Below are 115343 nucleotides of genomic sequence, written 5' to 3'. Positions count from 1 at the left end.
ACGACGCCAGACGTGAGTAAACTCCGCGGAGGCTTCATAACGCTGCGTATGATCGAGAAATACGCCGTCTCCGGCCAGTTCCTGCGGATCGCTGCCGGTTACCAGGTTAAACAGCGCACGTCCATTTGATAGCCTGTCCAGCGTCGCCGCCTGGCGTGCAGCAACGGTCGGCGACGTGACGCTGGGACGCAGGGCGACAAGAAACTTCAACCGCTGCGTTACCGGGATCAGTGAGGCGGCGACCAGCCACGCATCTTCACAGGAGCGTCCGGTCGGGATCAGCACCCCGCTGAACCCTAAACGATCCGCCGCCTGAGCGACTTGTTGTAAATAAGCATGATCTACCGGGCGCGAGCCGTGGTCCGTCCCTAAGTAGTGACCATCGCCGTGGGTGGGTAAAAACCAGAACAGATTTAAGCTCATGATTTGGCTCCTTGTTTGGCCGGTTGCCAGATACGGGTGCGAATATCGACTTTTTTCGGTAGCAACCGGTTCTCATAAAAGAGATCGGCCGTTTGCTGTTGCAGTGCGGCGGTGGTGTCATCGACCGGTGAGATTTTGGTCGGTGGACGGTGATCGAAATAGCTGGCAATCACCGGCTGGGGCAGCCCCAGCGTTTTGGCAAACAGTGCGATGCTTTCGTCACGCTGGCTAATGGTTAACGCATCGGCTTCGCTAAAGGTGTTCAGAACTCCCTGAATAAATGCACCGTTTTTTTCCGCATAGGGACGCGAAGCTAAATAGAAGGAGCCAGTCTGTTTCAGCGTGGTGCCGTCTTTCAGTACCCGCACGCCACCCTGCAGCAGCGCCGCCGAGTAGTAAGGATCCCAGATGGCCCATGCATCAACGTTACCTTGCTGGAACGCGGCGCGCGCATCCGCAGGTGTCAGAAACACTGGCTGAATATCGCTGAATTTCAGCCCGGCCTGTTGCAGTGCGCGCAGCAGTAAATTGTGTGAACTGGAACCTTTCTGGAAAGCGACTTTATGCCCTTTCAAATCGGCAACCGTTTTAATTGGACTGTTTTGTGCAACAAGGATCACTTCTGCTTTCGGCTTTGGTGGCTCAACGCCGACATACAGAAGATCCGCCCCCGCGGCTTGCGCAAAAATTGGCGGAATGTCGCCCGTGCTGCCGAGATCGATACTGCCAATATTCAGTGCTTCCAGCATTTGCGGGCCTGCCGGGAATTCCGTCCAGGTGATTTTGGTGTTCGGGTAGCGTTTTTCCAGCAGTTCATGGCTTTTTGCCAGCACCATGCTGACGCTGCCTTTCTGGTAACCAATACGCAAACTTTCCGGTGCCGGTTCGGCGGCCTGCGTCCAGGCGGAAAGCGTCAGTAAACCGCTTAACGCCAGCCATTGCGCGCGATTTTTAAACAGGTTAAACATGCGCGACTCCTTGCGGCAGGTGGAAATCCGGCGCCTGGATATCCCGGCGGTGCAGCGCTTGCCAGAAAGTTTCCAGCGCCTTATCCAGTCGGGTTTGCAGATTGGGTGTCAGGCTGGGCTTATGCTGGTAATCCAGCACCTGGCTATCATCGGCGAAGACGCCATGCAGGATCTCTTGCGCTTTCAGTGCGCTGAGCACCGGGTTCAGGGCGTAATCCACCGCCAGCATATGCGCCACGGTGCCGCCAGTGGCCAGCGGTAACACCACTTTGCCTTCCAGCGCCCGCTCGGGCAGCAGATCGAGCAGCGTTTTCAGGGCGCCGGAGTAAGCCGCTTTATAAATAGGTGTCGCGACGATTAACCCGTCGGCCTCGCTGAGTTGCCCAATAAATGTTTGCAACGCGGGGCTATCAAAGCGGGCATAGAGGAGATCCTCCGGCGCGAAATTTTGCAAATGCCAGTGACACACTTCGATATCCTGCGCATTCAGGCGCTCGCGGGCATACTCCAGCAACGCGCTGGAGCGGGAGGGAAAGCGCGGGCTTCCGGCCAGGGTGACAACTCTCATAATCGCTCCTTATAACCAATTGTTTGCTTTTAGATAACATTCATAACAATTAAGGGCAGTGTGGCAGAGTCGATTTATTCCACTAAATGATTTATTCGATGAAAATATGCTGAAATTTGCATAAAGGAGAGAGGTAAGAGAAAACGATTGCGTCGATTCGCCTTTTTTTGCCGCAGGTCAATTCCCTTTCGTCGGGTAATCACTGATAATACGCCCCCGGTTTGCAACCGGGAATCCAGGAGAGTTCATGTACTACCCCTTCGTTCGTAAAGCCCTTTTCCAGCTCGATCCAGAGCGCGCTCATGAATTAACGTTCCAGCAATTACGCCGTATTACCGGCACACCTTTCGAAGCCCTTGTACGTCAGCGTGTACCGGAGAAGCCGGTCAAATGCATGGGTCTGACCTTTAAGAACCCGTTGGGGTTAGCGGCCGGGCTGGATAAAAATGGTGAGTGCATTGATGCGCTGGGCGCGATGGGGTTTGGCGCCATCGAAATCGGTACCGTGACGCCACGCCCGCAGCCGGGTAATGACAAGCCGAGGATCTTCCGTCTGGTGGACGCCGAAGGGCTGATCAACCGTATGGGCTTTAATAATCTTGGCGTGGATAACCTGGTTGAGAACGTAAAGAAATCACACTTCGACGGTGTGTTGGGCATTAATATTGGTAAGAATAAAGACACGCCAGTCGAGCAGGGTAAAGATGACTATCTGATTTGTATGGAAAAAATCTATGCCTACGCCGGTTATATCGCCATTAATATTTCTTCGCCAAATACGCCCGGTTTGCGCACGCTACAATATGGCGAAGCGCTGGACGATCTGCTTACCGCAATTAAGAATAAGCAAAACGATCTGCAAAATGTGCATCATAAATATGTTCCGGTAGCCGTAAAGATCGCACCAGATCTTTCTGAAGAAGAATTGATCCAAGTGGCCGATAGTTTAGTTCGCCACAATATTGATGGTGTTATTGCCACTAATACTACGCTTGAAAGATCGCTGGTACAGGGAATGAAACATTGTGACGAAACGGGTGGGTTAAGTGGTCGTCCGTTGCAATTAAAAAGCACGGAAATTATTCGGCGGTTGTCGCAAGAATTAAACGGACGCTTGCCGATTATTGGCGTAGGTGGCATCGACTCGGTGATAGCGGCTCGCGAGAAAATCGCCGCCGGTGCGTCACTGGTGCAAATTTATTCGGGCTTTATTTTTAAAGGTCCACCGCTGATTAAAGAAATCGTTACCCATATCTAATCTTTTATCCCTTCCTGCACAACCAGGGCTTTATTTCCCGTCCTGGTTGTTTTATATTCCACCACTGTTGCTAATTTAAACATTTTAGTCTTTTATTATTTAGGTAATAAACGAGGCGGCAAACAGGATGAAAAAGCGACAGGATGTTTAGGGGAAGGGGAGAGGAAAATGCGAATTAAACCTGACGATAATTGGCGCTGGTATTTTGATGATGAGCATGATCGCATGATGCTCGATTTAGCCAATGGCATGTTATTTCGCTCTCGTTTTGCCCGTAAGATGCTGACGCCAGACGCTTTCTCACCGTCTGGTTTTTGCGTTGATGATGCTGCGCTCTATTTCTCCTTTGATGAAAAATGCCGCGATTTGCCGTTATCCCATGAGCAACGCGCTGAACTGGTGCTTAACGCGCTGGTAGCGATTCGCTTCCTCAAGCCGCAAATGCCGAAAAGCTGGCACTTCATGACGCATGATTCCCTGTGGACGCCTGTTACGGGCGAAGGCGCTTGCGTCTGGCTGAGCGATACGCAGGAGTGTGTGAATCTGCTGGTGGTTGAACCGGGTGACAATGCTGCGCTGTGTCTGCTGGCGCAACCCGGCGTGGTAATTGCCGGGCGCACTATGCAACTGGGCGACGCGATTAAAATTATGAACGATCGCCTCAAACCACAGTTACATACCAACGCAATTCAGTTCGAACAGGCGGTTTAAGCCTCCAGTCGCAGCGATGTTTTCGGCACACAGCTACAGCAGAGAATTGAACCATCCGGCGCAACCGCTGATTTCTTCAGCGCACTGACTTCACCTTCCACTACGCGGATCCGGCAGCAACCGCAAATCCCGGCGCGGCACGAGTAGGGCACGCGAATCCCCTGATGTTCAAGCTGTTCAAGCAACACTTGTTGGTTATTGCCGCGAAATGTTTGACCTTGCCAGTTGATTTCTACCGTGCCTGCGGGTTGTGCATCCTGTTCAACAGCCTCTTCGGCTTCGCCTGCGCTGTATATTTTCGCGGGCGCCGTTGCCAGCACGGCTACTTCATCGCCAACGCGGATCACACCGCTATTACGGGCAATCAGGTTTTGGCCGAAATCGACGGTACCGTTGTCCTGCGCGGTGCGAAAACGCTGTAAGGTCGCGAGAGGCTCACCGGAGGGGTGTTTTTGCCCGCGCTCCGGGCTGACGGTGGTGAACACACACCGGCTGCACGGTTTCACGACATCGAAAACCACCTCGCCAATACGCACCACTTTCCAGCTGTCCTCTTCCCACGGCTGCGCGCCCGTCACTACCAGGTTGGGGCGAAACTGCTCCATTTTCACGCTGGCCGGGCAACGGTTTTGTACATCACGCAGCGAGGCTTCGTTAGCCAGCAGATAGGGAAAACCATCGGCGAAAGATAACGGTACGTCGTCGTGGTGTTTAACGCGGCGGGTTAATTCAGGTCCAACCCAGCGCAACTGCACCTCGCGCGAAAAAAAGCCGCTCAGCCAGCGATTAATCTCGTCGGGCGCGATTAGGGCAGTAAAGTGGTTTCCCCATACTTCCGTGGGCGCGGCGTCGGGCGCAAAATCGGCAAAGCGAATCACCGCGCTGCTGCCATCCGGTGCGGTCAGGTGCAAACCATCGGTTAACGGTGAGGGCGTAAAGCGCACCATCTGCGGATACTGTCGTGCGGTAATAAAAGTGCCATCGGGTTGCGTGACCATAAAAACACGGTCAAAAGCGAGGCCGCTGATATCGGCAAGTGCATGCGTCAGGCCAATACCACGCATGGATTTTACCGGATGAATAAAAAGACGTGAAAGCGTTGGCACGTCTTCCCCCTGTCTGATGAAAATTAGCCCTCAACTTTATGACATGAACGCCAGATTAGCTATAATGCGCAACAATTTTCGTTGAGTGTAAGTGACATTATGATTTCTCTGTTTGCCAGTACGGCCCGCGGGCTGGAAGAGCTGTTAAAAACTGAACTGGAAAAACTCGGTGCCGTTGAGTGCCGGGTTGTTCAGGGTGGTGTCCATTTTGAAGGGGACACGCGGCTCCTGTACCAGAGCCTGATGTGGAGTCGTCTGGCTTCGCGCATTATGCTGCCGCTCGGGGAGTGCAAGGTTTACAGCGATCTTGATCTCTACCTCGGCGTGCAGGCGATCAACTGGACAGAGATGTTTAATCCGGGCGCAACCTTCGCCGTCCATTTTAGCGGCCTGAATGATGAAATTCGTAACAGCCAGTACGGCGCGCTGAAAGTCAAAGATGCGATCGTCGACAGCTTTACCCGCAAAAACCTGCCGCGTCCGAATGTGGAACGTGAGATGCCGGATCTGCGTATTAACGTCTGGCTGAACCAGGATACGGCAAATATCTCCCTTGATCTGAGCGGTGAAGGTTTGCACCTGCGCGGCTACCGCGATCGCACCGGGATGGCGCCGATCAAAGAAAACCTGGCCGCCGCGATCGTGATGCGTTCTGGCTGGCAGCCAGGCACGCCGCTGCTCGATCCAATGTGCGGCTCCGGGACGCTGCTGATTGAAGCTGCGATGGCGGCGACCGATCGCGCGCCGGGTCTGCACCGCGGCCACTGGGGTTTTGGTGGCTGGGCACAGCACGATGAAGCGCTGTGGCAAGAGGTGAAAGCCGAGGCGCAAACGCGCGCGCGCGCGGGGCTGGCGAATTACGCCTCCCATTTTTATGGGTCAGACAGCGACGCGCGCGTTATCGATATCGCCCGTAAAAACGCCCGACGCGCCGGGATTGGCGAGCTGGTGACTTTTGAGGTCAAAGATGTTGCCGAGCTGAGCAACCCGCTGCCAAAAGGCCCGTACGGTACGGTGATCAGTAACCCGCCGTATGGTGAGCGTCTGGAGAGTGAACCGGCGCTGATCGCGCTGCACAGCCTGTTGGGCCGTCTGCTGAAAGCACAATTTGGCGGCTGGAATCTGTCACTGTTTAGCGCCTCGGTTGATCTGCTGAACTGCCTGCAACTGCGCGCTGAGCGCCAGTTCAAAGCGAAAAACGGCCCGCTGGATTGCGTGCAGAAAAATTACCATCTGGCGGAAAATACCGGCGAAGCGAAAGCGCCGGCAATGGCGGAAGATTACGCGAATCGCCTGCGCAAGAACGTTAAAAAGCTGGAAAAATGGGCGCGTCAGGAAGGTATCGAATGTTATCGCCTGTACGATGCCGATCTGCCGGATTACAACGTCGCGGTCGATCGCTATGCCGATTGGGTGGTGGTGCAGGAGTATGCCGCACCGAAAACGATTGATGCGCAAAAAGCGCGTCAGCGTCTGTTTGATATCATTGCGGCCACCATTCATGTGTTGGGGATTGCGCCAAACAAGCTGGTGTTGAAAACCCGTGAACGGCAGAAGGGCAACAATCAGTATCAGAAAATGAATGAAAAGGGTGATTTCATGGAAGTGAGCGAATATAACGCTCGCCTGTGGGTCAACCTGACCGATTATCTTGATACCGGTTTGTTCCTCGATCACCGTATCGCGCGCCGTATGCTCGGCCAAATGAGTAAAGGCAAAGATTTCCTCAATCTTTTCTCTTATACCGGCAGCGCCAGTGTGCATGCGGGGCTGGGCGGCGCGCGTTCGACGACAACGGTGGATATGTCACGTACCTATCTGGAGTGGGCCGAGCGCAACCTGCGTCTTAATGGCCTGAGCGGTCGTGCGCATCGCCTGATCCAGGCCGACTGCCTTGCGTGGCTGCGCGATACTGATGAGCAGTTCGACCTGATCTTTATCGATCCGCCGACCTTCTCCAACTCCAAACGTATGGAAGAGTCTTTTGATGTACAGCGCGACCATATGGCGCTGATGCAGGATCTCAAACGCCTGTTGCGTAAGGGCGGCACGATCATGTTTTCCAATAACAAACGCGGTTTCCGTATGGATCTCGACGGGCTGGCGAAACTGGGTCTTAAAGCACAAGAAATCACCCAAAAAACGCAGTCGCAGGATTTTGCCCGCAACCGTCAGATCCACAACTGCTGGCTGATTACCGCAGCCTGAAAGGATAAATAAATGTCATTGATCAGTATGCATGGCGCGTGGCTGTCATTCAGCGATGCGCCGCTTCTCGATAATGCTGAGCTGCATATCGAAGAAAACGAACGCGTGTGCCTTGTTGGGCGTAACGGCGCGGGGAAATCAACGCTGATGAAGATCCTCAACCGGGAAGTTAACCTGGATGATGGTCGCATTGTGTATGAGCAAGATTTGGTGGTGGCACGCCTGCAACAGGATCCGCCGCGTAATGTTACCGGCAGCGTCTACGATTTTGTCGCTGAAGGGATTGAAGAGCAGGCCGAGTATCTCAAGCGCTACCATGAGGTTTCCCACCTGGTGATGAGCGATCCGAGCGATAAAAACCTCGCCGAGTTAGCGCGTGTGCAGGAGATGCTGGATCACCACGGTTTGTGGCAACTGGAAAACCGTATCAATGAAGTGCTGGCGCAGCTTGGGCTGACGGCGGATATGTCGCTCTCCGCCCTTTCCGGCGGCTGGTTGCGTAAGGCAGCGCTGGGGCGCGCGCTGGTGAGCGGTCCGCGTGTGCTGCTGCTCGACGAACCAACCAACCACCTGGACATTGAAACTATCGACTGGCTGGAAGGGTTCCTGAAATCTTTCGGCGGCACCATCATCTTTATCTCTCATGATCGTTCGTTTATTCGCAATATGGCGACACGTATCGTCGACCTCGATCGCGGCAAGCTGGTTTCCTATCCGGGCAATTACGATCAGTATCTGCTGGAGAAAGAAGAAGCCCTGCGCGTGGAAGAGCTGCAAAATGCGGAATTTGATCGCAAGCTGGCGCAGGAAGAGGTGTGGATCCGCCAGGGCATCAAGGCGCGTCGTACTCGTAACGAAGGCCGCGTCCGCGCGTTAAAAGCCATGCGCCGCGAGCGCAGTGAACGCCGTGAAGTGATGGGCAGCGCGAAGATGCAGGTGGAAGAAGCCTCCCGCTCCGGCAAGATTGTTTTCGAGATGGAAGACGTCAATTACGGCATCGATGGCAAAGTGCTGGTGCGCGATTTCTCCACGCAGGTGCAGCGCGGCGACAAAATCGCGCTGATCGGCCCGAACGGCTGCGGTAAGACTACGCTGCTCAAATTGATGCTGGATCAACTCAAAGCCGATAGCGGGCGTGTCCATGTCGGTACCAAACTGGAAGTGGCCTATTTCGATCAGCACCGCGCCGAACTGGATCCGGATAAAACGGTGATGGACAACCTTGCTGAAGGTAAGCAAGAAGTGCTGGTGAACGGCAAGCCGCGCCACATTCTGGGCTACTTGCAGGACTTTCTGTTCCATCCGAAACGGGCGATGACGCCGGTACGTGCGCTCTCTGGCGGGGAACGTAACCGACTGTTGCTGGCGCGTCTGTTCCTGAAACCCAGCAACCTGTTAATTCTCGATGAACCAACCAACGATCTGGATGTTGAAACGCTGGAACTGCTGGAAGAGCTTATCGATGCCTATCAGGGTACGGTTCTGCTGGTGAGCCACGATCGTCAGTTCGTTGATAATACCGTGACCGAATGCTGGATCTTCGAAGGCGACGGCCAGATTGGTCAGTATGTTGGTGGCTATCACGATGCCCGTGGTCAGCAGGCGGCGTCGCAGATGCAAAAACAGGACGCCGCGAAAAAAAGTATGGAAGCGCCGGTAGCCAAAGCAGAAACTGTCAAACGCAACAGTAACAAACTAAGCTATAACCTGCAGCGTGAACTGGAACAATTACCGCAAAAGCTGGAACAACTGGAAGCACAACTTGGGGATTTGCAAGCGCAGGTCGCCGATGCAAGTTTCTTTAGCCAGCCGCACGACCATACGCAGAAAGTCTTAGCCGATATGGCTTCGGCGGAGCAAGCGCTTGAGGAAGCGTTTGAACGCTGGGAGTATCTGGAGGCTCTGAAAAACGGCGCATAAAGGGAGCCTGTATGTGTGAACACCACCACACCACTCGCCACATTCTCTGTTCGCAATGTGACATGCTGGTGGCGTTACCGCCGCTGCAACATGGACAAAAAGCGGCGTGCCCGCGTTGTGGGACAACGCTTGCGACCGAGTGGGACGCGCCGCGGCAGCGTCCCACTGCTTATGCTATCGTCGCGCTGTTTATGCTATTGCTCTCCAACCTTTTTCCCTTCGTAAACATGAAAGTAGCAGGCGTTGCCAGTGAGGTGACGCTGCTGGAAATTCCTGGCGTGATGTTCTCGGAAGATTACGCCAGCCTCGGCACTTTCTTTCTGTTGTTCGTGCAGTTTGTGCCGGCGTTTTGCCTGGTGACGATCCTGCTGTTGGTTAACCGCGTGCGGATGGATTTTCGCCTGAAAATTGGCCTTGCCCGCGTGTTATTCCAGCTTAAAAGTTGGGGAATGGCGGAAATTTTCCTCGCCGGGGTGTTGGTCAGTTTCGTCAAACTGATGGCTTATGGTGATATTGGCATCGGCAGCAGTTTCATTCCCTGGTGCCTGTTCTGTCTGTTGCAACTGCGGGCGTTTCAGTGCGTAGACCGCCACTGGCTGTGGGACGACATTGCGCCAGCGCCAGCTGTTGCGCAGCCGCTGCATGTCGGTGTACCTGGTATCCGCCAGGGGCTGCGATCCTGCCCATGTTGCACGGCGATAGTGGCGATTGACGAGCCGGTTTGCCCACGTTGCCATACTCATGGCCATGCGCGTCGGCGCAACAGTATTCAGTGGACGCTGGCGCTGCTGATGACCGCCATCATGCTCTATTTACCCGCCAATATTTTGCCCATCATGGTGACCGACCTGTTGGGCGACCGCATGCCGTCGACCATTCTGGCCGGGGTGATTTTGCTGTGGAGCGAGGGTTCGTATCCGGTTGCGTTAGTGATTTTTATCGCCAGCATTATGGTGCCGACGCTGAAAATGATTGGCATCGCCTGGCTGTGTATTGATGCGAAAGGGCACGGAAAGCGCGATTGCGAACGCATGCATTTTATTTATGAAATAGTGGAATTCGTTGGGCGCTGGTCAATGATCGACGTGTTTGTTATTGCCGTACTGTCTGCGCTGGTGCGGATGGGGGGGCTGATGAATATTTATCCTGCGATGGGTGCGCTGATGTTTGCGCTGGTCGTTATTATCACGATGTTTGCGGCAATGACTTTCGACCCGCGTCTGAGCTGGGATCGCGAGCCACAAACGCACCATGAGGAGTCGTTAAAGCATGGAGAATAAGAGTGGGGAAGCCAGGGTGCAAAAGGTGAGAAACTGGTCACCGGTGTGGATTTTCCCGATTGTGACGGCACTGATTGGGGCCTGGATCCTTTTCTATCATTACAGCCATCAAGGCCCGGAAGTCACCCTGATCACCAATAACGCCGAAGGAATTGTCGGCGGTAAAACGACGATCAAAAGCCGCAGCGTGGACGTTGGCGTAGTGGAGAGTACGACGCTGACCGATGATCTTACCCATGTTGAAATCAAAGCGCGGCTCAATTCCGGCATGGAAAAGCTCCTGCATAATGATTCGGTATTCTGGGTGGTGAAACCGCAGGTGGGTCGCGAAGGTATCAGCGGGCTTGGTACGCTGCTTTCTGGTGCCTATATCGAACTTCAGCCCGGTGTAAAAGGCAATGCACCGGAGCGCTACAACTTGCTCGATTCGCCGCCGCTGGCACCGCCGGATGCGAAAGGTATCCGGGTGATCCTTGACAGTAATAAAGCGGGGCAATTAACGGCAGGCGATCCGGTGTTGTTCCGTGGCTATCGCGTGGGTTCAGTGGAAACCAGCACCTTTGATACGCAAAAACGGACCATGAGCTATCAGCTCTTTATTAATGCGCCGAACGATCGGCTGGTGACCAGCAATGTGCGTTTCTGGAAAGACAGCGGGATTGCCGTCGATCTCACCTCCGCCGGGATGCGCGTCGAGATGGGGTCGCTGACGACGCTGTTCGGTGGCGGTGTCAGCTTTGATGTGCCGGAAGGCCTGGATTTGGGGCAGCCGGTGGCGGAAAACAGCGCTTTTAAGTTGTATGACGATCAGCGCAGCATTCAGGATTCGCTATACACCGAACATGTTGATTATCTGATGTTCTTTAAAGATTCGATCCGTGGCTTGCAACCCGGCGCGCCGGTTGAGTTCCGCGGCATCCGCCTTGGTACGGTGAGCAAGGTGCCGTTCTTTACGGAAGGTATGCGCCAGGCGCTGAATGATGATTATCGTATTCCGGTTCTGATCCGTATTGAGCCGGAACGTCTGGCGAACCAACTGGGTGAAGATCCGGATATGAGCGCACATCTGAATGAGCTACTGAAGCGCGGTCTGCGAGGCTCGTTGAAGACCGGTAATATTGTTACCGGCGCGCTGTATGTTGATCTCGATTTTTACAATAATGCCCCGGCGATCAATGGCATGCACGAGTTCGCTGGCTATCCCATCATCCCGACCGTGAGTGGTGGACTGGCGCAGATCCAGCAACGGCTAATGGATACGCTGGATAAAATCAACAACTTACCGTTGAATCCGATGATCCAGCAGGCGACGAGCACGTTATCTGAAAGCCAGCAAACGCTCAAACGTCTGCAAACGACGCTGGATAACCTCAACAAATTGACCGCCAGCCAGTCGATGCAGCAACTGCCTGCAGATATGCAGAGCACACTACGCGAGCTTAACCGCAGTATGCAGGGCTTCCAGCCGGGTTCCGCCGCTTACAATAAAATGGTGGCGGATATGCAGCGCCTCGATCAGGTATTGCGTGAACTGCAACCGGTGCTGAAAACGCTCAACGATAAGAGCAACGCGCTGGTATTTGAAGCGAAAGGGAAACCCGATCCGCAGCCGAAGAGGGCAAAAGAATGAAAAAGAGCGTATTAGCGATACTGGCGCTGTTGCTGACAGCCTGCAGTAGCGGCGGTGATAACAAAAGCTACTATCAGCTGCCTTCGCCGTCGCAAGTAAAGGCGCAGGCGATGGCCGGGCAAAACCAGGGGAATCGTCAGTTATGGGTAGAGCAGGTTTCGGTACCTGATTTTCTCGCGGGGAATGGCGTGGTGTACCAGACCAGCGATGTGCAATACGTCATTGCTACGAACAATTTGTGGGCCAGCCCGCTTGATCAGCAACTGCGTAACACGCTGGTATCCAATCTGAGCAATCAACTGCCTGGCTGGGTGGTCGCATCGCAGCCGTTAGGCAGTGAGCAAGATACGCTAAACGTAACAGTGACCGGTTTTCATGGTCGCTATGATGGGCGAGTGATTGTAAGCGGCGAATGGTTACTTAAACACCAGGGACAACTGATTAAGCGCCCCTTCCATATTGAGCTGAAACAGCAGCAGGATGGCTATGATGAAATGGTGAAAATGCTGGCTCAGGGCTGGCAGCAAGAGGCTGTCAGTATTGCGAATGCGCTAAATCGTCTGCCATAAGTAAATCTAAAGTCTGTAAAAACCGCCATAGATAAAATCTATGGCGGTTTTTTTATGTTTCAGTACAAACCATTAGTTGTGCTGGCTCACATTTTTTGTACAAATGAACTTTTGTGTAGCTCACATTTATGACACTGGCGTGAATTTTGCGCATTGACGACGAAGTCTATTCAAGGTATTTGTGACCTGTGGTTGCGCATTAAGTGACCACTGTTTTCTTTTCCACCAGATCAAATAATGAGGGAAACGAGGCATGAAGAGACAAAAACGCGATCGCCTGGAACGGGCACATCAACGTGGTTATCAGGCTGGTATTACCGGGCGTCCGAAGGAAATGTGTCCCTACCAAACCCTGAATCAAAGGTCCGAGTGGCTGGGAGGCTGGCGGGAGGCCATGGAGGACAGGGCAGTCATTGCCTGATTCTGTCTCTTTAAAAAAGAAACCTCCGCATTGCGGAGGTTTCGCCTTTACCGGGGTAGGTAACCCGGTATCAGAAATTAGACGTATCCTGGAACAGACCTACTTTCAGATCCGCGGCGGTATAGATAACGCGGCCATCAACCAGCACTTCGCCATCTGCCAGACCCATGATCAAACGACGGTTTACAACGCGTTTAAAGTGAATACGGTAAGTCACGGTTTTCGCCGTTGGCAGCACCTGGCCGGTGAATTTCACTTCGCCTACGCCCAGCGCGCGGCCTTTGCCTTCGCCGCCGAGCCAGCCCAGGTAGAAACCAACCAGTTGCCACATTGCATCGAGGCCGAGGCAGCCAGGCATCACCGGATCACCAATGAAATGGCAGCCAAAGAACCACAGATCCGGGTTGATATCCAGCTCAGCTTCAACATAGCCTTTATCGAAGTTACCGCCGGTTTCAGTCATTTTGACCACACGGTCCATCATCAGCATGTTCGGTGCCGGCAATTGCGGGCCTTTTGCGCCAAACAATTCGCCACGACCAGAGGCAAGAAGATCTTCTTTTGTATAGGATTCGCGTTTATCTACCATGTTCTCAGTAAGCCTTATTTGTAGTTTCGGACGCAGGATAGCTAACACGTGTACGCTGAACAAGTCCGATCAGTTTCGGATAAACCAGTTCAACCAGCGAAGCGGCCACGGGAAGCGGTGGCGCGCATCCTGTTGTGTCGCCTGCGCGATACGTTCCTGGATGAGTTGCTTAAGGTTGTTTTGCCCTTCGGCATCCCACGGCAAACCCGTTAATAAGGGTAGCGCATCCATCATGTCATCTACTGCCCAGATGAAAAATTGCTGCGCCTGGATAGCATCCAGAAGTTCCTGCTGCAGGCAGAGATGGCGTACATTTGCCGAGGGAATAATCACCCCTTGCTTGCCAGTGAGCTGGCGCTGCTGACAAATAGTGAAGAAGCCTTCGATTTTTTCATTCAGCCCGCCGACCGGCTGGGAGCGACCAAATTGATCCACCGAGCCTGTGATCGCAATGCTCTGATTAAGCGGAACTTCAGATAGCGCGCTGATTAATGCGCACAGTTCAGCCATTGATGCGCTGTCACCGTCGACTTCGCTGTATGATTGTTCAAAAGTCAGTGAGGCGGAAAAGGGGATCTGTTGTTCCAGTTCCAGTTCCGCCATCAGGAACGCTTGCATGATCATCATGCCTTTGGCGTGGATATTACCGCCCAGCTCAGCTTTGCGTTCAATATCGTTAAACTCGCCATCGCCAACATGCACCACACAACTGATTCGCGAGGGTTCACCAAAGGCACGTGGATGTCCCGGAAACTCGATAACGGACAGTGCATTGATCTGACCTATGCGTTCTCCTTCGGTTTCGATCAGGATTTGCTCAAGCAGGATCTCATCCTGCATGCGCTCCGCCAGGAAGCCTTCACGCCACTCTCGCTGCGCAAGCATTGTCTGGAACTCTTCCCCACTAAAGGTTTCATCAGTGGACATCGCTGCCACTTCTCGCAGTTGCCGAGACAACCACATTGGGCAAAGAGGTAACGTTTCCTGATCGCCGGTGTAGCGGACGGCTTCGCGAATGAGTGTTGTCCATGCATCAGCCGCAGGGGCGGGCAAGTGCGCATCGCGAGCGGTTTGCTCGACCCATTGACGCCATATGGACATGGTTTCGGCATCAGCAATTTGCAGCGTTTCTTCGTATTCGCTGTAAATGGCCTGCGATGCGAGTTCCGGCTCCATTTCCTGGAAATCCGCGAGTGATTCACGTTCACCTACGAGGATGACTTTCAGATCCATTGGCATGGACGGCACAGTGACCGGCAGAGGGCGCGACTCATCAAAGGAAACCCAGTCAAAACGGCGCTGCGTTACCATCGTTTTCAGGCGCATCCATAGCAGTGGCTGTGCAAGCAGCGTACGTAAGGAAATAACCAGCACCCCACCGTTTGCCTGGTGGACGAGGCCGGGTTGCAACGTGATCTCCTGATTAAACTGGCGAAGGCAGCCGAAAAGTTGTTCTGCTTCTACCCAATCGGCGATCGCGGTGGGTTTGTTGCCGATAAAATTTGCCTGTGCATCAGCCGAAGGTTCAAAGCGAATTGCCGAACCATTGACATGATATTGGCCGCCAGAAAATGGGCGGGCTTCAGGGATGAGCATTTCGGTGGCGCTGGCGATAAGCGCAAGATATTCGGCTTCTTCTGGCGCTTTAGCCAGCAAAAAGCGTGACGTCGCCTGCGGATAGAGCAATTGCTCCAGCGCGTACTGTAATCGGGGTTGCGTATCGGCCAGGGAGAAGCCCGTTTCGCGGGCTAATTCGGACGATTCAAACACTTCCTGATAGCTGCTGGTATCAGGAACCAGGTCGTTCCATTCGAGTTTTGTAATGGTCAAAGTCGTTTTTTTAGTCTGATGTCAAAGGCGCGATTATACCGTAAACGCTCCAACAGCACACATTCATTACAAGCTTTCGCGACGCGAACACTATTGGCTTAAACGAGGCCGTGATTTCTTTTCAGCAGAGTTGGAAAAAACTGATATTCTGAACTGAGTTACACGGTCACGTTGAGAGCGCAATGAAATATCAACAACTTGAAAATCTCGAAAGCGGCTGGAAATGGAAGTATCTGGTAAAAAAGCATCGTGAAGGGGAATTAATCACGCGCTACATAGAAGCCAGTGCCGCTAAAGAGGCGGTCGATTTATTGTTGACACTCGAAAATGAACCCGTACAGGTCAACGACTGGATTGTGCAGCATATCAATCCGTCATTGATTAACCGGATGAAGCAAACTATTCGCGCCCGCCGCAAGCGGCATTTTAATGCCGAACATCAGCATACGCGTAAAAAATCGATCGACCTGGAATTTGTAGTCTGGCAGCGTCTGGCTGGGTTAGCGCAGCGCAGGGGGAAAACGCTTTCTGAAACGATTGTGCAGTTGATCGAAGATGCCGAGCACAAGGAAAAGTATGCATCACAGATGTCTACGCTGAAACATGACCTGCAGGCATTACTTGGGAAAGAATAGGTGCGAATTATTCCTGCCTGTTATTTCAGGCAATAAAAAACCCCGCTAATGAGCGGGGTTTTTTTAGACGGGAACTTAAGCCTGCGGCTGAGTTACAACGTCTTTGCTACCTTTAACTTCGATCTCTACGCGACGATCCGGTGCCAGGCAGTCGATCAGCGCTGCACGCGGTTTCACGTTGTCACAGGTGCTGCCGGTAACCGGGTTGGATTTACCCATGCCACGTGCGGAGATTTTGTTAGCCGGGATACCTTTAGAAACCAGGTAATCAACTACGGACTGTGCACGTTTCTCAGACAGGCTCTGGTTGTAAGCGTCAGAACCGATACGGTCAGTGAAGCCCAGAACCACTACGGAACCGTCTTTTGGATCCAGATTGCTCAGCTGACCATACAGCTGATCCAGCGCCTGCTGACCTTCCGGTTTCAGCGTCGCTTTGTTGAAGTTGAACAGAACGTCAGACTTCAGAGTGAAGTGTTTGGTCTGCACTTCCGGAGCCGGAGCCGGAGCCGGAGCAGCTACTACCGGAGCAGCGTCTTCCTGCTGGCCGAAGCGGTAGGAAACACCTACGCTCAGCATACCGTTGTCCGGACGAGCACCAACGGTGTTTGCATCACCGATGTTGTTAACCCACTGGTATTCCAGGCGGGTAGCGATGTCACGAGTAACTGCCCACTCAACACCACCAGCGAAGACCGGGGAAACACCGGTATCGTGATCTTTGAAGCCCTGGTTGTTCTGAGCGTCTGCACGCCAAACCATACCACCCAGACGAGTGTACAGGTCCAGATCGTCAGTTACCGGGTAACCCAGTTTAGCAGTCAGTTGAACGCCCTGAGCTTTGAACGCGCCGTTAACGGTGTCGCCTTTGTACGGCATACGACCCAGCCAGTCATAGCCCAGTTCGAAACCTACGTACGGGTTAACCTGGTAGCCACCGAACGCACCAGCACCCAGTTGGCTTTCGTGGGTCGGGCCATCGTTCTGCCATACCGCACCTTTGTCATGATACTGGGACCAACCCAGTTTACCACCTGTATACCAGGTGTTATCTTTCGGAGCGGCCTGCGCTACGGTAGCGAAACCAGCCAGTGCCACTGCAATCGCGATAGCTGTCTTTTTCATTTTTGCGCCTCGTTATCATCCAAAAATCGCCATGGGAATCTCTTTAGAGAAGCCACGGTTAAATCCTTCACCGGGGGCATTGCTCACTGACAACTCTGCAGACATCTTTACCGATATCTTTGGCTTATGCCGAGCACCCCTGGCGATGTAAAGTCTACAACGTAGTTGGAAACTTACAAGTGTGAACTCCGTCAGGCATATGAAAAAAAAGGCTTTGTATACACAATATTTAACACTTCTGATGAATCTTTCACCACGGCTATTTCCGTACAAAGCGCGCGAGACAGGCTTTCGCGCTGTATTTGGACGATAAATTTGAAGCGCTGCTCTCAGGCAAAAAACATCCTAGGAAAACTCCTAAATTTACTCAATGATACAAATTTGAGTGAATTTTTATCCCGGAAAGCTGTCTCGCAGCCAGAGGATCGTGGCGTACAGGTCGCATAACGAAGCCTATCGCATTGCCTTCTTCTGCCGCCATAGCTAATTGGCGATGTTCCTCTGCAGTCAGCTCTTCAGAATGCCAGCCAATAACGACGCTATAGTTACCTGTGCGCAATGCACGAATCATTGAGTCCAGTGTTACGCTTGGAGAAAGCTGGTTCACCTGCATCACCTTGGTGAGGGGTAACCCAGCGGATTGCACCCACTCACGGCTGAGTTTTTGTTGAGGTGTCAACCACAGCTGCCAACGGGATTGTTGCCCGAGTTGCTGCAGTAAAGGCAGTAAAAGAAGCTGCGTCATCCAGGGCTGGTCCTCACGATAGACCATTTCGCTAATCAGCCCGGTAGTGATGCTGGAAGGCTCAACGTGATTCAATTTGTTGAGTGTTGAAGCGAGTGTTGTCGAACGATTCGCATAGCCTGAAGTGTACATAATCAATCCAGCCCTGTGGGTTACTGTATGTTTATACAGTAACCGTTGCATGCTCAGAGATCAACCTCATTTTCGGAAACTATCTCGCATTTTTGTTTTGTCCCTGCCGCGTAATGAAAAATTTGCTTGCCGTCTTGCTCACAGTTGCCTATGTTCCTGCGTAGTGGTTTCAGTAATTTAAATCTGGCTTTTACTATGTGATTTATAAGGCAAAAATCATGGAAGACCTATCGTATCAACGGATATATCAGTCACGCGAATACCTCATGCCTCTCGGCACAATTTGTCACCGCGCTCATTTTGGTGGTTACAGCTTGTCAGTGGATAAAACTGTTTTCGCGATGGTTGCAGAGGGAGAACTCTACCTTCGCGCTTGCGACGAGAGTGCGCAATATACGGTTACGCAAGATGCCCCTTTACTGGTATTCAACAAACGTGGGCGTCAGGTTTCGTTAAATTACTACTTCGTTAGCGAGAGTGTGTGGCGCGATCGTTCGTTACTTCTGCAACTTTCGGCTCTGTCACTTGATGCTGCGCGGCGTGATAAAGATCGGCGCAGTGCCAGAAAACGATTACGCGATCTGCCTAACCTTACTTTTCAACTTGAAGCTCAACTTCATGAAGCGGGCGTATTGGATGCGCATACACTGCGAATGCTCGGGGCAAAAGTTTGTTGGCTTAGATTGAGAAAATCAAACAAGCATCTGAGCGCGAAAGTGCTTCTTGCACTCGAGGGCGCAATTGTTGGGCTTCACGAAGCGGCGTTACCGGCGCCGCGACGCCGGGAACTGATGGAGTGGTTTAACGGCGTAATCAAGAAAGGAGCGAGTCCTTACTGAGTAATTTGGCTTTTCAGACGGCACACTTCAGGCAATAAAGCGATCAGCAGGCCAATCTGTTGCAGTACCAGTGGCTCTTTGCTATCCGGGCGCGGCTCCAGGTGTTTAATGCGTTGGGATAGATCGGCAAGGGTATCCTGAACACGTTTTTGGTCTGCTGGTAGGTGATGTAGAGCATCGTCAACATAGCAGACTGCATCATCAAGTAAACGTAGGATATCCGGCTGGGTGAGCTGCTCACGATGTGCGCCAAGCGCGGAAATATAACTGGTAAAGGTATGATTTAAACATAACAAACGGAACGCGGCATCGCGAAGTTCAGGTGAGGTTCCGGGTTCGGAAGACATATTTGAAACGACCGATGCCAGTTCCGCGTCACGGTTATAAGCGTTACGTCTGGCGATGCGGTAAGCAAGCCGGTTATCGCGTCCCTGATGGTACTGTTCAAGAATGGCATCAAGGTAGCGGCAGTTAGCATCAAAGGCTTGTTCAGTAACGCGGGGCAGGTGTCGAAAACGCCAGTCCGGCCAGATAAAACTCACTGCCGCCCAGGCGATAGCACAACCTATAAGCGTATCAATAATACGGGGAAGCGCGACTTCAAATCCTTCGCCCAATAAGTTAAAGCACAGTAACACCAGTAAGGTGATGAACATCGTGGCATGCGCGTATTGCACTGTTCGAAATGCGAAAAACAGTACGCCGGTGATGACGATGAGTATCAGTTGCCCTTCGTGTGAGGGAACGAAGTAAAGTACCGGCAATCCGATCGCAACGCCAATCAGCGTTCCGATTACGCGTAGCGTCAGCCTGTGGCGAGTGGCGTTATAGTTCGGCTGGCAGACAAAGAGACTGGTCAGTAAGATCCAATAACCATGCTGTAGCCCCGTTATTTGGATAAACGCATAACCGATACATAACACCACCGACATGCGTACTGCGTGGCGAAAAAGTGCGGATTCTGGCGTCAAATTATTACGTAACCGCTGCCGCATGTCATTGAAACCACTCAGACTATCATCCGAAAGCTGATTTTCAGTGTCATTTGACAATGAAGGCTGTGGTTGACCAGATTCAATAGTTGCTAACTGAGCGTCAATAGCCCTCAGGTTATCGAGCAGAAAACCAAGTGCTTTCATATGCTCCTGAGGCGTGATGCCATTAGCGCGAAGACGATCAAGCGCCGCATCAAGGTGGATAAATGCCCGTTCGAAGCGAGAATCGTGTTGATACGGAGTGCGAAGCAAAATGGCGCGTGATAGCTGAGCGCACGCATGTGACTGCATGGAAAGTAAGCGCTGAAAGCGGAACATCACGTCGCTATAACGAAAGTGTTCGCGCAGTGTTTGATATTGGATATGTGAAGAACTGGCTCGTTCGTGAATATCTTGCGCCGCAAAATAGTAATGTAATGTTTGACGTGTGCCACGTTGCCCACGATCTCCGCGCAAACGCGTGAGCAACGTGGCTTTGGTTTGATTGAGCGTGTTCACTAACTGGCCATTCGCCAGTGCTAAATCATAGAGCGGCGCCTGGCTATCATCTTCAATATCCGGGTCAAAAAGACGTGATTTTAGTTCAAGGTAATGTGCCAGTTGTTCATAGCAACGCGCCAGGTTGTCTTGTAGGGCGCGAATGGGGAAAACCAGATGTCCAACCAGCGTCAGCAAGTTAAACCAGATTGCACCTGCCAACAGCAGCAGTGGTTGCTGATACCATTGTTCGAAAAGGGAAATTCCCAGCATGGTATAGACCGCAATAAGCAGCGCACCAAAAGCAATGGTGGCGTAACGTTGTCCGAGTCCGCCAAGCAGGATGAAACCAATGGTGGATGTCACAAGACCAAGCGCAAACAACCATGGCCACGGGAAGAGTAACTCCACAGATGCAGACGCAATAAAAAAGCACACCAGCGTAATTATCAGGTTTTTCAGCCGTCCCGTCAGGCGGTCATCCAGATCGGCAAGTGCGGCGGCAACGACGCCAAGCGTTAGCGGGATGGTCAGTTTCACCTCGCCGAGTAGCCAGGGCAGTAAAGCAGTCCCGCAAAGCGCAATAAAAATTCTGACGTTATAGAGCCAGGCACTGTTCCATGTATAACGGCGAAGCAGAGGACTTAACATAATGACAAGCGATCCGATTATTGAAAACGACGGTGCGCATTGGCTTCGCGGGCAGCGCGAGCGGTTTCTACAGATACCACACGACGGCCAACTGGCCACAGTGCAATCGCAGCGATTTTAAAGTTCGCGACGCCAACGGGAATGCCGATGATGGTAAGGCACTGAGCGATACCGGCAGTAATATGCATAATGCATAGCCACCAGCCAAACAGAATAAGCCAGATAATATTCAATAATGTTCCACCTGCATTTAACAGGCTGTTTTTGCTCTGCGGTTCGAGTTCATCAATGTGAATGGCTTCATTTCCCCAGGGGATAAATGAGAGCTTTGTGATTTCCCAGCAAGAGCGCGTCAACGGCAGAGTGATAATGAGCAGGGCGCTGATTATTGTTGCGAGTAGCCATCCGAGTGTTGTGGCGAAACCACCAAGCACAAAATTTAGAATATTCAAAACGGTACGCATAAAACCTCAGTACAAACCGGTCGGTAGAGAATGCCGGTAATTGTAACGATTATTTGGGCTGGAGCGCCAATTCTCTGGCAGGTAAACTGGCAATTATTGTCACAAGTTGAGAACGATAAGTCATGGAACTGAAAGCGACCTCACTGGGAAAACGTCTGGCGCAACACCCGTATGATCGCGCAGTCATTCTGAATGCCGGCATTAAAGTGGCAGGTGACAGACACGAATACCTTATCCCTTTCAATCAGTTGTTAGCGATTGAATGCAAGCGAGGGCTGGTGTGGGGAGAGATGGAATTTCAGCTTGCCGGCAACAAAGTAGTTCGTCTTCACGGAACGGAATGGAACGAAACACAGCGTTTTTACCATCTTTTAAATGAGCGCTGGAACCGGTGGAGCGCGGAAATGAGCGAGGTTGCTGCCGGGGTTTTATCGGAGCAACTGGAGCTGATTTCCGGGCGTATTGAGCCAACGAAATGGCTTACCCGTAAGCAGCTTCAGGGGTTACAGCAGCAATTGCAGCAGGCGTTTGCCGCGTTGCCGATTCCGACAAGCCGATTAGCGGAGTTTGATAATTGCCGTGAGCTTTGGCGTCAGTGCCAGTCGTGGCTGACGGACGTTGAGAAGCGCCGGACACAGCACAATCAAACTTATACTGAAACGATGGTTACTCAGTACGCCGCTTTTTTTGAGCACGTTGAAACATCTCCTTTAAACCCGGCGCAGGCGCGGGCCGTGGTCAACGGTGAGCACTCTTTACTTGTGCTTGCTGGCGCGGGGAGTGGAAAAACGTCGGTGCTGGTGGCCCGAGCAGGCTGGTTGCTGGCTCGTGGCGAAGCCTCGGCGGATCAAATCTTGCTGCTTGCGTTTGGTCGCAAAGCCGCTCAGGAGATGGATGAGCGTATCCAGCAAAGGCTACATACCGAGGAGATTACCGCGCGCACTTTTCATGCGCTGGCGTTGTATATCATCTCCCAGGGAAGCAAAAAAGTGCCCGCTTTAAGCGAGCTGGAAAATGACACATCGGCTCGGCTGTCCTTGCTAACGGATACCTGGTGCCAGCAGTGCAGTGAAAAGAAAGCACAGGCGAAAGGGTGGCGTCAGTGGCTGGAAGAAGAGATGGAATGGGACGTCCCTGAAGGCAATTTTTGGGAAGATGCAAAATTGCAGCGCCGCATCGCTCCGCGTCTCGATCGTTGGATCGGACTGATGCGTATGCATGGCGGTGCACAGGCGGAGATGATCGCCGGCGCACCAGATGAAGTTCGTGACCTGTTCAGTAAACGCATTAAATTGATGGCGCCGATTTTAAAAGCGTGGAAAGCAGAGCTAAAGTCTGAAAACGCCGTCGATTTTTCCGGGCTGATTCATCAGGCAATTAATGTGCTTGAAAAAGGGCGTTTTGTTAGCCCATGGAAGCATATTCTGGTCGATGAATTTCAGGATATTTCACCGCAGCGCGCGGCTTTGCTGGCTGCGTTGCGTAAGCAAAACTCACAAACGACGCTATTTGCTGTTGGTGATGATTGGCAGGCAATCTACCGTTTCAGCGGCGCGCAACTTTCTTTAACCACCGCTTTCCATGACTATTTTGGTGAAGGCGATCTCTGCGCATTGGATACGACTTATCGTTTCAATTCACGCATTGGTGAAGTGGCGAATCGTTTTATCCAGCAGAACCCATGGCAGCTTGCAAAACCATTGAATAGCTTGAAAACTGGGGATAAAAACGCAGTGACGCTGATGGCGCAGGATCAGCTGGATGCGCTATTAGATAAACTCAGCGGATATGCAACGCTGGAAGACAGGATCCTGGTACTGGCTCGTTATCACCACGGAAAACCGTCGGTTCTGGATAAAGCAGCCACCCGCTGGCCGAAACTTCAGCTCGATTTTACGACTATCCACGCCAGTAAAGGGCAACAAGCGGACTATGTGATTGTGGTGGGGCTGAAAGAAGGCGCGGATGGTTTTCCTGCTCCGGCGCGGGAATCCATTATGGAGCAAGCCTTGCTGCCACAGGCGGAAGAGTTCCCTGATGCGGAAGAGCGGCGATTGTTGTACGTCGCGTTGACGCGCGCACGCCATCGTGTCTGGCTATTGTTTGATAAAGATGAACCGTCACGCTTTGTCGACACGTTAAAATCGCTGGATGTGCCAGTCGCGCGAAAACCGTGAAACGAAGGCGGCCGCTGCGGCCGCCAGGACTTATTTCAGACGCTCAGCGAGGTAACGTTGGTAGTCCGGAATGAGGATGTCGACGCTGTTATTGAACTGCGGCGATTCGATAATAAAATCAGCGGTAGATAAATTGGTCGCAACCGGAATATTCCACACCGTTGCAAGACGTAAGAGGGCTTTTACGTCAGGATCGTGCGGGACAGCATTAAGCGGGTCCCAGAAGAAAATCAGTACGTCGATTTTGCCTTCTGAAATCAACGCGCCGACTTGCTGGTCGCCGCCCATCGGGCCACTCAGCATGGCGTTGACTTCAAGGCCGGTTGCTCGCTGAATCAAATTCCCGGTTGTACCAGTCGCATATAACTCATGTTTGGCCAGTACAGGCTGGTGGCGTTCTACCCATTTCATTAATGATTGCTTGCAGTGATCGTGTGCGACCAGTGCAATATGTTTGCGCACGGGTAAGGTGCGAGTGGTTGATTCCATAATCCGCTTCCGTCAGTGGTTTTCGCTACAGATTACTGGAAGCGTCTGATGCTGCAAGAGAAGTGAATAAAAAAATCCGAAAATGGTCGGGTGGGTCTGTTTGATTTACACTTTGGTGACATCGCCGGGAGGAAAACATGAAAGAAACCGATATTGCCGATATTTTACAGTCGACCCAAACTATTGCGCTGGTTGGTGCGAGTGATAAACCCGATCGACCAAGTTATCGCGTGATGAAGTATTTGTTGGACCAGGGCTATCATGTGATTCCCGTCTCGCCGAAAGTAGCAGGGACTACCCTTCTTGGGCAGCAGGGCTATGCAACACTTGCTGATGTGCCAGAAAAAATCGACATGGTGGATGTTTTTCGTAATTCGGAAGCGGCGTGGGGGGTTGCACAGGAGGCGATTGCCATCGGAGCGAAAACGCTTTGGATGCAATTAGGGGTGATTAATGAACAAGCGGCCGTGCTGGCGCGTGAGGCGGGGTTAAATGTAGTGATGGATCGCTGCCCGGCGATTGAGATCCCGCGGCTCGGTCTGGCGAAATAAAAAATACCCCGCATCTGGCGGGGTATTTTTAGTTGCGCAGGCGCGGAGCCTGGAGCTGTCGGCGAATGGTGCGCGCCAGTTCATCCATGGATGGCTGCTCCGGATGTTCATCCGTAATTTCGCTTGTCAGCTGTGCTTCTGCCAGGTATGTGTGCACTGGTTGGCCATCATCATCTTCCATTACGACATGATACCAGGGCAGAGCGCGGAGTTCGTCGTTCACCGCCAGCTCATCTGCTGACGGCTCGTCCAGTGAATACTCAGGATCGATATCGACCACTACGCCAAGATACCCCAGCAGTGAGTGGCGAACTTGCTGACCGATACCGAATTTGCTGGCAATCATTGTCACCTCCCGGGAACCTTACATACCCGCAGATATGCGGGCGCAGTTCCAAATTTCAAGTTACATGACGCGGCAGGCAAACCCTTTCAGATACAGCCCTTCCGGGTAGGTAGCGATCACAGGATGATCGGCGGCCTGACGGAACTGTTCTATAAATTGTACATCACGACCAGCATCTATTGCGGCGTCAGCAATAATTTTCTGAAATAAATCTGTGGTCATCAAACCGGAACAGGAGAAAGTGAGCAGTACACCGCCGGGATTCAGGAGCTGGATCGCCAGCATGTTTATGTCTTTATAACCGCGACAGGCGCCCATCAACTGGCTTTTGTTTTCCACGAACTTTGGCGGGTCCATCACGATGACATCGAAAGTTTCGCCCTGATCGCGATATTTGCGCAGCAGTTTGAATACATCGTCGCGAACAAATTCTGCTTTGCTTAAATCCAGCTCGTTCAGCGTAATGTTCTGTTTCGCGACATCCAGCGCTTCCTGAGAGGTATCTACACTGACGACCTGGCGGCATCCGCCCATCAGCGCGGAAACGGCAAAGCCGCCGGTATAGGAGAAGCAGTTTAATACGCGCTTGTCTGCCACGTAGCGACGTGTTGCCAGCCGGCTGTCGCGCTGATCGAGGTAGTAACCGGTTTTATGCCCGCCCTGAATATCAACAAACAGCTTCATGCCGTGCTCTTTAATCGGCAACAACGCGGGCGGCAGTTCGCCCACCACCAGTCCTTGCGCGAGTTCCAGCCCCTCTTTTTTACGGACGGCAACATCGCTGCGATCGTAAATCGCGCATTGTGGATAGAGAGACTGGAGCGCCGAGATAATGGCTGGACGCTGATATTCCGCACCTGCGCTAAGAAGTTGGAGAACAAGAAAATTACCGAAACGATCGATGGTTACGCCGGGTAAGCCGTCTGATTCGCCAGCAATCAGGCGATAGCTGTCGAGACCATCGCGTTGCGCCAGCCAATCTCGCCACTGCTGTGCTTGTTGTAGGCGGCGGGTGAAAAACGCGATATCAATGCTTTCATTTTTATCGAAAGTCCAGACGCGAGCACGAATCTGCGATGCAGGAGATAATGCTCCACGCGCCAGCCACTTACCCTGATGATCGACAATATCAACCGTTTCACCGAGGCTGGCTTTGCCTTCCATTCGCGCGACAGCGCCGGAGAAAATCCAGGGATGACGGCGCAGCAATGATTTCTCGCGCCCTTTGGCTAACACTAAACGTACACTCATATTCGGCTATTCTATAAACTGAAGAAAATGGGCGCTATTGTCACGGGTTCACCGGGCAAATGCAACGAGCCTGAATAGAAAGGGGAGGGAAAGATGGCACATGTCTGCACAATCGCCTGGGTACACGGAATGGTGCAGGGCGTCGGGTTTCGTTATAGCACGCAGCACGAAGCCCAGAAGCTCGGTGTGACGGGGTATGCACGTAATCTTGATGATGGCAGCGTCGAAGTGGTTGCCTGCGGCGACGAGCACGCAGTGAATCAGCTGATTGCGTGGCTGAAAGCAGGGGGACCGCGTAGCGCCCGGGTTGACAGAGTTCTTGCCGAACCGCATCAGCCCGGCAGGGAATGGACAAACTTCGGCATTCGCTATTAGATGCACTTCACCGGTTTTGGCAAACCAGCGATCTTTGTCGCCTGTTTAGCTGGCCCTTTGGGAAACAGACGGTACAAATAGCGGCTATTGCCTTTCTCTTCGCCAAATTTATTCGCCATCGCTTTTACCAGCATGCGAATAGCGGGAGAGGTATTGAATTCCAGGTAAAATTCACGCACAAAGCGCACCACTTCCCAGTGCTCAGGAGAGAGCGTTATGTTCTCTTTCTCAGCGATGATAGACGCTAAGGTTTTGCTCCACAGCGTAGTGTCTTTTAGATAGCCTTCGCTATCGGTTTCGATTTCTTTACCTTCAAAGATCAACATAATTTTTAGCAGCGTTAGTCAACAACGGCGGGAGTGTAGCAAAAAACAAAGCCCCGCATAAGCGGGGCTAATGAGGAATCAGGCTTGTTTAATCGCGGTTAGCGAAACCCAGAATACTCAACAGGCTGACAAAGATGTTGTACAGCGACACATACAGACTGACTGTGGCGCGGATGTAGTTGGTTTCACCACCGTGGATGATATTGCTGGTTTCATACAGGATAGCGCCACTTGAAATCAGGATAAATACGGCGCTGATAGCCAGATGCAACGCTGGCAGCTGCAAGAAAATATTCGCGACCATCCCGATCACCACCACCACCACGCCCGCCATCAGCATGCCGCCGAGGAAAGACATATCCTTGCGTGTCGTTAACACATAGGCGGAACAGCAGAAAAAGACCAATGCGGTGCCGCCGAGAGCCAGGCCAATCAGATCTCCCATCCCTGCTGAGAGATAAGCATTAAGCATTGGCCCCAGGATATAACCGAGGAAACCAGTGAACGCGAACGCAGCCAGGATACCGGTTGGTTTGTTCGCCAGCTTATAGGTCAGGAACATTAAACCGTACATCCCCACCAGCGTCAGGATCAGACCCGGAGAAGGCAACATTAATACGGTACTGGCGGTCGCCGTAATTGCGGAAAACGCCAGCGTTAAGCTTAAAAGGAAATAGGTGTTACGCAAGACTTTGTGCGTACTTAGCAGGGAAGTCCGGTCACGCGATGAAGTAATAATACGATCCATGAGTCACTCTCTTATGACAGATGTAATTGATTGCAGAGTCTAAAAAAGTCTCGCTTGCTGACAAAGTTGTTTTACCCATCTTTACTCATAATGCCGCGGTGCTGACACAGTGTTTCGTGCGCAGAAATGCGCGCTACTCAGCATAAAGGGATAAATGTGAGACAGATCCATATTGGTGTCTTATATGTCACTGAAATCTATTGCTATATAACTACTAGGGCGCTAAGAGTGTAATCGCGTCGTGACAATGTACATTACTAAGGCGAAAGGACATGAAACCACAAACACGTAACCACATTGCACTTTCATTATTGACTATCGGCATTCTGAGCGCATGTTCTGGCGCGTTTGCAGCGACGGTACCCGCAGGAACAACGCTTGCTGAAAAACAGGAGTTGGTGCGTAACAATGGCAGCGAGCCTGCATCGCTGGATCCACATAAAGTGGAAAGTGACGTCGAGTTCAACATTATTAGCGATATTTTCGACGGGTTGGTCGCTGTTAAGGCAGATGGAACCATTGAACCCCGGCTGGCGGAAAAATGGGAAAACAAAGATAACACGGTCTGGATTTTCCACTTACGGCCGGGGATCACATGGTCGGATGGTACGGCGATCACGGCAAAAGATGTGGTCTGGAGCTGGCAACGTTTAGTCGATCCGAAAACGGCATCCCCCTATGCCAGCTATCCTGGAAATATGCATATCGTTAATGCTGCTGATATCGCTCAAGGTAAAAAAACACCTGATACGCTTGGGGTGAAGGCGTTAGATGATTCAACACTGGAAGTCACGTTGACACAACCCACGGCATCCTTTCTGCCGATGCTGGCGCACCCATCTTTGGTTCCGGTAGACAGCGTGTTGATCAATCGATTTGGTGATAAATGGACAAAGCCGGAACATATAGTAACGAGCGGTGCCTATAAGATTACCGATTGGGTCGTTAATGAACGCATTGTCGCCCAGCGCAATACTCGTTACTGGGATAATAAAGCGACAGTGATTAATAAAGTCACTTATCTTCCTATCAATGCCGAAACGGCGGACATTAACCGTTATAAAGCTGACGAGATTGATATCACATACACCATTCCTGTGAACCAGTTTGCGCAGTTAAAGAAAACGTTAGGCGATCAGGTGCATGTCGCTCCGCAACTGGCGACTTATTATTACGAATTTAATACCACTAAGCCGCCATTTAACGATCCTCGAGTACGTCGCGCACTCAATATGGCTCTGGATAAAGATGTCATCGCGGATAAGGTAATGGCACAGGGGCAGCGTCCTGCATGGGTAGTTAGCCAGCCGGAAATTGGTGGTGTGAAAATAGCTTCACCAGATTACGCGTCATGGCCGAGGGAAAAACGACTCGCTGAAGCGAAAAAACTTCTCAATGAAGCTGGTTTCAATGATGAGCACCCATTGAGCTTCAGCCTTCTGTATAACACGATGGAAACACATCAGCGGATCGCGATTGCTGCCAGTTCAATGTGGCAGAAAAATCTTGGTGTTAATGCAAAGCTACAAAATCAGGAGTGGAAAACCATGCTTGATACCATGCATACGGGTAATTTCGATGTGGTACGGTATGCATGGATTGCAGACTATGCTGATGCCGCCACTTTCCTCAATAATTTCCGTACCGGCGACAGTGAAAACACGAGTAAATATAGCAATCCGGCGTATGACGAAGCACTGAAGAGTGCAGCGAAAGCGAAGGATATTGCCGAACGCGGTAAATATTACCAGCAAGCAGAAGACATACTTGGCGAGGACGTTCCCGCTATCCCGGTTTACCACTATGTTCGTACACATCTGGTGAAGCCTTGGGTTGGCGGGTTTGCGCCCGATAGCCTGGGTGTATACCTGACAAAAGATTTATACATTAAGCAACACTGATCTGAGATGCGCTGAATAAACGATCATTGTGCTGGTATTTCAATCTAACAGCGCGGTTTTGATGGTTTTTCAGGCAAACAAACATTCCCGGGCTTTACATGAGACTCGAGGATGTTTATAGTGCGCCTCACACCGGAAGTGTGGCCGAGCGGTTGAAGGCACCGGTCTTGAAAACCGGCGACCCGAAAGGGTTCCAGAGTTCGAATCTCTGCGCTTCCGCCAAATATAAAGCCCCAGCTTACTTCGTAAGCTGGGGCTTTTTTATTTCGAGAAAATCAACGTTGGTTGCATTCAGCTCTTACTCTAAGTTCGTGGATAGAGTAATACGTGAATTCCATTGACGCTCAATCAGTTCTGCCGTTTTTGTTCAAAGTAGAAGCAGGGGAGGACTGGTTTGGTCGTCCCCATCATGCAAATTTGATGACACTCACTAACCGCTTCTAACGGCTGCAAAAGAAAAGCGGCCGTTTTCCAATGGTGAAAAGGAATCCTTGCGATCCCTGGGGATGGATTGAATAGGTGATACTTTTATCAGGATAAACGTAAAAACCGGGCAAAACAGTAGCGATGACTTTATCCGGTAAGGTTTCTAAACTATCGATTTTGTTTATCCCGGATGACAGAAAATTGTAGGTACCGTGATTTTCGGTCCAGGTAAAGGATATATCTCTGCGTATGGTTCCTTCTGGGTGAGAGTTTTCAAGGTAACTTCCGCTTACTGAAACGATGCCATTTCTTTTCTCTGTATTGTACATAAAATCGAAAGTAATGTTGGCTTGTGTTTCTTTATGAAAAACGATCATGGAAGCACTGCAACTTTCAGCACTTCTGTTTTTTATAAGCAATGAGTAATAAAAAAATCCCGCTACAATCCCTACACTTATAAAAAACAGGCTTAGAAAGAATATTGCTTTTTTAGTCACCGTTTACTCCCCTGATTAAAAGTGAAATGCACCCTGGTGATGATGTTGTCGAAAATTTATTCTTGCAGACTAAAGCAGCGAGAGATGGCGAGGTAGGTGAAGTTGGGAAATAGACCCAGGGGTAATTTTTACAATTCAAACCAGAGTCTTTAATAAGGGATTTATATTTCATGTAATATTCATTGTTGTCATGGCTATCATCTTTAGTGTAAAAATGGCAACCATCTTCCTTTTCAATGAACGTATAACTTTCAAAAAAAGCAGCATCGTTACTAATGTTCCATGTCAGGTAAACGACGAGCAGGCCTGCAATAAATGAGGCTGAAGCAGCAAAAACTCCATTTGAGGTTGCAAACGACTTCTTTTTCTTAATTGCATGAGTGTCTGTCTCAGCATGAAGATCTTGCTCGTTCAGTACATCATCCTTTGGATAATCAAGCTCTTCAGGGATGTTGTGAGTTGTTTGATAATTGGCAGTAGAAATAGCAAAAGGTGTAGCCGGTTCGTTATCGTTTCGTCTGGAGATTTTTACGCTGTCATCTATCTGAAAACCTTTCCGGGGAATGGTTGCAATAAGTCTTCTGTCTGTTTCACCTACGGCACGCAGCCCACGACGAACAATAGATATATTCTGATAGAGTGTATTCGTTGGAACTAACATTCCTTCTTCTTCCCAAACTTTCTTAAAAAAATCTTGTTGCAGCACAATATCCGGAGATGCTTCAAGCAGTAAGAGAAGGCAACGGCTGGCTGGGGAGGTTAGAGTAACGTTCATTTCGGGATTATTTACCGATGACAGTCTTTTCATTCCCGGTCTGAATTCTATGTTGTCGTTGATAATCCAGTACATATATATTCCAATAGCAGCCAGAGGCTGAGTCCTTTATTAGCGATGTATGTAATAGGTTAAAATGTTATGTTATTAATTTCAGCACAACAATAGATGTATTGCTATGTTTTTTGCAACAATTAATGCCGCCTTCTTGCGAATTTTAGCGTAGGTTGAATAATAATGGGTGCTATTGATGCTTACATTAAAAAATGCTTGATATTTAGATGGATGCATCTTTGGTTGTTGGTTGTTATATATCTTAAATTAACCTTTGTTGATTTAAGGTCCCATTTAAGATATTGGGAGTAATACATTTTTATAGTGAGAATATATATTTATACGATATATGATTGTTTGATGCTAATGGAGTAGCGATTCATAATGTGGTGCTTAAGGCAGACGGGGAAAGCCGCTACGGAAGAGGTTTTTTAGCGTTATATTAGAAACTAAACTGGTTGTCGAAGGCATCAATGATGTTCTTGATGATATTAAGGGTTAATTAATTCAAAACATAATTAATGATTATGCATTATGACAATAATGTCGCCACGTTAAAAACATTTTATTTTTAATGAATGTTTTTTTTTGGTCTTTAAGAATAATTAAGTTGTTTTGGCTGTTGTTATGAAGATAATTATACGTGTTAGCCGTTCTTGTAGTTTTAATTTTCTAGAGGTAATGAAAATCAAATTTTACTTTTTAGCTTTCATTTTGCTGTGTAGTATTCGTGTACATGCTGATACTCAGCTGGAACGACTAGCCAAAGATCAGAAAAAAAATGATAATAACATCGCCCAGGAAAATCAGATTGATAAAAAAGATGTTTTCTCTAAGCTTAAAGACAAAAACATTATCGAATTTGAATTACCCTCTGAAAAAGGATGTTACCCTATATCAGAACTTATCTTAGAAAACGAATTTTTGGATAATAAAACCATTCGAAATATAAAAGATGAGGTCTCGAACAGTTGTCTGGGGACGAAAGGTATTGAGTATATTGCGACCTATTTGCAGGATTATTATATAAAGGCTGGATATGTAACAACACGAGTGGATATCCCTGTACAAAATTTAAAGGCAAAAAAATTACAGCTGAAAATTTTAGCAGGAAGGATCGATAAAGTGATCATTGAAAATGACGATATCAGAAGTTGGATCCTGCCTTTTACATCAGGTGATATTCTTAATCTGCGAGATATTGAGCAAGGGCTGGAAAACTTACAGAAGGTGCCTGGCGTTGATGTAAAGATTAATATCGTGCCTGGAAGTCGCTACGGCCGTAGCGATATTGTTATCAATACTAATCGTAAAAAATTATGGAATATCAGAACGACATACAACGACTGGGGCGACAGAAGCACAGGAAAGATACTTACTGGTATTTCAGGCTATTTGTACAACTCTGCAAAGCTTGGCGATCTTTTCTATTTGGCTGGTACCAGCAGTACAACAGGTCAATATAAAAGCATCAGTGCTTTTTATAGCTTACCAGTAGGTTTTTGGGATTATGAACTTTTCTACAGTAGCAGTATGTCTCGCCAGCGTGTTGGGCTGAGTTATTGGGATTTAGACTATGAAGGAAAAAATCAATACCTTAGTTTGAAAGGAACCCGAACTCTTTTTCGCAACATGGATAAAAAAATAACAGGGAATATAGAATTATTAAGGCGTAAATCTACCTATCAATTAGGTGGCGTAGATTTAGCACTGCAAGAACGAGATATGAGCAATCTGCGCCTTGGACTAACTTTTAAAAAAAATTTCCAGGATGCGACACTAGACTCCTCCATTAGCTGGCAACGTTTTATGACTTGGCTGGGTGGTGAAAAAACACCGGATATGGTGTCAGGGGACGTGAGTACGGAAAGCCAAATTTTTAATCTGACTACAAATTATGTGAAATGGTTCAACGGTGAGTATTTACACTATTATTATGAATTGAATATGGGGGCTCAATTTTCGCCAGCGCCGTTAACATTACAAGATCAATTTACAATAGGTAATCGTTGGAACGTTAGAGGGTTTGAAACCAGCACAGGATTGGATGGCAATAAAGGGTACTATATTCAGAATACATTACATTTCCTTATCGGGAATTACAGTTCTGAGTTATATATAGGCGCGGATTATGGTCAGATTTCTGGTGAAATATACCCACAAAATACTTTTGATGGGAAAAGGATAGTTGGAACAATTCTTGGGATTAAAGGAACAGTTAAATCACTCGGGTATGATATCTCTTTATCAGTTCCCTTAATGTACCCGACTGGTCTCGTTGAAGATCAATTTATATCTAATTTTAATGTAACTTATCAACTGTAATCTTATGATAAATTTAGGGATAAGTATCGGTACTGATATCGTTGAAGTGGAACGGATCACTAACGCGATTAACAATGGCGGCAAGTTTTTTTTACAACGCGTATTTACAAAAAAAGAGATAATGAAAATTAATGCAAATGAACCGGATTTTGAAAGGGCAACCGGATTTTGGGCCGCTAAAGAATCAATTGTTAAAGCGCTTGGTTGTGGGTTTCGGAATGGGGTGTGCTTTAAAGATATTGAGATAAATCATGATGAATTTGGCTGCCCCTCTTTTTTATTTACTGGGAGATTGGGTGAGGTAATAAAGGAAAACGGTGTTATTAATGTGTCACTTAGTATATCGCATTGTCGCACTCATGCCGTAGCAGTATCTCTTGTTAACTCAATTGCGTGTAATGGAAATGTATAAATATAATGATCTAAAAGGCAAAACAGTTTTAATATCAGGAGCCAGTGGCGACATCGGCATTGCCATCTGCGAAAAATTTCTGGAACAAGGGTGTGAAGTTTATGCATTGTATAATACAAATGCGGATCGTTTATACAATTTAAAAGAAACTAACCCCGCAGGGCAAAGATTAAATATATTGCAATGTGATATAGCTGATTCTGAAAGGGTGGCTATATTAATGGAATACTTGAATACTAAAGTCACAAAGATTGATGTATTAGTGAATAACGCAGGTATTGTTAAAGACAGTCTTTTTGCCTCAATGACTTTTGAGGATTTTAGTACTGTTATTGATACAAATATGCTGAGCACTTTCAGATTAACGAAAGAAGCTTTAATGCTGCTGCGATGTTCTGAAACTCCAGCGATTATCAATGTTTCTTCTATAGCAGCAGTAATTCCAAGTATAGGCCAGGTTAATTACAGTGCTTCAAAAGGCGCTTTGCTCGGTTTTACCAGAACATTAGCCGCAGAATTAGCTCCTCGGGGTGTGCGAGTGAATGCCGTTGCTCCTGGAATGATTGAATCGAGGATGGTAAAGAAAGTTTCTCGTACTGTAGTGCGCGAGGTAACGAACTCAATCCCTTTGAAGCGTCTAGGAAAGTGTCAGGAAGTGGCGAATACAATTGTTTTTTTAAGTTCTTCTGCTGCCAGTTATATTGTTGGCCAGACCATCGTGATCGATGGCGGTCTGGTAATGCGGTGATTTATGTCCAGATATTCTATTCCTTCTAAAATTTTTCTTGAGATGGGCGGGTGGCGACAGCCCTTACTAATGGTCGACAGAATAGATGATTATAAATATGGGGAAAATGGGTATGTGCAGATCGTAAAACATATTACATATAACGAACCCTATTTACTTGGCCACTTTCCTGATGACCCTATCATGCCCGGTGTTCTCATTGCAGAGATATTTGGTCAGGCAAGTGAGTATTTTTCATTTATTACTGATGTATGCGATATTTATTTTGAAAAGTTTGGCCTTGAAATGAAAAACTTACGAGATATTTATGCGAAGATCCATCAGCAAGAATTGTTGGATATTATCAGGGCAAGGCGCTCACAAGTGCGCGGCGTATTAGCAGCACAGAATTTAAAGTTTAAAGATATTGCTTATCCAGGCGATACGATTGAGGTTACAAGCAAGTTGGCGTTTTCAGATCCAACTGGGTTTATGCACTATTCCGTGACGGCTAACGTTGGTAAAAAAATGATTAGCCAAGGAACAATAATTAACTACCGTGAAGCGAAATATACCATTAATGGAACATAAGCAATGACAACTATGCATGATAATATCCAGGAGCGTAAAGATGTACTTTTCACAATTAAAACGGAAATCATCCAACGATTGAATATTCAACGAGATGAAACGCAAATTGATGACGATACGCCATTATTTGGTAACGGCTTAAAGTTGGATTCAGTAGACGCGACCGAAATTATTGTTTTGCTTGATAAGGTCTTTGATATACAAGTAAGTGAAGGAGACGATCCTTCTTATATGCGTAGCATTAATAATTTGGCAACATTTGTTATTACAAAAAAACGTGCCTGACTTTTTGAACAATTTACCTGAAGAGGTTTTATGAAGTCTCTTAATGACTTGCATTTGGAAAACAATGCCAGGATGGGCATTTATAATAAGCGCACAGTTCCTGTAGCATATCATGATCTCGCCATTGAATATAAAGCAGTCAGAGAAAATGCACTGCTTGTCGATTATTCTCATATGGCTATCGTTAGCGTAATGGGAGATGATGCATGGGCTTTGGTAAATCATATGGCCTCAGCTGATATCTCAATTATTCGCGATGAGCAAGGTATCTATTCGTTGGTATTAAATGAGGATGGTACCATCCGCGGGGACATATATGTTCTCTGTACCCCGGACGGTTATTACATCCTTTCAGAAAACATCCCGGCACCGGAGTTAATTGAGCGCCTTACATCAATTTTAGAGAGCGATGAAGCACACGATATTGTTGAACGCCCGGAGATTAAGTCTATGGCAGATAGCGGTTGGGGCGCTATTATGCTGGAAGGGCCTTACTCCTGGGAAGTTATGTCAGAAATATATGGCTACGACATTATTGGCTTACCTTACTTTGAGTACATTAATGAGGCCGATGACCTGATTATTTTCCGCTGTGGTAAGCATGGCGAATTTGCGTATATGGCCATTGGCCAGGAGTCTTCCCTGGTAAAATTATGGGAAACCATCCTTTCAATTGGTGAAAAGTACGAATTGAAAACAGGTGGCATCCAATACCAGGATATTGTTCGTCTTGAGAATACCGGCTGGGATGAAAGTCTTTTTTCCGGCTATAGCCAAAACCCGATTGAGTTGCAAATGCAGTGGGCAATTCAATACGATAAAGAAAATTTTATTGGCAAGTCAGTGATTGAGCCACAGTCCCATAATCTGGCTGAGCGTAAACTCATTGGTATGCTCCCGACTGCAGAGTGCAGTGGAATTAATTCTGATGATAAAGTTTTAGTAGAGGGGAAAGAGGTTGGTGTTATTGTAAAATCCGCTTTTTCCCCTGCGTTACAATCTTTTATCGCGCTGGCTTTGATTGACAATGATTATGCTTTAGCGGATCTCCCAGGGTTTGAAATTTTAACGGCAGAAAAACATATTCCAGCGAGAACAAAAAGCGTACCTTTTTTATATAACTTAAGTATGCTCATCAATCCGGCTGAACATAGTTTTATTGATCCGTCAAAGTCAAAGCGAATTGTGTAATTCTAATAATTAAAACGAAAGTAAGGCGACAGGTATAAATATGTCGCTTTACTTTGGCTATTTATTATGAATACAAAGATTTTCTACTCCGGGGGATAACGGTGAAAACGAACAGGAAACGCGTTGTAATTACAGGTATGGGGATTTTGTCATCCCTGGCCGAAACTATTGAAGATTTTAAACAGGCGCTCTTTGATAAAAAAAATGGTGTCGGCAACAGTGAGCGGTTTGCAACGTGGTTTGAAAACGCCCGTGCAGCTGAAGTCCTTCAGGAAATAGATTATTCAGAGCTTCCTGAAAATATTATCCACTCTTTGGATAACGCTGCATTATGGGCATACAAAGTGGGCAAGGATGCGCTGACTCAGGCCGGGCTTATTGGTAATAAAGCCTGCCTTGATGAGACAGGATTAATTGTCGGCGTTTCTTCCGCCGGAACTGAAGCGTTTCTGCCAATTTTTGAGCAGAGAATGGATGATTTCTCGCTCCGCAAGGCTATTTATTCGGGGGGATTTTCTTCCTGCTGCTCAAGTGTTTCGACACTCTTAGGTCTCAAAGGTGGCGGGGAGTTGGTGGCAACGGCCTGTACAGCCAGCCCTAACGCGATCGGTATGGCTTTTGACTATATCCAAAATGGTAAAAGTAAGACCATGCTGGCTGTCGGTACAGAACCTATCTACCTGCCAACGTTTGCTGGGTTTTACGCATTGAACGTGATGCATCCTGACACCTGCACTCCCTTTTCAGGTCAGTCCGGCATGTCTATCGGTGAAGGTGCCGGTGCGATGGTACTGGAGGATTATGAACACGCTATCGCACGCGGAGCCAAAATTTACGGTGAAATTCTCTCTTACGCAACCTCCTGCGATGCCTACCACGAAACGGGGCCGGACCCGCGAGCCAGTGGCGCGGTACAGGTCATGCTTAAAGCCATGGAGAATGCTGGTGTAAAACCGGAACAAATTGATTACGTCAATGCACACGGTACGGGTACAGAAGCGAATGACCGTATTGAAACGCTGGCGATGAAGAAAGTGTTTCCTGATAACGATCATTTGCTTGTCAGTTCAACAAAATCTTATTTCGGCCATAACATTGGCGCTGCAGGCATTGTTGAGCTTATCGCTTGTCTGGTAACGCTGCCTGAAAATAAAGTTTTACCGACTCTCAACTTCTCAATTGCGCGCCCAAATTGCGACCTGGACTATGTCGCTAATGAGTTTCGAGAAAAAGAAATTAATATTTTTATGAAAAATAACTATGCATTTGGTGGAAATAACTGCTGCATGGTGGTGAGTACAAAACCAGGGACAGTGCCGGTCAGTCAATATGACAGTAAGCGTGTGGCTATTACTGGCGTAGGGGCCGTAACGGCGATTGGTCACACGGTTAATGATATTTTGCACAATGTCTGGCAAAAAAATCACGTACCCGTGTTAGGTGGTGTCACGTTTCCTGATGACACCCTGGCAGAAGCGCGGGAATTACTGAGAGTGCTGGTTGCCACAAATCAACTCGAAGAAATTTTTGGCGATGAAGCTGCCATGAGCACCGGAACGTTTCCGGAACAGGAGCCGGATTTTAAAACCTTTCAGATAATGGGGCTGGAGCCGCGTAAACATCTGCGCCGTTTTGATGCACGAAAGGCAACGCGTGGCGGGACGTTTGCGCTTGTTGCGCTGTCTGAATCGTTGAATATGGCGAAACGTAAAATAAAGCGTGATGGCGAAGAGCTCGGCATGATCATGGGGATGTCTCGTGGCCCTCAGGAGACAACCTATAAATATTTGCAGAGTCTGAAACCCGATCCGCGGAAAGTCAGCACCTCAGAGTTTCCTGGCTCGCTAATGAATTCGATCGCCACTTTCTGCGGCATTTCTGAAGGCGTTAAAGGCTATACCACCACACTTGCTACCGGCGAGAATGCGGCGCTCGGCGCATTAACTTACGGCTATGAGATTATCCGGCAAAACCTGCAACCCCATGTGATAGTGGGCGGCGCTGATGAATATTTCCCCTCACTGTCTCTTTATATGGATGCGCTAACACAGAAAATCCATATGACTTCTGATGTCAATGATTATCAAATCTATGGCGAGGAGCCAAAGGGATTCATTCCCGGCGAAGGTGCGTGCATGTTATTACTGGAAGACCCGGATGCGGCAGTTGCGCGTGGTGCCGAGGTGATGGCAGAAATTGCTGGCTACGGTAAATCCAGCAGTAATAGCTACTTTGATGCATCGCTATTGAGTGAAAAATCGTCAGCAATGTCTCTGGCAATTGAGCGCGCACTTGATGATGCCGGTGTCAGTGCAGCAGATATCGATTTGGTTTGCGGCACCAGTAATGGCAGTAAAGAAAATTCGCAAATTGAAATCGACGCTATCTACAGCGTCTTCCAGAAAGAGAATCCACGGGTTCCGGTCGTTAACTATAACGCTTATTTCGGGTTCGTTGCTTCATCTGCCGGGTTGCTCAATCTTTTAGTTGTCATTGATTGTATTAAAAAGCAATCAGTGCCGGCCATTCCTTATACGCAAGCGTTCTACGACTCACGTATAAACTTCGTACGGAGTCCTCAAAATTTAACGCTTAAGCATGTGTTGCTGGTTGGGGCAACCGAAGGTGGAAACTATTATGCATTTGTGATTAAGGAATAGTGCAATGGATAATGCGGCTATCATTGCAGGCTACAGTCTACATTTACCCTTTGCTGAAAATTATAATGAATTAATAAATAATCTTCGTGCTGGTAAGCGTGTTAATGAAACTTATTGGTTTGCTTCTGAAGAAGTAGCGCTGAAATGTGGGTTTAAAGCGAATAAGCGCGTCGCAAAGCTGGAGCAAAGAGATGATAGCCCATTAGCGTTACTATATCGATTAATCGATGATGCACTGGCACGGGCTAATCTTGACAAAAGCGCGCTTACAGGTGAAAGGGTAAGGGTATATTTAACCGGGTTAGGGCCACGTGTTGATGGCATAGACTATAAATCCTTTTATGACCATAATGATGTTGAGGATCTAAAATGTTCACCATCAATAAGTCGTCTTCATGCTAAAAATATGTCGCAGGACGAACTTTCCTATAATATTGCGCATAAATATGGATTAAACTATCTTCCGCCTAATTTACATTGCACAAGTAATTCATCATTAACTGCGGTTCATCTTGGTTGCCAGGCGATTGATAATGACGGGGCAGATCTTGTTTGCGTAATTAATTGTTCAAAAATTAAAACGCAGGATATCTGGTTTCTTGAAAACCAATCAATGCTTGATAGCGAATCAGTACAGCCATTTGGTCAAAACAGCAGATCAGTTTTATTTTCAGAGGGATTCGGCGTCATATTACTCGAGAGCAAAAAACATCGGCAGGCCAGAGGATTAAACGGTGGGGTGCGGCTCAAATCTGCATATGCGCAAATTAGCGCGAGCCGCAGTAATGATTCAGCCTGGTTAAGCTCTAATATTATTAAAGTAATCAGTAAAATATTAGATGAAGCAAATATTGGTCCCGGTGATTTATGCGCAATTATTCCTCATGGCAATGGTTCGTCAAACAGTGATAAGGCAGAAGCCAAAGCAATCGCAATGCTTTCAGAGAAGCAACCTGTTCCTGTTCTCGCTTATAAAGGACAACTGGGTTACACCACAACAGGTTCAGGGATCGTCGATTTGATTATTGGTGAACACTCCCTCCGCCAAGGCGAATTACTTACTCCGGTAAGTAACGATGACATTATTGAAGAGATAGCAAGTCAGCTGTTGACGGACATCGGCGCCATTAAACATGAAAAAAAACATTTGCTGAAGACGGGCCTTGGTGTTGATGGGTCAATTATCGGTGTTGTCATGTCAGATACCCGTGTTTGAGATTAGTAGATATGAAAAATGAGATATATCTGTCGTCATTTTCACTTCTGGAACCAGACGATAAGTTCTATTTTTATGCACCTCACTGGTTAAATGCCTGGGAATCGCACTTGTATAATCAGGCTCTTAAATCTACTTCCGCAAGCGGCTGGGCGTTTAAGCGATTCGGCACTGATAAAGAAACTTATGCGCGGGAAATGATACGTAAACCGCGTTATATGGATTATATAGAATCCATGGAGCAAGCTGCTGATGTTGCATTACAACAGATGACCCCAAGAGATCGTATGTTATTGCTTAAGTCGCGTACTGCTTTTATTTATATTGATGCATGGGGAGAATCCTCTGTTTTTGAAAATATTACCAGCGCGCTGCATACTTCGATTATTGATACGTTGCCTAAAAATATATTAAAGAAATTCTCTATCAAAAACGTAACTTGCAAAGTTCGTGGGGAGAAATTTGCATTAGTACAGGCAATGCAACTGGCACAAGATTATCTACACTGGAAAGTTTTCGATTTTGTCGTGATATGCGGAGCATACAGAGCGATCCCTGTATTGGTTTTTTCGGATGAAGATATCTTTGGTATGAAAGGTGGCGCCAAATCGAAGCAAAAAAATGGCATGCAACTCTCTGTCGAACGGACAGGATGTTTTATTTTTAGTTTGCGCGAAAGTGCACTAAGAGTGAGTTGCGGTAATTATGCTGCTAACAATAATCTTGATGACATTCAACGTGAGATGATGAAGGACCTGTCGGAAGGTGATTTGCTTACCTTTTCGGCCAGGAAAGATAATATCATGCGAGTAACGCAGCAAACTGGCATTGATTTTATCGATCTGAACGATATTTATGGGGCGAGTGGTTGTCTTACACCTGCGCTGAGTTGGGAATATCTACTAAATAACAAGGGTATTTCAAAAAAGATGCGCACAATATTAGCTGATAATTTCGGCGGGTATAGCTATTTTGATACCTGCTTTTCGGCGGAGTTGTGATTGATGAGCAACACAATAAAAGAAGTTCCAGCAATATTTATGCAGGATATTTATAAGCATTTTGGTTCTGGTGAAAATAAGGTTGATGCGCTTAAAAATATTAACCTTGAAATTAATAAAGGTGAGTTTGTGGCGCTGTGTGGGCCTTCCGGTAGTGGGAAAAGCACGTTGCTCAATATCCTTTCTGGCATCGATACGCCATCCGGGGGGACTGTCATGTTTCTTAATCATGTTCTTAATGAAATGCCCGAAAAACAGTTGGCGTATGTACGAAGCAAGTACTTAGGATTTATTTTCCAGTTTTTTAACCTCATTCCGGTACTCAGTGTTTTTGATAACGTTTTTTATCCACTTATTCTGAATGCACATTTCAATAAGAAAGAAGCAAAAGAGCGCGCTTTACATTTCCTGGACAGCGTGGGGCTCGGCCATTTAGTTGATCGAAAACCTGGTCAGTTATCGGGAGGGCAGCAGCAGCGCGTTGCGATCGCCCGCGCGCTTGCGCATGATCCCAAAGTCGTCGTCGCCGATGAACCGACCGGCAATCTGGACTTAACAACAGGGGAAGCCATTTTAGATTTGTTAATGAAAATAAATCAGCAGACCGGCACCACATTTGTTATTTCCACGCATTCAACCCAGCTTAGAGACAGGGCCGGGAGGGTAATTGAAATTAAAGATGGAGTGTTAGTACATGGCTCAGGTGCATAAGTATTATTGGCCACTCTGGGTGGGGTTGGCCTGTACGGTGGTAGCGAATAGTGTTGATGCGATGACTGCTCCGGAGGTCGATAAAGTGATACAGCACGGCCTTCCTGAGCAATCCGATGCGTTAGCGAAAACGACACAGGCGCTTTTTCAGGAGTTTGAAAAAACGAAGAACGTTACATCGCAGATTTTTTATTCCTACGGAATGTTACGCCAGGCGAATCATTTTTCGGCTGTTAATGATTTTATCCATGCTTCGGAATATGCGAAAACGGGCTTTTTTTATCTTGATGAAGCAGTAGATACACATGAAGAAAATCCCCGTATTAGATATCTACGCGCGCGCATCGACGCGTATTTACCTGCTGTCATAGGACGTTGCGTGATAACACTCGATGATACCGAGCAGTTATTAAAAGGAAAAAATGTTTTCGACCAAGATATTGTAAATCATATCGAATATATGCGTTATAGAGCCCTGGTAAGTTGCAATCAGCCTCAGCAGGCTGAATTGCTAATGAAAAAAATAAAGGCGAAAAGTTCTGGGGATGCGAAGTACCTGAATACTAAATTCCACGCTGAACCAGAGTGGGATATGAATGAAGTTACCCAGGTTGTTATTCCATTACTCAAAGGTGAGTAGATCTCCATGCATATGCCTTTAATGAATATAGCTGTTGTTGTGATAATCTGTTTTGTCCTTTATTGTCTGTTTTTTAAATTCAGAGATGCAAAGTTCTCTTTTTTGAATTTGTTCCGGCATAAAAAAAGAACACTTTCAACAATGATTGCCATAATGCTGGGTGGCGTGTCTATTTTTTTATATGGTGGATTTATTGACTATTCTTTTTGGATTTTGAAGGAACAGACGATTCGAACAAATATCGGACACGTACAGATCTATAATCCAAAATATTTTGAGACATCTAATAAAAGCCGCAGCCTGATTGCAGATTATGCAAACCTGAAAAAAGAAATCCTCAGCGATCATGGGTTAACTGATGATATTTCAACTATTTCAGGACAACTGGAGTTTAGCGGCGTTGTATCACAATACGAAAATGAAACCTCCAGTTTTTTTTCAGGGTTTGGTGTGGAACCGTTGCCATCATTAAAGCTCGGTTCATTCGATAAAATTATTTCTGGGAGTGATTTATCGCGAGTGAAAACCAATGAAGTTACCCTCGGGGAAGGACTTGCCGCAACGCTAAATGCGAATTACGGTGACTGGCTTGATATAATGACAGTCAACACCCATGGCGGTCAGGGCGCACTTTCATTGAAATTACGTGGCATCTTTTCCTCAGGAATTAAAGATTATGATGATGTTGCGATGAAAATGCCTTTGGCGACAGCACAAAAATTGATGGGTACAGATGGTGTAAGTAAAGTATTAATCTTGCTTAAAAAAGATAATACAGATCTTTTTATTAAAAATTTGCGGCATTTTATTGATGAACATCATTTGCCATTGATCGTTAAAAGTTGGAAAGATACTTCTATTTTTTATCAGCAAGTGGAGGGATTACTCTCTGGTATTTATTTCTTCATTAAGCTCATCGTGGTCCTTATCGTAATATTTATGATTAGTAATGCGATGACGATGAATATTATAGAGCGTACACGAGAAATCACCACGCTACGGGCTATAGGTTTACAGCCATTTCATGTTTCGCGGTTATTCCTGCTGGAAGGCATATATATTGGGATCCTCGGTGCGATAGGTAGTCTTGCCATCGGCTTTATTCTAGCAGGTATCATTAATCTACATGGTATTGCCATGCCTCCCTCTCCTGGGCAAACGCAAGGTTATACTGCTTTCATTAAAACTAATAACGCCGGGTTGATATGGCTAACGTTTGTATTACCTGTACTAACCTCCTCGTTAGCGTCAATATTACCTGCGTTGCGTGCATCCCGGTTAAATATATCAGATGCATTTAAATTTTCTTAAGGCTGAGTATGATTGGTGCCGCTAGTTTTCGAACCATTATTGTGTCTGTTATTTTTATGATGGCAAATGCCAGTGCGATAGCTGCGGTCGGTGCGCTGGATATTATTCGGCGAGCTGACGAAATTCGCTCACCCAATAAACCTTTTCGATATACCGTTACAGTGCTTGAGTACAAAGATGGTGTAGAAAAAGAAGAAAATAAACAGATCCTTGATATCTCGATGCGATTTATGAAGCCTGAAAAAGGAATGCCGGCTGATGCTCGCTCATTAGCTCGGTTTATTTATCCGCCAAGGGATAAGGGTAATATCATGCTATCTGATTGGTATGATCTTTGGTTTTATACGCCAACCCTTCGACGTCCTATACCTATATCGAGAGAACAAAGATTGGTCGGACAGATTTCAAATGGTGACGTAATCGTGACCAACTTTGAATATTCCTATAGCGCAACGCTGACGGGAGATAGGCCCTGCGGGGAATCGATCTGCTACGAACTCGTCTTACTGCGTAAATCGGATGCAGTGACATACCCAAAAATTATCTATCTGGTTGAAAAAGATAATTATCACCCATATCAGGCATCTTATTATTCGATGGACGATAGACTGCTTAAAACAGTCCAGTACCAAAATTTTCAAATGGTACTGGGGGAAATGCGACCAATGAAAATCATTGTGCGAGATGCAAAGCATAGTAAAGGTTATTCTGTTATGGAGTACAACGATGTCAGGTTCGAGTCTTTACCGGAATCTAACTTTACCCGGGAATATATCCAGCGAGGTGTTAAGTGAGTTGCCGCATAAATCTGGTGACTTTGTCATTAATATTGTTACCTGTTAGTCTCTTTGCAAATTGTCTTTCTGGTTCAGATATACAAAAAAATGCTGATGTCACGCTATCGTTACAAGGCTCTTATACAAAAAAGAAACCATCGATATGGAATATTGAAGGTAAGAACGCCTATGTAAAAGATAATGTTAATAATAGCGCAGGTGTGAAATTCAGCAGTGATTGTTCGCTTATTGAGGAACGGCTTAATTTAGATCTATCACTTTATGGATTAACTTATTATCCATGGCAAGCGCCTGGTAAGTTTGATAAGGATAACCATCGTTCACGAATGCTACTTAATCAGGTTAAACTTACGTTTATAGCCTCTGACAACATTCGTCTGGAAGTCGGTAAGCTCAGAGATAAACCGGGTATTTTCTTTCTTAAATCGCCATCGGCTCTGCTAACTAATTACTATGCGGGATTCAAAAATGACCGCCTTTATACTCCGGCAATGAAATCGGTTTATGCTGAATCATTTTGGGGAGCGAGCCTTATTCATGATACAAGGGATTACGGTCTGGCTTTCACTGTCGCACCTCGATTAGCACGAATAAATAAGCGCTATGAGTCGTCAGGCAATTGGTCTGCTGATCAACGCTCTAATTCCAGTGAACGCTATCTGTTAAGTTATACAGAATATCGTCTTAAAAATCATACGCCGTCAATTAATGTGATGTCAGGAGAATCTCGCTCTGTTGCTTTAGCTGACAGCTTTAATTACACACCACAATGGATTATCAATGCCGAGATTGCCTTGCACTCATCCCAGCAATGGCGGCATTTTTCACAGCAAAGGGCTGCTGCGGTGCAAAATTACGCTTTCCCTTCTTCGCTCTATGCCACCGAAAATAAACAGGGTATTGAGCTGGCGATAGGGGGGCAGTACACAACCGATAACTTTAGTTTGTTTGGCATGGAATACTACTTTCAAAGCGAAGGATATTCTGCACGTGAGTGGTACCAGCAAATGAATTTTGTCGATTACCTCAATACCAAAAATCAGTATGCTGTATTAGATCAGGTGTTTGACGCGTATAAATACCTTATGGGGGCAGAAATTAGTAATGTTGCAAATAAAGGAAACCTACAGGGAAAACACTACATTAATGCGTATGCAAGTTTAGCATTCAAAGGTGGCTCTAGCCTGCAACCTTATATTATTACCAATATGATGGATTACAGTTCGTTAGTAGGTGTGCACTACTCAACACCGCTTAATTATTTTGACGGAAAAGTGGAAGGTTATGCTGGTATGTTTTCAGCATTTGGCTCAAGAGATGCTGAATTCTCCCACTTTGGTAGAACGATTGGTTTGTATCTGGGGTTTGAATATCATTTATAAGGATATTATCTATGGATTTAAATAAGACTTCACAGCCTGTTGTTTTTCTTTTTGCTGGCCAGGGTAATCCTGTTATCGGTATGGGGGCAGATTTATGGAATATAAATCAAACAACATGTGCTATCTGGGATTGCGCCAGTGATATTTCGGGTATGGATATTAGGCGATTATGTCTAAAAGGACCAATGAATCGCTTGATACAGACTACGGTGCAACAAATTGCTGTAACCGCGATGAATATAACGCTCTACACCCTTTGTAAAGACAAACTTGGGGACATGCGCGTTACAGGTTCATGCGGGCATAGTGTCGGAGAATATAGCGCTCTTTATGCTGCCGGAGCAGTAACACTGGAAAATTTGTTCCGCCTGATCCATCTTCGTTCGCAGGTGATGGATGAGGTTAGTAAAAAATACAAAGGCTATATGTTGGCGGTAAAAGGCATAGATAATACCGCTCTCAGTCAAATGATTAATGAATCTGAGCTACCAATCGATATCAGTTGTGATAATAGCCACCGGCAGCAAGTGGTTGGCGGAACGATAGATGCTCTTAATGAGTTCTCACGTCAGCTCCGTGCTGCTGGCCATGAGCCTGTGAAGCTTGGCGTAAGCGGTGCCTGGCACACGCGTTTGATGGCCGAAGGCGTACCCTTAATGCGCAAATATCTGTCTGACGCTGAAATTTGCCCACCCCAGCACGATGTCGTCATGAATGTGACGGGGAGGGCAGAAACTGAACCAGTAAAGATCAAAGAAAACCTCTCCTTGCATTTGACACATACTGTTAAATGGGCGGATTCCATGTCGCTTTTTTTAGGAAATAAAAGACCGACCTTATTTATCGAAATTAGCAATAAAGCTTATCTTGGGAAAGTATTAATGGATTTTGTAAACTTTAAACCTGAGATGACATTGCATTGCAGGGGATTATTTTAAATATAATGGTGCTATTGTGATTCCAGACTATCTCAAATTTATACGCATTCAGGACAAAAAAATACTGCCGTTTCTCTTCGTTGTCGTTTTTATTATGATTGGTTTTTATTGGAAAAATAATGGCTATAAGTTTAATCAGAATGACACTTATTATCTCAGCGGTATTATAGGTATTTTATTCTTTAACTCAATTTATGAACTTAAAGCTTTTTGGGCATACAAATGCGTTACAAAAGCAATTGACTTTTCTTTTTTTTCTGGGAGTAAACTTAGCAAAACAGAAGCATCGTTTTCTCACCCATTTATTGCCAGTATTTTATTTACTGTCGTTTTTTGGTTAATCATATGGAGCAGTTTTTTAGTTCATCCAGCAATGTATGTACTGATTCCTTTGCTGGCAATTTCACCGATTTTTATTTACGGTGTGTTTCGGAACTTAAGGACCAGTTATATTAAGCAGGTAGCAACAGCAGCGGTTAAAAAGGTGAAGTATAGACACCTTTATCGCTATATTTTTGCCTATCTTTTACTTGGTGTCGCTTTAAATTTGCTGACGATTTCGCCTTTGAAACATGAGGCGGATTTTTCGCAGCGGGCAGGCGTTTTCTCTGCCAGGGTAGTGATCGCAATGTTTATTGCGTGTTGTATTGTTTTGACGATGAATCTGCTTTTTACACTGTTGTCGAAACGTTATATCTTTCTCGGTAGGCTGTTTTTAAAAGAAATTGATTTTTACTTTTCAGTTTCATTGCCATGGCCTGCATTCTATGACAAACCTTTTTGGTTGAGAATTCTTCTGTTACTGCTCATAGAGTTTGTATGGATCATTTTCGTTAGTATGCTGCTGGCATGGTCCGGATGGCAAATCTGGTTTGAGATCTATTTTCTGATCTGTTTTTTACCTTGCATTGGCTTTAACTATTTGCACGTTTATGCGCTTTGGCATCGGGATTTTCTGATGGCGTGTGACATGTACTTCCGTTGGGGGACGATCGACAAACAGACTCATCTCTGGTGATAGAAATAAACCGCCTGTAGCATCAATATCACTACAGGCGGTAATAATCTTTTGCTTGCATGTTTTAAAAGCTGTAATCCAGTTCTCTTATACTGGTAGGTGAGGTGAAAAACGTTGATGATTCTTCAAGTAGTTTATCCCTTATCAGAAGTAGGTCACTTATTTTTTTCCCTCCCAATTTTTTGCACGCCTTGTTGCGGTAAGCGTAAACTCTTTTTGGCGGTATATTGAGTGTTTTAGCTATCAGGTGGATGTTTTTGCCTTTTAGTGATTCTTTGAGAATAATATTCTCGATATCACTGAGGTCACTCTCTTTGATCGAAAGTTCTTTTTTCTTCTTTGCCATAGCTCTAATAGCTCGACTTATTTCAAGAAGCGAGTCCCTGGATTTGATGACCAGATCAGCATCATTAATCACAATATCTCTCGCTGCACCTAAAATAACCAGTAATTTACAGACTTTATTAAGCGGTGAGATTGCTTTCGCATAGGTGCTGTTCTTTACATCCAGATGAAGGATTACGACGTCATCAGGTGTTAGTTGGTTAGTAAGAGAGGAATCTAACTCATGTGCAACTATGTCCCATCCCTTCGACTTGGCTAATGAAATAATTCCATTCTGGAAATAAACATCGTCACTGATCGTATAAATCTTCATGTGTTTGCTCGATATCGTATTGAATAATTCGGGAGATAATTCCTGGATTATAGGTAGTCAGGAGAGGAACCTGTAATTAAATAATCTTAAATAAGACCTTGTAATAAGATAAGGTTAGTTACAGGGTGGATTGTAATTGCGTATTTGCAGTCTATACTTCTTGGGTGCATTACTTGATTTTGTTCTTTTAAATGATTGAGATGTTAGTGATGCATTTCAGGTAATGTTTATTTTTTTATCTTGTCGATCGTTTTTTTCTTGACATATTATTTCGTTTTTTAAAAAAGACTGGAGAACATTCAACGTTTGTTGTGAGTTTCCGGCTTGCGATATTCAGCACACTGATGAGGGCAAGCAGAGAGCGCGTTAACTATCGTAAGGGTTTAAGTAATGGAAAATTATCTTAAATTGATTAAAAGCGAGTGGACTCATCTCATTGATAAAACAGATGAACGTATTCGTTTTTTAGTTGCAGAAGTTGGCAAAACGCATGCGCATATTCTGAGCCAGGAATTCTACCGTATCGTTCTGATTGACCCTCATGCGGAGGAGTTCCTTTCCAATGATCAAGTAGAAAGACGCCTTAAAAGTGCGCTGGAGACGTGGATTATCGATGTGTTGACTTGCCAGGTCGATGATATCGATAAGGTTATCGCCGTTCAGCAACACGTTGCTTCCATACATGCGCGCATTGGTATTTCGGTTGAAATCGTCGAAATGGGCTTCCGGGTTCTTAAAAAAATACTCTTTCCGGTGATCAATTCGTCAACTCACAGCCCAGCAGAGAAACTTGAAGTTTACCATTACGCCATTAACAGTATTGATCTTGCCATGGAAGTGATGTCACGAGCTTTTACCTTTACTGAACACAATTCTGCGAAAGAAGATGAGAATTATCGCATATTCACTTTGCTTGAGAACGCAGAAGAAGAGAAGGAACGTCAGACCGCTGCGTTGCTAAGCTGGGAAATTGATCTTATCTACAAAATCATTTTGGATGCTGATTTGGGTAATAGCCTGACTTTCAGTCAGTCAGACTTTGGCCTGTGGTTTAACCATAAAGGCCGCCACTATTTTAGCGGTATTGCCGAAGTGGGACATATCTCACGCCTCATTCAGGACCTGGATGAAGTATTCCGCAATACGCGCAATACACCCAGAGCATTAAGTAACCGAACACTGCGCATAAAATTTTTAATTCAAATAAGAAACACCGTTTCGCAGATTATTACCATGTTACGTGAGTTGTTTGAGGAAGTTTCCCGGCATGAAGTCGGAATGGATGTGCTAACTAAACTTCTTAATCGACGCTTCTTGCCCACGATATTTAAACGCGAAATTGCACATGCCAAGCGCATGAATACACCGTTGTCTGTATTAATTATTGACGTTGATAAGTTTAAACAGATTAACGATACATGGGGGCATCATACTGGCGATGAGATTTTACGCAAAGTCTCCAGCGCTTTCTATGATAATGTGCGCAGCAGTGATTATGTTTTTCGTTACGGTGGTGATGAGTTTGTCATTATTTTAACCGAGGCGACGGAGTTTGATACTTTGCGTATTGCTGAGCGCATCCGTAGCCGTGTTGAAAAGATCACGGTTGTTTCGCCTTCTGGGGATAATATTGCATTGTCTCTCTCTATCGGGGCGGCAATGTATAGTGGTCACCCTGATTACGAACGTTTAATTCAGGTCGCTGATGAGGCGCTCTATATTGCAAAAAATAAGGGTCGCAATCGCGTCGAATTATGGAAAGAGCCTGGTTGAATTGTCCGGATGAATTGGCGGTATATTATTTTACGCGTTTAGCACTTCTTTTCGTTTTTTACGAAAAGGTGACGAGGTGTAATTAATCTGTGCTGCCGTACCTGGAGCAGGAATGTTTTTGACGATCATCAACATGCGCGGACATATTAACCGCTTTTTAGCCACTCTGGCTTTTTTGCCTTCAGGTTTTCCTCTTTCTGGTCTTGCTGAATCATCCGCATTTGTTACTCTTTTCACTTTCATGTCAAAGGATGGCAGAAGTGAAAATTTGCTCTTATTTGTTGGCCCTCTCGCTTGGGTTCACCACCACGGTAGCCTGCGCGCAGCAAACCTATATTCCGGTACTGTTAAATCTGTCGACACTGCTCGATTTCAACCCGATCAAAGGACATGTCAAAACCATCGATTCCACTGGAACCGATGATAAAGGCAACGAAGTTTATACTCTCCATGTGGCGTTATCTGCCGAGGGCTGCGTACAGGCGTTACGTCGCGATGGTAAGTCCGATAACAGCCATATGAATTTGGCCCATGAAGGAAAAGCGTTAAAAGGGACATTTAATGGCAAACCTGTCGCTTTTGGGCTGGATGAAAAATGTAATTTAATGAGTCGTGATGATAGTGAGGGGCATCTTGATTATAAAACCAATGCGCAAGGCCTGCTGGGCGAGACAATGCTGCGGACACTAAAAATTGCCGATCATTTCTACGACACTGATGGCAATATCAAAAAGGTGCAATATTACTCTGGCGATCTCGTCGCCTCCTCAACCAGCATTCACTACCCTGATAGCGTCAATAAACCGCTTGATTATACGATGGTCAATGAATCTGCGCTTGATGCCCGGTTTAATTTCACTGCGATGAGTGAATGCCAGTACGACGAAAGGCTAGTTCCGGTTCTTTGTCACTTCAATGTCACCCCGGCAAACTCCGGGGATGCGGAGACGCATATGACGATCGCCACCCGCGCGAGTTTTTACTGAGTAATCAAGCGGAGCCAGCCAGTGGCTCCACTTTATTTACCAACTACCGGTATATGTTAATCGCGCGCGTAGCGTGAGGCAGGTTTACCATTGCGCGAAGCGCTAAACAGCGCCAGCCGCGCTGCTTCCCAGTTATCCCACAGTTGTAAATCCTCGACTGGCGGAATCGTGACCAGTTCTCCCTGGTCAAGACCTGCCAGTGCCGCATCGACCAAATCTTCGCTGGTCATTACCGAGCCTTCGGGTAGCGCATCAAGTGTAATACCGGAATGCCCCCAAATTTCGGTCGCGGTCGCGGCTGGCAGTACGGCCTGAATGCGAAGATTACTTCCGGCAAACTCCTCCTGCAAACCACGGGTGAAATTAAGTACCCAGGCTTTCGTCGCGCTGTAGACCGCGCTGCCTGCACGAGCATGAAAAGCAACGACTGAAGCAATATTAATAATGGTTCCTTGGTTGTTTTCCACAAAACGCGGCAACGCTGCCAGTGTCAGACGCATTAGCGCCGTGGTATTCAGCGTGTTGATGGCTTCGTGTTGATCGGCACCGCTGCTGAGGATAGGGGCAAGATTGGCTGCACCGGCATTGTTCACCAGCAGACTTATCGTCGTATCGTCACGTAAAACCGTTTCAACCTGCTCGATTCCTTCAGCCTTGCTGAGATCGGCAACCAGTGTGCTGATTTTTACGCCATGGCGATGCTGCAAATCGTCGGCAAGTGCTTGTAAGCGATCGCCGCGACGCGCAACCAGCAGCAAGTCGTAACCACGAGCCGCAAAACGGTCGGCATAAATGGCGCCAATCCCTGAAGAGGCGCCGGTAATCAGGGCAGTTGTCATTTTCTCTTACCTCGTTGTTAAATGGTTTTATCATAAAACTAAATTGAGCTTCCGATATTTGGTTTTATAATGCAACCAAATAAGGCGGCAAAAAGTGCGATTTGATAATTGTTTGAGGTAACAGATTGAATTGTCAGAGTTTGGCAGTTCGCAGCCGCACGTCCTCTGGCTGCAACTCACGGCCATCCTCGGCGCGCAGAGCCAGTTTTTGTAAGGGCCGATGCGTTTGGCTATCGACCAGCACGCTGGCGGGCTCATCCTGCCCGAACAACCACTCCTGTCCCCATTGGGAAAGAGCGACAAGCACCGTTTGCAGGGAACGGCCTTTTTCCGTCAACACATACTCCTGCCAGGCGCTGCCGTCAGAGGCTGGTTGCGTGCGCAAAATCCCTTCATCCACCAGCAATTTAAGACGTGCAGTCAGCATGTTTTTGGCAATACCCAGGTTTTTCTGGAATTCGCCAAACCGCGTCACGCCTGCTAGTGCATCACGCACAATGAGTAACGACCACCAGTCGCCAATAATATTCAGTGAACGAGCAACAGGGCAGAAAGTTTCTTCAAAGCGGGTACGTTTCATCGCGGTTCTCCGGTTAGCGGTTTAATTATAAAACCACATCGCGCGGCTTCACACCGCTTTTTGCGCCAGTGCACACTCCGCAGATCTTATGCGAGTGAGATGTCATGAATGTGTCACAATCTAATTTCGGGTAGAAAAATAAGGAAAGCATAATGAAAACGGTTTTTTGGCTTAGCGCACTTGCCGCCACCATGGCACTCCCCGCCGCGATGGCGCAAACGGCACCACAGGGTTATCAGTTACAACAAGTGTTGATCATGAGTCGTCATAACTTACGTGCACCGCTGGCGAATAATGGCAGCGTGCTGGAACAATCAACACCCAACAAATGGCCCGAGTGGGATGTGCCCGGCGGGGAGCTGACCACCAAAGGCGGCGTGCTGGAAGTGTATATGGGGCACTATATGCGCGAATGGCTCGCGGAGCAGAAGCTCATTGCGGCGGGAGAGTGCCCGTCGTCAGAAAGTGTTTACGCCTGGGCTAACAGTCTGCAACGCACTGTCGCGACGGCGCAGTTCTTTATCAATGGCGCGTTTCCTGGCTGTGATGTCCCGGTACATCACCAGGAAAAAATGGGCACCATGGATCCGACCTTTAATCCGGTGATCACGGACGAGTCTGCCGCGTTTGGCCAGCAGGCGGTAAAAGCGATGGAAACTCAGCGCCAGCACTATGCGCTGGCAGAGAGCTATAAACTGCTGGAAAAAATCACCCGCTATCAGCAGTCACCGGCCTGTAAAGAGAAACAACAATGCTCACTGGCAGATAGCACCGATACCTTCAGCGCGAAATATCAGCAGGAGCCGGGTGTTTCCGGGCCACTGAAAGTGGGGAACTCGCTGGTGGATGCGTTCACCTTGCAGTACTACGAAGGGTTCCCTATGGACCGGGTGGCGTGGGGCGAAATCAAAACCGATCAGCAATGGAATATTTTGTCGAAACTGAAAAATAGCTACCAGGATACCTTGTTCACCTCGCCGGAAGTGGCGCGTAACGTGGCAAAACCGCTGGTGAAATACATCGACAAAACGCTGGTGGAAGAGGCTGGCCGGGCGCCAAAACTGACCCTGCTGGTGGGGCATGACTCCAATATCGCCTCGTTGCTCACGGCGCTCGATTTCAAACCTTATCAACTGCATGACCAGAACGAACGTACGCCGATTGGTGGGAAGATCGTTTTCCAGCGCTGGCATGACACGGCGGGTAATCGCGATCTGATGAAGATTGAATATGTTTATCAGAGCCGCGATCAGCTGCGCAAAGCCGAAGCATTAACCCTGAAATCCCCGGCACAGCGTGTCACGCTGGCCTTAAACGGCTGCCCGGTAGATAAAGATGGGTTCTGTCCGATTGATAAGTTCAACGCGGTAATGCGCGACGCGGCGAAATAAGCGAAACGAAGTGCTCCCCCGCAATAGTGGGGGAGCCGGATGCTACACATTTTGCCGTTCTATGGTTTGCTCGCCCCAGAAAAGAGAATCTTTATCGGTTTTTTCAAAGGCGCGCAGCAACACTTCATCGCTGCCTTCCTCCCAGATTTTCTCTGCCAGCTTTTCGTCATAATCGGCGAGTTCGAAGATCGCCTCGGCAATTTCCGGCGACGTATTACGTAAACTTGCCCATTCACCAACGCGATGGGCTTTTGCTTCTTGAGTTGGCATCTCTCTCCTCCTGTGGAAGGTTAACCGTTGAGTTTTACTGCCAGGCCCGCAACGTATTCGCCCTGATAACGGGCAATTGCCAGCTCTTCATCACTGGGCTGTCGGGAACCGTCGGCACCGGCAATGGTTGTTGCGCCATAAGGTGTGCCTCCGCGAACCTGCGTAATATCGAACAACTCCTGGGCAGCGTAGCCAATCGGCACAATCACCATCCCATGATGTGCAAGGGTAGTCCAGGTTGAGGAGATTGTATGTTCCTGGCCGCCGCCGGTGCCGGTGGAGCTGAAGACGCTCGCCAGCTTGCCGTACAACGCGCCCGAGGCCCACAACCCACCAGTCTGATCAAGGAACGTTCGCATCTGTCCGGACATATTGCCGAAGCGCGTCGGAGTACCAAAAATGATGGCGTCGTAGTCAGCCAACTCTTGCGGCGTGGCGACTGGCGCATTTTGCGTCTTACCGCCTGATTTCAAAAATAATTCTGCCGGCATGGTTTCCGGTACGCGTTTGATGACCACATCCGCGCCATTCACTTTTTGCGCACCTTCGGCAACGGCATGCGCCATCGTTTCAATATGTCCATACATTGAATAATAAAGCACCAATACTTTGGCCATTTGCCTCACTCCTTATTTGATGATTTACGGCAGCAGATCGCTGCGTTCTTTTTAAGCGTATGACGTGATAGCCAGAGTGCAAATGAGAGCGCCATTTCTTTGATAAATAACAATTTAAAAAATAAAACTCTGGCACTTACAATTTGTCACATATAAACGCGACAGATTTTTGGCGAGTTAAGAGGAAGTTATCGGTTTCGCTTAGGGAAGGAGGGCTATTGGCAGCGCAAGCTGTTGCAGAATATTACCATTCACTGGCTGAATGCTTTCCTTCCACTAGGCTTAGTTCCACACGGCGCAGATAAAGGCTCTGCCTTTGCACCGTGCGGTGAAAGAATCCTCTTTTACTGAACGCAGTATGATGTCTGATATTTCACTCATCTGGAGGTAAGCATGGCAAACCATCGTGGTGGATCAGGTAACTTTGCTGAAGACCGTGAAAGAGCATCAGCAGCAGGCCGTAAAGGTGGCCAGCAGAGCGGGGGGAATTTCAAAAACGATCCCCAGCGCGCCTCAGAAGCCGGTAAAAAAGGGGGCAAAAATAGCCATGGTAGCCGCAACAGCAGCTAACAATGGCGGCTGGCAGCTCTGACCGGTTGTCAACCACGCCCGCCGCCGGGGAGACCCGGCGGTTTTTTTATTCTTGCACCGTCTGCGAAGCCAACGCACACTAGCGTTTTTCCCCTGTTGCCGGTTGTGATATGTCTCTCTCCCGTTACGCCTTCTCCGTAAAACCTCAGGAAGCGCTGCTGATCCTTATCACCATGTTCTGGGGTGGTACGTTTCTCGCCGTGCAATACGCCGTAACGATGAGCGGGCCGTTTTTCTTCGTTGGCCTGCGCTTTGCCACTGCCGCGCTGGCGGTGGGTATGCTCTCTGTGAATATTCTGCGTGGTTTAACCTGGCTTGAAGTGAAGGCGGGAGTCGTCATCGGCGTTGCTATCGCGCTGGGTTACAGTCTGCAAACCTGGGGGCTTCAGTCTATTTCCAGCAGCAAATCCGCCTTTATTACCGCCATGTATGTGCCTCTGGTGCCGCTATTACAGTGGCTGTGCCTGGGGCGGTTGCCGGGATTCATGTCCTGTGTTGGCATTGCGCTGGCGTTTACCGGCTTGCTGTTGCTCGCCGGGCCGGAGGGGAACATGCTGGCGCTCGGTGAGGGGGAAATAATTACTCTTGCCAGCGCGCTGGCGATTGCCGCCGAAATTATTCTGATCAGTGCCTGGGCCGGAAAAGTCGATGTTCGCCGGGTGACGGTAGTGCAGTTGCTCACCGCATCGCTGGTGTCTTTTACCGCCATGGTGCCTGCCGGAGAAACCATACCGCCACTGACAACAAGTTTGTTACTGGTCGCGCTGGGATTGGGTATTTTTAGCGCCATTATCCAGGTGGTAATGAACTGGGCGCAGCGCAGCGTGTCACCAACCCGCGCCACGGTTATTTATACTGGCGAGCCAGTGTGGGCCGGAATTTTTGGTCGCATTGCTGGCGAGCGCTTACCGCTGTTAGCACTTTTGGGCGGCGCGTTGATTGTGCTTGGCGTGCTGGTGAGTGAGCTGAAGCTGAAAAAGAAAAAAACATCTACTTCCGCCGCCGCAACTGAGGCAGAGCAGGAGTCGTGATAGTGAAGGAGAAGGAGTGAGTGATGGCACAGGATGCAGCGAGTGGCGCGGGCAAACGCAAGCGCGCGGTGAGTGAAAAGCGGCAGGCGATTTTAACCGCAGCACTGGAGCTCTTTTCCCGGCTTGGTTTTCATGGCGCGCGCCTCGAACAGGTAGCGGAGCTGGCGGGCGTATCGAAGACCAATTTGCTTTATTACTACCCGTCGAAAGAGGCGCTTTATATCGCCGTGTTGCGCCAGATCCTCGATATCTGGTTAGCGCCGCTGAAAGCGTTTCGCGAGGATTTCGCACCGCTGGCGGCCATTCGCGAATACATCCGTTTAAAGATGGAAGTTTCGCGCGACCATCCCCAGGCATCAAAACTGTTTTGCCAGGAGATGCTCCAGGGCGCGCCGCTGCTGAAAGCGGAACTGACCGGCAGTTTGAAAACCTTAATTGACGATAAATCGGCGATTATTGCGGGCTGGGTAGCCAGCGGCAAACTCGCCGCTGTCGACCCGCATCATCTTATCTTTATGATTTGGGCCTCAACGCAGCATTACGCCGATTTCGCAACCCAGGTGGAAGCGGTCACCGGCTCGACCCTGCAGGATGAGGCTTTCTTTCAGCGCGCGGTGGAAAACGTTCAGCACATGATCATCGAAGGCATCCGCGTGCGTTAATGGCCCGGCGGTAATGGGCAGCTCAGATCACCTTCGCCACATTGCAGCAGCGATGCCAGCCAGGCTTCACGTTCGTTGGTTTTATCTGTCAGGCACTGGTTTTGCACCATCGGCTGGGCGCTGCCACCTTCCACGCCAGAACTGACAAACGCGCAGTCGCTGTCGCGCAGGGTTATCCAGCTCTGCTGCGCTTTTTTCAGCATCGCCGCTTGCGGCGGCGTCGCGCGTTTAAGCGCGGCCTGGAAGGTTTGATTAAGTTTCTTATCCGCGGCCTGGTATTGACCAGCGGTACAGCTGTTGAGCTGAGATTGTGTGGAGGCGTTATCGCACTCATCGGCCAGAACCGGGCTGCTGAGTAACAGCGCCGCCAGCGCCAGCATACGCGTTTTCATCACTTCCCCTTATTTCGCAAGGCGTTGAACCAGCGCTTTTATTAACATAGCCCTTCGCGAAAGTCACCCGCACAGCTGGAGTTTTGGATAGCGTGTCAGCCAGCGTTTTTGATCAACACGCTGGTCGAAAAGGTGCCGCTTCTCGTGCTGAAAACGGGGTGTCGGTTGCAGACGCAAGCAGAATAAATCCGCCAGCCCAAAAGGGGCGATAATCGCGAGGCGCTCCTCTTTGTCTAAACGTACCGCGACGGCTGTCGCCGTTTCCGGCCAGTGCCACAGGGCTTCGTCAAGCGAGGCGTACGGCGCATCGCCATTACGCGTGTGCATACGCGCCTGATTTTTGACCGACCAGGCAACATCACCCGAGCGCAGACGCAACTGTGCCTCCAGCCCGGCATCGCGTTCAGCGCGCGTGTTCGCAGGCTCATGCCAGATAACATCCACATCTGCGGTATGCGGTCGCGGCGTAAAACCGTGCAATTGATCCCAAACTGCATCGCGTATAAATCCGGCACCAGTCCAGCACCCTTCGTGCGTTGCCTGCACCATTGCCAGTACCGCCATTCGCTGTGAATCGGTACGAAGCAGTGCTTCCAGTTCAGCCGCATAGCGCATCGTGACACTCCGTTATTCATTAAGCCGCAGGGAATACAAGGTTATCGCCACTGCTGGCAGGTGAGTATCGTTTTACGCTGAAAATGTTGCTATTGGCGTTGTTGCCTTGCTCGTTTCAGTTCTCAATTTTAAAAATTTCTGGCGGCTGAGATGCGGTTTTGCCATGTAAAAACATCGGCCACAAAGCTGGAAATGAAAATGTATTGTTAATGCTATGTTTATTTATAGGTTGAATTTAACACTGTTTGCGCTGTTATTGGAGAATCTTCGTGCGTATTTAACTTAGAATTAACAATAGTGGATCGTAAATTTAACTTATTTGGGCGTATATCACATTTTTAAAATTAGCAGTGTTTTGCCTCTTCCCTTCGTTGCTAACCTCCCTTCCGCGACTTTCCTCTGTCCTCAAGAAAGGTACAACTATGAAATTCAAACTCGCATTACTCAGCGCAGCCCTCATTTCTGCCAGCATGGTTTCCGGCCAGGCGTTTGCGGCACAAAAATATGAGATCGCGGTGGTTGCCAAAGTTACCGGTATTCCATGGTTTAACCGCATGGAAACCGGGGTCAACGAAGCGGCGAAAAAACTGGACGTCAATGCGTACCAGACCGGGCCATCAACGCCGGATCCGGCGCAGCAAGTGAAAGTGATTGAAGATCTGATCGCCAAAAACGTCAACGCCATCATCGTGGTGCCGAACGATGCGAAGGTGCTGGAGCCGGTGCTGAAAAAAGCCCGTGACAAAGGCATTGTGGTACTGACGCATGAATCGCCGGATCAGCAAATTGGTCAGTGGGATATCGAAACCATCGACAGCGAAAAATATGCGCAGGCCAACGTCGATGAACTGGCAAAAGATATGGGCGGTAAAGGCGGTTACGCCATTTATGTCGGCTCGCTGACGGTGCCGCTGCACAATGCCTGGGCTGACTACGCGATCAAATATCAAAAAGAGAAATACCCGGATATGTTCGAAGTGACCTCGCGTTTGCCGGTTGCCGAGAGCATCGACAAATCCTATGCCACCACCCTCGATTTAATGAAAACCTACCCGCAAATGAAAGGGGTGATTGGCTTTGGTTCGCTGGGGCCGATTGGCGCCGGGCAAGCCGTACAGAAGAAACGTGCAAAAGACAAACTGGCAGTAGTGGGCATCGCGATGCCGGGCCAGGCCGCGCCGTATCTGATGCGTGGCGACATCAAAAAAGCGCTGCTGTGGGATCCGCGTGACGCCGGTTTCGCGCTGGTGACCGTCGCCGATCAGTTGCTGCAAGGAAAAGAAGTGACGCCCGATCTGACTATCGATGGGTTGGGCAAAGCCGATGTTGATATGAATAAGAAAGTGATCCGTTTTAATAAGATCCTCGAAGTGACCAAAGATAACGCACAATCACTCGGTTTCTGAGCCTTTCAGGCCACACCAGGGAACCGGAATGCCGGCCGTCAGGCCGGCCTCTTCCGCCGCAGATTTTAACCTCGCGCCCATCCCGGGCGCTGGCAGAGGTATTGTCGATGACCGACACCACCGCATTTATCACTCTTGAGAATATCAGCAAGCGATTCCCGGGCGTGCTGGCGCTGGATAATGTGAATTTAACGCTGGAGAAAGGCGAAGTTCACTGTCTGGCGGGGCAAAACGGCTGCGGAAAGAGCACTATCATCAAAGTTATCTCCGGTGTTTATCACCCGGAAAAGGGCGCTAACATCGCGCTCGACGGCAAGCTTTTTCATCAGCTCACGCCGCAGCTTTCAGCGCACTACGGGATTCAGGTTATCTACCAGGATCTGTCGCTGTTTCCTAATTTTAGCGTGGCGGAAAATATCGCCATTCACCGCTACCTCCCCGGAGGCGATATCTGGGTGCGTCGTCGCGCGATGCGAACCCAGGCGCTGGCGGCGATGGCGCGCATTGGCGTGCGCCTCGATCCGGATAAAAAAGTAGAAAAACTCTCTATTGCTGACCGCCAGTTGGTGGCGATTTGCCGCGCGATTGCCGCCGATGCCCGGCTGGTAATTATGGATGAACCCACCGCGTCGCTTACCCGCCAGGAAGTGAATGGCTTGCTGCGCGTGGTCAATGAACTGAAAGCCGCCGGTATTTGCGTGGTGTTTGTCAGCCACCGTCTGGATGAAGTGATGGAAGTGGCCGATCGTATCAGCGTGATGCGCGACGGCAAATTGATTGGTACCTGGCCGGCAAGCGAACTGGATAGCCACGAGCTGGCGTATCTGATGACCGGCCAGCGTTTTCACTACAGCCCGCTGCCGGAAAAACCACCGGTGGATCAATTGCCAATGCTGGAGCTGCGCCATCTCAGCCGCAAAGGTAAATATCGTGATATCAATCTGGCGCTGCGCAGCGGCGAAATCGTGTCGATTGTTGGCCTTTTAGGCGCAGGGCGTACCGAACTGTGCATGAGTCTGTTTGGTATGACCAAACCGGAAGATGGCGAGATCCGCATCAATGGCACGCCGGTGAAACTGCGTAACAACCATGACGCGATTCGTCACGGCATTGGTTATGTGTCAGAAGACCGGCTGACGCAGGGGCTGATCATGGAACAGTCGATTTATGACAACACCATCGTCACGGTGTTCGACAAGCTGCACACGCGCAGCGGGTTGCTTGATCACGCGAAAGCCGGGCAACTGGTGGCCGATCTGATCCGCGAGCTGAATATCAAAGTCTCCGATGCACAGTTGCCGGTGAAAACGCTCTCCGGCGGCAACGCGCAGCGTATCGCCATCGCTAAATGGGTTGCCACGCAGCCGCGCATTCTGATCCTGGATTCGCCCACGGTTGGCGTAGACATCGCCAACAAAGAGGGCATTTACCAGATTGCCCGTCAGCTGGCGGAGCAGGGGATGGCGGTGCTGATGATTTGTGACGAAATCCCGGAGGCTTACTACAACAGCCATCGCGTGCTGGTGATGCGTCAGGGAGAACTGGTGGCCGAATTTAATCCGCACCATTGCACAGAGCAGGAAATTGCCGGGGTGGTCAATGCGTAACACGTCCTTTTCCCGCCTTGTCGGGCAACATGAATTCTGGCTGGGGCTGTTGGTGATCGCGCTGGCGATATTTCTCAGCGTGCGGACCGATGAGTTTCTCTCCCTCGGCAACCTGACAGATGTCGCCACCAGCTACGCCATCCTCGGGATTCTGGCCTGCGGGCTTTTTGTGGTGCTGATTTCCGGCGGCATCGACATTTCGTTTCCGGCGATGACCGCCATTGCCCAATACGCCATGGCCAGTTGGGTGATTGCCCACGGTGGTAATTTCGCGCTGGCGTTAGGGCTGTCGATGGCGGTCGGGCTGCTGCTGGGCCTGGTCAACGGCTTCCTGGTCTACTGGCTGCGCGTGCCTGCCATCATCATTACCATTGCCACGCTGAATGTTTACTACGGCCTGCTGGTGTATGCCACCAAAGGAACGTGGCTGTACGGTTTCCCGGACTGGTTTATGAACGGCATCAACTGGTTCTCGTTCACCGCCGCCGATGGTTACGACTATGGACTGACGCTGCCGCTGCTGTGTCTGGGCGCGACCATCATCCTGACTGCCGTGTTAATGAACTACACCCGGCTGGGCCGCCAGATTTATGCCATGGGCGGCAACCGTGATGCCGCGTCACGCCTTGGGTTGAATCTGCTGAAGCTGCACTTCTACGTCTACGGTTTTATGGGCATTCTCGCAGGCGTCGCGGCCGTAGTGCAGGCGCAAATTACCCAGTCTGTTGCGCCCAACTCGCTGCTGGGGTTTGAGCTGACGGTACTGGCGGCGGTGGTGCTTGGCGGTACCAGCATGTCCGGTGGGCGCGGTACGCTGACCGGTACGCTACTGGGCGTTGTGCTGCTGGCCTTTCTGCAGAACGGCTTAACGCTGCTGGGCGTCTCCTCTTACTGGCACACGGTGTTTAGCGGCGCGATTATTCTGGTGAGTATTAGCGCCACCGCGTGGAACGAAAAACGCAAACTTGCGAGGGAGTTATAAGATGAAATCCATCGTCCGAATTCTGCCCGGTGATGCCATCATCCGCTTGCAATGCGTGATTATCATCGTCGTGGCGCTGGTTTTCTCTGCGCTGCTCGGCAGCCGTTTTTTCAGCATCGCTAACTTCCAGTCGATTGGCTCGCAGTTGCCGATTCTGGGCATGCTGGCGCTGGGCATGGGCATCACCATGCTGACCGGCGGTATTAATCTGTCGATCATTGCCAGTGCGAACGCCTGTTCGCTGGTGATGGCGGCGGTGATTGTCAGCCACCCGGATAACCCGCTGTTCCTGGCGCTGGCGTTACTCGCCGGTCTGCTGGTGGCAGTGGCGATTGGCGCGCTGAACGGTGCGCTGGTGGCGTGGATTGGCGTTTCGCCAATTCTGGCAACCCTTGGCACCATGACGCTGATTTCCGGGCTGAATATTCTGTTCTCAAATGGCACGGTCATCTCCGGTTTTCCGGCGGCTATCCAGTTCCTTGGCAACGCCACACTGCTTGGCATCCCGGTTGCGTTGTTGCTGTTTATTTTTGTTGCGTTGCTGCTGTGGGTGTTACTCGAACACACGACGCTCGGGCGCAGCCTTTATCTGGTTGGTTCAAACGAGCAGGCCACCCGCTACAGCGGTGTGAATACCGTTCGCGTACAGATTTCGGTCTATATCATCTCCGCGCTGTTGGGCTGGGCGGCCGCCATTTTGATGATGGCGAAGTTCAATTCGGCGAAAGCGGGCTACGGTGAGTCTTATCTTCTGGTGACCATTCTGGCGTCGGTGCTGGGCGGCATTAACCCGGACGGCGGTTTTGGCCGTGTGCTGGGGCTGGTGCTGGCGCTGGTGGTACTGCAGATGCTGGAGAGTGGCTTTAATTTGTTGGGTATCAGCAGTTATCTGACGATGGCGCTCTGGGGCGCGGTGCTGATCCTCTTTATCGCATTACAAAATCGAAAAGCCTGAGAGCGGGAGAAAAAGAATGGCGAGCTACTTTATTGGTGTGGATGTTGGCACCGGCAGCGCACGTGCAGGCGTCTTTGATTTGACCGGCAGAATGGTCAGCCAGGCGAGCAGGGCGATTGAAATTTACCGCCCGCAGGCCGACTTTGTGGAGCAATCTTCCGACAATATCTGGCAGGCGGTGTGCAACGCGGTACGCGATGCGGTGAACCAGGCGGACATTAACCCGATTCAGGTTAAAGGCCTCGGTTTTGACGCGACCTGTTCGCTGGTGGTGCTCGACAAAGAGGGCAACCCGCTGACCATTAGTCCTTCCGGGCGCAGTGAGCAGAACATTATCGTGTGGATGGATCACCGTGCTATCTCACAGGCGAACCGTATCAACGCCACGCACCACCGGGTGCTGGATTACGTGGGCGGGATCATCTCGCCGGAGATGCAAACGCCGAAACTGCTGTGGCTAAAACAGCACATGCCGAACACCTGGGCCAATGCCGGGTATTACTTCGACCTGCCGGATTTTCTCACCTGGCGGGCGACCGGCGATGATACCCGTTCACTTTGCTCCACGGTGTGCAAGTGGACATATATGGGCCATGAGGATAAGTGGGACACCAGTTATTTCCGCCAGATTGGCCTTGAGGATTTGCTGGAGCATGATGCAGAGAAAATTGGCCGCTACGTGAAAACCATGGGTGAGCCGCTGGGGCGCGGACTGACGCAGCGCGCAGCAACCGAAATGGGGTTGATGCCCGGCACGGCGGTCAGCGTGTCGATTATCGATGCCCACGCAGGCACGCTGGGAACGCTCGGCGCCAGTGGGCCTTCGGGGGAAATGGCGGATTTCGATCGGCGTATCGCGCTGATTGGCGGTACCTCTACCGGCCATATGGCGATCTCACCGCAGGCACGCTTTATCGGCGGCGTGTGGGGGCCTTACTTCTCGGCAGTGCTGCCGGGTTACTGGCTGAATGAGGGCGGGCAGTCGGCGACCGGGGCATTAATTGACCATATTATCCAGTCCCATCCGTGCTACGAAACGCTGCTCGCCCAGGCAAAAGCGCAAGGGCAAACCATCTATGAAGTGCTGAATGCGCTGCTGCGCAAGATGGCGGGCGAGCCGGAAAACATCGCGTTTTTAACGCGTGATATTCACATTCTGCCGTACTTCCACGGTAACCGTTCGCCGCGTGCGAACCCGACATTAACCGGGGTGATCAGCGGGTTGAAACTGTCGCGTACACCGGAGGATATGGCGTTGCATTATCTGGCGACCATCCAGGCGATTGCCCTCGGGACGCGGCATATTATTGAAACCATGAATCAGAGCGGCTACAGCATCGACACGGTAATGGCGAGCGGCGGTGGCACCAAAAACCCGATCTTTGTTCAGGAGCATGCAAATGCCACCGGTTGCGCGATGTTGCTGCCGGAAGAGAGCGAAGCGATGCTGCTCGGCGGGGCAATGATGGGCACCGTGGCGGCGGGCGTGTTTGACACTTTCCCGGAAGCGATGTCGGCGATGAGCCGCATTGGCAAGACGGTGACGCCGCAGACTAACCGCATCAAGCAGTATTACGATCGCAAATACACCGTCTTCCATGAGATGTACCAGGATCACATGAAATATCGCCAACTGATGCAGGAGGAGGCATGAGCGATAGCTGGCGTCAGGCCTGCGGCGCCTGGCAAATCTATAGCGAAGAGATGGCGGCGTTAAGTCACCATCTTAACGATGCGCTGTGGGATAGGTTAATGGCAGAGCTGCGTGGCTGTCGTGGCAAAATCGCGGTCACCGGCGTAGGAACATCCGGCATTGCGGCACGCAAGATTGCCCATATGCTGGCGTGCGTCGAACGCCCGGCTATCTATCTGAATGCCACGGATGCCGCGCACGGTGATTTGGGGTTTCTCGATCGCCATGATCTGGTGATTATGCTGTCGCGCGGCGGGAATTCCGACGAATTAACGCGGCTGTTGCCAGGGCTTGCGCAAAAGGGCGTGCCGCTGATTAGCGTGACGGAAAACCCGGATTCCGCTATCGCCCAGGCCGCGCGGCTGGTGATTTCCACCGGCGTGCAGCGCGAAATTGATCCGCTTAATATGCTGGCGACCACTTCCATCGTGCTGACGCTGGCGATTTTCGATGCCGCCTGCGCCTGCCTGATGAGCGAAAGTGGTTATTCAAAAGAGACGTTACTGTCGGTACATCCCGGCGGGGATGTCGGTCTGACGCTCAGAAAAAAAGCGCCGTAAGGCGCTTTTTTTGTTACATGCTCAGTAAAAAAGGTGGATCTTATATTATTTATATTAATTTAGTCACATAAATAAATTATTTGGATGTCAGATTATTCAGTGTGAAATTCTTTAGCCAGATGCGTTTTGAATCCACATTCGCGGCAGAGTATGCCGTTATGATCGTGATGTTATATTCTTTGTCTTGCTCAAAATAGTAATTGACTGGAAGGCATTGGCCGGGGTTAACGATATAGGTCGGATTATCAAAATGATCCGCTTGCCAAATTTCCTGCATTTGCCTGTTAGTATCGCGTGTCGAAAGCGTCAGTCGAAGCAATTTCGCCTGACCCTGCTCAATAGTCGGGTCGCCTTTTACTGAGACACAAATTTTATCATCTTTTTTCGTAACATCAGCAATGCGAAATGGCGTGTTTTCACCCACGCAGCCGGTAAAAAGAGGCGTTAAGATAATCGGTATATACCATTTCATTGCCATAAACTCCTTTTATCCGTAGGCGAAGCCAGAAAATACTGTAGCGTATTTTGGTACTTCGCGAGCAAGTCCGGTCCATGAATCCCTTGAAAATCAGTAACGCCTTTCCAGACATTATAACCCGCGGTAATCAGGGTAAAGTAATCAGCAATAATGTTAGCTTGTTGCTCCATGGGATAGTCAGCCAGTGTTTTTTCTTTAGGCAGGGAATATGTATACCTTACGTACTTACTAATCAGCCCTCTAATTCTGACACCCATTCCCATCTGATGTTGCCAAATGTGGGCAAATTCATGTATGAACCAGTTTTTATCTGACGAGCTTTCCGCTGAAAAATCTTCTTTAAAAATGGGCTCTGGCCAGTACATGTTTCCATTCGGCGTGACCGCAGTATCCTGGTCTTGAAGATTAAAAGGGAAATAGCTGCCCTTATAAATTCTTACTGATCCATAATTGATCGTATCTTTGAAAAGAATACGGGCCATTCTGATTTCGCCAGCGGTGAGTGGCCTGAATGTGTCTTTCCCGGTTGCCACCTTGATCTCCATTTTATCTATAAATTTGGCTTCAGATTTTTCTACTCCCGGTTAAATGAACTGTCAATGAACGCCTTCTGATTGTGCTGACTCATATCAGTAGTTCTATTTCCTCGCTTATAAAAATAAAGCCCCGCAATGCGAGGCTTTGGATTATCCAGTTACTCTGCTTCAGCCAATCGTCATCAGGCTGGCGTTGCCACCGGCAGCGGCAGTGTTGACGCTCAACGAGCGTTCCACCCACAGACGTTCGAGCAGGATGTTGGTTTCACCGCGTGCAAAGCCCTGAACCGACACAATAGCGCCATTTCGTGCGGCGACGTTTTCGCACAGCGCCACCAGTTGGTCGGAGTCACCATGGAAAATCACCGCATCAAACGTCTGCGCCATCAACGCATCGGCTTTGGCAAACTGGATACGCTTGCTGACGCTTTCCGGCAACTGTTTTGCCATATCGCGGTGCAGCGTATCGTCCGGCCACAGCAGTTGACTGCCGCAGGCGATGACCGCCGCCAGTTGCACCAGCGCGTCCTGCTCGTTATCCGCCATGCAGAGCACCCGCTCGCGCGGTACCAGCGTCCAGCTGTTGCGTTCACCCGTCGGGCCTTGCAGCAGGCGTTGTGTTCCGGTTTGCGCCAGCTCGCCATAATGCGCGCAGAGCTGTTGCAGCGCCGGACGATCTTTTGCCCATGCGCGTAATGCTTCCAGCGGCTGCAAGAGTGATGCTTTCAGCTGCGCATCCAGCGGATGCTGCGCGTCGTGACGGGCCAGCGTTTTCTGCACTGCGTTTTCCGGTCGGCTGCCTAACAGGCGGTAAAGATAGAGCGGCCCGCCAGCTTTCGGCCCGGTGCCGGACAACCCTTCACCGCCAAATGGCTGCACACCTACCACAGCGCCCACCATATTGCGGTTCACATACAGGTTACCGACATGGGCATTGCCGGTGACCTGGGCAATGGTTTCATCGATACGGGTATGAACGCCGAGCGTCAGGCCATAGCCGGAGGCGTTAATCTGCGCGATTAACTGATCCAACTGGTTACGGTGATAACGAACAACGTGCAGCACCGGGCCGAAGACCTCTTTTTTCAGCTCGTCAAAGCTCTCCAGTTCAATCAGCGTTGGCGCGACAAAGGTGCCGGTGCGCCATTCACGCGCATCTTCACTGTTTTCACGCACTGCCTGGTACACCTTGCGCCCTTTGGCCTGCATGGCCTGAATATGTTTCTCGATATTCGCTTTCGCGTCGGCATCGATCACCGGGCCGATATCGGTGGTCAGTCGGCCTGGGTTACCCATGCGACACTCCGCCATCGCGCCGCGCAGCATGGTCAGCGTGTGATCGGCAATGTCATCCTGTAAGCAGAGCACGCGCAGGGCTGAACAGCGCTGGCCTGCGCTATCAAACGCGGAGGCCAGCACATCGATAACCACCTGTTCGGTAAGCGCGGAGGAGTCGACAATCATCGCGTTCATCCCGCCGGTTTCAGCGATAAGCGGCGTCGGGCGACCCTGGGCATCAAGACGCGTGGCGATACTGCGTTGCAGCAGCGTCGCCACGTCGGTGGAGCCGGTAAACATCACGCCACGCACGCGCGGATCGGCGGTCAGCTGCGCGCCTACGGTTTCGCCACGCCCTGGCAATAACTGTAAAACCCCCGCCGGAACACCGGCTTCCAGCAGAATAGCCACGCCCTGAGCGGCAATCAGCGGAGTCTGTTCGGCAGGTTTTGCCAGCACGCTGTTGCCCGCCGCTAACGCTGCGGCAATCTGGCCGGTGAAAATCGCCAGCGGGAAGTTCCACGGGCTGATACAGACTACCGGCCCCAGCGGACGGTGCGTTTCATTATCGAAATCCGCACTGACCTGGCCTGCGTAGTAGCGCAGGAAATCGACCGCTTCGCGCACTTCGGCAATGGCGTTGCTGAAGGTTTTACCCGCTTCACGCACCAGAATGCCAATCAGCGACTGCATTTGGTCTTCCATCAGCACCGCGGCGCGCTGAAGAATGGCGGCGCGCTCCTGCGGCGGTGTGGCAAACCAGATTGGCGCGTGATTAACGGCGTTTTCCAGCGCCTGATTAACCTGCGCTTCGCTGGCTTCCACCACATAACCAACGGTGTCTTTCGGTTCAGCAGGGTTAATGACCGCGACGGGTTCGCCGTCCATGACCACCTGTTCCAGCGTCGGGCGGGCGTACCATTTCTGCGCCGCGCTGGCGAGCAGCGAGGAGGAGAGCGAGGCCAGACGGTGTTCGTTCGCCAGATCGAGGCCAGCGGCATTGATTCGTCCTTCGCCATACAGTGCGCGGGGCAGGGCGATTTTCGGGTGCGGTAAACCGACCTGGCCTTCCTGGGCGGCGATCTTTTCCACTTCGCTCACCGGATCGGCAACCAGCGCGTCCAGCGGCAGCGTGTTGTCGGCGATGCGGTTGACGAACGAGGTATTCGCGCCGTTTTCCAGCAGGCGGCGCACCAGATACGCCAGCAGTGTTTCGTGGGTGCCGACCGGCGCATAAATGCGGCACGGGCGGTTCAGTTTGCCATCGGCCACTTTCCCTACGACTTGCTCATACAACGGTTCGCCCATGCCGTGCAGGCACTGGAATTCGTACTGGCCCGGATAGTAGTTTTGCCCGGCAAGCTGGTAAATAGCTGCCAGCGTATGGGCATTGTGAGTAGCGAACTGCGGATAGATCAGGTTCGGCACCGCGAGTAATTTTTTCGCGCAGGCGAGGTATGAAACATCGGTGTATACCTTGCGGGTATAAACCGGGTAGCCTTCCAGCCCTTCCATTTGCGCGCGCTTGATTTCGCTGTCCCAGTAAGCGCCTTTTACCAGGCGGATCATCAGACGGCGACGGCTGCGTGTCGCCAGATCCACAAGATAATCAATCACAAACGGGCAGCGCTTCTGGTAGGCCTGAATAACAAAACCGATGCCGTTCCAGCCTGCCAGTTCCGGCTCGAAACAGAGTTTTTCCAGCAGATCGAGGGAAATTTCCAGACGATCGGCCTCTTCGGCGTCAATATTAATGCCGATGTCATACTGGCGTGCCAGCAAGGTGAGGGATTTCAGGCGCGGATAGAGTTCATCCATCACACGGTCGTATTGCGCACGGCTGTAGCGCGGGTGCAGGGCAGATAACTTGATGGAAATCCCTGGCCCTTCATAAATGCCGCGCCCGTTGGAGGCTTTGCCAATAGCGTGGATCGCCTGCTGGTACGACACCATATACGCTTGCGCATCGGCTGCGGTGAGTGCCGCTTCGCCGAGCATGTCGTAGGAGTAACGGAAACCTTTCTCTTCCAGCTTGCGCGCGTTGGCCAGCGCTTCGGCGATCGTTTCGCCGGTGACGAACTGTTCGCCCATCAGGCGCATCGCCATATCCACGCCTTTGCGGATCAGCGGCTCACCGCTTTTGCCAATAATACGATTCAGCGAATGCGAGAGATTGGCTTCGTTGTGCGTGGAGACCAGACGGCCAGTAAACAGCAGCCCCCAGGTGGCGGCATTGACGAACAGCGACGGGCTGCGCCCAATGTGTGACTGCCAGTTACCGTTGCTGATTTTGTCGCGGATCAGCGCATCGCGGGTGGCTTTGTCGGGAATACGCAGTAACGCTTCGGCCAGACACATGAGCGCCACGCCTTCCTGCGAGGAGAGGGAAAACTCCTGTAACAGGCTTTGCACCATGCCAGCGCGGCCGGAGGCGGTTTTCTGGTTACGCAGTTTTTCCGCTAGCTGATAAGCCAGCTTATGGGCATTTTCCGCCACCGGTTGCGGCAGGCGGGCTTGTTCCAGCAACATCGGTACCGCATCAGTTTCCGCCCAGCGCCATGCGCCGGTGATCGCGGCGCGGGAAACTGACTGCGGCAGGATCTGCTCGGCAAAATCGAGAAACGGCTGGTGGCTGTCATCAACCACAACGGCACTTTCGTCTTCCTGCGCGGTGGCGGATGCGGTCGCCAGTTCCGGCAGGCCTTCGTTGTTTTCCAGTTTTTCCAGAAAATTGAAGATGGCTTGTTTAATCAGCCAGTGCGGTGTGCGGTCGATAGTCGCCGCGGCGGCTTTGATCCTTTCGCGTGTTGCGTCATCAAGCTTGACCCCCATGGTGGTGGTGCCCATGCTTTGCTCCTGTTTTTTACGTTGTTTTGCGGTTCAGGCTGAAATATCCATCATGTTGCAACTTTGTGCAACCTTGTTAAATGTGACCTGGCTGGCAAGGTAGAAAATGAATGAGATGTTAACGGCTGGTTATTGCTAAAGGCGCTGAACAATTCGCTGGCAAAGCAGGTTTTATGCGGCAGATAACACTTTTTAAAGGTGCAACCTTTGAAAGTGTGACAGAGTGCAACCTATAGGAAATTGCTATCAGAGTCGGGATGAATTTGATGTAAATGCTGTGTTAAATCAATTGTGAATAAGTGAGGCATCCGGCAGGATACGGGCGCTTCAAATAATCTAAACGCCCCATCGCCCCGTTCCGGCGCTGGAAAAAAGCGGCAAATAGTCTTTGCCGACGAAGAATCCTGGAGACTTTTTAATGGCAATGAGCACACCAATGCTGGTGACTTTTCTTGTTTATATCTTTGGCATGATACTTATCGGTTTCGTCGCCTGGCGTTCGACGAAAAACTTCGATGACTATATTCTGGGGGGCCGCAGCCTTGGGCCGCTGGTTACTGCGCTCTCGGCGGGAGCATCGGATATGAGTGGCTGGCTGCTGATGGGGCTGCCGGGCGCGATTTTTATTTCGGGGATCTCTGAAAGCTGGATCGCCATTGGCCTGACGCTGGGCGCGTGGATTAACTGGAAACTGGTGGCCGGACGTTTGCGTGTCCACACCGAGGTGAACAATAACGCGCTGACCTTGCCGGACTACTTCACCGGCCGTTTTGAAGATAACAGCCGCCTGCTGCGGATTATCTCGGCGGTGGTGATTCTGGTGTTTTTCACCATCTATTGTGCTTCCGGTATTGTTGCCGGCGCGCGTCTGTTTGAAAGCACCTTCGGTATGAGTTACGAAACCGCCCTGTGGGCTGGTGCCGCTGCGACGATCATTTACACCTTTATTGGCGGCTTCCTGGCGATCAGCTGGACCGATACGGTGCAGGCCAGCCTGATGATTTTCGCGCTGATCCTGACGCCGGTGATTGTCATTATTTCCGTTGGCGGTTTTGGTGATTCGCTGGACGTGATCAAGCAAAAAAGCATTGAAAACGTCGATATGCTGAAAGGCCTGAATTTTGTCGCCATCGTCTCGCTGATGGGCTGGGGACTGGGTTATTTCGGCCAGCCGCATATTCTGGCGCGTTTTATGGCGGCGGATTCCCATCACACCATTGTCCATGCGCGTCGCATCAGTATGACGTGGATGATCCTGTGCCTGGCGGGCGCGGTCGCTGTGGGCTTCTTCGGCATCGCTTATTTTAATGAGCATCCGTCTGTGGCGGGAGCCGTTAACCAGAATGCCGAGCGCGTATTTATCGAACTGGCGCAGGTTCTGTTCAACCCGTGGATTGCCGGGGTGCTGTTGTCGGCGATCCTCGCCGCGGTGATGTCGACGCTGAGCTGCCAGTTGCTGGTGTGCTCGAGCGCGATTACCGAAGATTTCTACAAAGCGTTTTTGCGTAAAGGCGCGAGCCAGCGCGAGCTGGTATGGGTAGGGCGCGCGATGGTGTTGCTGGTGGCGCTGGTGGCGATTGCGCTGGCGGCGAATCCGGAAAACCGCGTGCTCGGCCTGGTGAGCTACGCCTGGGCGGGCTTCGGGGCGGCGTTTGGCCCGGTGGTGCTGTTCTCGGTCATGTGGTCACGCATGACGCGTAACGGTGCGCTGGCCGGGATGATCATCGGTGCGGTGACGGTGATTGTCTGGAAACACTACGCCTGGCTGGATCTGTATGAAATCATTCCGGGCTTCGTTTTCGGCAGTATCGGCATTGTAGTGTTTAGCCTGCTGGGCAAAGCGCCGTCCGCGCAGATGCAGCAGCGCTTTGCCGAGGCAGATGCGCACTACCGCTCTGCGCCGCCATCGCGTTTACAGGCTGAATAAATTATCTCTTATGAAAAACCCGCTGCGGCGGGTTTTTTTATTGATAAATAATTGTAATTACGCTGTTATCTCACAACAAATAACAATGAGGATAGCGATATGAAGTTAACGACAGGGTTCACTGCACTGGTGATGGCAGGTTTACTGGCGGGTTGCGTTTCGCCGGCGGCAAAACAACCGGGGGCGGTAGCACAAACCTGCAAGGCTGAAAACCAGATGCAGCAAACCACGCTCTATTACGGCTTAACCCGCCAGGGCGGCAAAGCGATTACCGCGCAGGAGTGGCAGCAGTATGTGGATAACGATGTCACGCCGCGTTTTCGCGATGGGTTGACCACATTTGATGCGCAGGGACAGTGGCTGGGTAGCAACGGGAAGGTGTCGAAGGAGCCAAGCAAGGCGCTGATGCTGATCCACAGTGTGGACGCGCAAAGTGATGCGAAAATCGATGCGCTGCGTGATATCTACAAATCACGCTTTGCCCAGGAATCGGTGATGCGTGTCGATCAGCCTGTCTGTGTGCAATTCTGATGTTATGGCCCACTTACGCGAAGTGGGCCAGTAAATTACAACACCGCGCCTGCGAAAGCCGCCGAAAGCAAACTCACCAGCGTTGCGCCGTACACTAAGCGCAAACCAAAGCGGGAAACTGCATTCCCCTGTTGCTCGTTTAACCCTTTAATTGCCCCCGCCACAATGCCGATCGAGGCAAAGTTGGCGAACGATACCAGGAACACGGAAAGAATACCCAGCCCGCGCGGCGTCATCTGCGCGGCGATTTTTTGCAGCTCAATCATCGCCACAAATTCGTTCGCCACCAGCTTGGTCGCCATAATGCTACCCGCGTGCAGCGCATCGCTCAGCGGGATGCCAATCAGCCATGCCAGCGGGTAAAACACATAACCGAGGATTTGCTGGAAGCTGATACCGAACAAGGCAGAGAAGAGGGCATTAATGGCGCTAATCAGCGCAATAAAGCCAATCAGCATCGCCAGAATAATCATCGCCACTTTGAAACCCGCGAGGATGTACTCACCGAGCATCTCAAAGAAGCTTTGCGATTCGTGGAGCTTTTCCAGCTTGACCTCGGCTTCCGCTTCCGGGCGCGTCGGGTTAATTACCGACAGCACAATAAAGGTGCTGAACATATTGAGGATCAGCGCGGCAACCACATATTTTGCATCCAGCATGGTCATATACGCGCCGACAATCGACAACGACACCGTCGACATCGCCGTTGCTGCCATGGTGAACATGCGGCGCGAGGAGAGATCGGCGAGGATGCCTTTATAAGCAATAAAGTTTTCCGACTGGCCGAGGATCAGCGAGCTGACGGCGTTAAACGACTCCAGTTTGCCCATGCCGTTCAGTTTTGACAGCAATGTGCCTATCAAACGAATAAAGATGGGCAGAATGCGCCAGTGCTGCAAAATGCCGATCAGCGCGGAAATAAAGACGATAGGGCACAGCACGCCGAGGAAGATAAAGGCCAGCCCTTTCCCGCTCATCCCGCCGAAGACAAAGCTGGTGCCTTCGCCCGCGAATTTCAGCAGCGCTTCAAAGAAGCCGGAAACGTATTTAATCAGCGTTAACCCGCTTTGCGCGTGCAGGAAAAACCACGCCAGCGCCAGTTCAATAACAATTAATTGCAGGATGAAGCGAAAACGAATGTGTCGGCGGTCGAAACTCACCAGCCAGGCCAGCGCGAGGATCACCACCAGCGCCAGCAAAAAATGGAAAAAGTTAGTCATGTCTTTAATTTTGCAGGTAAACGAAACGGGGCGTTTATTTAGCCACAGCGCTGAAGTGGGGTAAATACAAAGTTAAAGATTTGTAAGCTATGTTTTTGCTTTATTTCAACCGCTTCCGCATAACGCAAAAACCGCATGGTTAGCCTGCTACGCGGTTACATCCAGTTATCATTCTCAACATTTTTCGCTTGAGTTTCCTTGCGCCGTAATGATAATCACTATCAATGCAATTTACTTTTCTTTGCAACCGTTGACCGCGCATGACACTAGGGGTTTCCTCCATGTTTGTTCCATTTTTGATTATGTTACGTGAAGGCCTCGAAGCGGCGCTGATCGTCAGCCTGATTGCCAGTTATCTGAAACGTACCCAGCGCGGACGCTGGATAAGCGTGATGTGGATTGGTGTTTTTCTTGCCGCCGCACTCTGCCTTGGGCTGGGTATCGCGATTAATGAAACCACCGGCGAGTTCCCGCAAAAAGAGCAGGAGCTGTTTGAAGGCATTGTCGCGGCGATCGCCGTGGTGATCCTCACCTGGATGGTGTTCTGGATGCGCAAAGTGTCGCGCAACGTCAAAGTGCAACTGGAACAGGCGGTCGACAGCGCGCTGGCGCGCAGTCATAACCACGGCTGGGCGCTGATCCTGATGGTCTTTTTCGCCGTGGCGCGCGAAGGGCTGGAATCGGTGTTCTTTCTGCTGGCGGCGTTCCAGCAGGATGTTGGCGTCTGGCCACCGCTGGGCGCGGTGCTGGGGCTGGCTACGGCGGTGGTGCTCGGTTTCTTGCTTTACTGGGGCGGCGTGCGTCTGAATCTTGGCGCGTTTTTCAAATGGACCAGCCTGTTTATTCTCTTTGTCGCGGCCGGGCTTGCCGCCGGGGCGATCCGCGCTTTTCACGAAGCGGGATTATGGAACCACTTCCAGGATGTGGCCTTCGATTTCAGTAATGTGCTCACCACGCATTCCCTCACCGGCACGCTGCTGGAAGGGATTTTTGGTTACCAGGAAACGCCAAGCGTCAGCGAAGTGGTGGTCTACTTTATCTATCTGATCCCGGCGCTGGTGATGTTTGTTTTACCGCCTCGCGCGGGTACGCAGCCTTCACGGGCGGCACCGTAATCGCTTTATAGTTACAACATACTAATTAAGGGAAAGGGCATGGCAATTCATTTTCGTCGTAGTGCATTACAGGCCGGGATGGCGGCATTCATCTCCAGTGCTTTTGCGGTGCATGCCGCGGATATTCCGCAGGTGAAAGTCACGGTTACGGACAAGCAGTGTGAGCCGATGAACCTGACGGTGAACGCGGGTAAAACGCAGTTTATTATTCTCAACCACAGCCAGAAAGCGCTCGAGTGGGAGATCCTCAAAGGCGTGATGGTGGTTGAAGAGCGTGAAAATATCGCGCCAGGTTTTAGCCAGAAGCTAACCGCCAACCTGCAGCCGGGCGAGTATGAGATGACCTGCGGTTTGTTAACCAACCCGAAAGGTAAGCTGGTGGTGAAAGGCGCGGCAACAGCCGATGCGGCAAAAGGTGACGCGCTGCTGAGCCTGAGCGGAGCCATTACCGCGTATAAAGCGTATGTGGTTGCTGAAACGGCGCAGCTGGTTTCCGGCACCAAAGCGTTCACCGAGGCGGTGAAAGCGGGCGATATTGAAAAAGCGAAAGCGCTGTACGCGCCGACGCGCCAGCACTACGAGCGTATTGAACCGATTGCTGAGCTTTTCTCCGATCTCGATGGCAGCATTGATGCCCGTGAAGATGATTACGAGCATAAAGCCGCCGATCCGAAATTCACCGGTTTCCACCGTCTGGAAAAAGCCCTGTTTGGCGACAACAGCACCAAAGAGATGGACAAATATGCCGATCAGCTCTACTCCGATGTGGTTGATTTGCAAACGCGCATTAATGAGCTGGCATTCCCTCCTTCTAAAGTGGTTGGCGGTGCCGCTGGCCTGATTGAAGAAGTGGCCGCCAGCAAAATCAGCGGTGAAGAAGATCGCTACAGCCACACGGACTTGTGGGACTTCCAGGCTAACGTCGATGGCGCACAGAAAATCGTCGATTTGCTGCGTCCGCAATTGCAGAAAGATAACGCCGAACTGCTGGCGAAAGTCGATGCCAACTTCAACAAAGTGGATACCATCCTTGCGAAATACCGCACTAAAGATGGGTATGAGACTTACGATAAGCTGACCGACGCCGACCGCAATGCGCTGAAAGGGCCGATCACCACACTGGCGGAAGATCTGGCGCAGCTGCGCGGCGTGCTGGGGCTGGACTAATACCATGAAGCAAGAGGATAACAACGACGTCAGCGAACCTTCCCGGCGCCGTTTATTAAAAAGTATGGGCGCGCTGGGCGGCGCGCTTGCGCTGGCTGGCGGATGCCCGGTGGCGCATGCGGTAACACCTAAGAGCGCACCGGGGACGCTTTCGCCGGATGCGCGGATGGAGAAGCAGCCTTTCCTGGGCGTGCATCAGGCCGGTATTTTGACGCCGCAACAGGCGTCAATGATGCTGGTGGCGTTTGATGTGCTGGCTGCTGATAAAGCCGATCTCGAACGGCTGTTCCGCTTATTGACGCAGCGCATCACGTTTCTGACCTCCGGCGGCCCGGCTCCGGAGACAACGAACCCACGCTTACCGCCAATGGACTCCGGTATTCTCGGCGCTTATATCGCGCCGGATAACCTGACGATGACGGTTTCAGTGGGCGAATCGCTGTTCGATAACCGTTTTGGTTTGCGCGAGCAGATGCCGAAAAAGCTGCAAAAGATGACGCGTTTCCCTAACGATTCGCTCGACGCGGCGCTGTGTCACGGCGATTTGCTGATCCAGATTTGCGCCAACACACAGGACACGGTGATTCACGCACTGCGTGACATCATCAAACACACGCCGGATTTACTCAGCGTGCGCTGGAAAAGGGAAGGGTTTATCTCTGACCATGCGGCGCGCAGCAAAGGCAAAGAGACGCCGGTTAACCTGCTGGGCTTTAAAGATGGCACCGCCAATCCGGACAGCCGCGATAATGCGCTGATGAACGAGGTGGTGTGGGTGACGGAAGAGCAGGGCGAACCGGCGTGGGCGGTGGGCGGCAGTTACCAGGCGGTGCGTATTATCCAGTTCCACGTGGAGTTCTGGGATCGCACACCGTTGAAAGAGCAGCAAACCATTTTCGGGCGCGATAAGCATTCCGGTGCGCCGCTGGGCATGAAGAATGAGCATGACGTTCCGGATTATGCCAGCGATCCAGACGGTGATGTCATTGCTCTCGACAGCCATATTCGCCTGGCGAACCCGCGAACGAAAGAGACCCAATCCAGCCTGATGATGCGGCGTGGTTATAGTTACTCGCTCGGCGTGACCAACTCCGGCCAGCTGGATATGGGGCTGTTGTTCGTCTGTTATCAGCACGATCTGGAAAAAGGCTTTCTGACGGTGCAAAAACGTCTGAACGGCGAGGCGCTGGAAGAGTACATTCGTCCGATTGGCGGCGGTTACTTCTTTGTATTGCCCGGCGTACAAGCGGCAAATCGCTATCTGGCGCAATCTCTGCTCGAAGCGTGAAGATCCTATCCTGCCCGCCACCGGGCAGGATAATCTGTCATCTGTTGCATCCTGACATACTTTTTCTGCCATCCAGATATCATTTTTTCGTATGAGAAAGTATCTGTTATCTTTCTGTAATATTTATAACCGAGACTCTGTTCAACGACGCAGAGGTCATGCACGTTATAGTTAGGTAAAAATAATGTTGCAATGATGCTAAGATTTGATGTAATTAGTGAGAGCGTTATCCCCTGCGGTGATGAAGTTTTTCTGGAGATCGCGGATGGTAAAGTCCAGTAGCGGACAGACAAAAAGACCACGCAAAACCCGGCACGGCGGTGCGACCTCCGGCAGCGACTTCTTCACCCCTGAATTTTCCTCCTTCTTTTTCATTCCTGATGTTGACGATGTGACAGGCGATGCTGTTCGTCGCGTTGGCACGTCATTTTCAAAGGCAAGTCATGGCTTACAAGGAAGCCAACCCTCAGACGTTTGTGCGCATAATCGCGTCGATAGCGACGTGTGTGATGTAAACCAACAACTCAAGGTGCTATCCATGGGAAGACAAAAAGCAGTGATCAAAGCTCGTCGTGAAGCGAAACGCGTGCTGAGACGTGATTCACGCAGCCATAAACAACGTGAAGAAGAGTCGGTCACCTCGCTTGTGCAGATGAGTGGCGTAGAAGCAATTGGCATGGCGCGGGACAGCCGTGATACTTCCCCAATTGCAGCGCGCAATGAAGCTCAGGCGCACTACCTGAATGCTATCGAGAGTAAACAACTGATCTTTGCAACCGGTGAAGCCGGCTGCGGGAAAACGTGGATCAGCGCGGCGAAAGCGGCGGAAGCCCTGATCCATAAGGACGTGGACAGGATTATTGTAACCCGACCGGTTCTGCAGGCCGACGAAGATCTCGGCTTCTTACCCGGTGATATTTCGGAGAAGTTCGCTCCCTATTTCCGGCCCGTTTACGACGTGCTGTTGAAACGCCTGGGGGCGTCCTTTATGCAATACTGCCTGCGACCAGAGATCGGTAAGGTGGAAATCGCGCCGTTCGCCTATATGCGCGGACGTACCTTTGAAAATGCGGTGGTCATTCTCGACGAGGCTCAGAATGTCACGGCTGCGCAAATGAAAATGTTTTTAACGCGCCTCGGGGAGAACGTGACCGTTATTGTCAACGGTGATATTACCCAGTGTGACCTGCCATCCGGTGTGAAATCGGGCTTGAGCGACGCGCTGGCACGTTTTGAGGAAGACGAGATGATTGGCGTTGTACGCTTTAATAAAGACGACTGCGTACGCTCCGCGCTCTGCCAGCGCACGCTGAAAGCGTACGACTGACAACGCTGATAATTAGCGATAAAACCCGGGAAACCGGGTTTTATTTTTTGCGGGATGCAAACAGGCCGTTCTCTCCCCCCGTTCCCGGATGTCCATTCCCTGTGCGACATAAAAAAAAGCCCGCTTTTCCAGACAAGCGCTTCGTTGAAGGGCGAGGGCAAGACTATGACTTGTAAATAATTACGTATCAATAACCGTGCCTGCAGATGAGAACTCCGCTGAGTGTGTGAGCCTGCTTCCCTGTAAGGGATTACGCATTTGCCATGGGCAACGTGCAGTTCAAACGAACCTGACTGGTACTTTTCCCCATTATTGCAATCGCAAATCCGTACAAGATTTGCGTTCTGTCGATGAATCCAGATTGATATCAGCGCGTTACATTTTCTTACGCAAAGCCGCTTTGATGAAATAATAACGCAACTGAATTAATGAAAAGTGAACGGTGCCTGTTAGCGCTTTGCCGCGGTGCTGGCTTGCTGTCTATCCCGCAGCCATTTTTTAACTACGGAGAACCATGCAAATGGGTGTTCGAGGAGAAGATTGTATCCGTACGCGCTGGAACGACATGCGCTGCTCGGAAAGTTGACGCTGCTTATAACAAAGTTCTTACATCCAGAAACGAAATAGTAACTAATGGTTATATTTGCACAGGTAAATTAGGGTTGGTACCTTTCTTTGAGGGATGATGATGAAAATTTTCGTATCGACACTCTGTATGTCCGGTAGCTTTTTTGCAGGAGCATCTGCGCCCATTTGTCTCAGTGCCCTTTCATCACTCTTAACCGAACGTATGGCGTTAATGAGAGAAGTTGCAGCCTACAAGGTGAAGTACCATTTGCCGGTGGAGGATGTTGCCCGGGAACAAAAAGTATTATCGCAGGCGCGCAGCACCGCGCGCGAGGCTGGTCTGGAGCCGCAGTCCGTGGAGCCGTTCATCAGTGCGCTGATGAACGCGGGAAAAGCGATACAGTATCGCTATCTGGCAGACTGGTTACCCCGACCAGAATCCTTTGTGACCCTCCTGGATCTTGATGGGATCAGACGGCGTATTAATGAACTGGACAAACTTCTGCTACTGACCATAAGTCAGCGGCTTCGGGCAGGAACGCTCTCTTATACTGACCGGGCTTTACTGGCGGAGAAAACGGTGTCTCCCAATCTTACTGACGCTGAGAAGGATAATTTACTCGACACCATGCGCTTTATTCAGCGTGCTCAGCAGGCGCGCGATAAAGGGATAGTCTGACAGGCAACGTCACAGTCTTTGAAATACGCACCGAACCCGTTGCTCTGTGCCGGTAAAAAGCAATATCAACGATACTCACACTATTAATACGGTTATGCTGCGAGCATTGATTAAATAATGTTATTGTATTCAGGTTTAATTTTATAAAGATAAACTCTGCTAATGAAAATTAGCGCGTCACCGTTTGTGTTCCCGGCTGTGATTTTTAGTTTATGGCAATGCCGTTTACTTTTTCATGCCTCTGGATAACAACATTAATTATATCAAGTGACACTAATGGCATTAATGGCTTTTTACGGAGTGAACATGGCATATGACGGGTGTGATTTTATTAACGCAATCGTTAAAAATTTTAAAGAATCCATTGGGCTGATTAATGTGTTGTTACTGGAACCTGATGAACCCGACGCGTTGCGCTTATTGTACTTAAAACTGGATGGTATCAGAGCCGGTATTGAACAGGATGTCCGTATGTTATCCAAAGCCCGTCTGGACAGCAACGCCACGCTTTGCCTTTACCATGCACACCATGCGCTAAACGCCCTGAATTATTGCATTGAGATTGCGAGAAATACGCCGTTAGGCCAACAGTTTTATTCCGATTTCGAAGCACTGAAGCGTGTGGTGAACATCCTTGAGGCAACATCCGGGCGTGTTTTTACAAAGCTGGATGGTAATGAGTAAGCATAAAGCGATATCTGTTTTCCATGAAATTAAAAGGAAAGCAATATGAAAAGCCAATGCGGTTTGCAAAACCTCTCACGCTTTGAGGGCTATAAATTAATGCAGGCTGGTAATCGCAAAAATAAAAAGGAGAAATATCCTAACACTTTTTGGCTGCCGAACTTAAACGTCACTTCAACTAAAAACGAATTCGCCCTGTGCTTTTATCACAGCACTTCTACAATACTTCAACAATTCTAATGTCGGGATAATTATGTTTTTTCTGCGCCGTAATGTGAAAGGAATAATTGCCAGTCTGATTTTTTTCCCGGTATCCGGCTTCAGCGCGGCGCTATCGGCCCTGGAGAGTGCTGATGTGCCAGAACCTGTGCTGCCCGCGCCTGTCTGTGCAAAGCTGACGTCTTCATCGGCAGACGATACCCGACGACTTCAGTCGGCGATTGATAACTGCCCCCGGGGTGAGGTTTTACAGCTTCTGGCGGGGCGTTTTTCCAGTGGACCGCTGAGCATGAAATCTGGCGTCACACTCTGGATCTCGCAAGGGGCAATGCTGGTAGCAAATAGTGACCCACGTGTATACGACAAAAATGGCCATTGTGGAACTGTCGATCATAAAGGGAATGGCTGCCGGCCCTTTATCCTTTTTAGCCGCACTGACGGTGGAGGCATTGTCGGCGAAGGGATTATTGATGGGCAGGGCGGTAAGCCGATAAAAGGACAGGATGAATCATGGTGGCAACTGGCTCGCCGCGCGCAGACAGAGGGCGGGGCACAGAATGTACCTCGCCTGATTGAAATAGATGATGCTTCCCATATTATTTTTCACGGCATCACACTGCGAAATTCACCAGGATTCCATGTCACCCTGAAAAACGTCCGCAATGCGACGTTCTGGGGCGTGCGTATTGATACCCCGGCGGATGCCCGTAACACCGACGGCATTGATCCCATTTCGTCGCAGAATATCCTCATCGCCCACAGCTTCATCAGAACCGGTGACGATAATGTGGCGATTAAAGCGGGCGCGGGTGGCGCCACGCGGCATGTGATTCTGGTGGATAACCATTTTTACTGGGGACACGGGATGTCGATTGGTAGCGAGACCGTCGGCGGTGTCAGTGACATTCGGGTGCGTGACTTGACACTTGATGGCACAACTTCCGGGCTTCGTATCAAAAGTGATATCAGCCGGGGCGGCATTGTCAGCGATGTGCGCTACGAAAATGTTTGTATGCGCGGGAATCGTCGGCCGCTCGACTTTGATACGCGCTATGATGCGCACGCAAGCGGTAACAACATTCCTGTCTATCGCGATATCTCCCTGAATCATATTTCCGGTGAAAGCGGCCAGTTGATATTACGCGGTTATGACGCCGCTCATCCTCTGCAATTTGCCCTGAACGGCATCTCTTTCAGCAACCCTGCCCGCTGGATAATTGAATCGGCGCAGATCCGCATTGGCCCCGATGGCGTCTCACCGGTGCCGCCGGGAAAAGCATCGTTACCACGATCGGCTGCCTCGACGGATTGCGCAAAAAACTGGATCCCCTTCCCGGTGACGAATGTGCCAGAAGACTAAAAAGGTATGCGATGGAACTCTGCCGGTGCTGATGACGCTGATTGTTTATTACGCAACATCGTTTGACGCAGTCAGCGAAGACGGAAACAGCCCTCCGGCAAAGGAGGGTTGTTTTAAACCGTTTGCTATCGGCCATTTTCGATGAACAGATACGCCGCGTTTAGCGGATCCTGTACGGCCACGACGTTTATCAGTTCAATGTCCGCTGTTGAACTGGGCTCACCGATCAGGTTGATACAGGCAGGCATCCGTTCACCCGGCAGCGCTTAACAGGCAGAAGGGTGGCAGATTAGCGACATCATCCCTGATCAGCTAGTGCGTTTGACCGGGGATAAATATCAACGAAACGAAACTTATGTATCGGTGGGTACGTAAATTATTCGAATAATTACGGCATGTAGTTTGGTCAGGGAGATTACATTCTCAGAAGAAGAGGGCGGAGGTGAGATTTTTACGGAAAAACAAGCATGGCCGCTTTGGTATGTGATCGAAAAAGGATGATGCGGTTTGTAAATAGCTCACGTCACGCTTCTTCATGCCAGACTGATGCCGTGCCGGGTTTTTTCTGGACGGCTATTTTAAGGAAACGTCAAACCACACGCGGCAAAGTGCCCCCACATATCGATGGCCTGCTGTTATCAGGCCGACGATTTCATCCTGAATGCCTTTGCGAAAACCACAACGCGCTATGTGGATTGCTGGCGTGATTGCTGTGCCTGCGGGCAGCCGACACTGCGACGCCATGCGCCGGGGGCCTGCCCATATTGACGCTTGAAGCTGCGGTTAAAGGATTGCTGGGAGTCAAAGCCTAGCGCGATCGCCACGTTCACAATCGGCTCGTCGCTGTGGGTTAAGCGCTCGATCGATTTTTGCAGCTTTTGCGCGCGGATATACTCGGCGAGACGATAACCCGTATGCTCTTTGAAGAGCCGCTGGAGGTGCCATTTCGAATAGCCTGCCCGCCTGGAGACGGTCTCAATGTCCAGACGGCTTTCCAGGTTGTTGTCGATCCAGTCGAGTAAATCGTGAATAAATGCGCCAGTGTTCATCTTGTTGCCCTCACGCCGCTTATTAAAAAGCATCTTTGTCTGTTGCATTTAAAGGTGGCCCGTTTTTAGATTAATTGCAAGTTTTATTGTTGCATTTAAATCCTTGCCGGAAACGCGACTTTTATCCCTGTTTCAAACAGCACATAAAGTGTATCAATTATTCTTGCACTAAATTTAGCGCCTCCCTACAATCCCCGCGATAGTGTATTGGCAACTGTTACAGTTTTGTGGCGATGAACGGCACAAATGGCCTGAAGCCAGCCCGGACAAAGGAAGTGGCGTAGCGTCTCCCGCTGCGTCTTGCCCGGCGGCTACAATTAGCGGAATAAAAATAATGAGCCTGCAGAAACCTTGGGTTAAGTATCATCTGAATGCACTGGGAGCGATGTTTCTCTCCGTACTGCTCGTCGGATGTGATAACGGTGTCGCGCAAAATGCCGTGCCACAAGCTCCCGCCGTCAGCGCCGCTGACGTGGTAGTGAAATCTATTAGCCAGTGGGATAGTTTCAACGGACGGATTGAAGCGGTGGAGAGTGTTCAGCTCCGCCCCCGCGTCTCCGGCTACATTGATAAAGTGAATTACACCGACGGCCAGGAAGTGAAAAAGGGTCAGGTGCTGTTCACCATTGATGACAGAACCTATCGCGCCGCGCTGGAACAGGCGCAGGCGACGCTGGCGAGAGCCAAAACGCAGGCCAGCCTGGCGCAAAGTGAGGCTAACCGTACCGATAAATTAATTAATACCCATCTGGTTTCCCGTGAGGAGTGGGAGCAGCGCCGTTCGGCCGCCATTCAGGCGCAGGCCGACATTCGCGCCGCGCAGGCGGCAGTTGATGCCGCGCAACTGAACCTGGATTTCACCAAAGTGACCGCGCCTATCGATGGTCGCGCCAGCCGGGCGTTGATCACCAGCGGTAATCTGGTCACTGCGGGTGACAGCGCCAGCGTCCTCACCACGCTGGTCTCACAGAAGAGCGTTTACGTCTACTTTGACGTGGATGAGTCGACCTACCTCCACTATCAAAACCTCGCCCGCAGCGGGCAGGGGGCGTCCAGTAATCACCTGGCGCTACCGGTGGAAATTGGCCTTGTCGGGGAGGATGGCTACCCGCATCAGGGCAAAGTGGATTTTCTGGATAATCAGTTAACGCCGAGTACCGGCACGATCCGTATGCGCGCGCTGTTGGATAACGCGCAGCGTCAGTTCACGCCGGGGCTTTTTGCCCGCGTACGTCTGCCGGGCAGCGCTGAATTCAAAGCCACGCTTATCGACGACAAAGCGGTGCTGACCGATCAGGATCGCAAATATGTTTATATCGTTGATAAAGACGGGAAAGCGCAGCGTCGCGATATCACGCCGGGGCGTCTGGCCGCCGGTTTACGCATTGTGCAGAAGGGGCTGAACCCTGGCGATAAAGTCATCGTCGATGGTTTACAAAAAGTGTTTATGCCGGGGATGCCGGTTAACGCGAAAACCGTTGCCATGAACGCCAGCGCCGCCCTCAACTGATCCCTTATCTGAGAATCCGACACATGGACTTTTCCCGCTTTTTTATCGACAGGCCGATTTTCGCCGCGGTGCTGTCGATCCTGATTTTTGTCACAGGATTGATCGCCATTCCGCTGTTGCCGGTTAGCGAATACCCTGACGTTGTTCCGCCAAGCGTGCAGGTGCGCGCGGAGTATCCGGGCGCCAACCCGAAAGTGATTGCCGAGACGGTGGCGACGCCGCTGGAAGAAGCGATCAATGGCGTTGAAAACATGATGTACATGAAATCTGTCGCAGGCTCCGACGGCGTACTGGTGACCACCGTCACTTTCCGTCCGGGTACGGATCCCGATCAGGCGCAGGTTCAGGTGCAAAACCGCGTATCACAGGCGGAGGCGCGTCTGCCGGAAGATGTGCGGCGTTTGGGCATTACCACCCAGAAACAATCACCGACGCTGACACTGGTGGTGCATCTGTTTTCGCCCAACGGTAAATACGATTCACTGTATATGCGTAACTACGCCACGCTAAAAGTGAAAGACGAACTGGCGCGTCTGCCCGGCGTCGGCCAGATTCAGATTTTCGGCTCGGGCGAATACGCGATGCGCATCTGGCTGGATCCCAATAAAGTGGCGGCTCGCGGGTTAACGGCCTCTGATGTGGTGACGGCGATGCAGGAGCAAAACGTACAGGTTTCCGCCGGGCAACTTGGCGCGGAGCCGTTGCCGAAAGAGAGCGATTTCCTGATCTCCATTAACGCCCAGGGGCGTCTGCACACGGAAGACGAGTTTGGCAATATTGTTCTGAAAACGGCGCAAGACGGTTCGGTAGTACGCCTGCGCGACGTGGCGCGTATTGAAATGGGTTCCGGCAGCTATGCGCTGCGTTCTCAGCTTAATAATAAAGACGCGGTCGGGATTGGTATCTTCCAGTCTCCGGGGGCGAACGCTATCGATTTGTCTAACGCGGTACGCGCCAAAATGAACGAACTGGCCACGCGTTTCCCGGAAGATATGAAATGGGCGGCACCTTACGATCCGACGGTGTTTGTTCGCGATTCCATTCGCGCGGTCGTGCAAACGTTGCTGGAAGCGGTGGTGCTGGTTGTGCTGGTGGTGATCCTGTTCCTGCAAACCTGGCGCGCGTCGATTATTCCGCTGATCGCGGTGCCGGTCTCGGTCGTGGGGACATTCAGCATTCTTTACCTGCTCGGCTTTTCGCTTAACACCCTGAGCTTGTTCGGGCTGGTACTGGCTATCGGTATCGTTGTGGATGACGCCATCGTGGTGGTGGAAAACGTCGAGCGAAATATCGAAGAGGGGCTTGCGCCCCTGCAGGCGGCGCATCAGGCGATGCGAGAAGTGTCCGGGCCGATTATCGCGATTGCGCTGGTACTGTGCGCGGTGTTCGTGCCGATGGCGTTTCTCTCCGGCGTAACCGGTCAGTTCTATAAACAGTTTGCGGTGACGATCGCGATTTCGACGGTGATCTCCGCCATCAACTCGCTGACGCTCTCTCCGGCTCTGGCTGCCTTGCTGTTGAAGCCGCATGGCGCACCGAAAGACTTCCCGACGAGGCTCATTGACCGTCTGTTCGGTTGGCTTTTCCGTCCGTTTAACCGCTTTTTCCATCGTAGCTCGAACGGTTATCAGGGGCTGGTTGGTAAAACGCTTGGTCGACGTGGTGCGGTGTTTGTCGTTTATGTGCTGCTGCTCTGTGCCGCTGGCGTCATGTTTAAAGCCGTACCAGGCGGGTTTATTCCGACACAGGATAAGCTCTATTTGATTGGCGGCGTGAAGATGCCGGAAGGCTCTTCGCTGGCCCGAACCGATGCGGTGATCCGCAAAATGAGCGAAATCGGTATGAATACCGAAGGTGTGGATTATGCGGTCGCTTTTCCTGGGCTTAACGCGTTGCAGTTCACCAACACGCCGAATACCGGGACGGTCTTTTTTGGCCTGAAGCCGTTCGACCAGCGTAAACATACCGCGGCGGAAATTAACGCTGAGATCAACGCAAAAATCGCGCAGATCCAGCAGGGCTTTGGTTTCTCCATTTTGCCGCCGCCGATTTTAGGGCTGGGTCAGGGCTCTGGTTATTCGCTCTACATCCAGGATCGCGCCGGTCTTGGCTATGGCGCGCTGCAAAGTGCGGTGAACACCATGTCCGGTGCGATTATGCAGACGCCGGGGATGCATTTCCCCATCTCAACCTACCAGGCTAACGTTCCGCAACTGGATGTGCAGGTTGATCGTGATAAAGCGAAAGCGCAGGGCGTGTCGTTAACCGATCTGTTCGGTACGCTGCAAACCTATCTGGGCTCGTCCTATGTTAACGATTTCAACCAGTTCGGCCGTACCTGGCGCGTGATGGCGCAAGCCGACGGGCCGTTCCGCGATAGCGTGGAAGATATTGCGAATTTGCGCACCCGTAATAATCAGGGCGAAATGGTGCCGATCGGCAGTATGGTGAATATCAGTACCACCTACGGGCCGGATCCGGTGATTCGCTACAATGGTTATCCGGCGGCGGATCTTATTGGTGATGCCGACCCTCGTGTTCTCTCTTCCTCGCAGGCGATGACGCAACTGGACGGGATGTCTAAGCAGATCCTGCCGAACGGGATGAATATTGAATGGACGGATCTGAGCTACCAGCAGGCCACGCAGGGCAATACGGCGCTGATCGTCTTCCCGGTCGCGGTTCTGCTGGCTTTCCTTGTGCTGGCCGCACTGTATGAAAGCTGGACGCTGCCGCTGGCGGTGATCCTTATCGTCCCGATGACCATGCTGTCCGCGCTGTTTGGCGTCTGGCTGACCGGTGGCGATAACAACGTCTTCGTGCAGGTTGGTCTGGTGGTACTGATGGGGCTGGCGTGTAAAAACGCGATTCTTATCGTGGAGTTTGCCCGCGAGCTGGAAATTCAGGGGAAAGGGATCATGGAAGCGGCGCTGGAGGCTTGCCGCCTGCGTTTACGCCCGATTGTTATGACCTCCATCGCCTTTATTGCCGGCACGATCCCGCTGATCCTCGGTCACGGCGCGGGTGCAGAAGTGCGCGGCGTCACCGGGATCACTGTGTTCTCCGGTATGCTGGGCGTGACGCTGTTTGGTCTGTTCTTAACACCGGTGTTTTACGTTACGCTGCGTAAATTTGTGACGCGCGGTAAACCGGTAAATGACGTTTTGCCTGCGTAAATAGTTGCAGATACAAAAAAACCGCCTTCATTGTGAAGGCGGTTTTTTTTCGCAATAAGTAAATAATTATGAGGTTTTTTTATACTGGGCAATAAGTTCCGGCACGGGATCCCATCCGCTGGTATCGGCTTTTTTCACCTCTTCCAGCGCGCTTGCCACGGTGTGGCGCGCTAATACCTGTAATGACGCCTGCTCCGCCTCTTCGGCGATAGACTTGAAGTACCAGCAGGCGTTAGCGCTGACCACGCAACGTGCCGGTACGTCAGGACGCGACGCCCACAATTTTTTATCTTCGATGACGGAAAGGTAGATATCGCGCAGGGTGATCTCTTCCGCCGGGCGACCAAGGTGAATAGACCCGTTGCGGCCAAGCGTTGAGACGATAATGCCGTCACGCGTGAGCGGCACCATTAATTTGCGGATAAAGCTCGGATTCGCTTCCAGGCCGTAGGCCAGAATCGCACTCGTCGAACGTTCACCCACTTGCTCCGCCATCGCTACGCTGAGAACCATCTGCAAAGCTGTCGGGAAGCGGTAATCTAACATTTTATAATCCTGGGTTGCGGTGAATCTTGTTCTTTTTGGCACCGCAGAGGTGAATAAGCAATGAGCAACAATATAACAAATGCGGTAATTTTTTTGAAGCAATCAACGCTTAACGAGCCCTGTAAAAAAGAGTTTCCGGTACGCCGGATGATGGATGCAACGTATGTATCCGCGGATTAGTGAACTCAGATTCATCGTTCAGATCCGTGGCGCACTGGCGGCTATTTAATTATGGCCTGGCTCACCATGGCGCCTCACAACCATACGACGGATCAATGCTGACCCATTATCCAGACACTTCACAGGCGTGACTGTGCTCATCCTCCCGGTAGACGATTATACCTTAATGTTTATAACGTCTTTTCTGCCACAAAGGGGGCCGTTCTGGGGGAAACGATGTTCAGTTATGTGCGGGAAGTGGGCCGTCTGTTCGTCAAAAGAAAGCCATTGCGATACCAGTAGCTTGGCGGGTAGGGGCTGCCAGTACAGGTATGCAGGTCACCTGTAGAGCATATTTTCCAGAAGATGTTGCGGGATGTTCTGCTGACTCCGGGCAATAAACCGGCTTTACTATCAGGGCCAGCAACCCGGCAGGGGAGATAAGTGGTTCTCCTGCCGTCAATGGCTGCAGACCATGGCCCCGACTATGCTCAGGAATGAGAACGGGCATTAACGCCTGTCATCAGTCAGGAATATTAGTTGGCTGATGCGGTCGGTCTGATGGTTATTTCTGTTGTATCCACGCTCTCAGGGGCTTCAATGACCTGCCGCACGGCACGGGCAATATCCGCTGGTTTAAGTGCCACAGAACGGTACACATCCATCGCCGCTCTGGTTTCCGGATGCGTAATGGTTGAGGCAAGTTCACTTTCCACCACGCCGGGATTGACACAGGTCACGCGAATATTTGGGCTTTCCTGGCGTAAACCATCTGAAATCGCGCGTACTGCGAATTTTGAGGCGCAATAGACGGCGGCGGTTGGCACGACAGACAGGGCACCAATAGAGCCAATATTGATTATCTGACCGGAACCCTGCGCTTGCATCACGGGAAGTACAGCGCCAATGCCCCAGAGCACGCCTTTGATATTCACGTCAATAATTCGCTCCCATTCATCCTGTTTGCCGGCGGCAAGCGGAGAGAGCGGCATGACGCCCGCATTGTTGATCAGAACATCGACGCGGCCCCATTGATCCAGCGCCGCCTGCACGAAGCTGGCCATCGACTGGCGGCTGGTGACATCAAGCTCACGCGCTTCGGCGATACCGCCCGCGCTGCATATTTCTGCGGCAATGGCTTCGATACGCTCCAGTCTGCGGGCCCCTAATAACACTTTCGCGCCTGCGTTGCCCAGCTCTCTGGCCATCCCTTCGCCAATCCCGCTGGATGCGCCGGTAATAACTATTACTTTATCCATAGCATGCTCCTTCAGTTGAGTTCGAAGCGATCATAGAACTTAACGATTGGTTCCAGTATCCTGCTGTTACTGGACTCACTGGTTAGCAGCGTTAAACAATGAAAATTGATCTCAACCTTGTACCGGTTTTTATCGCGGTGGCAGAAGAGCGTAATTTCAGCGCGGCGGCTGCTCGCCTGGGCGTTACCCGATCGGCAATCAGTCAGGGAATAAGACGACTTGAAGATGCGTTCGGCACAATGCTGGTAATGCGTACGACGCGCTCAGTAACGCTGACGGAGGCGGGAGAACGGCTGCGTCAGTCCCTGTCATTGCCGTTATCCAGTATTGAAACGGCGTTCGAAGAGGTCGCGTCGGAGAATATGCCGCGCGGATGCCTTCGCATCGCCGTGACCTCGATAGCCGAAGTATTTCTTTCCGGCCCGCTGATTGCCTCGTTTGCGGCGGCCAACCCTGCCGTGACGGTCGATATTGTCGTGACGGATGAGGAGTTTGATATTGTGGCTGCGGGTTATGATGCTGGCGTAAGGCTTGGAGAGGTGATTGAAAAGGATATGATCGCCGTCCCGCTTACCGAAAAACAACGTGAAATGGCGGTTGCCTCGCCCGCGTATCTCGCGACGAACAACGCGCCTGCACATCCGCGTGAATTGATCCATCACCGGTGTATCGGCTGGCGTCCTGCCAAAGATGTCGCCCCTTATCGCTGGGCATTTGAGGAGGCGGGAGAACCTTTCAGCCTGGCGATTGAACCGCAGATCACCACTAATGATCTGCGCCTGATGCTGCGGCTCGCGCTTGCTGGTGGAGGAATTACGTTTGCCACAGAGGATACGTTCAGACCGTTTGTTGAAAGCGGGCAGCTTGTCTCATTGCTGGACGATTATCTTCCTTATTTCCCCGGTTTCTATCTCTACTTTCCGCAACGCCGAAATATGGCACCTAAACTACGCGCCCTGGTAGACCACGTCAGGCAGTGGCGGCAGCAGCATATTTAACGTCAGCGTTGTCACGGCTCGCACGCTGATATTGATCCCTTTTGTCATGGGTTATGTCTGCTTATGACACGCCGAATATGGCCGTGGGGGATTTGCTGCGCTCACTATTACTCGGCCCTTCCCTGGGCCTCACCCCTTTGGGACCAACGCCAGCGTTGTTCAAAAACGCTCCCGGCGTTTTTGTACGGGCAGCCCATTCGCTGCGTTCATGGTCTGTCCAACTGGCGGCGCCAGTTGTCGACCCCCAGTCGGGGCTTCTCATCCCCCCTTGTGGAGTGCGACAGGCGAAAAAAAAGCCCGCATTTGCCTGCGAGCTCTTCTTTGAATGATGGCGGTGAGGGGGGGATTCGAACCCCCGATACGTTGCCGTATACACACTTTCCAGGCGTGCTCCTTCAGCCACTCGGACACCTCACCACATTGTATCGCTGCCAGCCAGTACTGGGGGCAACGGGGCGCTACTATAGGGAGTTGTACTGAAACGGTCAAGCAAGATTTTAAGCTTTCATGACTGTTCGCTTAAGGTGTGAGCAATGCGAAGATTTACCGCAAAATACGCAAGCTTACCGGCCCATAAAGCAAAGCGAGCAGGCACTGATGTCGCCAGTCATTCCTCGTGAGTAAGCCCTGTGGATGCGTACTCAATTCTCACGATCATAAGACGCACTGTTTTTTTGATGAACAGGATCGATTTCATCACGCATCCGGCGAAATAGGGATGTTCGAGGCCGGGGAAGCCGCCTTTATTGCGGCATCCATGCGGGACTGGATGCAGAGTATGACAAGGGCATGATGTCGCGTTTATATCTGATCTAAGAAGCGAATCAATGGGGGACTGCTGCTTAATTGAAATCCTTTTGCAGGATATTTTTCAGAGAATATGGCTATAAAAAAAGCCCCGTCAGGGGCTTCGTGTCTGTAAAGACTATATACGCAGCGCTGATTTAGAAACGACATTGCAGACCAGCGTTAATGGTATAGTTTTTGTTGGAAACCAATCACTGCATTTGAGCAGGGCGTTAATTTCAACGTCATTAATATAATACTGAACTGCGATGCCAGGGTACGGCAGGCCCGATTACGAATACCCGATATCCTGGCGATGGGGCAGGGAGGCGCGTATTGCCGCCGTTGGTGTTCAATCTTTCTGCGGGTCCAGATATTTCAGCAGGCGTGTCATTTTGCTTGCGGCAGGGATATACCCGGGTTTGCTTGCGTCAATCCAGCTTTCATCAGCTTCTGGATGAGGGCCGGTAAGCACAACCTTACCTTTTCCAAAGGTGTAGGCCGCCATTGCAACGTCGCCATTCAGGTAATAAGCGATGGGGGTATAGCCGGGGCTTTCAGCGCTGTTACTCAGATAGGGGCCATCCTGATAGTAAAACGATTCCTCTTTGCCTCCCCATTTAACGGAAAGCGTGTAGTCTCCTTCATCATTAGCTTCTGCACCCGGCCTGCCAGCTTCTGAATCAAGGGGGGGATTGATAAGCCCTATCCAGTCTTTGTCAGCAAGATAAGCGCCCATACATATCCCAAGATACCCCTTACCGGAACGGACAAAATCCCGGATCGCGTCAGCGCCCTCATCACCTATCGCATCGTAAGCCGCAGGGATGTCCTGTCCGCCACCGGGCTGAATATACAAATCAAAACCCTTCAGGTTCTGGCGGTTCAACGTGAGCTTTTCGTTCTCACCCATATAGCTGATGGAGAGTTTCAGGCCGGTATTAATGAGCGATTTTACAACCATTTCCGAGCAGCCCTCGCAACCCGCTTCCCCCCGGTAAACCGCGATCTTCACAGGTTTGCTGTCTGCAGAATGAGCTGAAGGTGTATATCCTGTCGTGAAGAGAGTCAGCGCAGCGGTAAATATAAAAAAGTTCAGGTGACGTCTGGAAAGGAGCGCTTCAGATTTCATTAAACATTCCTGAGTTTTTAAATGCCAATAGGGCTGTTTACGGGAAGGGAAAAACGGCAAATTAGCGCGAGCTCTCTGATTGACACGCAACCAGAAGGCGTTAAAAGCGCGTTGCCAGGCCTGAAATATGATTAATCCTGTCGTGTCATTTTCACCATTACCCCAGACATCAGCCTTTTGCTCACCACTTTCCTGAGGCAGGGCTGGAGTACAAACGGACATCGTTTAGCCACCATGGGATACATCCACTTTATCCGTTAAATTCTCAACGTTTCTATAACCGCTCGCAGAGCGGGCGACACATTGCAATGCGGGTAGTAGAGAAGGCGCCGGGGATATGCCTGAAAACCGCGTGGTTGCTTATCGCGCATGGCAGACAAGGTTGCGTTATTGACAGGCTGGTTTGTGCCATTCATGACTGCCTTAATAAGGAGGAAAGCGCCGGTGACGATCCCCCTGTTCAAGAAGGGCAAACTAGCTTTGTTGACAGAAGCGCAGCCGGTTGCCAAACGGGTCGTGGACTTCCATAACGTCTCCCCAGTCTTGCTTCACGATTTCCGGGCGGCCGTATCCATATTGCTTGCCGTGGAGTTCATTTCTCAACAGCTCGATATTATTCAAAGGGATAAATATCGTTGCGCCCGGGCTGGCGTCACCGTGATGTTCAGAAAGATGTAATTGCAACCCTTCTCGGGTAATGCCCATATACAGCGGTAAGCCGGGCTCGAACCGGTGTTCAAACTCAACGCTGAATGAGAGAAATTCAAGATAGAACTCCTGTGCTTTGCGGACATCAAAAATTCGCAGGATGGGGATGGGTTTGCTGAATTGGATTTGAGACTGTGGGATCTGCGGGGGCAACGTTGCTGCCGCTGTGTTCCAGTCTCTGAAGCCTAACTGGTGTGCAACCGTTTCGAGCGCGGTGGAATAAGAAAGCTTATGTTCACGCAACTCAAGAGAGGCTTTTAACTTTGCCGCCATTTGTTTGGCTTGCTCGATGGAAAACATATTTTCTCCTGCTGTCAGGAAATGGTGGTGCTCGCATTACCACGTCCCGACCATCAAGAGTTTTAAAATTAATGAGGTTGAGAACTTACATGCTTTCACCTTTTCCTTTCAGGAAGCGAGCGGCGGGCAGCACGGACCCTGAATGAGAATACCCAGGCTCGCGAAACGCCACAAGTTTTCAGGTTCGCATGAAGAGGGGGACTACCAATTCAGGTAGTCACGATTAAGGGATACGTGATGCAACAGGCTCCGCGTCCGCTTTTCGTGCTGAGCGGGCATATCTGCTCAGGGCCGACGCATTCGTGCGAGAAGCGTACAAACCTTGCAAGTATATCGAGAGATTGACTGGCAGGGGGCCGCTCAAAGTAAACACGTTTCTCATTTGAACAGGCTTTACAGGCGACTGTGTGATGGGGGAAGGGCATGACGAATAGCGATATTCCAATAGTTAAATGGGGGGCAATGTCAATAATTATTATATGAACGTCTTTTATTTCCCTGTCGGTTAATCATTTTTCATAGTTCCTGTGATGTATAATTATAACCTCACGCTTTTGTCGTCCATTCATTATTAAAAATTCTATAATGAAATTCATCGCTGGTCGAACCTTTGAAAAAGTCCGCATCTTTCAGCTCATTAATTTTCTTTAGTTTCAAAGATTCCACTAAACCAATTGAGGCCAGGTTACGAGAGTCAATCAATGCGTCGACATGAGATAAATTATAATGTTTAAATAAAAAATCTATTACCATCCGCACACACTGTTTTGCCACCCCGCGTTTCTGATACCTGCCAAACACATGATAAGCAATATATGCCCAGTTTTTTTCAACCATAATGGTCGACTGGACATACCCAAGGTATGCACCAGACTGACGATGTATAATGACCCAGTTTAGCCATATTTGGCTCTTATCCGGCGAGTAACGCTGAGATATTCTCTCATAACGCGCTATCAACTCATCCAGGCTTGCCGGTGGGTTGGTCGGTATAAACTTATAATCGGCAACAGAACATAATCCTGCATACATTTCGTTAGCATGAGATTTGTCTAAGGGCTCCAGGATATATAAATCCGACATCAAAGGCTCAATTAATTTAGCACTCACGGTGCAATCCTCATAAAATTTGACATGCGGAAATTACCTTTTAGCCACAATCCGCATTTCCACAAGCGCATTTTCTGGAATGAATTCTGATACGCCAATGGCGGACCATGCCGGGTATGGCGCCTTTATATACTCATCTTTTACTTTCGAAAAAACGTCAATATGTTTTTTAAGATCAATATGAAAAGTGGTCATCTCAAGTATATGTTCATAGCCCAAACCGGCGGCGTTTAAATAAACGCCAAGCTTATAAAACGCATCATGGAATTGTTCTTCCGGATGCTTACTTATCGGTTTGTCCTTACGTGCTGCGGTAACACCTGAAAGGTACACTGTGCCATCAGCGTCGATGACGGGGGAGAAGTGCCAGTCATCGAAATAATGCTGAAATTCTTCAGGAACTATCGATTTTTTCATAATTTTTCTCAAATTGATGACTTAAGAAATGCCAGCATGTACCAAACCGTTATGCTCTGTGGCCATTCCGCCAGGATCATCATCCACCCGCCGACAAAACAGGAATTCAGATGCCATTACATTGAGCCTGTTTCGGCCAGGTATGTAGCCAATCCCGCCATGACTTCCGGGAAGTCCGAGCTGATCCCCTCTCCGAAAGCCTTAGCCTGGGGACCCTGGGTACTGATTGCATACGTCACGATACTCTCATCGGGGCCGGATGCCTCAATACGATGTTCAACGTTGACCCGTGTTTCATCCACCCAGGTCTCGTCAATGAAATATTTTTCTTCAGAAACATCAGTAAGCTGACTACGGACAACCTCTCCTTCAGGTAGCTCCATCGTGAACCATGTTCCCGTATGAAATGGCCCCTCGATAGTGATTGACTTTACGCCAGGGTTCCATCGTTTCCAGTTATCGGTGTCGACAAAGGCCTGCCATATTGCTTTCGGCTGGCTTTTTACAGTGAGTGTATAGCGCTTGCTCCAGGCGTTGTTTTCATTCATAAAATTGCTCGTCAGATACAGTAAGTGGGCATAGTGAATGTGTACTTATAATGGTGTAACGGCAAAAATGCCAAACCTCATTTTTCGTTCCGGGAGAGCCAGTCTCGTTCAGGCAGGCATCTCAACACATAATCACTCGCCAGCAGACCAGTGAAAGGGCTGCTGGGATGTGACGCGGGTGGCGCTTTAAACGGTAATTTGAATGGCTAAAAGAATATAAAAAGGTCCGCTTCTCGCAGAGTAGCTTTCAGTTCACTTCCCCCCTTCGTCGGGAGTTAAACCTCACGGAATTTCTGACAATGCATTGAATTGGTTGGGGTGTCGTTTCACATCCGTCCTGTGAGTTTTGCAGACCTTAAAACCCGGTGTAAGGCTATGAATCCACATACCGGGTAACAGCATGACCTGTATGATATTTTGTTTCTCAATCGCTTGTTTTAAGGCTTCTGATCATCAATGAAATACCGTCGTTCAAGCCTTGATTAAAAAAATTGCGTTGCCATGGTTTCAGATGTCCTGGTCCGAAAAGTGACGACGCCAGTGGAGTGCCTCGTGCACTATCGGCGGTTCACAGGTTCAATATCCTCTTACAAACGCAGCGACATCTGCTGCGTTACGGTTGTGGTGTGATTGCAGTGCACTTGGAGAGTTTATTACTCTCTGATGCTTTCGCTGTTTTGATTTTTAAATTCAACCATCCAAACAGAAAGATGTAGCGTTCGAAATATTGATATCTTTTAAATGAAATAAAATGATCGCCCATGGATGGTTTTGAGGTTCAGGTCTAAGTGGAACCGCATCTAATCTGGCTTTACAGTGGAATAATCACTCTAAGTATAAAGTTTTATATTGGATATGTATTGTTTCGTGATTTTAAATACTGGTGTAAAACAAATAACATTCCTTTAGCGTGGTCTTTACAAGAGACATCTTCCTGATAAACTTAAATTGTTCAGCAAATGGATCATTATTAGTGGCAGGGAAAGCTAAATAATAAGATATAGCTTCATCCTTGTTTGAAATAATATGAATGTGATACTAATCCAGAATCAGGGTGAAGAATGTCTATCCAAGTTCTTATTCCAGATGATTACCAGTTAGCTACAACCTCGCTTAACTTTCTGCAAAGCAATGATAAATACTCCTGTGTTTCCGTTGGGGATTTGAGTAAAACTCCCCATATTGAAAACCAGCTTGCTACTGCACAGGCATTAATATTAATCAGAGAGCGAACGGTTATTGACGACGCTTTTTTAAGACGTACGCCTAATCTGAAACTGATCAGTCAAACTGGCAAGTTAGCCAGAAATGTCAATATTGATGCATGTACCCGGGCTGGTGTTGCCATAGTTGAAGGTATTGGTTCGCCTGTTGCACCTGCTGAATTAACATGGCTGTTAATTATGGCTTCCAGAAGAAAATTAATTTCGTCAGTGGACGCCATGAAAAAAGGGTTGTGGCAGACAGAAATGGGTTCTGCGGTAAATAATCAGCTTATTGGAATACTGGGATACGGGAAAATAGGCAAGAAGATTGCAAATTATGCTCAGGCATTCGGGATGCGGGTTCAAATATGGGGGAGTGAGCGCGCGCAAGAAGAAGCTCGAGCCGTTGGATTGCATGTGCCGGAAAATCGAGAGCAGTTTTTTTCCACTTCTGACATCATCACAGTACATCAACGCCTGGTGGCGCAAACTGAAGGAAATATTACCCTCCGTGATCTTTCTAAAATGAAAGGGGATGCTTTATTTGTGAACACAAGTCGTGCTGAGCTTGTTTCAGACGGTGCGCTTTATGAGGCTTTGCGGCAAGGTCGTCCCGGATATGCGGCTCTGGATGTCTACGAGCAAGAACCTGTCTATGATACCGATAACCCTTTCGTACACATGCCGAACGTTCTGTGTACGCCCCATCTGGGTTATGTAGAAAAAGCTGGGTATGAATTATATTTCAAAGCAGCCTTTGAGAATGTGGTTCGTTTCTTTGAAGGTGATACTACACACGTTATAAATCTCTGACTTAAAAAATAAAGGAAATAATAAGCGCATGTCAGCCTAACTACAGAGCAGGATCGTCTGGCGGGGTAGGGGCAGTCCAGCACGGTGCGGATCTGCGTTGCTGGTCGAGCATGACTGGCCTTCGGTCTGAGAAAACAGTAGTTTACGCATGTTCGGTTGTGATGATTTCGAAATAATTCGTCAGGCGGCGATTGAAGGGCTGGGGATTGCGTTTCTGTTGGCGGATCGCTGGGGATGACATTAACCGTGGTGCGTTGGTACTCCTCTTGCCGAAATATTTGCACAACCATATGTATCTACAGGAATATATGCGCTACGCGCGTTACGTCATCCGCTTACAGCGGCACGGTATTTCTCGACGCATTGCGTGAATTCATCGGATACCCTGCAAAATGGTCAACACTCCGCTGTCAGCTCTGATGACTTAAGCAACCTTGCTACTTTTATATTGTGCGAGCTTCCGCTCCTCGCTCAGGGCTGCCTGTTAAATCTCTCACATTCAGTATGAGAGGTAACAGTCTCATCGCGGATTAACTGAATACCCTCCGAAATGACGAAAGTAGGCGGGTCTACCAGCAGTTCTGCACTAAGCTGCGCATCGAAGCCGGATTGTGCCTGTTATTATGTAGTTGTTCTCGCAACCGATAGCCCAATGTTAACTGCCCCTCCAGAACCTTTTGCCCATACTAATGTTCAATTTCTAAGGTATGCCCTCCCTTGGAAAAATCGGCCTGAATATCAGCAATAACCATATCGATATCATCGCCAGTCATAACCTGACTTTGGTTAGGCGCATCCCAAAACCTCAAAGCCCCCTTGTACAACACAAAGCCAATTTTATTGTTACCGGGAAAGAACATCTCACCTTGAACGGTCGCCGTTCTATCTCCAATTTTTACTTGGATATGACCCCGAGAGACTTCAAGAATCATAATTCCCCCTCACGTAAATAGCTTTCTCGCCCATTCTTACAGGATCAATAGTAATAATTTCTTCTACATTAGGATTTTTCATCAACGCAGGCAACTCAGCTCTTTCCCAAACTTTTCAGGTCGCAGACTCTGCCCGAATACTGCACGCACCGTTCCTGAGACTCCATTTGCATACCCTGACTTGCTCACCGTTTATAGACATACGGCTTTGTTAGTAATGCCTTTATCGCTGCAAGAGCAACTTCGAGCTTCCGCTCCTCGCTCAGGGCTGCCTGTCATGTACGTTGCATTACCGGCGCTGCATCAACCCTTCGCCCTGAGTTTTGCACAAGGAAAAGACTGACCCTCACTGCGCAAAAAGCGACCCGTAGAGTTACAGGGATGCTGGCCGGGACCAGCCTGGTCAGCACATGCCATAAACCTGGCGAGTCGGGTGGTTCTCTATTACGAGCGCTGTCCGTACCGGTCAACGTGCTGTACCCGCATCAACGCTTTCTTTCTCGCGCGGTGCGCGCATTTGCAGACTGGATAGCCGATATCATCTGGTATTGCCGTTACTTTGAACGGCCATCCCGGGGTGGCCGTCGAATGAAGGTTTAAACCTGCGTCATGCCGCCATCAACGCAAATCTCAGCACCTGCTATATAGCAACTCTCGTCACTGGCGAGGAAAAATGCAGCGTTGGCTACCTCTTCAGGCTGGCCCATTCTGCCAAGTGGTATTGCGCTGGTTAAGCCTTTACGCACCTCATCAGAGGTTGCGGCCATCATGTCTGTGTCTATCGGTCCGGGTGCAACAACGTTAACGCGGATACCGCGCGCGGCAAGCTCGCGTGTCCAGGTGCGGGCAAAAGAGCGCAGTGCGGCTTTGCTGGCCGAGTAGACGCCGTATCCATGTGTGCCGAGAACATCAGCAATTGAACCGATGAGAACGACACTGCTGCCGGGTTTCAACAACGGCAATGCTGCCTGCAGGGCAAAAACGGGGGAGCGAACATTCAGGCCAAACGTCTGGTCAAAATGCTCTTCACTTACCTCTTCAAGCGGGGCGTATTCCGACATTCCGGCATTGATGATCAGGATATCTATCTGACCTGATTTTTCAGCAATGGTCTGCATGATACGGCTCAGTTCGTTCTTCTGACTGACATCGGCCTGCAGCGGCATCGCGGTCCCTGATATTTTGCTTTTGGCTGTCTCAAGCTCTTCTGCCCGCCGTGAAGTGAACCAGGTAACAGCCCCCTCGGTGGCTAAACGCTGGCTGATCGCCAGCCCAATCCCTTTTGCACCACCAAGCACCACAGCGACTTTTTTCTCTATCTTGCCCATCTGATTTCTCCGGTTGAGGTCTCGAAAACAGATGATATAAATTCTATACTTAATATCAATTACGCACTTTCGCTATACCAACTATAAGTGACTATACCGCCATGCCAGAAAACCACGATAATTGCCTGATAGAACAACGAAATACCCGCCTGGTGTTAGAACATATCACCAATAAATGGTCGATATTAATTCTGACGGTGCTGTGTACGGAACCTTGCCGGTTCAATGAACTTCGCCGACGGCTGGACGGAATTACCCACAAAGCGCTGGCCGATGCGCTGAAACGTCTGGAGCGAAACGGTTTAATTGATCGTCACGTTCTCTCCACGCATCCGGTGAGTGTGGAATACACTATTACGCCGCTGGCGCAGTCACTGCAGCAGCCTTTTATTGCGCTGGCGAACTGGGCGCAGGAGTTTGGTCCGGCCATTGCACTGGCGCAGGCTGAATACGATCGAACGCATGCGGAGGAAAATAAATACGACAGGCGGGTTGAGGCCTGAGCAATCCCCCCGGCTCTCTGAATAACGCCAACAGGCTAACCCCGGATGTGTATTCCCGAGGCCGGGGTAAACCTGGAAAAGATACAGGCTGGTTTGTCGGTTATTACCAGGGCCAGCTGTTGTTCTCGTAATCGAGGAACAGGTGGCTTCTGGCGTTGCGGTGTTGCTCAATCACACTGATCATGCCATTGACGCTGGTTTTTACATCGATCTCCGCATCCACCGTACCATCCAGCGTGCCCATCGCCGTCGCCACCCAGCCAGGATGAATCGACAGTACCGTCTGTGCTACCTGGCTGATATCCCTATAAATACAACGCGCCAGCATATTCAGCGCCGCTTTACTGGCCCGGTAAAGCTCAAGACCGATCCCCGGTTCGGTATTGCTGGCGATACTCCCCCGATGCGACGACATAAAAACCAGGCTTCCCGCAGGCTTAAGTACCGGCAGGAGGTGCCGGGCCAGGCGGGCAGGGCCAAACGCATTGGTCAGCATAATTTGCTGGAATTCCGCGTCAGATGCCTGCAACACGGACTGATGCAAGGGGCCGTAAATTCCGGCCACCATAAAAATAACGTCAAACTGCCGTTCGCGGAGCCTGTCGAGAAGTGGCCCGATATGGGCGCTGTTGGTGACATCCACCTCGCCGGTCATCAGATTGCCAGGGTAGATCTCTGCCAGCGCGCGCAGGGCGGAGATATCCGACTCCGGTAAGTGTGTGGCGAAAACGTCCCAGTCCCGTTCCAGATAGGCTGCTGTCAGCCCATGACCCAGCCCTTTCTCGGCTCCGATAATTAAAATGCTCTGCTTTTTCATCACTGGCTCCTTGTTACTGTGCGGTATAACCGCCGTCCGCCATTAATACCGTTCCCGTCACGAAACTCGCTTTCGGTGAGGCAAGCCAGATAATGGCTTGCGCAATTTCTTCCGGCTGAGCCACTCGTCCAAGGGGATGCGCGTGGCCGTAGCTGGCAAGCGTCGCCCGACTGTCTTCCACTATGCCGGACAGAATATTTGTTTCGACGACGCCGGGGGCGACGGCATTAACCCGGATGTCATACTCAGCGGCTTCCAGCGCCAGCACTTTCGTCAGTTGCGCGATGGCGCCTTTAGAAGCCGAATAAGCGGACGTGGCTTTCATGCCCACCATGCTCACTACGGAGGCCACATTGACAATCGCTCCCTGCCTGCGGGGCTGCATTACCTTCAGGCTTTCCCGGCTCAGGAGAAAATACCCTCTGGCATTAATGGCCATAATGCTGTCCCACTCTTCAACGGATGTTTCGGTAGCGAGTTTATTCAGGGTCTTACCCGCATTGTTGATGAGAATGTCCACGCCGCCGAATTCCGCCTGCGCGAGAGTGAAGGCGCTGATGACTTCCTGTTCCTGGCTGACATCGCATATCTGCGTCACCACCTGATTGCGCTGTGCCAGGGCATGAACTGCCGGGTCGATATCGAGAGCCAGCACCTTCGCGTCATGACTAACAAGACGTTTTACGGTGAACCTGCCAATATCACCTGCGGCACCCGTGACAATTGCCACTTTGTTCGTTAATCCCAAAAAATCTGCCATTTTTATTCCTCAAATTTTGCATTGCCTCGCCTGAACGTCATCGCCTTCAGCCGCCGGTATTGATCTGATTGCGCTGCCGATCTGACGGTGTGAAAAGCGGGGGATCTGTTTAAACGACGCCAGGCGCGACAGGCGGCAGCGGGGCGTCTCAGAGCGACGTTTTCCCGCCAGTGCCTGTCAGAAGGCAGCATATTGATTCACAAGGGAAATGCATAACGTCTGCGCTTTTCTTTTGCTGCGAAAAGAATAGGGGAAGCAGAGCAATGCAACAATGAAGGTTCCTGTACAAAGATTATCTTTTTCTGTCAGAATTGGGTTCGATAACCTTATGAAGACGCAAAAAAATTATCTTTTTATATATTCGGAGGGGCAGTGTCCGGACTTACCTCAAGCCTTACGCGAAAAATGATCCCTGCTTTGGTGGCGCTTGCGCCTGATGAGGGCTACTCGCGCACCCGTATGACGGCGATAAAACTGTTGCGGGTCAATGAGTCGATGCCCCACACGCCCGTCCTTTACGAACCGTGCATTGTCATTGTGCTGCAGGGAAAGAAAACCGCTTTGATGGGCGGGCGGGAATTTACCTACGATCCCGGACATTATCTGGTGGTCTCAGCGCCTCTTCCTTTCAACAGCCAGACGACTGCCAGCCAGCAAGAACCGCTGCTGGCTATGTCCGTATCGCTTGATGTCGCCACGATTGCCGAATTACTGATTGAAATGGGCGAAAGCGAGGTAAGCGAAAATGAGCAGGCGGGAATCATGTTTTCCAGCCCGCTGGGAGAAGAACTGGCCGACACGGTATATCGCCTTCTGCTGGCGCTTTCTGATGAGGAGCAGGCCAGAATTCTGGGGCCGGGTATTCTGAAAGAACTTTATTATCGCGTCCTGATCGATACGCAGGGAGCCGCCATCAGAGCGGCCCTCTCCGGTAAAGGGCATTTCAGACAAATTGCTGCCGCCATCCGCACGATGCATACCCGGTTTATGGAGCCTGTTGACGTGGAGACGCTGGCTAAAGAAGCGGGCATGAGCTCTCCCTCTTTTCATCGCCATTTCAGGGCATTCACCGGCACAACACCCAAACAGTATCTGATTTCCATCAGGCTGCACCAGGCGCGTTTTTTAATGGTGAAGCGCAATGTCACGGCCAGCGAAGCCTCTTTCAGGGTTGGCTACCTCAGTCCGACACAATTTAGCAGAGAATTCAGCCGGTTCTTTGGTTGTCCACCGCAAAAGGAAGCGCAGCGTTTACGCCATTTATTAAAAGTGAAAGCCGAATCGTACTGGCCGGAATAATCGCTTCCCGGCCTGCATATCGTGGTAGTTAAAGAACGGATAAGCGCGGTGCAATCGCACAGGTAAAAACAGCGCGACCTATCGCACCGTTACCGCCCGATGTTTGGCTCAGAATGCGGTTTCCAGTGAATCCGTGACGCAGTAATCATCGTCTACCAGCGGCAAGTACCGCCATTTATCGAAGGCGGTACAGGGATGCGAAATACCACAGCCCACCCAGTCGCCGGGCTTTAACGCATCCTCTTGTGGCAGCAACAAATAGGCATGTTGATCGTTCACCTCGCTAATACGCATGCCAGACGCAGCACGCGGGGCGCTGCCATCGATATTGCGCACCCACAGCGGATTGGGCAGATCCTGATCGAACGGCACATCACGGCGTCCGAAATCAACAAACGCGAGGCCTGGCTCGGGGCGCGACAACACCCGTCCCCAGATCTCCAGCGCAGCGGTGAAATGATGCGTAGCTCCGGGCTGCGCAAAAGGCGCAATGCGCGCGTACAGCCCGCTGTCGTGCGCCATGTAAGCACCGGATCGAATCAGCGGCGTCATGGGCAGTGGCAGATTCGCGGCCGTAAAACACGCCGACACCACGTCGAACCATGCGCCGCCACCGGCACTGAGGATAATCTGCTCGCTGGCAAACAACTGTTTTTCAGCCAGTAGCGCCGCCGTGGCGATCAGCATCTGGCAGTAATCTTTGACGCGCTGCACGCCTGCGGCATCACGTCCTGCACCGAGTGCGCCTTCATAACCCGCAACACCCACCAGTTGCAGGGCAGGGCTGGCGGCAATCGCGGCGGCAATCTCCAGTGCTTCAGCGGGTGAACGGCAGCCGGTGCGCCCGCCGCTGACCGACATTTCCAGCAGGACTGCAATGCGGCTGTCGCCGAGATGTTGCTCCAGCAGACGAACACCCTGTAGCGAATCGACGTAGCACAGGAAATTATGGTCGGGATGCTGCTTTTGCCATTCGCCTATCCAGCGAATGCTGGCAGGGTCGACCAGTTCATTGGCGAGGAAGACGTTACGAATGCCGAACTGGCGCAAGGCGCGAACCTGCGCAGGGGTGGCGGCGCTCAATCCCCAGGCACCGCCTTCAGTGACGGCGCGGCGCAGGATCGCCGCAGACATTGAGGTCTTGCCGTGTGCCGCCAGCATTACGCCTTGCTCACGACAAAACGCTGCCAGTTGACGCAGGTTATTCTCCAGTGCGGATTGCTTCATCACCATCAGGGGGGAAAACACATCCGGGCTGTTAAAGACCTGGACACCGTTAGCCAGCGGCTGATTACCGGATCCGGCGACCGATTTAAAACGCGGCGCAGGTTGCAGCGCATCCAGCGCGCCGTCCGCCTGCAGGGGAAAGTGAATCGACATCATGCCTCCTGTTAGTGCTCAAGCACACGCGATAAGAACTGCTGGGTGCGCGGATTCTGCGGATTGACGAAGATCTGCTCCGGCGAACCCTGCTCGGCGATCACGCCCTGATCCATAAACACCACGCGGTCAGCGGTTTTACGCGCAAAACCCATTTCGTGGGTGACCACCACCATGGTCATACCTTCACGCGCCAGGCTGCGCATCACCTCCATCACTTCGCCAACCAGTTCGGGATCGAGCGCGGACGTCGCTTCATCGAAAAACATAATTTTCGGCTCCACCGCCAGCGCGCGGGCAATCGCCACGCGCTGCTGCTGACCGCCGGAGAGCTGGGCCGGATAATGGTGCGCGCGCTCGGCCAGCCCGACACGGCTCAGAGCCGCCATACCGCGTTTATTGGCTTCGGCCTCGGACAGTTTCTGCGCTTTAATCAACGCCAGCGTCACGTTACCGAGCGCGGTTTTATGGGGGAACAGATTGAACTGCTGAAACACCATGCCGACGTGGCCACAGATTTCGCTGCTGCGTTTGCGGTCGTGCAGCGGTACTTCATTCACCCAGATTTCCCCGCCATCGGCGGTTTCCAGCCCACTCATGATGCGTAATACAGTGCTTTTGCCGGAACCGGATGCGCCAATCAGCACCAGCACTTCGCCGGGCGACACATCAAGGCTTATCTCTTTCAGTACCTGGGTTGAGCCAAAGGATTTGGTGATCTGGCTCAGCGTAATGGCGGATTTGCTCATGATAACTGGCTCCTGGTTTGATGATGTTGAACCCAACGGGAAAGCGGAAAGCAGACAACGAAGTAGAGCAGGGCCACCAGGCCGTAAATCACCACCGGCTGACCGATGCGATCGACAATGGCCTGGCCCTGGTGCATCAATTCCGACATGCCGATCATGCTGACAATCGAGGTATCTTTAATCAGCGAAAGATACTGACCCACCAGCGGCGGCAGCACGATGCCGCGCGTCTGCGGCAGGATCACGCTTAGAAACGTCTGGCGTTTTGTCAGACCAAGGATCCACGACACCTCCCACTGGCCTTTGGGGACAGCTTCAATCCCGGCGCGGAATACTTCGGCAATGTAAGCGCCCTGATAAATGCTCAGGCCAAGGATCCCGGCGGCGAACAGATTGATTTCATAGCCGAAGTACGCCACGCCGAAATAGATAAACATCAGCGTGATCAGTACCGGCGTCCCGCGAAACAGTTCGGTATAGAGCACGGCGATCTGTCTGGCGACCGGCAAACGGCTGGTGCGTAACACTGCCGCCAGTAACCCGAGCAGCGTGCTGCCAACGATAGCGGCGACAGAGAGCAGTAACGTGATGACCAGGCCTTTCAGCAGGATTGGCAGCGAGTTGATGATAAGTTCGCTCATAGGGCATTCTCCCGTTTCGCTGGGTTAATCAGCCATTTTTTTGCCCACTGCCAGCCGGGCTTTTTTACCGGCGTCACCAGCGGCGGATGGAACATCCGGCGTCCTGCCATGTTGCCAAGCCATGAGAACAGATTGCTCAGCAGCAGATAGACCAGCGCGACAATACTGAAGGTCTGGATGTAGAGCAGGGTGCGCGCATTGATCACCGTTGCAGTGCCGGTCAGTTCAGGCAGCGCGATGGCGGAGAGCAGCGACGTGCCGAGCAGTAACTGAATCAGGTTATTGATAATGGCAGGCCACACCGCGCGCGCCGCCTGCGGCAGCACCACGCTGAGGAAGATCTGTCGGCGCGGGATCCCGAGGATATACGCCGCTTCGAGCTGCCCCTTCGCGACTGACTGAATGCCGGCGCGGAAGGTTTCCGACAGATAAGCGCCCACGTTAATCCCCAGCGCCAGCACGCCTGCGGTAAAGGCGCTCATGGTGATACCCAACGACGGCAGACCAAAAAAGATAATGAAAATTTGCAACAGCACCGGGGTATTGCGGATGAACTCGACGTAACAGTGGCTGAGCCAGCGTACCGGCGCCAGCGGCGAGGATTTTGCCAGCGCAGCCAGCAGCCCGAGTGCCACCGCCAGGATAAACGCCAGCAGCGTGACCTGTAGCGTCAGCCAGGCGGCGTCCAGAAAGGTGTCGGCGTAGCGCCACAGGGTTAGCCATTGATAACTCATGGTGTGACTCCTTCAGGCGGTGCAGCATCGGTTGCTGCACCGCGGGCGAACAATCAGTATTGCGGATTCAGCGGGTAGCGCGGTTTACTGCCAAACCATTTCTCATACAGCTGCGCGTTCTCGCCGGAGGCGTTGATTTCAAAAAGGAATTCGTTCAGATAGTTGGTCCACACCTGATCGCCCTGTTTCACGCCAAAGGCGTTGTACTCCAGCGGCACCAGCGCTTCGTTGGTCACGGTCAGCGACGGATCGAGCTTCGCCTGATAGGCGAGGAAGTTGTTATCTTCGATCATCGCATCAGCCTGTCCCTGCTTCACCGCCAGAATCGCCGCCTGGGATGAGTCGTACTCCTGAATTTTCACGTCGATGCCGAGATTGCGCACTTCGTCGCCGTTGGTGGAACCTTTCACCGTGGCGATGGTTTTTCCGGCCATGTCATGCGCGGACTGAATGCCGCTGTTTTTACGCACCAGCATGGCTTCGCTCGCCACGACATACGGGTTGGTGAAACCGATCTCTTTGGCGCGCTCCAGATTGCGGGTGAAGTTACAGAACACCACGTCGACTTTATTGGTTTGCAGGTTAGGGATGCGGTTGGCGCTGGTGGTGTTGACCATCTCCAGTTTGACGCCCATCTCTTTCGCCAGCGCTTTGGCCAGATCGACGTCATAACCATCCGGGTTGCCGTCTTTATCGTAAAAACCAAACGGGGCAAAGCTCAGGCAGTCGCCCACGCGCAGTGTGCCGCGCTGCAGGACGGTTTGCAGTGCAGACTGCGGCGCTGCACCCGCTTCTTTTTTCTCTTCGGTCGGCGTACAGCCTGCGGCAGCCAGCAAAACCAGCGCGCCGGCCAGTGCTGCGGCACTTAATTTCAGCGATGTTGTTGCATTCATTTTTTATGCTCTCTTTTAATGTTTGACGAGACGGCGTAATACCGTGTCACCCGTGATAAGTCAGGCAATCGCCCGCGCAGCGGCAGCGCTGATTATTTCGGGATATTCTGGTGAAAAAGCAAAAGCATCAATTAATAACAGGCGGTCCTGGTGTTGACGAAGAAAAAAATAAAAAGCGCAGCCTGTTTTTACGGTTTTAATTATTTGCGGTCAGCGCGGAAACATTTCATATCCACTTCCACTTTGCAGTCGACCACTAAATCCTGCACGCTACAAATACGTGCTGGCGGATTATCACTAAATATCTCTCTGAATACTTTATTAAATGAACTGAAATAGCGCGCGTCGGTTAATACCGCCGTAACGTGTACAACATCTTCCACGCGATAACCTGCTTCCCGCATGATGGTGAGACAGTTATCGAACGCCAGTTGCGTCTGTTCGATGATACCGCCTTCCACCACTTCGCCCTCGCGCATCGGTGTCTGGCCTGAGATATACAGCCAGCCATCGGCCTCAACTGCCCGTGCGAACGGCAGTTTCTGCCCACCCGTACCGGTGCCGCCTTCAATGCCATAACGCTTAATCGTCATGCAACGCTGCTCCTTTTGGTTCTGAGAATACCCGTTAGTAGCGGATGATTGTTGTCTGTTATATCAGACTGATATCTGCAATATCGGATAGAGCAAGATTTGCACAGGTTTTTTGCTTTTGCAATATATCGCGGAGAATTTAATTTCTCGTGATGTTGTCGCGATCGCAAAATAAAAAAGTAATGAAGGAAATTCCTGGCCGGAAATGTTACCGCTGTCGTTATTTAAAAAAATAACCTGCAGGTCATGCGCTAAAATGAGGCCCCAAAATAGAACAAAGAAATATAAACGCTGGCGATGAAATTTTAATTAACGGGGATGGGTTAACGACGACGCTGGGTGTATGATGCTTTTCTTTTTTACTGTCTGGCGCGACCGCCCGACTGCATCAGGAGAATTTGCTTATGCCGGACGAGAAGCCATCGCGGGCGCGCGGTGTTAACCGGGTTATCGACATTTTTCGCCAGTTGCATATCGCTCGTCAGCCCATGGCGATGCGCGATTTGATCGACGCCACCGGCGCGCCGCGTTCCAGCGTATATGAACTTGTTAACCTGCTGAGTGAGGCCGGGTTGCTTGAACTGGATGCCGACGGCGCGGTGTTCTTCGGCCGTGAAATGCACTATTACGGTGCGGACTACATGGCCCATAACGATCTGATCCGCCGCTCACATCAGTTAATGGTTGAGATCGTTGCCCGTCATGGCGAGACGGTGCAGCTCTGTATGCTGGAAGGGAATAAGTACACCGTCGTGCTGTCGGAAAGTAATGCCCACCCGTTCAAAATCACCTCAGATGTCGGGGTGCGGGTACCGATTCCGTGGACTGCCACCGGTCGCCTGCTGCTCAGTAACTGGTCGGATAGTGCCATTCTCGACCTCATCCCCGAAGAGGACTACCGTCTGGCGAGCGGGCAAGTCCTCGACAAACAGGCCTTCCTCGAAGATATCCATCGTGCCGGACAGCAGGGATATTGCCTGACGGAAGGCTTATCAGAGAGTTTTACCTGCTGTATGGCCGCACCGATTCGTTCCCGAAGCGGGCAAGCGGTCGCCGCAATCTGCTTTATGGTGAGTCGCGATACGCCGGAGGAGCGCCGTCAGATGTTGCTCAACGAGCTGATCGTTTCCGGGCAAAAATTATCGGATTTCACCTGAGTCCATAATCCATGTAATTGAAAATAATGGATTTACGTCTCGTCGGGTTACACCAGAGGGCGCAGGGTTGTATCGCTTGCGTCGTTGCGCTGCAAAAGCCCGCTGGTATAACCCCTTCAAAAGGACTCATTCCCACAGCCACAGATATTTTCACTCCTGCGGCGGGGCATCCGGATACCCGACATTCTTATCTTGTTTCCTCCCGGTCGTGCGCTGAAAAAACCGCTTTCCCGATCTTTGTTCGCCCCTTGCTTCTGCGTGTCTCAACCCGGATGTCAGCCCGGTGCTGGCCTTTTGTTGATAATGACGATATAAAGTACCCCGGAACGGACATTTAGACATCTATACGTTTAGAAGGTGGTATGCAAACACAACAAGAAAATGGCGAGCTTAAGCGCACCATGAAAACCCGCCATTTGATTATGCTGTCATTGGGCGGCGTCATTGGCACAGGGTTATTTTTTAATACCGGATACATCATCTCCACTACGGGGGCGGCAGGGACACTGCTGGCGTATTTGATTGGGGCGCTGGTCGTTTGGCTGGTGATGCAGTGCCTTGGCGAGCTTTCCGTGGCGATGCCGGTAACCGGCGCTTTTCATGTCTATGCGGCGCGCTATATCGGTCCGGCGACAGGGTATACCGTGGCATGGCTATACTGGCTTACCTGGACAGTTGCACTGGGCTCAAGTTTTACCGCCGCCGGATTTTGTATGCAGTACTGGTTTCCGCAGGTTCCGGTCTGGATATGGAGCGCCCTGTTTTGTGCGGTAATTTTTTGTCTTAACGCGATTTCAACGCGTTTCTTTGCCGAAGGGGAGTTCTGGTTTTCGCTGATTAAAGTCGCGACCATTCTCGTCTTCATCATCCTGGGTTGCGGGGTGATTTTCGGGTTTATCTCCCTGAAGGATGGTTCACCGTCGCCGGGGCTTTCTAACCTCACCAGCGAAGGCTGGTTCCCGCACGGCGGTCTGCCCATTCTGATGACCATGGTGGCGGTCAATTTTGCTTTTTCCGGTACGGAGCTTATCGGTATCGCGGCGGGTGAAACAGAAAATCCGCACCAGGCTATCCCGGTCGCGATCCGCGCGACGATTGCCCGCTTGATCCTGTTTTTTATCGGCACCGTTTTTGTCCTTGCCGCGCTGGTTCCGGCAAATGTGGCCGGGGTTGAGAAGAGCCCGTTTGTGCTGGTCTTTGAAAAAATCGGCATTCCGTATGCGGCAGATATTTTTAACTTTGTCATCCTGACCGCTATCCTTTCCGCGGCGAATTCCGGGCTCTACGCCTCGGGTCGTATGCTATGGTCGCTGGCAAACGAAAAAACGTTGCCGGGCTGTTTTGCCCGTGTCAACAAAAATGGCGTGCCGTTGATAGCACTTTCTGTCTCGATGCTTGGTGGTCTGCTGGCGCTGTTATCGAGTGTGATTGCCCCTGATACTGTCTTCGTTGCGCTCAGTGCCATTTCAGGCTTTGCCGTTGTCGCGGTCTGGCTCAGCATCTGCGCGGCCCACTTTGTCTTTCGTCGTCGCCACTTACAGTCGGGCAAGTCATCTGCGGCATTGAAATACCGGGCACCCTGGTATCCGCTGGTGCCGGTACTTGGATTCGTGCTGTGTCTGCTGGCCTGCATCGGGCTGGCGTTCGATGCGGATCAACGCATTGCGCTCTATTGTGGTCTGCCGTTTGTCGCCTTTTGCTACGGTGCCTATTTTCTCACCCGGAAAACAACCTTGAAGGAGGCTGACTATGCCGCAGAGTAACTCCATGACCACGCTGCTTGAACATCATCCCTTTGCTGTGCTGGATGGTGCCCTGGCCACTGAGCTTGAAGCGCGCGGATGCAGCCTTGTCGATAATCTCTGGTCGGCCAAAGTGTTAATGGAAAATCCGCAGCGTATTCGGGACGTGCATCTGGATTACTTTCGGGCGGGCGCACAGATAGCCATTACCGCCAGTTACCAGGCCACACCCGCTGGTTTTGCAGCTCGCGGGCTGACTGAGGCGCAGTCGAAAGCGCTGATTGCACAGAGTGTGAAACTGGCAAAAGAGGCGAGTGACATTTATCGCTCAGAAAACCCCAATGCCGGTCCGCTGCTGGTGGCGGGCTCTGTTGGGCCATACGGTGCTTATCTGGCAGATGGCTCGGAGTATCGCGGCGACTACGCGTGCAGCCACGAGGCGTTTCAGGCATTTCATCGCCCGCGCATTGATGCATTGCTCAATGCCGGTGCCGATCTGCTGGCCTGTGAAACATTACCTTCTTTCGCCGAAATCGTCGCGCTGGCAGACCTGTTATCTGAATATCCGCAAGCGCAGGCGTGGTTCTCTTTCACCTTACGTGACGACAAGCATTTGAGCGACGGCACACCGCTGGTCCAGGTGGTAAATGCGCTGTCTGGTTGTCCCCAAATCGTTGCTCTGGGAATTAACTGTATTGCGCTGAGCAAAACCACTGCCGCCCTCAAACATCTGCAAAGCCTCAGTGCGCTGCCTCTGGTTGTCTATCCGAACTCTGGTGAAACCTATGACGCCGTTACTAAGGCGTGGCATACACACGGCGGGAGCTGCGGATCCTTAGCGGCATATTTGCCCCAGTGGTTAGCGGCGGGAGCGAGAATTATTGGCGGATGCTGCCGTACTACCCCGCAGGATATTGCCGCGCTGAGCGAACACCGTTAACGGCGAGGAAACTCGCAGGGCTCGTGGGCCGAAAATTGTGGCCCACGGCGCCTGTCACCCGGCTGGCATGAAGATGAATCGCTCTCTGCGTTATCAATGGCTGGCGAAAAATTTGTCTATGTCTGACAACCGATAACCTCAACCTGATGACTGTGCATTGCATGGCGGAAGGCATCGAGGCTGCACCCGAATTGAAGAGCGAGACGTGACGGGTAGCCCGATTGCCTCCGGCAAGCTGCACTTCAGCAAACCTTGATGACGAGTTTGCCGGTCACGTGGCCTTCTGCACTTACCCGATGTGCATCGGCAGTCTGTTGCAGTGGGTATACGCCCGCAATATGAAGTTTAAACAGGCCATCGGCACAGAGACGGGCAATATTTGCGAGGATCAGCTCCGGGTGTACAGGCGGGCCGTGGGAAAATTTCGCGCCATACTGCTCTGCAGATAAATCCGCGACGGAAAGTACGCGAGCGGGATGTCCCACGATTGAAATTAATTCAGGTATGACCCCGGAACCCGCAACGTCAATGGCCGCATCAACACCTCCCGGCGCTAAGTGAGTTATTCGTTCCTGTAAACCGGGACCGTACGTGGTCGGAATGGCGCCTAATGAGGCGAGATAGCCATGTTTAGGGGAACTTGCTGAACCAATAACGGTTATGCCGCGCAGGCAGGCAAGCTGGACGATAGCCGTTCCTACACCGCCTGCCGCCCCGCTAACCAGCAGCGTCTGCCCCGTTTTTATATTCACTTCATCGAGTGCCCGGCTGGCCGTATCAGTCATTACGGGCAAGCCTGCTGCCACCGCAAAAGATACCGCAGCGGGTTTGACCGCCCAGTGCGAGAGGATGGCTTTCTCCGCGACGGTGCCATCACCAAAACCGAATACCGCATCGCCGATGGCAACGCCGGAAACGCCATCGCCAATCTCATCAACAACGCCGCTGGCCTCCACGCCCACCGTGAGTGGCAACACCCCATCTTCGAATGCCTGATACTGGCCCTCTCTGCGTTTCCAGTCCGATGGATTCACCCCGGCATAATGCACCGCAATACGAATCTCGCCAGGCCCGGCGTGAGGAACAGGAATTTCATCAACACGTAATTCATCAGGCCCACCGAACGCGTGATAACGGATTGCCTTCATCGTGTTACTACCGTCTACACACACAGGAGCAGAAAAAGCAGGAAGAGAACGGACAGATAACTGCGGGTCAGAATTTGAGTTTGACATAGGTACGCTCCGTTTATCGTGCCGCTACCGACGGGTAGCGATAAGCGCTTTCGCCATGTCATGGCAACAACGCGGTTGATTTCGAAGACGCTGGTCAAACTGTAAGGAAACAGAATCGACGTGTACGCGATCAATTCAGCAGCAGAAAGGATCGTTTTTCGCGACGTGCCGGTGAGCCTACTCAGGCGTAAACAGGCTGTCAATAGTCCCCTGGCGATTGCTTTTTTATGTCGTCAGTCAGGGCATCATTGATAAATACTGACTGCCGACATGCCTGCCCCTTGACCAGTTGCTGAGTGCCAGGAGCGGGCGTTGTTAACATGGCGATAGGTTGCTTTATGGGGAGCAGATCACGGCTTTTCGCTCCATCCTGGACTCAACATCACACGATTTTTTGCCGTAATCCATAATGGGAACGTTGCTGCTCT

The 115343-nt window shown here is 50.6% G+C and carries 108 protein-coding genes, 2 tRNA genes and 1 pseudogene (1 of these 111 cut by a window edge); 62 read left to right on the top strand and 49 right to left on the bottom strand.

Annotated features, from left to right (window positions below; all coding sequences use genetic code 11):
- The 3 genes in view from ssuD to ssuE are tightly spaced (each overlapping or abutting the next) and all read right to left on the bottom strand, a layout consistent with a single transcriptional unit that may run on beyond the window.
- On the bottom strand, positions 1-423 hold the beginning of the coding sequence (gene ssuD, locus AAIG26_RS12315; RefSeq protein WP_343179940.1) for an FMNH2-dependent alkanesulfonate monooxygenase. The gene continues 723 nt to the left of window position 1, outside the view; 423 of the gene's 1146 nt are visible here — the first part of the coding sequence; it begins with the start codon at positions 421-423; the stop codon falls past the left edge of the window.
- The gene (locus tag AAIG26_RS12310; protein WP_020457258.1) at positions 420-1391 is read right to left on the bottom strand and encodes a sulfonate ABC transporter substrate-binding protein; all 972 of its coding nucleotides are present in this window, start codon (positions 1389-1391) and stop codon (positions 420-422) included. The genes ssuD and AAIG26_RS12310 overlap by 4 nt, the downstream gene beginning before the upstream one ends.
- Positions 1384-1959, bottom strand: coding sequence for an NADPH-dependent FMN reductase (ssuE, locus tag AAIG26_RS12305; RefSeq protein WP_343179938.1), 576 nt, complete (start codon positions 1957-1959; stop codon positions 1384-1386). Before ssuE ends, AAIG26_RS12310 begins: the two co-directional genes overlap by 8 nt.
- 247 nt (positions 1960-2206) lie before the next feature.
- On the opposite strand from ssuE, the gene pyrD reads away from it, so the two are divergent.
- Both pyrD and zapC read left to right on the top strand, forming a co-directional pair.
- A complete protein-coding gene (gene pyrD / locus AAIG26_RS12300; RefSeq protein WP_020457260.1) occupies positions 2207-3217 on the top strand; it encodes a quinone-dependent dihydroorotate dehydrogenase in 1011 nt (336 codons plus the stop codon).
- Positions 3218-3385: 168 nt separating this feature from the next.
- Complete coding sequence (gene zapC, locus AAIG26_RS12295) at positions 3386-3928, top strand: cell division protein ZapC (RefSeq protein WP_020457261.1); 543 nt, start codon at positions 3386-3388, stop codon at positions 3926-3928.
- On the opposite strand, the gene AAIG26_RS12290 is transcribed toward zapC, so the two are convergent.
- On the bottom strand, positions 3925-5034 hold the full coding sequence (locus AAIG26_RS12290) for a YcbX family protein (protein ID WP_343179936.1): 1110 nt from the start codon (positions 5032-5034) through the stop codon (positions 3925-3927). The genes zapC and AAIG26_RS12290 overlap by 4 nt on opposite strands.
- 99 nt (positions 5035-5133) lie before the next feature.
- On the opposite strand from AAIG26_RS12290, the gene rlmKL reads away from it, so the two are divergent.
- From rlmKL to rmf, 6 genes are all read left to right on the top strand, one after another.
- Positions 5134-7242 (top strand): bifunctional 23S rRNA (guanine(2069)-N(7))-methyltransferase RlmK/23S rRNA (guanine(2445)-N(2))-methyltransferase RlmL, encoded by a 2109-nt coding sequence (gene rlmKL, locus AAIG26_RS12285; RefSeq protein ID WP_313626589.1) that lies wholly within the window; start codon positions 5134-5136, stop codon positions 7240-7242.
- 12 nt (positions 7243-7254) lie between these two features.
- Entirely contained in the window at positions 7255-9162 is a 1908-nt protein-coding gene (locus tag AAIG26_RS12280; protein ID WP_160270823.1) for an ABC transporter ATP-binding protein, read from the top strand.
- Between the two features lie 11 nt (positions 9163-9173).
- Positions 9174-10442 carry a membrane integrity-associated transporter subunit PqiA gene (gene pqiA / locus AAIG26_RS12275; RefSeq protein WP_343179935.1) on the top strand — a complete coding sequence of 423 codons (1269 nt, stop codon included), beginning with the start codon at positions 9174-9176 and terminating at the stop codon, positions 10440-10442.
- Positions 10432-12072, top strand: a complete 1641-nt coding sequence (pqiB, locus tag AAIG26_RS12270; RefSeq protein ID WP_343179934.1) for an intermembrane transport protein PqiB — start codon at positions 10432-10434, stop codon at positions 12070-12072. Before pqiA ends, pqiB begins: the two co-directional genes overlap by 11 nt.
- Positions 12069-12641 carry a membrane integrity-associated transporter subunit PqiC gene (gene pqiC / locus AAIG26_RS12265; RefSeq protein WP_343179933.1) on the top strand — a complete coding sequence of 191 codons (573 nt, stop codon included), beginning with the start codon at positions 12069-12071 and terminating at the stop codon, positions 12639-12641. The genes pqiB and pqiC overlap by 4 nt, the downstream gene beginning before the upstream one ends.
- A 253-nt stretch (positions 12642-12894) precedes the next feature.
- Complete coding sequence (gene rmf / locus AAIG26_RS12260; RefSeq protein WP_017456222.1) at positions 12895-13062, top strand: ribosome modulation factor; 168 nt, start codon at positions 12895-12897, stop codon at positions 13060-13062.
- Between the two features lie 70 nt (positions 13063-13132).
- Here rmf and fabA read toward each other — a convergent pair whose 3' ends face one another.
- Positions 13133-13651 (bottom strand): bifunctional 3-hydroxydecanoyl-ACP dehydratase/trans-2-decenoyl-ACP isomerase, encoded by a 519-nt coding sequence (gene fabA / locus AAIG26_RS12255; protein ID WP_017456223.1) that lies wholly within the window; start codon positions 13649-13651, stop codon positions 13133-13135.
- Between the two features lie 69 nt (positions 13652-13720).
- Complete coding sequence (locus AAIG26_RS12250) at positions 13721-15481, bottom strand: Lon protease family protein (protein ID WP_343179932.1); 1761 nt, start codon at positions 15479-15481, stop codon at positions 13721-13723.
- 182 nt (positions 15482-15663) lie between these two features.
- Here AAIG26_RS12250 and matP point away from each other — a divergent pair, with 182 nt between their 5' ends.
- Positions 15664-16116 carry a macrodomain Ter protein MatP gene (matP, locus tag AAIG26_RS12245; protein ID WP_343179930.1) on the top strand — a complete coding sequence of 151 codons (453 nt, stop codon included), beginning with the start codon at positions 15664-15666 and terminating at the stop codon, positions 16114-16116.
- Positions 16117-16191: 75 nt separating this feature from the next.
- Here the strand turns inward: matP and ompA are convergent, their stop codons facing one another.
- A complete protein-coding gene (gene ompA / locus AAIG26_RS12240; RefSeq protein ID WP_045506756.1) occupies positions 16192-17241 on the bottom strand; it encodes a porin OmpA in 1050 nt (349 codons plus the stop codon).
- Positions 17242-17608: 367 nt separating this feature from the next.
- Positions 17609-18118, bottom strand: coding sequence for an SOS-induced cell division inhibitor SulA (sulA, locus tag AAIG26_RS12235; RefSeq protein WP_020457271.1), 510 nt, complete (start codon positions 18116-18118; stop codon positions 17609-17611).
- Positions 18119-18336: 218 nt separating this feature from the next.
- On the opposite strand from sulA, the gene AAIG26_RS12230 reads away from it, so the two are divergent.
- Complete coding sequence (locus AAIG26_RS12230; protein WP_020457272.1) at positions 18337-18957, top strand: TfoX/Sxy family DNA transformation protein; 621 nt, start codon at positions 18337-18339, stop codon at positions 18955-18957.
- Here the strand turns inward: AAIG26_RS12230 and yccS are convergent.
- Positions 18951-21080 carry a YccS family putative transporter gene (yccS, locus tag AAIG26_RS12225; RefSeq protein ID WP_160270822.1) on the bottom strand — a complete coding sequence of 710 codons (2130 nt, stop codon included), beginning with the start codon at positions 21078-21080 and terminating at the stop codon, positions 18951-18953. The two genes, AAIG26_RS12230 and yccS, sit on opposite strands and share 7 nt — an antisense overlap.
- A gap of 17 nt (positions 21081-21097) precedes the next feature.
- Positions 21098-21544, bottom strand: a complete 447-nt coding sequence (locus tag AAIG26_RS12220) for a YccF domain-containing protein (protein WP_020457274.1) — start codon at positions 21542-21544, stop codon at positions 21098-21100.
- Positions 21545-21666: 122 nt separating this feature from the next.
- Between AAIG26_RS12220 and helD the strand changes: the two genes are divergently transcribed.
- A complete protein-coding gene (gene helD, locus AAIG26_RS12215) occupies positions 21667-23721 on the top strand; it encodes a DNA helicase IV (protein WP_343179928.1) in 2055 nt (684 codons plus the stop codon).
- A gap of 30 nt (positions 23722-23751) precedes the next feature.
- On the opposite strand, the gene mgsA is transcribed toward helD, so the two are convergent.
- Entirely contained in the window at positions 23752-24210 is a 459-nt protein-coding gene (gene mgsA / locus AAIG26_RS12210) for a methylglyoxal synthase (protein ID WP_097400183.1), read from the bottom strand.
- A gap of 137 nt (positions 24211-24347) precedes the next feature.
- On the opposite strand from mgsA, the gene AAIG26_RS12205 reads away from it, so the two are divergent.
- Positions 24348-24761, top strand: coding sequence for a CoA-binding protein (locus tag AAIG26_RS12205; RefSeq protein ID WP_020457277.1), 414 nt, complete (start codon positions 24348-24350; stop codon positions 24759-24761).
- A 28-nt stretch (positions 24762-24789) separates the two neighbouring features.
- Here the strand turns inward: AAIG26_RS12205 and hspQ are convergent, their stop codons facing one another.
- Both hspQ and rlmI read right to left on the bottom strand, forming a co-directional pair.
- Entirely contained in the window at positions 24790-25107 is a 318-nt protein-coding gene (gene hspQ / locus AAIG26_RS12200) for a heat shock protein HspQ (protein WP_017456235.1), read from the bottom strand.
- A 60-nt stretch (positions 25108-25167) separates the two neighbouring features.
- Positions 25168-26358, bottom strand: coding sequence for a 23S rRNA (cytosine(1962)-C(5))-methyltransferase RlmI (rlmI, locus tag AAIG26_RS12195; protein WP_249882316.1), 1191 nt, complete (start codon positions 26356-26358; stop codon positions 25168-25170).
- A gap of 93 nt (positions 26359-26451) precedes the next feature.
- Here rlmI and yccX point away from each other — a divergent pair, with 93 nt between their 5' ends.
- Positions 26452-26733: an acylphosphatase gene (yccX, locus tag AAIG26_RS12190; protein WP_045506776.1), complete on the top strand. Its 282-nt coding sequence runs from the start codon at positions 26452-26454 to the stop codon at positions 26731-26733.
- Here yccX and tusE read toward each other — a convergent pair.
- Positions 26730-27059 carry a sulfurtransferase TusE gene (gene tusE, locus AAIG26_RS12185; RefSeq protein WP_343179926.1) on the bottom strand — a complete coding sequence of 110 codons (330 nt, stop codon included), beginning with the start codon at positions 27057-27059 and terminating at the stop codon, positions 26730-26732. The two genes, yccX and tusE, sit on opposite strands and share 4 nt — an antisense overlap.
- 88 nt (positions 27060-27147) lie before the next feature.
- Entirely contained in the window at positions 27148-27807 is a 660-nt protein-coding gene (gene yccA, locus AAIG26_RS12180; RefSeq protein WP_269231324.1) for an FtsH protease modulator YccA, read from the bottom strand.
- 272 nt (positions 27808-28079) lie between these two features.
- On the opposite strand from yccA, the gene AAIG26_RS12175 reads away from it, so the two are divergent.
- Both AAIG26_RS12175 and AAIG26_RS12170 read left to right on the top strand, forming a co-directional pair.
- On the top strand, positions 28080-29708 hold the full coding sequence (locus AAIG26_RS12175; RefSeq protein ID WP_343179925.1) for an ABC transporter substrate-binding protein: 1629 nt from the start codon (positions 28080-28082) through the stop codon (positions 29706-29708).
- A gap of 134 nt (positions 29709-29842) precedes the next feature.
- Positions 29843-29930: transfer RNA gene (locus AAIG26_RS12170), tRNA-Ser, on the top strand.
- A gap of 218 nt (positions 29931-30148) precedes the next feature.
- Here AAIG26_RS12170 and AAIG26_RS12165 read toward each other — a convergent pair.
- Together AAIG26_RS12165 and AAIG26_RS12160 are read right to left on the bottom strand one after the other, a co-directional pair.
- Entirely contained in the window at positions 30149-30631 is a 483-nt protein-coding gene (locus tag AAIG26_RS12165) for a hypothetical protein (RefSeq protein WP_343179924.1), read from the bottom strand.
- Entirely contained in the window at positions 30624-31481 is an 858-nt protein-coding gene (locus tag AAIG26_RS12160; protein WP_343179923.1) for a transcriptional regulator, read from the bottom strand. Before AAIG26_RS12160 ends, AAIG26_RS12165 begins: the two co-directional genes overlap by 8 nt.
- A gap of 660 nt (positions 31482-32141) precedes the next feature.
- Between AAIG26_RS12160 and AAIG26_RS12155 the strand changes: the two genes are divergently transcribed.
- From AAIG26_RS12155 to AAIG26_RS12080, 16 genes are all read left to right on the top strand, one after another.
- Positions 32142-33785 carry a ShlB/FhaC/HecB family hemolysin secretion/activation protein gene (locus AAIG26_RS12155; RefSeq protein WP_343179922.1) on the top strand — a complete coding sequence of 548 codons (1644 nt, stop codon included), beginning with the start codon at positions 32142-32144 and terminating at the stop codon, positions 33783-33785.
- 19 nt (positions 33786-33804) lie between these two features.
- Positions 33805-34197 carry a holo-ACP synthase gene (gene acpS, locus AAIG26_RS12150; RefSeq protein ID WP_045507240.1) on the top strand — a complete coding sequence of 131 codons (393 nt, stop codon included), beginning with the start codon at positions 33805-33807 and terminating at the stop codon, positions 34195-34197.
- A complete protein-coding gene (locus tag AAIG26_RS12145) occupies positions 34190-34945 on the top strand; it encodes an SDR family NAD(P)-dependent oxidoreductase (protein WP_343180331.1) in 756 nt (251 codons plus the stop codon). Before acpS ends, AAIG26_RS12145 begins: the two co-directional genes overlap by 8 nt.
- A 3-nt stretch (positions 34946-34948) precedes the next feature.
- Complete coding sequence (locus AAIG26_RS12140; RefSeq protein WP_343179920.1) at positions 34949-35515, top strand: 3-hydroxyacyl-ACP dehydratase FabZ family protein; 567 nt, start codon at positions 34949-34951, stop codon at positions 35513-35515.
- 3 nt (positions 35516-35518) lie between these two features.
- Positions 35519-35800, top strand: a complete 282-nt coding sequence (locus tag AAIG26_RS12135) for a phosphopantetheine-binding protein (protein ID WP_020457289.1) — start codon at positions 35519-35521, stop codon at positions 35798-35800.
- A 30-nt stretch (positions 35801-35830) separates the two neighbouring features.
- A complete protein-coding gene (locus AAIG26_RS12130; RefSeq protein ID WP_343179918.1) occupies positions 35831-36991 on the top strand; it encodes an aminomethyltransferase family protein in 1161 nt (386 codons plus the stop codon).
- Between the two features lie 101 nt (positions 36992-37092).
- Positions 37093-39651 carry a beta-ketoacyl-[acyl-carrier-protein] synthase family protein gene (locus AAIG26_RS12125; RefSeq protein ID WP_343179917.1) on the top strand — a complete coding sequence of 853 codons (2559 nt, stop codon included), beginning with the start codon at positions 37093-37095 and terminating at the stop codon, positions 39649-39651.
- A gap of 4 nt (positions 39652-39655) precedes the next feature.
- Positions 39656-40867, top strand: coding sequence for a beta-ketoacyl synthase (locus AAIG26_RS12120; RefSeq protein WP_343179916.1), 1212 nt, complete (start codon positions 39656-39658; stop codon positions 40865-40867).
- A gap of 11 nt (positions 40868-40878) precedes the next feature.
- Entirely contained in the window at positions 40879-41868 is a 990-nt protein-coding gene (locus tag AAIG26_RS12115; RefSeq protein WP_343179915.1) for an ATP-binding protein, read from the top strand.
- Between the two features lie 3 nt (positions 41869-41871).
- A complete protein-coding gene (locus AAIG26_RS12110; RefSeq protein ID WP_044489609.1) occupies positions 41872-42579 on the top strand; it encodes an ABC transporter ATP-binding protein in 708 nt (235 codons plus the stop codon).
- Positions 42563-43219 carry a hypothetical protein gene (locus AAIG26_RS12105; RefSeq protein ID WP_343179914.1) on the top strand — a complete coding sequence of 219 codons (657 nt, stop codon included), beginning with the start codon at positions 42563-42565 and terminating at the stop codon, positions 43217-43219. The genes AAIG26_RS12110 and AAIG26_RS12105 overlap by 17 nt, the downstream gene beginning before the upstream one ends.
- Positions 43220-43225: 6 nt before the next feature.
- Complete coding sequence (locus AAIG26_RS12100) at positions 43226-44530, top strand: ABC transporter permease (protein ID WP_343179913.1); 1305 nt, start codon at positions 43226-43228, stop codon at positions 44528-44530.
- Positions 44531-44586: 56 nt separating this feature from the next.
- A complete protein-coding gene (locus tag AAIG26_RS12095; protein WP_343180330.1) occupies positions 44587-45324 on the top strand; it encodes an outer membrane lipoprotein-sorting protein in 738 nt (245 codons plus the stop codon).
- 17 nt (positions 45325-45341) lie between these two features.
- The gene (locus AAIG26_RS12090) at positions 45342-46709 is read left to right on the top strand and encodes a hypothetical protein (RefSeq protein ID WP_343179912.1); all 1368 of its coding nucleotides are present in this window, start codon (positions 45342-45344) and stop codon (positions 46707-46709) included.
- An 11-nt stretch (positions 46710-46720) separates the two neighbouring features.
- Positions 46721-47647 carry an ACP S-malonyltransferase gene (locus tag AAIG26_RS12085; RefSeq protein ID WP_343179911.1) on the top strand — a complete coding sequence of 309 codons (927 nt, stop codon included), beginning with the start codon at positions 46721-46723 and terminating at the stop codon, positions 47645-47647.
- Positions 47648-47663: 16 nt separating this feature from the next.
- Positions 47664-48665, top strand: a complete 1002-nt coding sequence (locus AAIG26_RS12080; RefSeq protein ID WP_343179910.1) for a hypothetical protein — start codon at positions 47664-47666, stop codon at positions 48663-48665.
- A 64-nt stretch (positions 48666-48729) separates the two neighbouring features.
- On the opposite strand, the gene AAIG26_RS12075 is transcribed toward AAIG26_RS12080, so the two are convergent.
- The gene (locus AAIG26_RS12075) at positions 48730-49323 is read right to left on the bottom strand and encodes a hypothetical protein (RefSeq protein ID WP_343179909.1); all 594 of its coding nucleotides are present in this window, start codon (positions 49321-49323) and stop codon (positions 48730-48732) included.
- Between the two features lie 390 nt (positions 49324-49713).
- On the opposite strand from AAIG26_RS12075, the gene AAIG26_RS12070 reads away from it, so the two are divergent.
- A complete protein-coding gene (locus AAIG26_RS12070; protein ID WP_020457302.1) occupies positions 49714-51096 on the top strand; it encodes a diguanylate cyclase in 1383 nt (460 codons plus the stop codon).
- Between the two features lie 251 nt (positions 51097-51347).
- Complete coding sequence (locus tag AAIG26_RS12065) at positions 51348-52082, top strand: YnfC family lipoprotein (RefSeq protein ID WP_343179908.1); 735 nt, start codon at positions 51348-51350, stop codon at positions 52080-52082.
- Between the two features lie 56 nt (positions 52083-52138).
- Here the strand turns inward: AAIG26_RS12065 and AAIG26_RS12060 are convergent, their stop codons facing one another.
- Both AAIG26_RS12060 and AAIG26_RS12055 read right to left on the bottom strand, forming a co-directional pair.
- A complete protein-coding gene (locus AAIG26_RS12060) occupies positions 52139-52921 on the bottom strand; it encodes an SDR family oxidoreductase (RefSeq protein WP_160270813.1) in 783 nt (260 codons plus the stop codon).
- Between the two features lie 133 nt (positions 52922-53054).
- Entirely contained in the window at positions 53055-53501 is a 447-nt protein-coding gene (locus AAIG26_RS12055; RefSeq protein WP_020457305.1) for a helix-turn-helix domain-containing protein, read from the bottom strand.
- A gap of 152 nt (positions 53502-53653) precedes the next feature.
- Between AAIG26_RS12055 and agp the strand changes: the two genes are divergently transcribed.
- On the top strand, positions 53654-54892 hold the full coding sequence (gene agp, locus AAIG26_RS12050; protein ID WP_343179907.1) for a bifunctional glucose-1-phosphatase/inositol phosphatase: 1239 nt from the start codon (positions 53654-53656) through the stop codon (positions 54890-54892).
- Between the two features lie 42 nt (positions 54893-54934).
- On the opposite strand, the gene AAIG26_RS12045 is transcribed toward agp, so the two are convergent.
- Positions 54935-55162, bottom strand: a complete 228-nt coding sequence (locus AAIG26_RS12045; protein WP_017456265.1) for a YccJ family protein — start codon at positions 55160-55162, stop codon at positions 54935-54937.
- A 20-nt stretch (positions 55163-55182) separates the two neighbouring features.
- Entirely contained in the window at positions 55183-55779 is a 597-nt protein-coding gene (gene wrbA / locus AAIG26_RS12040; RefSeq protein WP_020457307.1) for an NAD(P)H:quinone oxidoreductase, read from the bottom strand.
- Between the two features lie 393 nt (positions 55780-56172).
- On the opposite strand from wrbA, the gene AAIG26_RS12035 reads away from it, so the two are divergent.
- From AAIG26_RS12035 to rutR, 3 genes are all read left to right on the top strand, one after another.
- On the top strand, positions 56173-56349 hold the full coding sequence (locus AAIG26_RS12035; RefSeq protein ID WP_020457308.1) for a general stress protein: 177 nt from the start codon (positions 56173-56175) through the stop codon (positions 56347-56349).
- Positions 56350-56480: 131 nt separating this feature from the next.
- Complete coding sequence (locus tag AAIG26_RS12030; protein ID WP_343179906.1) at positions 56481-57401, top strand: DMT family transporter; 921 nt, start codon at positions 56481-56483, stop codon at positions 57399-57401.
- Between the two features lie 23 nt (positions 57402-57424).
- Positions 57425-58063, top strand: a complete 639-nt coding sequence (gene rutR, locus AAIG26_RS12025) for an HTH-type transcriptional regulator RutR (protein ID WP_020457310.1) — start codon at positions 57425-57427, stop codon at positions 58061-58063.
- On the opposite strand, the gene AAIG26_RS12020 is transcribed toward rutR, so the two are convergent.
- Both AAIG26_RS12020 and AAIG26_RS12015 read right to left on the bottom strand, forming a co-directional pair.
- Positions 58060-58455, bottom strand: coding sequence for a lysozyme inhibitor LprI family protein (locus tag AAIG26_RS12020; protein WP_045506835.1), 396 nt, complete (start codon positions 58453-58455; stop codon positions 58060-58062). The two genes, rutR and AAIG26_RS12020, sit on opposite strands and share 4 nt — an antisense overlap.
- A gap of 63 nt (positions 58456-58518) precedes the next feature.
- Positions 58519-59070 carry a nucleotidyltransferase family protein gene (locus tag AAIG26_RS12015; RefSeq protein WP_343179904.1) on the bottom strand — a complete coding sequence of 184 codons (552 nt, stop codon included), beginning with the start codon at positions 59068-59070 and terminating at the stop codon, positions 58519-58521.
- 422 nt (positions 59071-59492) lie between these two features.
- Between AAIG26_RS12015 and AAIG26_RS12010 the strand changes: the two genes are divergently transcribed.
- From AAIG26_RS12010 to AAIG26_RS11985, 6 genes are all read left to right on the top strand, one after another.
- On the top strand, positions 59493-60476 hold the full coding sequence (locus AAIG26_RS12010) for an autoinducer 2 ABC transporter substrate-binding protein (protein ID WP_017456273.1): 984 nt from the start codon (positions 59493-59495) through the stop codon (positions 60474-60476).
- A 107-nt stretch (positions 60477-60583) separates the two neighbouring features.
- The gene (locus AAIG26_RS12005) at positions 60584-62083 is read left to right on the top strand and encodes a sugar ABC transporter ATP-binding protein (protein WP_045506843.1); all 1500 of its coding nucleotides are present in this window, start codon (positions 60584-60586) and stop codon (positions 62081-62083) included.
- Positions 62076-63065: an ABC transporter permease gene (locus AAIG26_RS12000; RefSeq protein WP_097407818.1), complete on the top strand. Its 990-nt coding sequence runs from the start codon at positions 62076-62078 to the stop codon at positions 63063-63065. The genes AAIG26_RS12005 and AAIG26_RS12000 overlap by 8 nt, the downstream gene beginning before the upstream one ends.
- A 1-nt stretch (position 63066) precedes the next feature.
- Complete coding sequence (locus AAIG26_RS11995; protein ID WP_020457315.1) at positions 63067-64020, top strand: ABC transporter permease; 954 nt, start codon at positions 63067-63069, stop codon at positions 64018-64020.
- A 16-nt stretch (positions 64021-64036) separates the two neighbouring features.
- Positions 64037-65674, top strand: a complete 1638-nt coding sequence (locus AAIG26_RS11990; RefSeq protein WP_343179903.1) for an FGGY-family carbohydrate kinase — start codon at positions 64037-64039, stop codon at positions 65672-65674.
- Positions 65671-66273, top strand: coding sequence for an SIS domain-containing protein (locus tag AAIG26_RS11985; protein WP_045506850.1), 603 nt, complete (start codon positions 65671-65673; stop codon positions 66271-66273). The genes AAIG26_RS11990 and AAIG26_RS11985 overlap by 4 nt, the downstream gene beginning before the upstream one ends.
- A 76-nt stretch (positions 66274-66349) precedes the next feature.
- Here AAIG26_RS11985 and AAIG26_RS11980 read toward each other — a convergent pair whose 3' ends face one another.
- The 3 genes from AAIG26_RS11980 to putA form a co-directional block, all read right to left on the bottom strand.
- Entirely contained in the window at positions 66350-66751 is a 402-nt protein-coding gene (locus AAIG26_RS11980) for a putative T6SS immunity periplasmic lipoprotein (protein ID WP_343179901.1), read from the bottom strand.
- Positions 66742-67284, bottom strand: a complete 543-nt coding sequence (locus AAIG26_RS11975) for a hypothetical protein (protein WP_343179900.1) — start codon at positions 67282-67284, stop codon at positions 66742-66744. Before AAIG26_RS11975 ends, AAIG26_RS11980 begins: the two co-directional genes overlap by 10 nt.
- A 171-nt stretch (positions 67285-67455) precedes the next feature.
- On the bottom strand, positions 67456-71412 hold the full coding sequence (gene putA, locus AAIG26_RS11970) for a trifunctional transcriptional regulator/proline dehydrogenase/L-glutamate gamma-semialdehyde dehydrogenase (RefSeq protein ID WP_343179899.1): 3957 nt from the start codon (positions 71410-71412) through the stop codon (positions 67456-67458).
- A gap of 418 nt (positions 71413-71830) precedes the next feature.
- Here putA and putP point away from each other — a divergent pair, with 418 nt between their 5' ends.
- On the top strand, positions 71831-73339 hold the full coding sequence (gene putP, locus AAIG26_RS11965) for a sodium/proline symporter PutP (protein WP_044489611.1): 1509 nt from the start codon (positions 71831-71833) through the stop codon (positions 73337-73339).
- Positions 73340-73438: 99 nt separating this feature from the next.
- The gene (locus AAIG26_RS11960; protein WP_343179898.1) at positions 73439-73870 is read left to right on the top strand and encodes a DUF3574 domain-containing protein; all 432 of its coding nucleotides are present in this window, start codon (positions 73439-73441) and stop codon (positions 73868-73870) included.
- A 35-nt stretch (positions 73871-73905) separates the two neighbouring features.
- Here the strand turns inward: AAIG26_RS11960 and AAIG26_RS11955 are convergent, their stop codons facing one another.
- Positions 73906-75090 carry a nucleoside transporter C-terminal domain-containing protein gene (locus AAIG26_RS11955; RefSeq protein ID WP_343179897.1) on the bottom strand — a complete coding sequence of 395 codons (1185 nt, stop codon included), beginning with the start codon at positions 75088-75090 and terminating at the stop codon, positions 73906-73908.
- A 281-nt stretch (positions 75091-75371) separates the two neighbouring features.
- Between AAIG26_RS11955 and efeU the strand changes: the two genes are divergently transcribed.
- The 8 genes from efeU (at position 75372) to AAIG26_RS11915 (ending at position 83496) form a co-directional block, all read left to right on the top strand.
- Positions 75372-76205 carry an iron uptake transporter permease EfeU gene (gene efeU / locus AAIG26_RS11950; RefSeq protein WP_020457322.1) on the top strand — a complete coding sequence of 278 codons (834 nt, stop codon included), beginning with the start codon at positions 75372-75374 and terminating at the stop codon, positions 76203-76205.
- Positions 76206-76244: 39 nt separating this feature from the next.
- A complete protein-coding gene (gene efeO / locus AAIG26_RS11945; protein WP_343179895.1) occupies positions 76245-77372 on the top strand; it encodes an iron uptake system protein EfeO in 1128 nt (375 codons plus the stop codon).
- 4 nt (positions 77373-77376) lie between these two features.
- Positions 77377-78660 carry an iron uptake transporter deferrochelatase/peroxidase subunit gene (gene efeB, locus AAIG26_RS11940; protein WP_020457324.1) on the top strand — a complete coding sequence of 428 codons (1284 nt, stop codon included), beginning with the start codon at positions 77377-77379 and terminating at the stop codon, positions 78658-78660.
- Positions 78661-79198: 538 nt separating this feature from the next.
- Positions 79199-79987 carry a phosphate starvation-inducible protein PhoH gene (phoH, locus tag AAIG26_RS11935; protein WP_017456289.1) on the top strand — a complete coding sequence of 263 codons (789 nt, stop codon included), beginning with the start codon at positions 79199-79201 and terminating at the stop codon, positions 79985-79987.
- A 682-nt stretch (positions 79988-80669) separates the two neighbouring features.
- Positions 80670-81233 (top strand): chorismate mutase, encoded by a 564-nt coding sequence (locus AAIG26_RS11930; RefSeq protein ID WP_343179894.1) that lies wholly within the window; start codon positions 80670-80672, stop codon positions 81231-81233.
- A 276-nt stretch (positions 81234-81509) separates the two neighbouring features.
- On the top strand, positions 81510-81917 hold the full coding sequence (locus AAIG26_RS11925; RefSeq protein ID WP_343179893.1) for a hypothetical protein: 408 nt from the start codon (positions 81510-81512) through the stop codon (positions 81915-81917).
- Between the two features lie 45 nt (positions 81918-81962).
- On the top strand, positions 81963-82157 hold the full coding sequence (locus tag AAIG26_RS11920) for a hypothetical protein (protein WP_045506866.1): 195 nt from the start codon (positions 81963-81965) through the stop codon (positions 82155-82157).
- 13 nt (positions 82158-82170) lie between these two features.
- Positions 82171-83496, top strand: a complete 1326-nt coding sequence (locus AAIG26_RS11915; protein ID WP_343179892.1) for a glycosyl hydrolase family 28 protein — start codon at positions 82171-82173, stop codon at positions 83494-83496.
- Positions 83497-83621: 125 nt separating this feature from the next.
- Here the strand turns inward: AAIG26_RS11915 and AAIG26_RS11910 are convergent.
- Positions 83622-83753: pseudogene (locus tag AAIG26_RS11910) on the bottom strand (LUD domain-containing protein); the annotation flags it as partial.
- 429 nt (positions 83754-84182) lie between these two features.
- Positions 84183-84545: a helix-turn-helix domain-containing protein gene (locus AAIG26_RS11905; RefSeq protein WP_045507249.1), complete on the bottom strand. Its 363-nt coding sequence runs from the start codon at positions 84543-84545 to the stop codon at positions 84183-84185.
- Positions 84546-84879: 334 nt separating this feature from the next.
- On the opposite strand from AAIG26_RS11905, the gene AAIG26_RS11900 reads away from it, so the two are divergent.
- Positions 84880-86055: an efflux RND transporter periplasmic adaptor subunit gene (locus AAIG26_RS11900; RefSeq protein WP_020457331.1), complete on the top strand. Its 1176-nt coding sequence runs from the start codon at positions 84880-84882 to the stop codon at positions 86053-86055.
- Between the two features lie 23 nt (positions 86056-86078).
- Complete coding sequence (oqxB, locus tag AAIG26_RS11895; RefSeq protein ID WP_020457332.1) at positions 86079-89231, top strand: multidrug efflux RND transporter permease subunit OqxB; 3153 nt, start codon at positions 86079-86081, stop codon at positions 89229-89231.
- A gap of 66 nt (positions 89232-89297) precedes the next feature.
- On the opposite strand, the gene AAIG26_RS11890 is transcribed toward oqxB, so the two are convergent.
- Positions 89298-89777, bottom strand: coding sequence for an Rrf2 family transcriptional regulator (locus AAIG26_RS11890; RefSeq protein ID WP_020457333.1), 480 nt, complete (start codon positions 89775-89777; stop codon positions 89298-89300).
- Positions 89778-90472: 695 nt separating this feature from the next.
- Positions 90473-91195, bottom strand: coding sequence for an SDR family oxidoreductase (locus AAIG26_RS11885; RefSeq protein ID WP_343179891.1), 723 nt, complete (start codon positions 91193-91195; stop codon positions 90473-90475).
- Positions 91196-91293: 98 nt separating this feature from the next.
- On the opposite strand from AAIG26_RS11885, the gene AAIG26_RS11880 reads away from it, so the two are divergent.
- Entirely contained in the window at positions 91294-92193 is a 900-nt protein-coding gene (locus AAIG26_RS11880) for a LysR family transcriptional regulator (protein ID WP_020457335.1), read from the top strand.
- A gap of 329 nt (positions 92194-92522) precedes the next feature.
- Here AAIG26_RS11880 and AAIG26_RS11875 read toward each other — a convergent pair.
- The 6 genes from AAIG26_RS11875 to AAIG26_RS11850 form a co-directional block, all read right to left on the bottom strand.
- A tRNA-Ser gene (locus AAIG26_RS11875) sits at positions 92523-92610 on the bottom strand.
- Between the two features lie 721 nt (positions 92611-93331).
- A complete protein-coding gene (locus AAIG26_RS11870; RefSeq protein WP_343180329.1) occupies positions 93332-94111 on the bottom strand; it encodes a BPL-N domain-containing protein in 780 nt (259 codons plus the stop codon).
- Between the two features lie 474 nt (positions 94112-94585).
- The gene (locus tag AAIG26_RS11865) at positions 94586-95119 is read right to left on the bottom strand and encodes a glyoxalase superfamily protein (RefSeq protein WP_097407842.1); all 534 of its coding nucleotides are present in this window, start codon (positions 95117-95119) and stop codon (positions 94586-94588) included.
- Between the two features lie 546 nt (positions 95120-95665).
- Positions 95666-96229, bottom strand: a complete 564-nt coding sequence (locus tag AAIG26_RS11860) for a GNAT family N-acetyltransferase (RefSeq protein WP_254071703.1) — start codon at positions 96227-96229, stop codon at positions 95666-95668.
- Positions 96230-96262: 33 nt separating this feature from the next.
- Positions 96263-96646: a Rid family hydrolase gene (locus AAIG26_RS11855; protein ID WP_269231290.1), complete on the bottom strand. Its 384-nt coding sequence runs from the start codon at positions 96644-96646 to the stop codon at positions 96263-96265.
- Between the two features lie 116 nt (positions 96647-96762).
- Complete coding sequence (locus tag AAIG26_RS11850; RefSeq protein WP_045506892.1) at positions 96763-97194, bottom strand: SRPBCC family protein; 432 nt, start codon at positions 97192-97194, stop codon at positions 96763-96765.
- Between the two features lie 1061 nt (positions 97195-98255).
- Between AAIG26_RS11850 and AAIG26_RS11845 the strand changes: the two genes are divergently transcribed.
- Entirely contained in the window at positions 98256-99212 is a 957-nt protein-coding gene (locus AAIG26_RS11845) for a D-2-hydroxyacid dehydrogenase family protein (RefSeq protein ID WP_343179889.1), read from the top strand.
- Between the two features lie 686 nt (positions 99213-99898).
- Here AAIG26_RS11845 and AAIG26_RS11840 read toward each other — a convergent pair.
- Positions 99899-100144, bottom strand: coding sequence for an Imm74 family immunity protein (locus AAIG26_RS11840; RefSeq protein ID WP_343179888.1), 246 nt, complete (start codon positions 100142-100144; stop codon positions 99899-99901).
- 596 nt (positions 100145-100740) lie between these two features.
- Entirely contained in the window at positions 100741-101472 is a 732-nt protein-coding gene (locus AAIG26_RS11835; protein ID WP_020457343.1) for an SDR family oxidoreductase, read from the bottom strand.
- A gap of 101 nt (positions 101473-101573) precedes the next feature.
- Here AAIG26_RS11835 and AAIG26_RS11830 point away from each other — a divergent pair, with 101 nt between their 5' ends.
- A complete protein-coding gene (locus tag AAIG26_RS11830) occupies positions 101574-101975 on the top strand; it encodes a helix-turn-helix domain-containing protein (RefSeq protein WP_020457344.1) in 402 nt (133 codons plus the stop codon).
- Positions 101976-102078: 103 nt separating this feature from the next.
- Here AAIG26_RS11830 and AAIG26_RS11825 read toward each other — a convergent pair whose 3' ends face one another.
- Positions 102079-102792, bottom strand: a complete 714-nt coding sequence (locus AAIG26_RS11825; protein WP_343179887.1) for an SDR family oxidoreductase — start codon at positions 102790-102792, stop codon at positions 102079-102081.
- A 13-nt stretch (positions 102793-102805) separates the two neighbouring features.
- Positions 102806-103552 carry an SDR family oxidoreductase gene (locus tag AAIG26_RS11820; protein WP_343179886.1) on the bottom strand — a complete coding sequence of 249 codons (747 nt, stop codon included), beginning with the start codon at positions 103550-103552 and terminating at the stop codon, positions 102806-102808.
- Between the two features lie 372 nt (positions 103553-103924).
- Between AAIG26_RS11820 and AAIG26_RS11815 the strand changes: the two genes are divergently transcribed.
- On the top strand, positions 103925-104851 hold the full coding sequence (locus AAIG26_RS11815; protein ID WP_343179885.1) for an AraC family transcriptional regulator: 927 nt from the start codon (positions 103925-103927) through the stop codon (positions 104849-104851).
- 108 nt (positions 104852-104959) lie between these two features.
- On the opposite strand, the gene AAIG26_RS11810 is transcribed toward AAIG26_RS11815, so the two are convergent.
- The 6 genes from AAIG26_RS11810 to AAIG26_RS11785 form a co-directional block, all read right to left on the bottom strand.
- On the bottom strand, positions 104960-106231 hold the full coding sequence (locus AAIG26_RS11810; RefSeq protein WP_343180328.1) for an alanine racemase: 1272 nt from the start codon (positions 106229-106231) through the stop codon (positions 104960-104962).
- 11 nt (positions 106232-106242) lie between these two features.
- Complete coding sequence (locus tag AAIG26_RS11805) at positions 106243-106980, bottom strand: amino acid ABC transporter ATP-binding protein (protein WP_343179884.1); 738 nt, start codon at positions 106978-106980, stop codon at positions 106243-106245.
- Positions 106977-107621 (bottom strand): amino acid ABC transporter permease, encoded by a 645-nt coding sequence (locus AAIG26_RS11800; protein WP_045506919.1) that lies wholly within the window; start codon positions 107619-107621, stop codon positions 106977-106979. Before AAIG26_RS11800 ends, AAIG26_RS11805 begins: the two co-directional genes overlap by 4 nt.
- Positions 107618-108355: an amino acid ABC transporter permease gene (locus AAIG26_RS11795; RefSeq protein WP_343179882.1), complete on the bottom strand. Its 738-nt coding sequence runs from the start codon at positions 108353-108355 to the stop codon at positions 107618-107620. The genes AAIG26_RS11800 and AAIG26_RS11795 overlap by 4 nt, the downstream gene beginning before the upstream one ends.
- Positions 108356-108408: 53 nt before the next feature.
- A complete protein-coding gene (locus AAIG26_RS11790) occupies positions 108409-109248 on the bottom strand; it encodes a transporter substrate-binding domain-containing protein (protein WP_249882262.1) in 840 nt (279 codons plus the stop codon).
- A 200-nt stretch (positions 109249-109448) separates the two neighbouring features.
- Entirely contained in the window at positions 109449-109841 is a 393-nt protein-coding gene (locus tag AAIG26_RS11785) for a RidA family protein (protein ID WP_007372873.1), read from the bottom strand.
- Between the two features lie 404 nt (positions 109842-110245).
- Here AAIG26_RS11785 and AAIG26_RS11780 point away from each other — a divergent pair, with 404 nt between their 5' ends.
- From AAIG26_RS11780 to mmuM, 3 genes are all read left to right on the top strand, one after another.
- Entirely contained in the window at positions 110246-110998 is a 753-nt protein-coding gene (locus AAIG26_RS11780) for an IclR family transcriptional regulator (protein WP_343179879.1), read from the top strand.
- Between the two features lie 362 nt (positions 110999-111360).
- Entirely contained in the window at positions 111361-112761 is a 1401-nt protein-coding gene (gene mmuP / locus AAIG26_RS11775) for an S-methylmethionine permease (RefSeq protein ID WP_343179878.1), read from the top strand.
- On the top strand, positions 112748-113680 hold the full coding sequence (gene mmuM / locus AAIG26_RS11770; RefSeq protein ID WP_343179877.1) for a homocysteine S-methyltransferase: 933 nt from the start codon (positions 112748-112750) through the stop codon (positions 113678-113680). Before mmuP ends, mmuM begins: the two co-directional genes overlap by 14 nt.
- A 242-nt stretch (positions 113681-113922) precedes the next feature.
- Here the strand turns inward: mmuM and AAIG26_RS11765 are convergent, their stop codons facing one another.
- Positions 113923-114828 (bottom strand): NADP-dependent oxidoreductase, encoded by a 906-nt coding sequence (locus AAIG26_RS11765; RefSeq protein WP_343179876.1) that lies wholly within the window; start codon positions 114826-114828, stop codon positions 113923-113925.
- Positions 114829-115343: the final 515 nt, after the last annotated feature.

It is taken from the genome of Kosakonia sp. PSU_27, from assembly GCF_039409795.1.
In the GTDB taxonomy this organism is placed as follows: domain Bacteria; phylum Pseudomonadota; class Gammaproteobacteria; order Enterobacterales; family Enterobacteriaceae; genus Kosakonia.
This window is presented reverse-complemented; position numbering and strand designations above follow the sequence as displayed.

What these genes read in the sequence shown, in the direction of transcription:
- pqiB (WP_343179934.1), top strand. Translation starts at nt 10,432, where the DNA reads ATGGAGAATAAGAGTGGGGAAGCCAGGGTGCAAAAGGTGAGAAACTGG.
- mgsA (WP_097400183.1), bottom strand. Translation starts at nt 24,210, where the DNA reads ATGGAATCAACCACTCGCACCTTACCCGTGCGCAAACATATTGCACTG.
- AAIG26_RS12100 (WP_343179913.1), top strand. Translation starts at nt 43,226, where the DNA reads ATGCATATGCCTTTAATGAATATAGCTGTTGTTGTGATAATCTGTTTT.
- hspQ (WP_017456235.1), bottom strand. Translation starts at nt 25,107, where the DNA reads ATGATTGCCAGCAAATTCGGTATCGGTCAGCAAGTTCGCCACTCACTG.
- AAIG26_RS11850 (WP_045506892.1), bottom strand. Translation starts at nt 97,194, where the DNA reads ATGAATGAAAACAACGCCTGGAGCAAGCGCTATACACTCACTGTAAAA.
- AAIG26_RS11930 (WP_343179894.1), top strand. Translation starts at nt 80,670, where the DNA reads ATGATGATGAAAATTTTCGTATCGACACTCTGTATGTCCGGTAGCTTT.
- AAIG26_RS11765 (WP_343179876.1), bottom strand. Translation starts at nt 114,828, where the DNA reads ATGAAGGCAATCCGTTATCACGCGTTCGGTGGGCCTGATGAATTACGT.
- AAIG26_RS12065 (WP_343179908.1), top strand. Translation starts at nt 51,348, where the DNA reads ATGGCAGAAGTGAAAATTTGCTCTTATTTGTTGGCCCTCTCGCTTGGG.
- AAIG26_RS12070 (WP_020457302.1), top strand. Translation starts at nt 49,714, where the DNA reads ATGGAAAATTATCTTAAATTGATTAAAAGCGAGTGGACTCATCTCATT.
- wrbA (WP_020457307.1), bottom strand. Translation starts at nt 55,779, where the DNA reads ATGGCCAAAGTATTGGTGCTTTATTATTCAATGTATGGACATATTGAA.
- AAIG26_RS11990 (WP_343179903.1), top strand. Translation starts at nt 64,037, where the DNA reads ATGGCGAGCTACTTTATTGGTGTGGATGTTGGCACCGGCAGCGCACGT.
- fabA (WP_017456223.1), bottom strand. Translation starts at nt 13,651, where the DNA reads ATGGTAGATAAACGCGAATCCTATACAAAAGAAGATCTTCTTGCCTCT.
- AAIG26_RS11785 (WP_007372873.1), bottom strand. Translation starts at nt 109,841, where the DNA reads ATGACGATTAAGCGTTATGGCATTGAAGGCGGCACCGGTACGGGTGGG.
- AAIG26_RS11900 (WP_020457331.1), top strand. Translation starts at nt 84,880, where the DNA reads ATGAGCCTGCAGAAACCTTGGGTTAAGTATCATCTGAATGCACTGGGA.
- AAIG26_RS12095 (WP_343180330.1), top strand. Translation starts at nt 44,587, where the DNA reads ATGATGGCAAATGCCAGTGCGATAGCTGCGGTCGGTGCGCTGGATATT.
- matP (WP_343179930.1), top strand. Translation starts at nt 15,664, where the DNA reads ATGAAATATCAACAACTTGAAAATCTCGAAAGCGGCTGGAAATGGAAG.
- pqiC (WP_343179933.1), top strand. Translation starts at nt 12,069, where the DNA reads ATGAAAAAGAGCGTATTAGCGATACTGGCGCTGTTGCTGACAGCCTGC.
- AAIG26_RS11925 (WP_343179893.1), top strand. Translation starts at nt 81,510, where the DNA reads ATGGCATTAATGGCTTTTTACGGAGTGAACATGGCATATGACGGGTGT.
- AAIG26_RS11840 (WP_343179888.1), bottom strand. Translation starts at nt 100,144, where the DNA reads ATGATTCTTGAAGTCTCTCGGGGTCATATCCAAGTAAAAATTGGAGAT.
- AAIG26_RS12075 (WP_343179909.1), bottom strand. Translation starts at nt 49,323, where the DNA reads ATGAAGATTTATACGATCAGTGACGATGTTTATTTCCAGAATGGAATT.
- rlmI (WP_249882316.1), bottom strand. Translation starts at nt 26,358, where the DNA reads ATGAGTGTACGTTTAGTGTTAGCCAAAGGGCGCGAGAAATCATTGCTG.
- phoH (WP_017456289.1), top strand. Translation starts at nt 79,199, where the DNA reads ATGGGAAGACAAAAAGCAGTGATCAAAGCTCGTCGTGAAGCGAAACGC.
- AAIG26_RS12155 (WP_343179922.1), top strand. Translation starts at nt 32,142, where the DNA reads ATGAAAATCAAATTTTACTTTTTAGCTTTCATTTTGCTGTGTAGTATT.
- AAIG26_RS12220 (WP_020457274.1), bottom strand. Translation starts at nt 21,544, where the DNA reads ATGCGTACCGTTTTGAATATTCTAAATTTTGTGCTTGGTGGTTTCGCC.
- ompA (WP_045506756.1), bottom strand. Translation starts at nt 17,241, where the DNA reads ATGAAAAAGACAGCTATCGCGATTGCAGTGGCACTGGCTGGTTTCGCT.
- AAIG26_RS12135 (WP_020457289.1), top strand. Translation starts at nt 35,519, where the DNA reads ATGACAACTATGCATGATAATATCCAGGAGCGTAAAGATGTACTTTTC.
- mmuP (WP_343179878.1), top strand. Translation starts at nt 111,361, where the DNA reads ATGCAAACACAACAAGAAAATGGCGAGCTTAAGCGCACCATGAAAACC.
- AAIG26_RS11915 (WP_343179892.1), top strand. Translation starts at nt 82,171, where the DNA reads ATGTTTTTTCTGCGCCGTAATGTGAAAGGAATAATTGCCAGTCTGATT.
- AAIG26_RS12110 (WP_044489609.1), top strand. Translation starts at nt 41,872, where the DNA reads ATGAGCAACACAATAAAAGAAGTTCCAGCAATATTTATGCAGGATATT.
- AAIG26_RS11795 (WP_343179882.1), bottom strand. Translation starts at nt 108,355, where the DNA reads ATGAGTTATCAATGGCTAACCCTGTGGCGCTACGCCGACACCTTTCTG.
- AAIG26_RS11790 (WP_249882262.1), bottom strand. Translation starts at nt 109,248, where the DNA reads ATGAATGCAACAACATCGCTGAAATTAAGTGCCGCAGCACTGGCCGGC.
- AAIG26_RS11835 (WP_020457343.1), bottom strand. Translation starts at nt 101,472, where the DNA reads ATGGGCAAGATAGAGAAAAAAGTCGCTGTGGTGCTTGGTGGTGCAAAA.
- yccS (WP_160270822.1), bottom strand. Translation starts at nt 21,080, where the DNA reads ATGTTAAGTCCTCTGCTTCGCCGTTATACATGGAACAGTGCCTGGCTC.
- AAIG26_RS12020 (WP_045506835.1), bottom strand. Translation starts at nt 58,455, where the DNA reads ATGAAAACGCGTATGCTGGCGCTGGCGGCGCTGTTACTCAGCAGCCCG.
- AAIG26_RS12115 (WP_343179915.1), top strand. Translation starts at nt 40,879, where the DNA reads ATGAAAAATGAGATATATCTGTCGTCATTTTCACTTCTGGAACCAGAC.
- pyrD (WP_020457260.1), top strand. Translation starts at nt 2,207, where the DNA reads ATGTACTACCCCTTCGTTCGTAAAGCCCTTTTCCAGCTCGATCCAGAG.
- AAIG26_RS11780 (WP_343179879.1), top strand. Translation starts at nt 110,246, where the DNA reads ATGCCGGACGAGAAGCCATCGCGGGCGCGCGGTGTTAACCGGGTTATC.
- rmf (WP_017456222.1), top strand. Translation starts at nt 12,895, where the DNA reads ATGAAGAGACAAAAACGCGATCGCCTGGAACGGGCACATCAACGTGGT.
- AAIG26_RS12055 (WP_020457305.1), bottom strand. Translation starts at nt 53,501, where the DNA reads ATGAAACGTACCCGCTTTGAAGAAACTTTCTGCCCTGTTGCTCGTTCA.
- AAIG26_RS11985 (WP_045506850.1), top strand. Translation starts at nt 65,671, where the DNA reads ATGAGCGATAGCTGGCGTCAGGCCTGCGGCGCCTGGCAAATCTATAGC.
- AAIG26_RS12145 (WP_343180331.1), top strand. Translation starts at nt 34,190, where the DNA reads ATGTATAAATATAATGATCTAAAAGGCAAAACAGTTTTAATATCAGGA.
- AAIG26_RS11995 (WP_020457315.1), top strand. Translation starts at nt 63,067, where the DNA reads ATGAAATCCATCGTCCGAATTCTGCCCGGTGATGCCATCATCCGCTTG.
- AAIG26_RS11820 (WP_343179886.1), bottom strand. Translation starts at nt 103,552, where the DNA reads ATGGCAGATTTTTTGGGATTAACGAACAAAGTGGCAATTGTCACGGGT.
- oqxB (WP_020457332.1), top strand. Translation starts at nt 86,079, where the DNA reads ATGGACTTTTCCCGCTTTTTTATCGACAGGCCGATTTTCGCCGCGGTG.
- rlmKL (WP_313626589.1), top strand. Translation starts at nt 5,134, where the DNA reads ATGATTTCTCTGTTTGCCAGTACGGCCCGCGGGCTGGAAGAGCTGTTA.
- AAIG26_RS11865 (WP_097407842.1), bottom strand. Translation starts at nt 95,119, where the DNA reads ATGTTTTCCATCGAGCAAGCCAAACAAATGGCGGCAAAGTTAAAAGCC.
- AAIG26_RS12120 (WP_343179916.1), top strand. Translation starts at nt 39,656, where the DNA reads ATGGATAATGCGGCTATCATTGCAGGCTACAGTCTACATTTACCCTTT.
- AAIG26_RS12085 (WP_343179911.1), top strand. Translation starts at nt 46,721, where the DNA reads ATGGATTTAAATAAGACTTCACAGCCTGTTGTTTTTCTTTTTGCTGGC.
- efeO (WP_343179895.1), top strand. Translation starts at nt 76,245, where the DNA reads ATGGCAATTCATTTTCGTCGTAGTGCATTACAGGCCGGGATGGCGGCA.
- AAIG26_RS11955 (WP_343179897.1), bottom strand. Translation starts at nt 75,090, where the DNA reads ATGACTAACTTTTTCCATTTTTTGCTGGCGCTGGTGGTGATCCTCGCG.
- AAIG26_RS12130 (WP_343179918.1), top strand. Translation starts at nt 35,831, where the DNA reads ATGAAGTCTCTTAATGACTTGCATTTGGAAAACAATGCCAGGATGGGC.
- helD (WP_343179928.1), top strand. Translation starts at nt 21,667, where the DNA reads ATGGAACTGAAAGCGACCTCACTGGGAAAACGTCTGGCGCAACACCCG.
- yccA (WP_269231324.1), bottom strand. Translation starts at nt 27,807, where the DNA reads ATGGATCGTATTATTACTTCATCGCGTGACCGGACTTCCCTGCTAAGT.
- AAIG26_RS12000 (WP_097407818.1), top strand. Translation starts at nt 62,076, where the DNA reads ATGCGTAACACGTCCTTTTCCCGCCTTGTCGGGCAACATGAATTCTGG.
- putP (WP_044489611.1), top strand. Translation starts at nt 71,831, where the DNA reads ATGGCAATGAGCACACCAATGCTGGTGACTTTTCTTGTTTATATCTTT.
- AAIG26_RS12160 (WP_343179923.1), bottom strand. Translation starts at nt 31,481, where the DNA reads ATGTACTGGATTATCAACGACAACATAGAATTCAGACCGGGAATGAAA.
- AAIG26_RS11830 (WP_020457344.1), top strand. Translation starts at nt 101,574, where the DNA reads ATGCCAGAAAACCACGATAATTGCCTGATAGAACAACGAAATACCCGC.
- ssuE (WP_343179938.1), bottom strand. Translation starts at nt 1,959, where the DNA reads ATGAGAGTTGTCACCCTGGCCGGAAGCCCGCGCTTTCCCTCCCGCTCC.
- efeB (WP_020457324.1), top strand. Translation starts at nt 77,377, where the DNA reads ATGAAGCAAGAGGATAACAACGACGTCAGCGAACCTTCCCGGCGCCGT.
- zapC (WP_020457261.1), top strand. Translation starts at nt 3,386, where the DNA reads ATGCGAATTAAACCTGACGATAATTGGCGCTGGTATTTTGATGATGAG.
- AAIG26_RS12230 (WP_020457272.1), top strand. Translation starts at nt 18,337, where the DNA reads ATGGAAGACCTATCGTATCAACGGATATATCAGTCACGCGAATACCTC.
- AAIG26_RS11920 (WP_045506866.1), top strand. Translation starts at nt 81,963, where the DNA reads ATGAAAAGCCAATGCGGTTTGCAAAACCTCTCACGCTTTGAGGGCTAT.
- AAIG26_RS12045 (WP_017456265.1), bottom strand. Translation starts at nt 55,162, where the DNA reads ATGCCAACTCAAGAAGCAAAAGCCCATCGCGTTGGTGAATGGGCAAGT.
- putA (WP_343179899.1), bottom strand. Translation starts at nt 71,412, where the DNA reads ATGGGCACCACCACCATGGGGGTCAAGCTTGATGACGCAACACGCGAA.
- AAIG26_RS12030 (WP_343179906.1), top strand. Translation starts at nt 56,481, where the DNA reads ATGTCTCTCTCCCGTTACGCCTTCTCCGTAAAACCTCAGGAAGCGCTG.
- AAIG26_RS12005 (WP_045506843.1), top strand. Translation starts at nt 60,584, where the DNA reads ATGACCGACACCACCGCATTTATCACTCTTGAGAATATCAGCAAGCGA.
- AAIG26_RS11880 (WP_020457335.1), top strand. Translation starts at nt 91,294, where the DNA reads ATGAAAATTGATCTCAACCTTGTACCGGTTTTTATCGCGGTGGCAGAA.
- rutR (WP_020457310.1), top strand. Translation starts at nt 57,425, where the DNA reads ATGGCACAGGATGCAGCGAGTGGCGCGGGCAAACGCAAGCGCGCGGTG.
- AAIG26_RS12140 (WP_343179920.1), top strand. Translation starts at nt 34,949, where the DNA reads ATGTCCAGATATTCTATTCCTTCTAAAATTTTTCTTGAGATGGGCGGG.
- AAIG26_RS11825 (WP_343179887.1), bottom strand. Translation starts at nt 102,792, where the DNA reads ATGAAAAAGCAGAGCATTTTAATTATCGGAGCCGAGAAAGGGCTGGGT.
- AAIG26_RS12015 (WP_343179904.1), bottom strand. Translation starts at nt 59,070, where the DNA reads ATGCGCTATGCGGCTGAACTGGAAGCACTGCTTCGTACCGATTCACAG.
- AAIG26_RS11905 (WP_045507249.1), bottom strand. Translation starts at nt 84,545, where the DNA reads ATGAACACTGGCGCATTTATTCACGATTTACTCGACTGGATCGACAAC.
- pqiA (WP_343179935.1), top strand. Translation starts at nt 9,174, where the DNA reads ATGTGTGAACACCACCACACCACTCGCCACATTCTCTGTTCGCAATGT.
- AAIG26_RS11890 (WP_020457333.1), bottom strand. Translation starts at nt 89,777, where the DNA reads ATGTTAGATTACCGCTTCCCGACAGCTTTGCAGATGGTTCTCAGCGTA.
- AAIG26_RS11870 (WP_343180329.1), bottom strand. Translation starts at nt 94,111, where the DNA reads ATGAAATCTGAAGCGCTCCTTTCCAGACGTCACCTGAACTTTTTTATA.
- AAIG26_RS12105 (WP_343179914.1), top strand. Translation starts at nt 42,563, where the DNA reads ATGGCTCAGGTGCATAAGTATTATTGGCCACTCTGGGTGGGGTTGGCC.
- tusE (WP_343179926.1), bottom strand. Translation starts at nt 27,059, where the DNA reads ATGTTGATCTTTGAAGGTAAAGAAATCGAAACCGATAGCGAAGGCTAT.
- AAIG26_RS11960 (WP_343179898.1), top strand. Translation starts at nt 73,439, where the DNA reads ATGAAGTTAACGACAGGGTTCACTGCACTGGTGATGGCAGGTTTACTG.
- AAIG26_RS11810 (WP_343180328.1), bottom strand. Translation starts at nt 106,231, where the DNA reads ATGTCGATTCACTTTCCCCTGCAGGCGGACGGCGCGCTGGATGCGCTG.
- AAIG26_RS12205 (WP_020457277.1), top strand. Translation starts at nt 24,348, where the DNA reads ATGAAAGAAACCGATATTGCCGATATTTTACAGTCGACCCAAACTATT.
- AAIG26_RS11805 (WP_343179884.1), bottom strand. Translation starts at nt 106,980, where the DNA reads ATGAGCAAATCCGCCATTACGCTGAGCCAGATCACCAAATCCTTTGGC.
- agp (WP_343179907.1), top strand. Translation starts at nt 53,654, where the DNA reads ATGAAAACGGTTTTTTGGCTTAGCGCACTTGCCGCCACCATGGCACTC.
- AAIG26_RS12310 (WP_020457258.1), bottom strand. Translation starts at nt 1,391, where the DNA reads ATGTTTAACCTGTTTAAAAATCGCGCGCAATGGCTGGCGTTAAGCGGT.
- AAIG26_RS12035 (WP_020457308.1), top strand. Translation starts at nt 56,173, where the DNA reads ATGGCAAACCATCGTGGTGGATCAGGTAACTTTGCTGAAGACCGTGAA.
- AAIG26_RS12280 (WP_160270823.1), top strand. Translation starts at nt 7,255, where the DNA reads ATGTCATTGATCAGTATGCATGGCGCGTGGCTGTCATTCAGCGATGCG.
- mmuM (WP_343179877.1), top strand. Translation starts at nt 112,748, where the DNA reads ATGCCGCAGAGTAACTCCATGACCACGCTGCTTGAACATCATCCCTTT.
- AAIG26_RS11980 (WP_343179901.1), bottom strand. Translation starts at nt 66,751, where the DNA reads ATGGCAATGAAATGGTATATACCGATTATCTTAACGCCTCTTTTTACC.
- AAIG26_RS12175 (WP_343179925.1), top strand. Translation starts at nt 28,080, where the DNA reads ATGAAACCACAAACACGTAACCACATTGCACTTTCATTATTGACTATC.
- AAIG26_RS12010 (WP_017456273.1), top strand. Translation starts at nt 59,493, where the DNA reads ATGAAATTCAAACTCGCATTACTCAGCGCAGCCCTCATTTCTGCCAGC.
- AAIG26_RS11845 (WP_343179889.1), top strand. Translation starts at nt 98,256, where the DNA reads ATGTCTATCCAAGTTCTTATTCCAGATGATTACCAGTTAGCTACAACC.
- efeU (WP_020457322.1), top strand. Translation starts at nt 75,372, where the DNA reads ATGTTTGTTCCATTTTTGATTATGTTACGTGAAGGCCTCGAAGCGGCG.
- AAIG26_RS12060 (WP_160270813.1), bottom strand. Translation starts at nt 52,921, where the DNA reads ATGACAACTGCCCTGATTACCGGCGCCTCTTCAGGGATTGGCGCCATT.
- AAIG26_RS11855 (WP_269231290.1), bottom strand. Translation starts at nt 96,646, where the DNA reads ATGAAAAAATCGATAGTTCCTGAAGAATTTCAGCATTATTTCGATGAC.
- sulA (WP_020457271.1), bottom strand. Translation starts at nt 18,118, where the DNA reads ATGTACACTTCAGGCTATGCGAATCGTTCGACAACACTCGCTTCAACA.
- yccX (WP_045506776.1), top strand. Translation starts at nt 26,452, where the DNA reads ATGGCACATGTCTGCACAATCGCCTGGGTACACGGAATGGTGCAGGGC.
- AAIG26_RS11885 (WP_343179891.1), bottom strand. Translation starts at nt 91,195, where the DNA reads ATGGATAAAGTAATAGTTATTACCGGCGCATCCAGCGGGATTGGCGAA.
- AAIG26_RS11800 (WP_045506919.1), bottom strand. Translation starts at nt 107,621, where the DNA reads ATGAGCGAACTTATCATCAACTCGCTGCCAATCCTGCTGAAAGGCCTG.